We start from the raw sequence: 115,343 nt of genomic DNA on the forward strand, positions 1-115,343 counted from the left end.
CGCACCAATATTTGATTACTATTCTGAATCGCCGTATAGAAATCTAACATCGTTTCAATATTATGGTCATACCATCCGCCAATCATAAAGCAAGGCACGCGGATACTATCAGGATAAAAATTTGCACTCTCTGCAAAGGTCCAAGTCAAATCATGCACCGGATGCGTCATGATAATCGCCGAGGTACCAAACCCCAAAACATCCAATTGTTGAACATACTCCGTCTTCAAACATCCATTCGGAAAATATTCATCATACTGATACTGTGGTGCCGCTACCAGCGGACAAATACAAGTCAAATGCGGCGGATTTTTCTTCGCTGTTGCAAACTGCACTCGCCCCAGCGCTGAGAGCCCCCAAGTCCCCACCTTGCCATTGCTCCATGTTTGAGCTGCAATCCATTCCACCGCATCATAACCGTCCTTACCATTATCCGGCGCACCGGCATATTTCGCCGCCGCAGAACCATAAAAGCCCCGCCAATCCAGAATCACAAAAATATAAGAGCTGCTATCCAAGTTCATACCTACCAGCGGCAAACCGATGACGCGATAACGCTGTCGGTTATATGGCGTCTGCACCAAAATCACCGGTCCCTGCGCCATACCCTTCGGAATATAAATATCTGCCGCCAATTTTCTGCCATCGCCCATCGGTATCGAGTCCACCTGCGGCGTCAAAACCGCCAGCGATTCTTTTGCAAATCCAAGAAAAAAGAAAAGAAAAAAAGCGTAAAGAAGATTTTTCATCATCGTGGTTTAATGCTCACTAAGACCGAGCTAAACTAAAGAAGTTTAAGCATTCGGCCTTCGGTGGTTTTGATATATTTGCCGCCCGTTTGAGGTGAAACTCACCCCGACATGCCAGTCCCAGAAATCATTGCACAAAAAATCCTGTAAAGATTTTTTTTCTGGGTGTAGCGCAGCCCGGTAGCGCACTTGCATGGGGTGCAAGGGGTCGCAAGTTCGAATCTTGTCACCCAGACGTAGGCGAAGCCCCGGCTTCGCCTTTTTTTATTTGGGCGGCTAACGGGTTTCTTTCTTTATGCTTTGTTTTGGTAATTAATCCTTCTTCTTGAAGTCGCCTCGTTTCCAGGCTCTGATAAACTCAGCCCAGGCCAGCGGGTTGAAGATGTTCTGCGGAGCAGTTTGGCCGTAGTAGTATTTTTTGGCTGAGGCATTGCGCAGGTTGCGCACCCCTGCCTCGCGTCCGTCGGCTTCGAGGGTTTCGCCCAATTCAGCCAGTCGCTCGCGATCGAGGTTTCGGCGGGCGCGGTCCAGGTCGTCTTCGGGCGGATGAGTATCTAAAAACACCTGATGAAAATCTTCGCGCCTCCAAGGCATGATAATCGTTTCGCGCAAGTAGACTTCCGAACGAGTCATTAGTTGAATAATAGAAAATTTTTGATTGTCGAGTTTAGACGGAATAATATAAACCGAAGGCCTGAATCCGATAGAAGTAAAATAGAGCGTGTCGCCTTCCATAGCTGCGAAAGAGAAAAAGCCATCTGGCCCCGCAGTGGCGACGCGGCCACGATTGAGCAGCGTGATGTGTGCAAAGGGCACGCCCATCAGGCTGTCGGCAGTCAGTGTATAGCCCGAAAACTGAACCAACTTGCTATCTTTTTGCGAAATGGCGGTGATGGAAGAACCGAGGAGGAGTAGGAAGATGAATAGTCTGTTCACCAAACGAAAATATAAAGGTTCATGAGTTTGGAATAGAATTATTGACGGAGTAAGAGCTGATTGAGAAGATTTAACAGCAACAAAACCTATAAAACAAGTCGCGCCCTTCTTTATATTTGCGGCCTCAAATCTCTACCAAAACAACATAATCATGATAAATCTTCGCACCTCCGATCATTTTGTAAACCGCCACATCGGAATTGATGAAACCGCCTTTCAGCAAATGCTACAAGCTGTTGGAGTAAACAGCTTGGAAAATTTGATTTCAGAAACTATTCCCAACAACATTCGCCGCCGCGAAAAACTCAATCTGCCAGATGCGCAAAGCGAATACACCTATTTAAAAGAACTGAGAAAGAAGGCTTCGAAAAACAAAGTGTTTCGCAGCTTTATAGGCATGGGCTACTTCAATACGATTGTGCCTGCTGCCATCCGTAGAAATATTCTAGAGAATCCGGGTTGGTACACGCAATACACACCCTATCAGGCTGAAATTGCACAAGGAAGACTAGAGGCTTTGCTCAATTTCCAAACAATGGTCAGCGACCTGACCGGTATGCCGGTGGCTAATGCTTCGCTTCTTGATGAAGGCACCGCCGCTGCTGAAGCCATGCACATGTTCTGGGGATTAAAAAATAAAAAGATGCCCTGCACAATAAATTCTTCGTTTCGGAACGCTGCCTGCCGCAAACGATTGATGTAATCAAAACCCGTGCACATTTTCTGGGTATCGAGGTCATCATCGGCGACCATAACGTATTGAGCCTTGACAAAGATTTCTTTGGTGCCTTGTTGCAGTATCCCGCCAAGGATGGGAATGTGATTGACTACAAATCCTTCATTGATAAATGTCACTCAGTTGAATGTTACGTATGCGTTGCTTCTGATTTGCTGGCGCTCACGCTGCTCACTCCTCCGGGAGAATTTGGCGCGGACTGTGTCGTAGGAAATTCCCAACGCTTCGGAGTGCCGATGGGTTATGGCGGCCCTCATGCCGCTTTCTTTGCCACCAAAGATGATTACAAAAGAATCCTTCCAGGAAGAATCATCGGTGTATCAGTAGATGCTCAAGGTCAACCGGCTTTGCGCATGGCGCTTCAAACTCGCGAACAACATATCAGAAGAGAGAAGGCCACTTCCAACATTTGTACCGCTCAAGCTTTGCTTGCGATTATGTCGGGCATGTATGGTGTTTATCACGGCCCGGATGGCTTGAAGAATATTGCCCTCCGTGTTCATACCCTCACAGCTATCTTGAAAAAGGAATTACATCACCTTGGTTTTAAAATAGCCAACGAGCATTTCTTTGATACCCTGCGCATTGATACCAAAGGAAAAGAACAAGCGCGCGACTTCATTCATCAACTGGCTCTGAATCAGGAAATCAATTTCTTCTATGACGAATCGGGCATCACTATTTCATTAGACGAAACCACCCAGCCCGAAGATGTGGTGGACATCGTGGCGCTGTTTGCTCGCGCACAGGGCAAGGATGATTACACCTTCGACATCTATCGCTACAACAACCCAGAAATAAATATCCCCGAATCACTCAAGCGTTCTTCTTCGTTCATGACCCATCCGGTGTTCAACACCCACCGCAGCGAAACACAACTGATGCGCTACATCAAACGCTTAGAAAACAAAGACCTTTCTCTTACCAAGTCCATGATTGCACTCGGCAGTTGCACGATGAAGTTAAACGCCGTGGCCGAACTGGAACCGGTAAGCTGGTCCGAGTTTGGAAACATCCATCCTTTTGCTCCCAAAGACCAAGTCGCCGGATACCTCGAAGTCATCACTGCTTTAGAAAATTACCTCAGCGAGATTACCGGCTTCCATGCCACCTCACTTCAGCCAAACAGCGGCGCACAAGGCGAATATGCGGGGCTGCTCGTCATTCGTGCCTACCAAGCAGACATTGGCCAAGGCCATAGAAACGTAGCTTTGATTCCCGCTTCTGCACACGGAACCAATCCTGCCAGTGCGGTCATGGCTGGCTTGAAAGTAATAGTGGTTGCTACCGATTCTCACGGCAACATTGATGTCGCTGATTTGTTGAAGAAAGCCGAAGAACATAAAGACAACCTCTGCTGCTTGATGGCGACCTATCCTTCCACCCACGGAGTGTTTGAAAGCAATATCAAAGATGTCTGCCAACTGATTCACGCCAACGGCGGACAGGTCTATATGGATGGTGCCAACCTCAACGCTCAAGTAGGTTTGACCTCACCGGCGCTGATCGGTGCAGATGTCAACCACATCAATCTCCACAAAACATTCGCCATTCCTCACGGCGGTGGCGGACCGGGCATGGGCCCTATCTGCGTGGCGAAACACCTCGCTCCCTATCTTCCCGGCAACGCCGTCGTGAAGACCGGTGGCGACAAAGCCATTCATGGAGTCAGCGCCGCTCCCTTTGGCAGCGCCAGCATCCTCCTGATTTCTTATGGATACATCCGTATGCTCGGTGCGCAGGGCGTAACCGATGCCACCATGTATGCCATCCTCAATGCCAACTACATGAAATCGCGCCTCGAAGAATATTATCAGGTCCTGTATGTAGGCAAAGAACATGGCCGCGTAGCCCATGAACTGATTCTCGATTTCCGCTCCTTCAAACATACCGTCGGCATCGAAGTAGAAGACGTAGCCAAGCGCCTAATAGATTATGGATTCCATGCGCCTACCGTTTCCTTCCCCGTCGCCGGAACCTTGATGATTGAACCCACCGAGAGCGAAGACAAAGCCGAACTCGATCGTTTCTGCGATGCGCTGATTTCCATTCGCAAGGAAATAGAAGCCATCGAAAACAAACAAATGGATGCGATAGATAACCCACTAAAAAATGCACCACACACTATTTCCGTAGTGACTGCCTCCGAATGGAACCATCCCTACACCCGCGAAGAAGCCGCCTTCCCGCTGCCCTTCGTCAGCGAAAATAAATTTTGGCCTGCCGTCAGCCGTGTCAACAACAGCCAGGGCGACCGGCATCTCATTTGCACCTGCCCGCCGACGGAGAGTTACGCCGAGGCAGTTTCGTAAGAAGTTAGAAGGCAGACTTTAGAAATCAGATTGAATGATTTGCAAACTGCATCCCAATCTTCGCCGTTATTGGTGTTTAGTATTCCATAAAAAAAAGACCTGCATGCCTCACCAATTCCCGCCGTCTTATGTTTGCAACTCACTTCATTTCCTCCAAAAATAATCGCACTTCCACCACAGCCGAATGCATTGATGCGAGAGATGAGCGCATTTAATTCAGAAATTAGCGCATCTGGCCATGAGGCGTATGCACTAAACTAGGAGATTAGTGCAGTTGGCTATGCGGCGTGTGCGCAAACTGTCGGAATCAATAGACCTCTTTCCAAAATCAAATAGGCTTAGTTAGTAAGTTAGCAATAGCCGCGATTAGGTTGAGCCGCAATTTGAACCTTCTTCTTCTGTTTCGATATTTTTCAGCCAGTATTCTGAATATTTTGAGTTTTCGGATGATATTCTCGATAGCCACCCTGCTGGAGGATATCCGTTGGTTTCTTTGTTTATCTGTTTTGGTAAGCGGATTTTTCTTGCTTCTTTTCTTTGGTATTTCGGTATTGGGATGTGCCTTTTGTAATCCTTGGTATCCGGTATCTACTTCTGCGGTTATGGTGGGATGGATGGGTGTTTGGCTTTGTTTATACAGCTTGTAATCATGCTTGCGTCCATTTCCCACTTCGGTGCAAACAATCTGTCGGGTATTTTGGTCTGCTATTATCTGTGATTTTAAGGTGTGTCTTTTCTTTTACCTGAGTAATAACGCCGCTGTTTTTTTTAGGTCGCTCAATAGGGGTTTCCGTCACATCTATCCAGACTAGCTCAAACTTATTTTCCGGACGGGTAAGTACCTTTTTGCCGGGCAAATGAAAAAGGGATCGTTGATGAGCTTATGCTCCGTATCCATAATTATTTTGCAAACCGCCGATTCACTAATGTCATAGGTAACGCCAATATGGAACATCGTTCGATACTCCCTGTAATACATCAGGAGCATCAAAACCTTGTCCTCTAAACTTAATTTGGAAGCCACTCCACGGCTTGGGTGCTTTCTTGCTTTTGCATTTGCCTCTTCTAGAGCCTGCACCATCAGATGAAACACCTCTCGGGTGACTCCTGTACTACGTTTAAACTGTGCCTTTGGCTGTTTTTGAATAATTGTCCATCGCATGAAGCAAAGAAATTATCAAACTTCTGTTTTTCCACAATTCAATCAACAGAACACATAGTCTAGTGTACTTATTTTTAGAATAAACCCATTTTGGAAAGAAGTCTAATGCGCTTGGCCGAGCGGTGAGTGCAATTATCCTGGAAATTAACGCAGATGGCTGGGTGGTAATTGCACATAATCTGCAAATGAGTGCAAGAAGCTGGGAATTGAGCGGATTAAAACTGAAAATCAATGCTCTAAAATCGAATTTTAGAGTGCCTCTCCATCTGTTTTTTCCTTAGCCATAATTTTCTGTGTTAAAAAATTATGACCTTAAATCTAAGCAAGGATTTCTAAAAAAGAAGATTGAAAATTCTACAGAGATGAACGTTTCGTTCATCCCTTCTTGGCATAAGATTTATTTTATGATATTGTGTTCAAAATTCAACACCATTTAATGGGGAAGTTTCTATTTGCCATTCTGAAATTATTTAAAGGCTTTCATCTGCTTCAACTTCGCCTCCGAGGCAAAACCGAAGCCGATATTCACGCCGAAAGAATAGTGACCGGCAAGGCATGGGCAGACTTTTGTGATCATCTAAAAGCCGCCGGCTCTTCACTCGTTTTTCCCGGCACACCGCGCGATGCTTTCAACCAGGCCGAAGGCGTGCGCTATCTCTCGCGCTTGACACGCGCCGCGCTCGAAGCCTATGTAGAATATGGAGATGAAGCCTTTCCTGAATTGCGCAGAATGGTACACGAAACAGTAAAGTTGGGCGCCGACAATCCCGACAATTACTATATGAATGCGCAGATCAGCGGCCAATATCAATACCGGATTGTCGGCAAAAGAAATACGATTGACTATCTCGGCTTCTTCACTCAAAATGGTGTTTACGGCACACCCAGCGGCATGGCGCCTTGCGGCGTGCTCGAAGGAAAAGAACTGGTGATAGATGAAGATGGAAGTTTTGAAATTATTCTGAGTAAAGAAAGACAAGGAAAGAACTGGTTGAAAATTGAAGAAGCGACCAGTCTATTGATTGTCCGGCAAACCTTTTTTGATCGGATCAATGAAGTACCTGCCGTATTGAAAATTGAAAACCTGAATGGACAGAAAGTACCGACCCCGCTTACCGCAGAAAAAATAGATAAGGGATTGGACACCGCGGCGCTTTTTATTGCCGGTGCGCCGATGCTCTTTGCCAAATGGGCCAAGGGGTTTACCAAACACGCCAATCAACTGCCGGTGTTCAGTCCTGCGATTTCAAACGCCGCCGGTGGCGATGCAAATATTATTTATCACCACAGCTATTGGAAACTTCAAGACGAGGAAGCACTAATCATCCAATTCACCCCTCCGGTGTGCGAAAGCTGGAATTTTCAATTGAATAATTATTGGATGGAATCTCTGGACTACCGGTATTTTCCGATTTCAATAAATAAACATGCTGCTATTCCCTCGCGTGATGGAAGTATCAGAATCATTGTATCAAAATCAGATCCCGGCTTGCCCAATTGGATAGATACTTGTCAGCACAACGAAGGAACTATGTGCCTAAGATGGTATCGAATAAAGGAGGGCGCAAAGACATCCGAGCCGAATTGTCGTGTTGTTAAAACCATAGATATTTCTCATGATGAATCGTGAAGTGACCACAGATAATTTTAATAAGAAACCTTTATGGGTAAACTTTATTAATAGCACTTGGAAACGTTCGTATTTTCTCGGAACAAAAATCGAACTCGAAAAAGACCATCTGATAAAACTTGCCCGAAAGCAATCAGGGCTTCATTCATTTGGAGAAGATTTTTGGGAAGAACCTTTAGAGCGACTGATCAGTTCTATCAATGAGGAGGCCGATCTGCATCCCATAGGAAGATTCATTACCCAAAAGCGATTGACCAGCCTGCTGACCATTCGACTGCGAGCAGAACATTGGTTCAGAAAACATCCGGAAATTCTTGAACAAGAGCTATATCCGGTCTATCTGATTTGCGGACTTCAACGAACCGGTACAACAAAACTGCAACGTCTCCTGTCCGCCGACCCCGACAATAGGGTGTTGTTGAGTTGGGAAGTACTCAATCCCGTTCCTTTAAGCGAAAACCCGGATGAAATAAATCAACGGATCGCCGCCGCAAAACTGAGTGAGAAAGCATTGAAATTAATGGCTCCCGGGTTTTTCTCTATTCATCCCGTAGAGTTTGAAAAGCCCGAAGAAGATATTCTCTTGTTGGATACCACCTTTATGAGTACCACACCGGAAGCAACGATGAACGTTCCCTCTTATGCTTCTTGGTTGGAGCAAACAGATCAATCAAATGCTTATGCCTATGGTGCCAAACTGTTGAAGTTTTTGCAATGGCAGCGACCGGGCAAGCGATGGATTCTCAAGACACCTCATCACATGGAGTTTCTCGATTTGGTCAAAAAACATTATGGGAAGGTGCATTATATCTGGACGCATAGAGATATCAACGAGAGCCTGCCGTCATTCATGAGTATGGTGGCGCACAGCCAGACCATATTTAGCGATAATGTATCGCTGCACAGAGTAGCGCAACACTGGCTGAGAAAGACCATCTATATGCTTTCAACGGGAATTGAATTTCGGAAAAATAATCCCAATCAAAAGTTCACAGACGTTTATTATAAAGACTTTATCGCCGCGCCGATGGATGTTATAGAAGAGCTATATCGTAGCATCGGGAAGATTTCGCCAGAGCTGCATCAAAAATTTCTCGATGCGGAGAAAATAAATGCGCCAAACAGATTTGGGAAGCACCGCTACAGTCTTGAAAATTTCAATTTAAATAAAGAGGATGTAGGTAAACAGTTGAAATTCTACACTGACTATCTTAAAACAATTCAGAAATAGAAATGAGTAAGGAAAAGGAAAGATATTCAAACGCATTTTCTGCCACGCTCAGTGGTATCGCTGACTTGTTCAGAAAGCAGAAAAATGTAGTGACGCTTAAAGAGGAAGATTTGCTGACCGGTAAGAATGTATTGATTACCGGTGCAAGTTCGGGGCTGGGATTTGAAGCATCGGTTCAACTGGCCAAACGCGGAGCCAAAGTGTGGATGGCTTGTCGAAGTGGCATTCCTGAAAAAGGAAAAATGGTTCAAAATCTTTCAGGAAGCAATCAGGTAGAAATGTTACCGGTTGATCTTTCGGATATAGATTCTATTGTCAAACTGGTGAATACACTGAAGGAATCATCCGTGAAGTTGGATGTCGTGATTTGTAATGCGGCTGTTGTTCCATTAAAAAGCAGAAAAACCAAACAGGGCTTTGAAGAAATGTTTATGGTCAACTATCTGGCAACCTATCTGTTTGTTCGGCTTCTTATAGAAAATGATTTGATTCATTTAGATGGTACTACGATACCGCGAATCATTTTTGTTTCCTCCGAAAGTCACCGAAATCCAAAAGAGTTTGATTGGAATGCATTTGGTAAGTATCAGGAATATAGCGCAGGTCAAAGTGTGGAGCGTTATGGATACAATAAATTACTGCTGACCACTTTTGCAAATGAATTATCCAATCGCCTGAATCCATCCGATAAGATTCGTTGCTCGGTATTCGCGCTTTGTCCCGGCCCGGTGAACACGAATATTGCGAGAGAAGCACCGGCTATCTTCAAACCATTGTTGAAGTTGATTTTTAAAATCTTCTTTAGATCGCCAAAGGTTGCAGTACAACCACTGGTATATTTTGCATGTTCTCCCGAAGTAAATGGAACGACGAATCGCTATCTCTTTCTAATGAGTGAAAAGCAAGTGGATATAAAAGCAAGCAATAGAGAAAATGGAAAGCGGCTTTGGAATCTTTCGGAAGAATTATTGCAGCAACATGGATTCGCTTTCCAAAAGTAAATCTATAGGAAGCAGATTTCCCTTCTGAATCAAAATGGGCTATTGAGTCTTTATAAGATATTCTGAGGCCAGATAAGTTTCCATACTATCATAATCTATAAACGATTTTGTATCGAAATATACGGTAATCATCCGCGGAATAATAATCAGCGGGTTGCCAAAAAACTTGAATGGATTTAGCAGATTTGATTCCTCCCGAACTTGTTCTTCTACGATACCATCAAACCATTCAGAATTGGCGTAGAGTTTTTCGTTCACCACATTTCGTACATAATTCCACAGAGGATGTATCCGAAGTGAAAGAGGTGTGTGTCCATTATGCCATCTATTCAGGAAGGTTTGGTAATCAATGCTTTTCTTTTGTGAAAACAAGGTTAACAAACAGGCACCCGGTGTCGGCTCACCATCGCTCCAGTTTTTAATATAGGCAACCGGTAAGGCTTCCGTCACACGATATCCTCCACAGAAACCATCAACCTTTTGGATGAAATCCATTTTATCCGCGTTGGATTTGTAGATAGAAATTACCGAAACCTTCTTTTTGCTAAACGGAATAATAGATAGACCGGGAGGAGCTTTTTCCGTTATGGTAAATTTAATTGCATCCGGGTTATACTCTTTATTGAGCCTTGATACCAGTTCAACTATTCTGTTTTTAAACTGAACATACGTCTCTTGATTATTTCCACGGATGAGGTATATTTCTTTGTTCATTCTGTTAATACATTTTAAATTACTATCGCATCACGAGGATAGATGAATGTTATGACAAAATCAAATGATGCCAACAACGGACTCCGTGTATTAGTGACCGGAGGATCTGGTTTTCTGGGAACGACTATCGTAGAGGAATTCATTGATGCAAAATGGGAGATGGATGTTCGAGAAATAAGAATTCTGGACATAAAAGAATATAAAGGCAAAAAAGACGATCGTATCACTTTCTATAAAGGAAATGTGTGCCGGTATGAGGAAATTAATGAGGCGTTTAAACAAATTGATGTAGTCATACATTCTGCTGCCATCATAGACTGGGGTACTAAATCAGAAAAGGAGGTGTATGACATCAATTTTGGCGGTACCCAAAACGTGATAAAGGCTTGCAAAGAGAATCATGTGTCGGCTCTTGTTTATGTAAGTTCTCTTGATGCAGTAATCAGCGGCAGCGACCTAATTGATATTGATGAATCTCAACCTTATCCTGCTGAGCATCCGAATATGTATTGCAAAAGCAAATCTTTGGCAGAAAGGCTTGTAATTGGAGCCAATCAAGACTCCTTCAAAACCTGCGCTATGCGGCCCGCAGATATTTATGGGGAAGGTGACCCTTACCACATTCCTCCTTTACTCGATATGGTCAAGAATGGATTTTATCTTCATATTGGAGATGGGTCTGCCAAGTGTCAGCATATTTATGTGAGAAATATGGCGTGGGCGATTTTGCTGGCAGCGAAGGCCCTGGTTGAAAACAATCATCAGGTTCCGGGGAACGTATATTTTATAACCGACGGGCCTGGATCGAATTTCTTTACTTTTTTCGATAATCTCATTACCCAATCCGGATATAAAATTTGGCCGCGTAACTTTCGATTATCTCGTAGGGTGGCTTATTTATTAGGATCCATATCAGAATATGTTGCACTTCTGGTTCGACCGATAAAGTATTATAACCCGAAGTTGAGCCGGTTTGCAGTCATGTATATCAGCACGGAATTCACTTTTACATCGGCCAAAGCAAATCGAGATTTCGGTTTTCAACCTAAATACAGCGTTCAACAAGCTTTAGAAAACACCACCCTATTTTTTAGAAGAGAGATACCCTGATTCCATTCCCGACCGTTTCTTACCTTTGCCTAGAACCATTTATTTCTTCAAAAATTAATATTCCTTGAATTTCTCCGAACTAAACTTTGAACCATCCTTACTGGAAGGTCTCCATTCTATGGGCTTTGATAAAGCCACACCTATACAAGAACTGGCAATCCCTATCATCCTGAAACATCATGACCTGATAGCTTGTGCTCAAACGGGTACCGGTAAAACGGCGGCTTATTTGCTTCCTGTAATCAATAAAAACATTCAATCGCATAAACATGCAGTGAATACGCTAATCATTGTTCCAACGCGTGAGTTAGCGGTGCAGATTGATGAAGCCATGCAGGGCTTCGGATATTTCACACCCGTAAATGCTATTGCAATCTATGGGGGAAGCGATGGGATCTCATTTGCGCAGGAGAAGAAGGCTTTGACCGAAGGGGCAAATATTATTATCGCTACACCCGGCCGTTTAATAGCCCACCTGAACATGGGTTATGTGAAGTTTGATGAACTGGAACACCTCATCCTTGATGAAGCGGACAGGATGCTGGACATGGGGTTCAGCGATGATCTCAATAAGATTATCAGCTTTCTGCCGAAGAAAAGACAGACGTTGATGTTCAGTGCTACGATGCCACCCAAGATTCGTGAACTGGCAAAGAAAATCCTAAACAATCCTGAAGAAGTCAATATATCCATTTCAAAACCTGCTGCGGGAGTATTGCAGGCTGCTTATGTTGTTCATAGCGCTCAGAAAATGGGATTGCTGAAAGGTTTATTAAGAGATAAAAACATCGCCAGTATTCTTATTTTTTCTTCGACTAAAGATAAAGTGAAAGAACTAGAGCGTGAATTGAAAAGGCTCCAATTTAATGTGGCAGCGATCCATTCCGATTTGGAACAGGTTGAACGGACAGAGGTGCTACGCCAGTTCAAAAACAAAAGATTACAGATTTTGGTTGCTACCGATATTCTGTCCAGAGGTATTGATATAGACTCGATTGGTTTAGTGATAAACTATGATGTGCCTCGGGATGCAGAAGATTATGTTCACCGTGTGGGCAGAACCGCCCGCGCCGAAACTACGGGTGTTGCACTAACTTTTATCAGCCCGGAAGACCAGCGGAAGTTTCAACGCATCGAAGAACTCATTGGCAGTTCAGTAAATAAGATAGCCTTGCCAGCGCACTTGGGAGAGGCACCTCTGTATGATCCTAAAAATCATGCTGAGGCAAAACCTCGAGGCAAAAGTTTTCCTCATAAGAGAAAACGATGAGTGTTTTTTGCCGTGATAAAGATTAAGCAGCAGCTATACCGGTTATGTCTGGAAAATATTAACCAGCGCATTGCTCATATTGAAAGTGCTATGGAGTTAGCCGGTTCATCCATCAATGAAGAAACGAAAAGTAGCGCGGGAGATAAATATGAAACGGCTCGCGAAATGATGACGCAAGAAATTGAAAAAAATCGCTTGCAGTTATCCGAGGCCATCAAGCAAAAACAATTGTTGCTGCAATTACAGCCCGACAAATTAACGGAAGAAATTCAACCCGGCAGTGTGGTGCAGACCAACCTTGGAAATTTCTATATCGCTATCAGCGTTGGACGGTTGGAAGTGGAAGAAAAAACATACATGGCTATCTCTCCGGCTTCGCCTATAGGGTTATTATTCATTGATAAAACGAAAGGAACTTCAATCAGCTTTAATGGAAAGAATTATAGGATAGAAGAGGTGTCCTAACGAACACCACAATATTATTTCTTCGAGCGGGCGATAATCTCCGTAGTGCTAAAACCTTTGAGATAGGGAATCGTCTTGACGATGCCTCCGTAACTTTCTACAAAATCACTTCCTACTATTTTTGTTTTCTTCCAGTCGCCACCTTTCACCAAGAAATCAGGTCGAATAGAGTGGATCAATTTTTTCGGGGTTTCTTCTTTAAAAATCACAACCCCATCTACGTATTGCAGCGCAGCTAAAACAATAGCCCGCGACTTTTGGCTATTCACCGGACGATGCTTGCCTTTCAGTTTTTTTATGGAAGTGTCTGAGTTCAACCCTACGATCACCCGTTCCCCTAGTTTTTGGCAGGAAGCGAATAGACGAATATGGCCTTCGTGCAGAATATCGAAACAGCCATTGGTGAAAACAATCTTTTCGTTCAGCGTTCTCCAAAATTCAATTCGCTTGAGAAGTTCCTCAAGGAGAAAAATTTTGGTAACGGTATCTTCAGAAGAAATCACAGGCCTACTCTTTTAAGGTTACTTGTTCTAACGCTGACTCCCGGTTAGTTATTGCAAGAATGATGAGAGAAATTACACCGGCAAGCAAAACGGAAGCAGTTTGCATAGACCAGATAACTAAGCCCAGTGATAGCGCGACACTGCCCACTATCCCATATAAACCAAGAACTATCTGCACGAATATGGGATACAAACCCAGACCTCCCGGTGTGATGGAAAAAGCAATAGATGCAAAAAACAGTACCAGTCCAGCGGCTAAAAACCCAAGGTGCGACGTTTCGGGAAAGATGCGGAAACCTAAATAACCCATCAGGAAGTAACATACCCAAATCATCAGAGTATGAAACAAAAACAAATACGGGTTTGAAATATCCTTGATGGAAATAATACCGCGAATCAACCCGGTTATCTTTTCCTTAAAACTAGCCAGAAGAGAGGGCAAGCCCTTTTTCCGTACTTGAATGGCGAGAAACAAAACAAGGCCTGATATGACGATTCCGAATACACTATACTTTAGGTTGGCACTGATTTCGTATTTGGAAATAATTTCACTAAACGTTGTTTGCGAATCGGCCATAATTTGCTGATATAGTAGCAGAAATTTATCTTGCTCTATCCATAGAAGAAAAACCGCCAGCAGACCTAAGCAAACTACGTCCACTACCCGTTCCAAGACCATAGTACCAATCGCTTTATCTAAAGGAACTTTTTCATAACGAGCTAAAATGCCACAACGACTCACCTCGCCCAGACGTGGAAAAAAAAGGTTGAGAAAATACATAATCATCACACTGTAGAAAGTATTCCAGAAACCGGGATAATAGCCAAGCGGACGTAACAACAGCCGCCACCTTTCGGTTCGGAAGTAATTACTCATGAGACCAATAAGCGGAGGTATTATTACCCAAAAGTAATCGGCGCGACGGATGTCCTCGATTACATTTTGTTTGTCGCCTTCGCTCATGCGTCCTAGGAACCACAATACCAAAGCAATGCCGGCGCCAAGCGAAATAACCAGCTTCAAACCACTAAAAAGATATTTTTTCAAGCCTATTTGGTGAGTTGGTTGCTTGCGTTCACATGTACGGTAAGGGGTACGTGCTTTTTATATTCCTCCATAGTGACCATTCCATACGAAATGATAATAATCAAATCACCGACCGCCATTTTTCTGGAGGCAGGTCCATTCATACATATAGTACCAGAGCCTCTTTCACCCTTTATTACATAAGTTTCACGACGCTCACCGTTGTTGATGTTCACAATCTGTACGCGCTCGTGTTCAAACAGATTTGCCGCCTCCATCAAATTCTCATCAATAGTAATGCTTCCGATATAATTCAAATCCGCCTGAGTAATAGTTGCACGGTGAATCTTCGATTTATACACTGTAATTATCATAGGGGCGCGAAAGTAATGGAAATTTGAAAAGAGAAATGATGCGACATAAGAATTACAATTTCACCCAGCGCATTTTTTCAGATTTGCCCGCCGAGTTTACCTCAGCTATATACATACCTTTTGGAAGATGGCCAATGTTAATCGAGCCGATGCCCGATTGTTGCGCTTCTATTAGTCGTTGCCCATTGAGGTCGTAAATAATCAAATCCCGGATACGAGCATCCGGTGAAACAACGTATAACTTATCCATCGCTGGATTAGGAAATAAACGGAACGAAACCGTTGACGGTTCGACAATACGGTTTGACAACCCAAGGTTGGTGGTAATCGAGGTTTTGGGGTCACCAATCACTACATCCATCCAACCTATCATTCTTGAAGCTGAAAAATAACTTTGAGCCAAATTATATTTTGGCGAACCATCCGTTTTTAAGTCTGTATAGCGATCGAATAGAATACTGGAGATGGCAATCGCCACCGTGAAGGGTTCATAAACATATCCCTTTATTCCCGATACTCCTTCTTTAATCCAATCAGCAATTAAGGATTGGCCATAAGTTGTGTTCGGCTGTAAGGAACGACCACTGGTAGATACATGCGTTTCGGCAATAGAGCCTTTGACCCAGGTATTGTGTGGAATGGCGTTCGTCGTGTAATGCTGTGAAAATCCATCGTTACTTCCCCAACTGACATAACCCAACACGTTCTTCTGATCCGTAACATAGATGCTATCCGTATTCAACAGTACATTCCAGCCTCGGTTAGTCAGAATAGTAGCCGCTGTCCCCATAGCGCTATTCAATGGATTTCCTGACCAGTTAGGCGATTGATCTAAAACAAACAACGCTGAATCTCTATCTACAAAAACATTCGGTCCGCTGTTATCAATTAAATTCAGTACCTCCTGCACAGAATAGGCATCCAGCCGGGTAACCAGATATATCTGGAATCCTTGTTTAAAAAAACTGTCCGTTGCGTTGTAATATGGATTGGTCAGAAAATTATCAGTCGCAATGTCATTAAACGAAGTGCAGTCTCCCATGTAATAATCTTCATACGAAACCGTCATCAGCATCAATTCGCTTTCAGCAGAGGCATTACAATCCACATTCGTTCTGGCTACTTTCAGCGGACAGCCCTTCGTTGTAACTATATAGTTGATAGTGTCTTGCAAATCATGAGCATTCAAATACTCCTTTATCTGGCGCGCATAATCTTTGAATGTACTATCATTCACTTCCTCATCCGTCGTAACATTCACCCGTATAACATTCACTGCAGGAATTTTTCGCTTTGCAATAAAATAGTCGGCAATGATTTGAGAGGAATCACTGTTAAGATTAATAACCACTGCTACGTCGTTGTAATTTACGTTATGCTGCGCTACCGCAGGAAGATAGTCAGACAGTAGAAAAATAACCAAGAGAAGGAGAATTCTATTCATTGGGCATATTTACGGAAATAAAAGTAAGTATAATTAAAACCGCTCAATAGCTTCTTACATAATTCATATTGAAAAAAGGGTTTAACAAAAGTAGCCCTTCAGCGATGTGGCACATATCTTGTGCTAACCTGCACACATCTTGCCCCAATCGCAACACATCTCGTGCTAATCGGAACAGCTTTTCACAAGATCACAACACTTCTTGTCTAAAGCAGTACAGCTTCTCACAAAATCACAGCACTTCTTGTCTAAATCGGTGCAGATTTTCGCAAAAGGTGCACTGATTCGCTTGCAATGTGTGCTGATCCGCTGAAGATGAGTGCTACTTTGATAAAAAGCCTTGATTCTCAATAATTCATCAAAAAAGGCGGCCTAAACAATTAGACCGCCTTTTCAAATATCAAAACAAATCGCTTTACTCCTACTGTTTCATAAACCGCAGAACCAAGCCATTCACTTTAACGAAATATAGTCCATTAGACATCTGAGCTACATTAATTACCATGAGTTCATGAGAGAGATAGCCTCGTTCAATGACCTGTCCTATTACGTCATAGATTTCAAATTCCTGACCCAATCTCCTCTTGTCCGCCTTGATTTGAAGGTTTTCTGTGGCCGGATTTGGATAGATTTCTAAAGAACCCTCCATGTCAAAATCATTCAAACCGCTAATCACTACAGGGCTGGATGTAGCCTTACAACCATTGGCGTCTGTAATTTCTAGCGTGAAGTTTCCGAAACCTTTGGCGATATAAATACTGGAAGTGGCACCAGGAATTTTATTTCCATTCAAATACCACTGATAGGAAACAGCTCCAAAAGATGAAAGCGTATCGCCCTGACGAATGATAGCAACTGATGGAACCGGATAAATAGCTATGTTCTTTCGCTGAGAGATCACAGAACATCCGTTGGCAGACGTAACACTCACCCAATAACCGCCTGCAAAGGTTGCCTGCGTACAACTAGAGGTGCCACCATTGTTCCATGAATAAGAAATAAAAGTATCCGGTGCACAAATTTCAGCGTTTTCACCTGAGCAAATCAGGGTATCCAATGCGGTCAATGCCGGTGCTGCCGGAAGGGCTTTAACCACCAACTTAAGCGTTACAGATGTATCTGAACAATATCCATTGGAGCCGTAAACACGATAATAAGTAGTTTGGGATGGTGCTTCAGTATAAGTAGCACTCACTGCTCCGTTAATATCAACAAATCCTGTGCTATTCGTAGAGTTCTGCCACTGAACAGCCGATGAATTTCCGGTAACCGTCAGCAGCGCATTGGTACCACTACAAACGCTGTCAGGAACAGAAGATACAACTCCTGCCTTAAATAATGGAAGAATCGTTGTTACCACCGAGTTAGAAGTTGCGGGCGAGCCAGCAATACAACTTTCACTCGAAGTCATCACACAAGTCACAATATCCTGATTATTCAGTGAATTGCTGGAAAAGGTATTCGAAGTTGTTCCGGCAGCAATACCATTTACCTTCCACACATAAGTGGGAGCTGTTCCGCCGAAAAACGGAGTAGCAGTGAAATTCAACAAATAACCTACACAGGCAGTAATACTTGATGGAGTAACCGTCACCTTGGCTGTATCAATAGCTGAGACAATAGTTACCGTAGCAGATACAGTTGCAGAACATAGGTTAACATCCGTTACCGTAACCTTATAAGTAGTATTCACAACAGGGCTAACTTTAAGCGTATCTGTATTGCCACCAATACTCCATGAATAGGCATTACCACCACTTGCTTTAAGCGTGGTACTCTGTCCCGGGCAAACAGAAGGGTTAGCCGGGGTGATCACTGCATTAGGGAGCATATTGACATTTACGGTTATGCTGGCAGAAGCCGCACCACAAATATTAGAGGCAGTTACGCTATAGACAGATGTTGTCAGCGGACTTACTTTAATAGAAGCAGTACTTGCCCCCGTGCTCCACTGGAAACCAGAGGTGCCATTGCAAGTCAACAACACGCTATCGCCTAAACAAATTGAATGGCCGGTAATAGTCAGACTGGCAGTGCCGATGACCGTCACGGTATCAGTCTTAGTACAACTAGATGCATCCGTAATGGTTACCGCATGTTTTCCAACAGTTAAGCCGGTATCTGTGGCGTTAGTAGTCCCGCTTGCCCATAAGTAGGTATAAGGAGCCGCTCCTCCACTTGGATTCACGGTGGCATTACCCGTGCCGAAACAAGGGATATTAGAATAACTTCCGGTGAACGTATTTGTGATGGGGATGGGCTGGGTGATATTCGTACTAACGGTGCCACTACAACTGCCGAGGTCAGACACGGTAATAGAATAAGTAGCAGGCCCGAGATTGGTAGCCGAATCTACGGTACTCACATTGGGTGACCAGGTATAGGTGAAAGGGCCGTTGCCTCCAACCACCTTCACTTTTATTTTTCCATCATTATTCCCCGGACAGGACACAAAATATGGTATCGTAGTGACGCCAAGTTGAGGGATGGAATCCACTACCACCGTAGCCGTCGCCTGACAACCTCCATTTTCTGTTATGGTCACTTCGTAGGTTCCTCCGCTCAATCCGGAAACCGAAGAAGTTGTATCTCCAACAGACCACTTGTACTTATAAGGAGCGGTACCACCTGTCGCAACTATACTTGCCGAGCCATTGTTCAGACCACAAGTTGCTGGCGAAACAGTTTGATTTAAAACGATGTTTACTCCACTTACCGGAATAAAAGCCGAAATAGAATCTGAAACAAATTGTGCAAGACTACATCTGTTAGGAGGAGTGGTATCAGCAGACGTAATATAGACCTCGCAATTACCCGGGCATATCCTGTACAATGTAATCTTTACGGGCGTTGAAAACAAATCAAAACTGTAATCCCCAGCGATTCCAAAAGCCGGAATAGCTAGACTACCACCAGCAAATGAATAATTATTAGGTGGAGAATAAGTGATAACCGTTGGGTTACAAGCAAACTTATATGTATAACCAGCAGTTGCTCCGGGGGGTAAAACTGGTTTAAACACTATAGTTCCGTTACAAGTAGTGCAACTTGACGCATTTGTTATGGCCATGTTGGTTTGCGGAATAGCATATGCATTAGTATTAATCACATTGACGCTGATCACTGTGTCTGATGAACAACCGGCAGCGGTGACTTGGTGTAGCCTTACATTAAAATCACCTCCATTGGGGGGAATCCAAGTGGGAGTAGTACCGGAGGAATCCTGATAAAAACCGGTGCCATAGAAATCCCAATAAAACTTTCCTCCTGTATTCGGATTGGAGCAGGATGCATTAATCGGTACAGGGGTGCCGGAGCAAACAGTATCCCAAGTGAAACAGGGTGTAGGTGGCGGACCGGCCGAGGATGCAGTTATAGTGATCGAAAATGTATCTACACATTGTGGCCCTGCCGTAGAAGCCGTAACAAGTTTATAGGTTCCCGCACAGGCAATAGTCAATATTTGTTGCGTAGAAGACCCCGAAATACATCCATTGGGTGTAGTCCATTGGTAAGCCGCTGCTCCCGGAGGCCCGGTAATTTTGGCAGATTGCTGACCATTGCAAAATACAGTGGACGAGGCGTTCAATTTGATTTTTGCACAACTGGCCGAAACATAAGCATAGCCAAAGTGCCCTCCCTGAGCGCAGTCTGATGCTGTATATCGAACTGTCACACATTGACCTGCATAAGCTTGCAGCGGAACAAAAGCGGTTGTCCACGGTCTGCAATATACCGTATCTCCTCCTGCATACCTTAATACTGGCACAAAGCCGGGGATATTAGCACCAGAAACCACAAAGTACTGACCGCAACCTGGAATGGCAGTGCCGTTCTGGTCTAATACCTCAATATTAAACCAAGGCTGTTCATAGCCTATATGCCCTGGGTTTTCCAATACAACAGCATATTGAATGGTCAGAATTGGGTTGGACGCACTTATATTAAAAGTCTGCTCCAAAATCCCGACTCCATATCCATTCTGCGCACCATCGCCTATTCTTGCCGCATAGCCACCTAATGGCGGGTTCAGTGGAATCAATGAGCCGGCAATAGGGTCGGTGCCACCGGCATTCATCAGAGAAACCTGATAGCTCGCAGTATTGGCATCATAAGCATCCACAGTAACCGACCCGCTAGGTCCTCCTGTCTTATAGTTCAGGACAACCGCCGCAGTAGTACTCGCATCTACGGCCCAGTAAGAATCCCAAAAAGAAAGGGTTCCGTTTCCAAACCCGATATTGCTGCACGATGGGTTACAAGTGCCACGAGCACCCGGCCTGCCGGCTTGCTGCCTTCTTCCATCTAATTCATCTTCAATAAAGCCCGGGTTATTTATCTTGAGTGCATTGTATTCAGCAAACAAGGCGATGAACTTTTCGTCTAATTGATAAAAATAGGCATCTGCATTGTCTGAAGTAATATTTCCATGAGCAAACTCATGAAAGAATTTTGCTCTGGACTTCAACAAAGTCGCTTCATTGAAGAGCAAAAACTCCGCAAACTCACCGGTGGTTGCCCCCACTGTCTGAGCTAAATTATGCTCCCACGCGGCACCTTTTTGTTGCCATAACTGTTCCGACAAATCGCCTGACGACATCTGATGTGCCTGATGCGTTTGGGCGATGCCGGGTAAAGCCCCAAGCATAAAAACAAGGGCAAGATAATAACTACGAATACCAGAGAAAAACTGTTTCATGATGGTTTGATTTAATTGATAAAAGAATAGTAAGAAAAAATAGCCGGAGAAAAACAATAAGACACGCCAGATTTTACAAAGGACTTAGTAAAGGTTGGTGGCATTTCTTTATGATATATTATGATGATGACTGATCGCTGTAATAATAGGGCAACAAAAATAAAAAATGTTAGCATAGACTGAAACTATTTTTCAGAAGGAACAATCCATCCAAATCTGGTTAGCTAAATAGCAGAAAAAACCTCGCCGTTTCCTTCCTTCCTTATTCTTCTATTTTTGACGGCATACAATGCAAATCCATCTATGCCTAAGAACGGAAAATTTATTAATCGCGAAATAAGCTGGCTTTCTTTCAATGGCCGGGTATTACAGGAAGCCGCCGACCCATCGGTTCCGCTCATTGAACGCCTTCGTTTCTTAGGTATCTTTTCCAGTAATCAAGATGAGTTCTTCCGGGTGCGCATCGCCACCTTGAAGCGCCTGCTGGTGTTGGGAAAGAAAGCCAAGGAAACGCTGCACTTCAAATCCAAAAAAATCATGCAGGAGGTGAACAGCATTGTGCTCCGGCAATCCAAACAATTTGAAACGATTTATGCCGCCATTCAGCAGGAGCTAAAGAAGCATCACATATTTATCATCACCGAAAAGCAATTGACCAAGGCGCAGGGCCAGTTCGTCAAAGCCTATTTCAATGAGCATGTTCGTCCGGCACTGGTGCCTATTATGATTAACCAAGTGAAGGTTTTCCCTTACCTAAAAGACAAAAGTATTTACCTCGCCGTTCGCCTTTCGGTGCAGAACAAACCAAAAGAAAAGCAATACTCCATCATCGAGATTCCGACCGATGTGGTGGACCGGTTTCTGGTTCTTCCATCCACCAACAACAATCAATATGTTATTCTGCTGGACGACATCATCCGCTTTAGCCTGCCCGATGTATTCTCCTTTTTCCCTTTTGATAAAATAGAGGCGTACACCATCAAGCTGACGCGCGACGCCGAACTGGATCTCGACAACGACCTTTCGCAAAGCTATCTCGACAAAATATCGAAGAGCGTGAAGGCTCGCCGAAAAGGCAACCCGGTGCGCTTTGTGTATGACAGCGACATGCCGAAAGACTTGTTGGATTACATCAAAACCAAAATGAAGCTGGGCAAATTCGGCAGCCTGATTCCCGGAGGCCGCTATCATAACTTCAAAGACTTTATGCGCTTTCCAGCCATCGGCGGCAAACAGATGATCTATGAAAAATTAAAGCCGCTGCCACATAAACTATTGGCGGTCAATCAAAGTCTCTTTGAAGTGCTGCGCAAACAGGATGTGATGCTTCACTACCCCTATCAGAACTTCGCGCACTTTATTGATCTGCTTCGCGAAGCAGCGATAGACCCTCATGTGAAAACAATAAAAATCACTTTGTACCGCGTGGCCAAAAAATCTATGGTCATCAATGCACTGATCAACGCGGCGCAAAACGGCAAGCAGGTGGTGGCGGTGCTTGAGGTGCGTGCGCGCTTTGATGAAGAAGCGAATATCTCTTGGGCGAAACATCTGCAGGAACAGGGCATTCAGGTGATTTTCGGCGTGCCGGGGCTGAAGGTGCATTCCAAACTCTGCCTCATCACGCGGATGGAAAATGATAAACAAAAACTTTATGCCAATGTCAGCACCGGTAACTATAACGAGATCACTTCTCAGGTATATGCCGATGATTCTTTGCTGACCTCCGATGTGCGAATCACCAAAGAGGTGGAGAAGGTTTTTGAATTCTTCGAGAAGAACTATAAAGTTCAGAACTTCAAACACCTCATTCTTTCTCCCCAGTCCACCCGTCGCCGGTTTATTAAACTGATTGAAAACGAAATGGCCTATGCCCGCAAGGGCGTGAAGGCCGAAATCTTTCTCAAGTTCAACAGCGTGGTGGATGATGACCTCATCAAAGCACTTTATGTGGCGGGAAAAGCCGGAGTCAAAATCAGACTCATTGTTCGCGGAACGTTGGCGCTGGCACCGGGCATTGTCGGCCTGAGCGAAAACATCGAAGCCATCAGCATCGTGGATAGACTGCTGGAACATTCGCGCGTGATGATTTTTAGAAATGGGGGCAACGAACTTTTCTTCATCTCTTCTTCCGACTGGATGATGCGCAACTTGGATGCGCGGATTGAAGTGAGCTGTCCGATTTATGATAAAACGATTCAGAAGGAACTGCGCGACATGCTCGAACTTCAATGGGCAGATAACGTGAAGGCCCGCGTGCTCGACGAGGCGCAACAAAACCATTATCGCGCGGCTACCGGTCGAAAGAAAGTGCGCGCGCAGGAAGCGATTTATAGTTACTTGAAATAATGAGCGTTTATGGATTCCATCGCTGCGAGCGATGGAATCCATACGCACACTTTTCAGTTGAAAACTACCTGCTCACTTTCGCACCGTTACCATTAACTTGCGACAAAATTAGCGACCTTGGAAATCAGAAAATTTGCGGCAATAGATATAGGTTCCAACTCCGTTCGCCTGCTGGTATCCAACGTGTTGCTGAATGGCGAAGGCCCGCTCTTCAAGAAAAGTTCGCTTATCCGCGTACCGGTTCGCCTCGGTGGCAATTCCTTCACCAACCATCAAATTCCCGAAGTATCAATTCTTCGACTCGAAGACACCATGATGGCTTTCAAATATTTGATGAAAGCCAACGAGGTGGTTCATTATAAAGGTTGCGCCACTTCGGCCATGCGCGAATCGGCCAACGGACCCGACATCGTGCGCCGGATAAAAGAAAAGGCCGGCATCAGCATCGAAATTATTTCAGGCAACATAGAAGCCAACCTCATCTTCAGCAGCCAAAATGCGGCGCTGGGAAAAATGCAGAACAACTGTCTCTTTGTAGATGTAGGCGGAGGCAGTACGGAAATCACCATCTTCTCCAAAGGCAAAGCCGTGGCCGCTCAATCTTTTCCCATCGGCACGCTGCGCATGTTGCAGTTGCAAGTAGAAAAGGAGGATTGGCGAAAGATGAAAGAATGGGTGAAAGAAAAGGTGGGCATTCTGAAAGATTTCTCCATGATCGGCTCGGGCGGCAACATCAACAAGATATCAAAGCTGGCAGAACTGAAACCCGGCAAATCGCTTTCTTTCGATAAGTTGGATGAGCTGGTAGAAGACCTGCGCGTCCATACCTACGATGAGCGCATGAAGATTTATGACCTGAACCCCGACCGCGCCGATGTGATTATTCCCGCCGGCGAGATTTTCCTTACCATCATGAAGTGGGTAGCTGCCGATAAAATCTTTGTCCCCAAAATCGGTTTGGGCGACGGCATCGTTCGCGAGGTTTATAAAGAATATCTGGACGGAAAGAAGAGTGCGTTTTAAGCCATTGAGTAGATTTGACAACTTTTAAAAGTTGTCAAATCTGGTCTAATTCATTCCAAGAACCCCCTCATCCTTCCAGCCGCGCTATCCATAGAAATCATCACTACATACTTTTCCCCGCTTTACTATTTCCTAATTTAAGGAATCTATTAAACCGATCGGTTTTCATCATTCAAAATGTATGGAATATACTTAATGAGGCAGTTGAGCTATTTCCAAATGTACGGAATATACTCAACGAGGCAGTTGAGCCATTTCCAAATGTATGGAATATACTCAACGAGACAGTTGAGCTATTTCCAAATGTACGGAACATACTAAACGAATCAGTTGAGCCTATTTCCAAATGTATGGAATATAGTCAACGAGACAGTTGAGCCATTTCCAAATGTACGGAACATATTAAACGAAGCAGTTGACCTATTTCCAAATGTATGGAACAAGCCAAACGAGACAGTTTAATTGATTCCAATTTTGTGGAAATAAATAAACTTCATAATTTTATGCTACCAAAAATCCAGTAAGTTTATGAAAACGATAGAAAATCTGTTTCTCAACTTTTTTGATGATAAAAACATCACCAGCTATCGCCTCCAATATTTTGCGGATGAAACACTGGCCAAATTAATAAACGTCAACACTGGCGGGCAATATGACGCAGTGATTGCCGACCTGACGGCCAAAATCGCGGCTATGAGTAATTTTCAGGTTCAGATATTGATTGATATATCGCAACAAATGGGAAAGACCTATACTGTGAATGAAATTTTCGAAGCCTTCATGAATGAAGTGCGTCTGCAATTTGGGGTGATTCAGGAAAAGTACCGGAATGACGAGAAAACCTTCCTCCTCTTTTACCCCCAAGGGATGAAAGAATACAACCGGTCGCGCAACAAAACAAAGATACATTCCCTGATGGTGGCTTTTGCAGATGCAATACTGAACCATGCCGCCGACTTCCCTCCCGCCACGGTCACTTTGTTCACCAATTTCCCGACTGCATTCCAGACAGCGCAAAATGCACAATCATCGAAGATGGGGATGGTGAGCAGCAACCGGGCATCGTTGCACAAAACCCGAGAAGCCTTGAACGAATCACTCCTGGTCGCAGTGCTTACCGCCGGCGCGGTTGAAAAGGGAAATATCATCAAGTTGAAAGCCTTGTTTGATTTCAGTTTATTGCTGCCTCGCCACCACAGCGCCGCCAAAGAAAAATATCATGGATTGATTCATCCGAATAAAACCGAAGTGGCTGTGCACGATACCTTCCCGGAGGGGACACGTATCCGGTTCAGCAATTTCAGCAACATCGAATTGAAGATTGGAGGACATGCTTCGGCGGACGGTACCGGTATCGTCTGGCAAACCGTGAAAGCCAACAAGACCAAGACCTTTAGAATAGAACAACTGATGACATCGCCTTCCGATACTTATATTTTAATCTTCAATCCCGACCTGAACGATGCTTGCGCCTGGCAAATGTTGCGGTGGGTGGAATGAAAGAGTGGACGGTTCGAAATTTGTAGAAACAAATTACCTGAAAGTTTTAATTCCGGTTATACTATTTTTTACTTTTGAAAGAACAATAAATGTGCAATGGAGAATTTCAGCAAAAACTTTAAGGCATTGAAAGAGTATAAACAAACCTTTCAAAAGTTCCCGAAGCAGAAGGATAACCTCGTACTATACACTTGGATGAGCAGCATACGAACACAATACAAAAACCATCGTCTGTTACCTGAGGAAATTGCTGAATTAGAAGCTATCGGTTTTATATGGAACAGCCATGAACACATCTGGCAGAAGAACTTTGCGCAACTCCGGTCATTGAGTTCCGAAGAAATGGCAAACCTTCCCATAGATAACGAGAAACTGAATCAATGGCGGAGGATTCAAGAAATGTCATTCTATAAAGGGAAATTAACCTCCGAGCGGATGGAGCAAATAAAATCTTTTGTAGAAAGGCCGGAGTTGGGGGTGATTTACATGAAAGCCAAAATGTCTCCCGTGGTGGAAGCCAAGTGGTTCATTAACTATGACCGACTAGTAGAATTCAGAAAACGATCGCCTCATCGCTGGCCTGGAAAAACAGACAATGATCCGATAGAAATGAAGCTGCACTCCTGGTGCTATTTGATCCGACAGAGGCAGAAAGACGGGAAGCTGCCCTCCTTGTGGAGAGAGCGGCTGGAGGCCATAGGTTTTAATTTTAATGCACTGCGAGATAACTGGATAAGCAAGTATGAAGCGTTGAAAAAACATTTGGAAGAAAACAATGGCATATTGTCCGCCAGCATTCATAAAAAAAAATACTCTTGGTACAGATCGCAGCTAAGGAAGAAGTTGGACAAAGAGCAGCAGAAGATGTTTAAATCATTGCCCCCCGTGCAAACCTCTGGGATATCGGAAAGTAGTTGGATGGAGCAATATCACCAGTTGGCTGCCTATATTGAAGCTCATGGTAAATTTCCGACCCATACTATCAATTATAAAATGGCATGCTGGACCAATACGCAACGAGCGCACTATAAAAAGGGGATACTACGCAAAAAACGAATCCGGCTATGGAAAAAACTGGGGTTAAGTGATTTGAAATTCGATGGCTTTCATCATATCTGGCAACAAAAATTTGAAAAGTTAAGGTCTTGGCGAAGAAAGAATCCGGGGCTTTGGCCTGTTATTCAGGGAAGCCTTGAGGAGGAACGGAAGTTGGCCATTTGGTGTCGATATCAATTGATGAGAGGGAAACAACCTAGGAAACCGCTCAGCGCCGAACAGGCTGAAAAGCTGAAAGATATTGGCTTTCCGTTTAGCGATTCTCCTTTCTCTAAGAAACGAGTTAAACAATAAACAAAACCCGTCGCACCGAAGCAGGACGGGTTTTTTATTTAAACCTTCCAAGTGTTTGAGACTTGGAAGGTTTATCCTGAAAGATTTAATCAGCGAGCTTCACTAAAGAATAGGTTCCATTTATGATAGATGTAGGATTGCTCCATGCGCCAATTCTTGCCTGAATGGTTAATGAATTGGTGGTGGTCAGGTTGAGCACGTGGCTGATAGACAAAATTCCCTCGGCCCCATACGTAGATGCACCAGCTTTAGGGGTAGCGTCCTGATAAACAGTAACTATATAGTTTTCGGCGAAATCCGCTCCGGTGAGATAGGCCGTCAGCAGATATTTGCCGGTGCTTGGAATGGTAATGGTGGCAATGGTGGAGTAATAATCATCAATACTTACTGCAGGGATTCCGACTTCAGCATTGATAACTGAAGGATAAGAACCGGCGCCAGAAGGCGTTTCCCAAGTGGCCAAACCATCCGCATCGCTGGTCAACACTTTGCCTGCACCGGGAGTTCCTCCGGTGATTTTCACCTGACCGGCTACTTCGAGTTTCGCCCCGGGAAAATAAGTACCAATACCAACCGAACCAGCATTCATAATGATACTGTTGTTGTTGTCCCATATAGTCATTGTTGTCCCGTTTTTCACCCCATTGATATCGCCGATATTGACCTGACCGGAGGATGTTGATAGAACCGGATAGTAACCTCCGAGCCCGCTTTCATATTGATGGATAGTAACTCTGCCGTTGTCACCCGAGATGATGTCAAGATCTTCTGATTGCATCTTGATAGCCGAACCGTTACCAACGGCTGTGTTCTGATAGATAGATAGATCGCTGTTATCACGACCCAATATATCGCCCGAAACAGCCATATCGCCAACGACATCAAGTTTAGAAAGCGGTGAAGTAGTTCCGATACCTACATTACCAGTACTGGTAACTCTCATGTTCTCGACCAGACTGTCAGAGCCATTTTGCGTACTGAAACTTAGATCTGCAGCAGAGCATTTACACTGGTTGTCAGCACTCAAGTCGGTACGGTAGTCTTTTACCCGTACATGGAAAGCATTTTTATCGCCGGTATTATCTGTAGCAAAGATAGCGCTACTCAACTTGCCTCCGTTATTGTTGGTGCCGAAAATATGCAAGTCAGCTAAGGGGCTTGAAGTATTAACACCAATTTTTTGATGACCATAACTGATATAGCTGCTATTATAAACAGTACCCGCACCATCGTCGGTCCATGGTCCGCCGCTACCAGCGGCACCCGTAGCACCTTGTGGACCGGTAGCTCCCGTGGCACCATCTACTCCGTCAATACCGGCAGGACCTTCTGGACCCATTGGGCCCATTGGACCAGCGAAACCATCATTACCAGCAGGGCCTTGCGGTCCCATTGGTCCCATTACACCGTCAAATCCATCATTACCGGCAGGACCTTGTGGACCCATTGGGCCCATTGGACCAGCAAAACCATCATTACCAGCAGGGCCTTGCGGTCCCATTGGTCCCATTACACCGTCAAATCCATCATTACCGGCAGGACCTTGTGGACCCATTGGGCCCATTGGACCAGCGAAACCATCATTACCAGTAGCACCGGTAGGACCCTGTAGGCCATCGGCACCTGTTGGGCCTTGGATTCCATCTGCACCTGTAGCACCGTCATTTCCATTTGCGCCGTCGTTACCGGTAGCACCGGTCGGACCTTGTAGGCCGTCAGCACCTGTTGGGCCTTGGATACCATCTGCACCTGTAGCACCGTCGTTTCCGTTAGCTCCATCATTGCCAGTAGCACCCGTAGCACCGTCGTTTCCATTAGCACCGTCATTGCCAGTAGCACCGGTAGGGCCCTGTAGACCATCAGCACCAGTCGGGCCTTGTATTCCATCAGCACCAGTAGCACCATCGCTTCCATTGGCACCATCATTACCGGTAGCACCGGTCGGACCTTGTAGGCCGTCAGCACCTGTTGGACCTTGTATTCCATCAGCACCCGTAGCACCATCGCTTCCATTGGCACCGTCATTACCGGTAGCACCGATAGGGCCCTGTAGACCATCAGCACCAGTCGGGCCTTGGATACCATCTGCACCTGTAGCACCGTCGTTTCCGTTAGCTCCATCATTGCCAGTCGCACCGGTAGGACCTTGTGGGCCATCTGCACCTGTTGGGCCTTGGATTCCATCTGCACCCGTAGCACCGTCGTTTCCATTTGCACCGTCATTACCGGTAGCACCATCGTTTCCATTTGCACCGTTGTTACCGGTAGGACCTTGTGGGCCGTCTGCACCTGTTGGGCCTTGGATTCCATCTGCACCTGTAGCACCGTCGTTTCCATTTGTACCATCGTTACCAGTAGCACCGGTAGGGCCTTGTGGACCATCAGCGCCTGTTGGGCCTTGTATTCCATCTGCACCTGTAGCACCGTCATTTCCATTTGTACCGTCATTACCAGTAGCACCGGTAGGACCTTGTGGGCCATCAGCACCAGTCGGGCCTTGGATACCATCTGCACCCGTAGCACCATCGTTTCCATTTGCACCGTCATTACCAGTAGCACCAGTAGGGCCTTGTGGGCCGTCAGCACCAGTTAGGCCTTGAGCGCCTGTATTACCCATCAATCCTTGTGGACCCGGATTGCCCTGAGGGCCTTGTAAGCCCGTGCACCCGTTGCACCAGCCAGACCCTGAAGTCCCTAGTGCGCCGGTGGCACCATCAGCACCCGCAGCACCTGAGCACCCACAGCGCCTGTAGGCCCTGCCGCTCCCGCGAATCCTTGTTGTCCCTGTATTCCCTGTGGGCCTGGATACCTTGAGGGCCCTGAGGGCCGGCACCGGTCATACCTGTGGGACCCGTAGGGGCCTTTGGCACCGCCGCCTCCACCACCGTTTCCTGAAAATAAGGCATAAGGTACACTCAACAACTGCGAGGTTCCCATATCGGTATAGTTCGTTCCTCCTGCCGGATCAACTTCTACTTGTAGATATTTAGCACCGCTGCTCCAATCTACGAAGCTGAGGTCTCCCTTCTCTCCTATATATAGATTAATCAATCCAAACTGATTGGTAGTCGCCGTCACCGTCTCTGTATATTCAACCGGACCCGACATCGTGCCATTGTGTATCATAAAGCGAACCGTCACATTCGTACCGTTCGACAATGGCTGCCCGGAGTTATCTCGAACTACCGCCTGATAGTTCATCTTCTGAGGAACTTGTGCGAAAACTGTTGTAGCAAAAACTACGAAAGACAGAAAAAGGAAAATGTTTTTCATCAGCGTTGTATTTTAAATTTAAGAACGTGGCAAAGATAACCGGTGGTCATATCGAGCAAATACCCTTTACTAACAGAAGCGATTATAAATCGTATTAGATATAGTACAAATAGTCCTGACGGTCATCTTCCTTTCTTATTATCCAAGTTGAAACAAAAGAGGTAAGGAAAAATAATTACTGTTTGCCAGCGTTAGAAATCCTTAGACACCAGTAGGCATAAAAAAGCTGCCTCATCTTCCGAGGCAGCTTCAAATTATATCTATACAGGATTGTTATCCTTAAGATACTGCTATTTTACCAAATCCACCATTCAATGAACACCATACCAGAAGCACCGGCACCGCCAAACGTAAACCCAGCACCGCCGCCGCCACCGCCGCCGCCAAACTGACCGCCGTTTCCTCCATTACCACCATTTCCCGCTCCAGAACCACCGGCACCAAAGGTGCTTCCACCACCACCACAGCCGGAAGGCCAACAGCCACCCTGAATATCATTTCCGCCACCGCCACCATTAACAGATAATAATACATCAAAAGAACTGGAGCCTCCTGCTCCGGCTGTAATCCCATTCCAACTATCGCCCCCATTACCACCACCACCAACGGTGATTGTGTACGCAGTGGACGGTGTTACAGACAGTGTAGAATATCTGACAAAAGCTCCAGCACCGCCGCCGCCGCCGCCCCAGCTTCCGCCGCCACCGCCGCCACCAATCATACTTACTCTTACTGAGTTCACCCCAGCCGGTACTGTAAAGGTATTTGAACCAACCGTGCTAAACATTTGCTTCCATGAGCCGTTGGTGCATTGCCCCAACTTGCATTTCCATTGGCATCTGAAACTAAAGATTTGCCATCGCCTTGGTTGCCATCAACAATCTTTAGCGTGGTTCCAGAAGTACCGACTACCTCAAGTTTAACGGAAGGCGAAGGAGTTCCAATACCTACGTTTCCGTTTCCTTTAATCCTCATTAGCTCATTACTGGCAGATGCACCGGTTGCAGCAAAAAACACATGATCTGCACTTGTAGCGGCAGTCTGATATCGCAACATGTTGTTGTTGATACCAAACCCGTATATCTCATGGTCATTATCAGCATTTTCATAGAGGACTATTTTTCTGTTTGATATGGTGTTTGCCAATTGCAAACCCGCGTGAGGAGTGGTTGTCCCGATACCTACATTACCTCCATTATTGTAAATATTGCTGTTATTGGTTACCCAACTGGTACCATTCCAGTAGGGAGTGTTTCCGGCAGAAGTTCCGCTTGCAAGAAATCCAGTTGCTCCGGTTGCGCCAGTAACACCTATCATGCCAGTAGCACCTGTCGGGCCTTGAGCACCATCAATACCCGGAGCACCGTCGTTTCCGTTAGCTCCATCATTGCCAGTAGCACCGGTAGGGCCTTGTGGACCATCAGCACCAGTCGGGCCTTGGATACCATCTGCACCTGTAGCACCGTCATTTCCATTTGTACCGTCATTACCGGTAGCACCGGTAGGACCTTGTGGGCCATCTACACCTGTTGGGCCTTGGATACCATCTGCACCCCGTAGCACCGTCGTTTCCATTGACACCATCATTACCGGTAGCACCGGTCGGGCCTTGTGGACCATCTACACCAGTTGGGCCTTGGATTCCATCTGCACCTGTAGCACCGTCGTTACCAGTAGCACCGGTAGGACCTTGTGGACCGTCAGCGCCTGTTGGGCCTTGGATACCATCTGCACCAGTAGCACCGTCGTTTCCATTAGCACCGTCATTACCGGTAGCACCGGTAGGGCCTTGTGGGCCATCAGCACCAGTTGGGCCTTGGATACCATCTGCACCCGTAGCACCATCGTTTCCATTTGCACCGTCATTACCAGTAGCACCAGTAGGGCCTTGTGGGCCGTCAGCACCAGTTAGGCCTTGAGCGCCTGTATTACCCATCAATCCTTGTGGACCCGGATTGCCCTGAGGGCCTTGTAAGCCCTGTGCACCCGTTGCACCAGCCAGACCCTGAAGTCCCTGTGCGCCGGTGGCACCATCAGCACCCGCAGCACCTTGAGCACCCACAGCGCCTGTAGGCCCTGCCGCTCCCGCGAATCCTTGTTGTCCCTGTATTCCCTGTGGGCCCGTAATACCTTGAGGGCCCTGAGGGCCCGCGGCACCGGTCATACCCGTGGGACCCGTAGGGCCTTTGGCACCGCCGCCTCCACCACCGTTTCCTGAAAATAAGGCATAAGGTACACTCAACAACTGCGAGGTTCCCATATCGGTATAGTTCGTTCCTCCTGCCGGATCAACTTCTACTTGTAGATATTTAGCACCGCTGCTCCAATCTACGAAGCTGAGGTCTCCCTTCTCTCCTATATATAGATTAATCAATCCAAACTGATTGGTAGTCGCCGTCACCGTCTCTGTATATTCAACCGGACCTTGACATCGTGCCATTGTGTATCATAAAGCGAACCGTCACATTCGTACCGTTCGACAATGGCTGCCCGGAGTTATCTCGAACTACCGCCTGGTAGTTCATCTTCTGAGGAACTTGTGCAAAGGTAGTTGCAGCTAACAATAAAGGCAATAACAATAGAAGGATATATTTTTTCATAATTACTTTTAAGGGGTTAAATAATTAGGGGTCAAATAAAAACGCATCAGCAATCGGTTGTAGTTGTACATATCAACAGGAGCTAGGAGTATCTGTATAAAAACCAATACAAGCGGGCCGTCTTAATATATGCGTTGCTGGTTCCACATATTCTTCTATTTTCGTTTTGACCGATATCTTCATGAAGTTCCTTCTTCTTTCCTTTGCACTTGCTTTTTGCATGACCGGTTTATCCCAGAATAATTATTGGCAGCAAGAAGTAAACTATCAAATAGAGGTTCAACTGGATGATGTGCATCACGAACTGAATGGATTCATTACGATAGATTATAAGAACCATTCACCAGAGACGCTCTCCTTCATCTATCTTCATCTCTGGGCGAATGCATACAAGAACACCCATACGCCTTTTGCAAAGCAGCTGATTGAAAACGGAAGCTGGGAGTTCAGAAGAAGCAAGCCCTCAGAACGAGGGTATATAGATAGTTTGAACTTTAAAATAAACTCGGAGGCCTGTCGCTGGTTGTTTGATTCTACGAGCGAAGAAATTTGTAAGGTAATATTGAATAGCCCGCTAAGTACTGGTGAAAGTGTGCGGATCTCCACCCCCTTTCATATCAAATTGCCTTATACTTTTTCTCGCATGGGGCATGTAAGGCAGAGTTATCAAATCAGCCAATGGTACCCCAAACCAGCGGTGTATGATAAAGACGGATGGCATACTATGCCGTATTTAGATCAGGGAGAATTTTATGGGGAGTTCGGTTCTTATAATGTTAGCATCACACTTCCTGAAAACTATGTGGTAGGAGCTACGGGTGATTTGCAGGATACGGCTGAAATAAGATGGATGAATGAAAGAGCCGAGGCCACTTTAAAGACAATAGAAACAAAAACATTGGACTATAGCTTTCCGGCTTCTTCGCAAAAAACAAAAACGATTCGATTCAAACAAGATAATATACATGACTTTGCCTGGTTTGCCGATAAAAGGTATTATGTGCTAAAAGGAGACGTAGAACTTCCAGCATCGAAACATCGTGTGGAGACTTGGTCGCTGTTTACCCAAGCACAATCTAGCCTTTGGATAAAAGCGCCCGAGTATCTAGCAGATGCTATTCGTTATTACAGCAACCAGATGGGAGACTATCCTTACCGACAGGTAACAGCGGTTCAGGGAATTATAGGTGCGGGGGGCGGTATGGAATATCCGAACGTGACGATTGTAGGCCCAGTAAAAAATGGGGAAGAATTGGACATGGTGATTACTCACGAAGTGGGACATAACTGGTTTTATGGTATGTTAGGCAGCAACGAACGCGAACACCCTTGGATGGACGAGGGCATCAATTCTTACTATGAAAACCGGTATGCTCAAATAAAATATCCTGAGAAACAGTTGGCTGATATGTTTTCCAAACCTACTCAAAAATTCTTTGACCTCCTTCCATATAAAAGCAGGTACGCAAGAGATTTTGCTTATCAACTCATGGCACGAGAGAATCGCGATGAACCGGTTGAACAAAATGCAAAAGATTATACATCCTTCAATTATGGCGCCGTGGTATATGGCAAATCTGCTATGCTAATGGAGTATCTCGAAAAGTATCTGGGCACTGAAATCTTCGATATGATAATGAAGAAATATTTTGCGACTTGGAAATACAAGCACCCGGAACCAGAAGACCTTCGAAGAATGTTTGAAACAGAAACCGGAAAGGATTTGAGTTGGTTCTTTGAAGACTTAATCCAAACCAAAAATAAGATTGACTATAAGATTGCTTCTGCTAAAAAACAAAAGGGAACGGACAGCCTTACCATCCTACTGAAGAATATCAATAAGGTATCCTCACCTGTCTTACTCACTTCGCTAAAACGCGATTCCGTTATTTCTTCGCAATGGTTAGATGGATTCACGAGAACAAAAGTAATTTCGATTTCTAAAGGTGAAGCAGATAAGATTCAGATTGACCCGGGGCTTATCATCCCTGAAATAAACAGGAGAAACAATACCTATAAAATCAACCGCCTAGCTCATAAATTCGAACGATTGCGTTTACAGTTTCTCGGATCTATAGAAAACCAAAACCGGACACAGGTTTTCTTTGCTCCTTACATAGGTTGGAACAACTATGACAAAACACAGGTGGGGTTAGCTATATATAGCCCGATGGTGCCCACCAGAAAATTCAGTTATTACCTGATTCCTGCATTCGGTACTGGTTCAAAACAATTTATCGGCTTTGGAAAATTCAGTTTAAATCTCTTTCCTGATGAAGTACAAAAAGTTTCTTTTGGTTTGTTTGCTCAGCGATTCAGTTATCTGTTATTTCCAGAAAATTTGACCTTCAATAAAATAGAACCTTCTATATCTATTGAATTCAAAAAGAGAAGATCAAGAAGCCCGTACATACATTCACTGCAAGCGAGGAGCGTGATTATTATCAGCGAGTGTGCAGAGAAAGTTTTGGATGAGAAAACACAGCGATACTTTGTAGATGAAATCAAATATCGCTTAGAGCGCCGTTCTACTCTAAATCCGTTTAGCGTACAAGTCACATTCCGTCATGGAAGAAATTTTGGAAATCTTTCAGCAGAAGGAAGGTTTCTGCTCAGTTACAACCGACCCAATGAAGGATTTAAAATAAGACTCTTCGCCGGCGGGTTTTTATTCAACACGAAATTATCAAGCGATATCTCGGCTCCCAATCCCAGATTTTATTTAAGCAATGTTTCCAATAGCACTTATGCCTATTGGCTTCAAAAAGATTATATGTTCGATGAAACATTCTTAGATCGAAATGGAAGAGACAAAAATCTCGCACGGCAAGTATCGGTGGTAGATGGCGGGTTCCGTTCCAATACAAACGTCGGTGCAACCGGTAAATTTATCAGTGCTATAAACCTCTCTTCCTCCATCCATAGATTTGTTCCCATTCACCCTTTCCTTTCTGGAGCCTTATGGGTGAATGATGACAACAAGTTGCAAGTAGCAGCAGAAGCCGGTATATCTCTAATTGCCTTGCCGGAAATGGTAGAAATACACTTGCCTTTCCTTGTTACCAACAATATCCGCAACAACCAAAAAATAATTGGTATCCATAAATGGTATCAGAGGATTACTTTTACACTCAAATTAGAGTTACAGAACCCATTGAGTTTTCTTCGTAAATACATCAACCTTTAAAATCAAAATCATGAAAGACGTTTTAAAACAGTTAGGAATAAACAAAATCAATTCCGGTACTTCTACCGGAAACAAATGGCTGAAAGGTAAAGGTGGACTGATTGAATCTTTCTCGCCGGTGGACGGAAAATTAATTGCTTCCGTAGCTACCACTACTGAGAAAGAATATTTGGAAGTAATTAATACTGCTAGTGCAGCATTTAAACATTGGAGGAATATTCCCGCGCCAAAGCGAGGAGAAATCGTGCGACAAATCGGCGAAGAGTTGCGCAAATTCAAGGCACCGCTTGGTAAACTTGTTTCTTATGAAATGGGAAAGAGTTTGCAAGAGGGCTTAGGAGAAGTTCAGGAGATGATAGACATCTGCGATTTCTCGGTTGGGCTTTCGCGCCAACTTCACGGCCTAACGATGCACAGCGAAAGACCAAAACATCGTATGTATGAACAATGGCATCCACTAGGAATTGTCGGGATTATTTCTGCATTTAATTTCCCGGTAGCGGTCTGGAGTTGGAATAGTATGCTTGCCTGGATTTGTGGTGATGTATGTGTTTGGAAAGCCTCGGAAAAAACGCCCTTGTGTTCCTTGGCCTGCCAGAATATTGTCGCAAAAGTTTTTAAGAAAAATAATTTGCCTGAAGGTATCTCTTGTATCATCAACGGTGATGGCCAGATCGGCGAGCTAATGAGTCACGATAAAAGTATGGTGCTAGTCTCGGCTACCGGTTCTATCAGAATGGGGAAGGCGGTAGGAGCTGCCGTGAGTGCCCGACTTGGCAAAACGCTTCTGGAATTAGGAGGAAACAATGCAATCATCATCACTCCTCATGCCGATTTGAATATCGCCATGACGGCGGTGGTGTTTGGTGCGGTAGGAACTGCAGGTCAACGATGCACCACTACCCGTCGGCTTATTATTCATGAATCTCTATATGAAGAAGTAAAAAAACGATTGAAGAAGGCTTATACCCAACTAAAAATTGGAAATCCATTAGATCAAAAAAATCATGTTGGCCCCTTGATTGATAAACAAGCAGTGCAGATGTATGAGTCGGCGATAATAGAAGCAAAAAGAGAAGGCGGAAAACTATTAGTAGAAGGCGGTGTGCTAAAGGGAAAGGGATATGAAAGCGGTTGTTACGTCAAGCCGTGTATCATTGAAGCCTCGAATGATATTCCTATTGTGCAACACGAAACCTTCGCTCCTATTCTTTATATTATGAAATATAAAACCATCGCTGATGCCATTGCATTACAGAACGGAGTAGTGCAGGGACTTTCTTCCTCGATTATGACCACCAACATGCGAGAGATGGAAGAATTCTTAAGTACGAATGGAAGTGATTGTGGCATTGCCAACGTAAACATAGGTACTAGCGGCGCTGAAATAGGTGGCGCTTTCGGTGGTGAAAAAGAAACCGGTGGCGGACGCGAAAGCGGCAGCGATGCCTGGAAAAATTATATGCGCCGCCAAACAAATACCATCAACTACGGAAGTGAGCTGCCTTTAGCGCAGGGAATTAAATTTGAACTGTAGAAAATCTTAGTAAACTCGAGAACTGATTACCGCCCATTCCTGCGCGGTATCTCTTTCTATCAAGTATTGGTCCTGCTGATATTCCACTGGTAATTTGGATAGTAATGAATAATCTCGTACCGATTTTAATTTACTTTTTACAAATTCGATATCATGTGTTTCATTAAATGCTTGTTCGATTTGTCCTTTTATGCCAGAAGCTAATCCTTCATGCAATTCTATAATGACATCACAAGATTTTAGTGATTTTGCAACCTCTTTATCAAAAAGTTCTTTTTCATATCCTTCACAATCGCAAATAACTAAACCGCGACCTTCAAACTGAAAATTGAGAAGTGTAGCCCTATCACATTTTCTCTTCAACAGGGTGCGATTGATGGTTTCATTAACCGTAGCCATTTTTCTACATAAACTAATCGCAGATTCTTCTATATCATAAGCATGCACCTTTGCCTGAGGAAATAACAAAGCTGAGCCGACGGCATAATAACCCTCCGCACATCCTATATCAATAATATCAGAATACTGATTCTTGGAAAACTTCTGAAGTGCCGGATGAAGTTCGTCCTCATAACTACCTAGCAACTTGGTAAGAAGCCCACTGCCGAATGATTCAAAGACCGGATACTTCATCCCTTTAAAAATACCACCCAGCACGATTTTATCAGGGGATAGCAAATGGCTGATATAGACTTCGCGGTACTTAACCACTTTATGATACATCTTCCTGCCCAAAACCCGAAGCACCGGAATGCGAAACAAATTCAACATAGATAATGATGATTAATTTTCATGAGAAGATTCAAACAAAGTATTCATTTCCCTAACGATGCCAAGGAACAAAACGGTTCAATTCCGGTAATATCTGAAAATAATAAACGAGCCCAATATATAATCCTCCAAGCAACACACTCCTAATCAAAATATTGATAAAATCTGAAGAAAGTACCGGTAAAAAATAATTAATCACCGCACAAAGGGCAACAATAAAAATCACTTTCAAGCTGTTGCCGTCATAAGGCTGAAATCCAAACCGATGATAGTTGATATAGAATTTTGCTCCGGTGAAGAGTAAAGCTGAAATAGCAGTGGATAATGCCGCACCATTGATTCCTAATCTTGGTATCAAAAGGAAGTTGCACAGAAAGGTAACAATCACTAGCAATATCAACATCAATGCTCCCTGCCAGGGTTTGGAAGTATAGACTAACAAAGGATTGCTGGAACCCCCAAACATGGTAATCAATGAGCCTACTGAAATAATATAGACCACCGCCGAAGCATCAGAATAGTCCTTACCAATAAAATGAAGAAGAAATTCAATATTGGTATTCACCCCAATAAACAATAGGCCACCGATAACTGAAAGATATTTAACCGACTTGTAAAAAACATTCTTCAATTCATCTATTCGCGCCTCCGAGTATGCATGGGCCATTTTGGCAGCAGTGATTCTTTCAAGTGCAGTCAGCGGGGTTTCAATAATGGTTGGGATGAAGGCAACAATCGTGTAAATACCGACAAAATTGAGCGCTTTAAACTTTCCTAACAAAACAGAATCCAGTGTTTTCAATCCCAAAGAAGCCATGCCTGTTAAAGAAAGAAGCAAGCCAAATTGTATCATGGTACCTAAGCCCTGCTTTTGAAAAAAGTCCCAATCTATTTTTAATGAAGGACGATCTACACTCTTCATGTAGATGACTAAAAGAAAGAACTGCAAAATGTAAATAACAATATACCCACCGATAAACTGTTGCAGGGTGAGTATTTTAAAATAATAAAGAAATATCAGGGCGATGTAGCCCAAACGGACAAACACATCGTTGAAATAGGAAGTGGCGCTCGACTTGAAAAGTGCGATGAGATAGCTATTCAGCACAGCTACCAAGCCGAGAAAAAAGCTAAATGGAATGATATAGTAGTAGAAATCGGTAATCAGTGGCGACTCTCTTCTATATTGAGAAATGATAAATTCTCGGAAAATCAGAAGGCCGCCTGCGGCTATCAAAAAACCGACCACCAGATAGAGAAGCATGAATCCTAGAAAGCCGTGATGCCCGCTTTTTTCATCCTTGAACACCGGGAAATATTTCATCGCGATATTCGTAACGCCGATAGGGATAAACGTGCTAATCAGCGTTGAAAAGGCAAAAAGCACTCTGGCCAAGCCTATTTCCTCGGGCCTCAGGAAATGCGGCTGAATAATAATAAGAGAAATAAAACCCAACAATATTCCTACATAGGAACTGATGGTATTTTTGATGCCTTGCCTCTGAACTACTCCCATGTTTGCGATGGCGCGAAATTAAGAACATCTGGAACGTGCGGAGAGCAGATTAATTGGATACTTATCGCACAACATTAGGCTGCACGGATTTTTTTCTTTGTCTTTGCCCGATTCCGAGAAAAAGAAGTTTTAAAGAAATATCATGAACGTTTTTTTTGTCTGCAATTGGTTTCCCAACAGGAACAATCCTTCTGAAGGGTTATTTCTGAAACACTATGCAGAAGCTATTTCCGTGAATGATGATGTCACCATTTTTTTTGCGGAGCAAGATGCACGGTTAAAGCAATCGAGCGAAGAAGTCAATTACAAATATAATCAGGTGGAGGTCCGAACCATTTATTACCCTCCGGTTCAAACGGGTCTAAAGCCATTGGACCTAATCGGCAATTCCATCAAAAGAATTTTCTATCTCCGCCGGATTATTGGAGAAGAATTCAAAATGAAGCGACCTGATATTTTCCACTTCAATGTGGTTTCGCCATCCGTCGTGCTGATGTGGTATTACAAATTCTTCCGGAGCATTCCTTTTGTTTATTCCGAACACTGGGATATTCCGATAAGAGTTAAAAGAGGCTTGATAAAAAAATGGTTGCCACATAGAATCGGCATGAAGCTGACCGCCATGTTTTCATCCGGAGTAATTGTTTGTTCCAAAGCCATGAAAGAGGCTTTCCATCATTTCAATCTTTCCGACAATGTATTCATTATCTCCAGCGTTATTTTTCTCGACAATAAATCTATCCGCGATGAAGAGCGCCAAACAGGAAAGAAAATTTTGTTGCACGTTTCTTCCTTAGGAGACTTTCAAAAAAACATTACGGGTATTATAGATGCTGTTGCGGAAGTTGCCAAGAATCGTTCCGATTTCGAACTTCATTTTATCGGCAAGGGCAAAGAAATAGAACAACACAAAAGCCACGCTCAACGGCTTCAACTTCTAGACAGAATCATTCTCTTTCAGGGATTTGTTTCGGATGAAGAAAAGCGCGAGTGGTTCGAAAAATCTGCCTTTCATATTCTGTTCAGCAATTTTGAGGGCTATTCGTTGGTCACTGCCGAATCTATTTATTATGGCAGACCGGTAATTGCCACTCGCTGTGGCGGGCCAGAAGATTTTGTCAATGAACAAAACGGAGTGTTGGTGGAACCCAATAACGTAGATGAGCTAAGCAAAGCAATTTCTTTTCTGCTCGACCATTATCTTCAATTCCAGCCGGAGGAACTACGCAAATACGGCGAATCTATATTTTCGCCATCGGTGGTGGGAATGAAACATCACCAGCTTTATCAAGCGGTTCTTCAAAATAAAAACTAATTATACCAAAACTATTTTTCGATGCTAAAAACAATTGCTGACGGAATTTCATACACCACCAGAACCTTCTCCTTCATCCCGGGGATGTACTTTGTTACCAAACCGCTTCATGATTTCTTCACCAAATATTATTCTACTAACCCAGAAAAGGCCTGGCGCACCATTTCCTTAAACGGTTATCGGCTCAAAGTCAATGCCTCGTATCGCATGGGCGCTTTGGTTTATTGGCGTGGTGCGCATGAGTGGGCACCCATGTTTTTGTTGAATGAAATTTTGAAGCCCGGCATGACTTTGTATGACGTAGGTGCCAACATGGGCGAATTTACCATGTATGCCGCTCACCTTATAGGCAGCAAAGGTCGCGTCGTTTCTTTTGAGCCGATGAAAGAAACTTACCAACTGCTGGAAGAAAATATTTCGCTCAACCAGTATCAAGATCGGATTAGCCCTTTCAATATTGCTTTGTCTGATAAGAAAGGAGAAGCGGATCTCTTTGCCGCCAGCGAAGTAAATGCTGTAGGCTCGCATGAGGATGGGCTTCATACACTTTTCGGTACGCAGGAAAGAAGTTCTTTTCTACACAAAATCCAGTTGGAGAAGATGGATGAATTATTGGAGTCAAACCATCTTCCGACACCCGATGTGATTAAAATTGATGTAGAAGGTTCTGAACTGTTCGCCTTGAAAGGTGCTACAAAAATTCTGGAGCAATTTCATCCCAAAATCATTATGGAGTTCAGCAAAGAAAATTGTGAAGCTGCCGGCTATACCCAAAACGATTTGCTTGACTTTCTTTCAAAATTCGGATACCAATTCCTCACGATAGAAAACCGAGGAAAACTGAAACCGCTTGACCTGAATAATCTACCAGTGCTTACCAATCTTTATTGTAAATAAAAAACTCCCAAAGCCTTTCGCCTCCGGGAAAGCCTAATCTGTTTTTTGGATAGTTTAGATATGTGGTGCTATCACAATGGTTGGTACTTCGCTACAGGGGCTATCGTCGGGCTTGGGTTGGTGTCATTAGAATTTCCGTTCATTTTGGTAGCCATAGGCCTGGTCAGATCTATCTTTCCTTCCAGAGTTTTGTTCCCGAGGTCTAAAACGGGTGGTGTAAGTAATATTTTGTTTGATTTCTGATTAAAAAGCGGATTTATGACACAGCATCTAAAGTGCTTTTTTTGATGATTTTAACATAAAAATGATCGAAATATAGGGTGGGCGTCTCTTTTTGAAAAACAGAGACCTGTTTTGCCAAATTAGACATCCACCCTGATGAGTTAGACATCAATCCTGATGGGTTAGACATCAACCCTGACGAGTTAGACATCAACCCTAACGGGTTAGACATCAATCCTGATGGGTTAGACATCAACCCTGACGAGGTAGACATCAACCCTGACGGGTTAGACATCAACCCTGACGCGTTAGACATCAACCTTGATGAGTTAGACATCAACCCTGATGAGTTAGACATCAACCCTGATGAGTTAGACATCAATCCTGATGGGTTAGACATCAGCCCTGACGAGGTAGAGGTCTTGATGGATGAAGAATATTTGCGCTCCCAATGCTGAAAAAGCACACTGGTTATTGCGGCGTCACTATGTATTCAATCGTACATATAAAACCAAATGGGGAAGTCCAATAGATTTAATCGGCAGTATATTAGTACGCGATGCTTGCCCAATGTTTTTGGAAGATGTAACACCAAGCAATCATATTGTTGAGCTTGCTTCGGCGCAAAGTCGGTCTCTTTCTCCTTATTCCTGCAAGACCAATTTCACGCTTTTGTTTTTCAGTTTCTGTCCGCGAACCTTTTCAAGTACAGCTATGATTTTGTTTCTGCGGACGGCGACGTAGGCGATATAGTCTTGGACTTCTATCAATCCAAGTTCTTCTTTGAGGAGTCCCCCTTTTTGGATGAGGAAGCCGACTATGTCTATCTTGTTCACTTTGTCTTTTTTCCCGGCAGAGATGTAGATGGTGGCCCAATCGGCGGGGCCTGGGAGCGTATAATCTTCGGGCAGGTCAAGCACCGGCGCTGGAGCAGTGATGAAGGGCGGCATGGTTTCTTCTTTGCTGAGAATCATGTAGGCGGTGCCGTCGGCGTGCATGCGAGCAGTGCGACCGTTCCGGTGGGTGTATGCTTCGATGGTGTGCGGAAGCTGGTAGTGAACGACGTGGCGGATGGCGGGGATGTCGAGGCCGCGCGAGGCGAGGTCGGTGGTGATGAGAATGCGGTTGCTGCCGTTGCGAAATTTGACAAGGGCGAGTTGGCGCTCGTCCTGTTCGAGTTTGCCGTGATAGACATCGTGAATCACTCCTTTTTCGTGGAGCAGGGCGCTGATGCGATCTACCGCATCGCGGTGGTTGCAAAAGACGAGCGTGGTTTCGTGACCGATTTGCGCAAGGAGAGCCATCAGGGCCTGGAGTTTGTCTTTGTCATAGGCGCGGACAGTTTTCAAATCAAGTTGCGGAGTGACATGCGCTTTCAGAAAGTTGATGTGTTCAGTTTCTTTCAGGCCCGCAAAGGACGGAATCTCAACACCCTGAGTGGCGGAGGTGAGGATGCGCTTGCTGAGGTTGGGAAGATGTTGGATGATAAATTCCATTTCGCGCTGAAAGCCGAATTCAAGTGATTTGTCGAACTCATCTAGCACCAGGGTTTTGACGGTACCGGTGTCGAAACTTTCCCTTTCGATATGATAGACAATGCGACCGGGTGTGCCGACAAGTACCGCCGGTGGATGAATGAAATTGTTGCGTTCTACCTTGGTATCGTGTCCCCCGTAACAACAGTTGATTTTGAAACCGGTGCCCATAGATTTGAATACTTGTTCAATCTGCATAGCCAGTTCGCGGCTGGGTACTAATATCAAAGACTGTACGCCTTTCACTTCGGTTTTCAGATAGGAAAGTAAGGGTAGAAGGAAAGCAAGGGTTTTGCCAGAACCGGTGGGCGAAAGCAGGACGATGTCTTTATGGCTTTGAGCAGCTTTCAAAGTAGCCTCCTGCATTTCGTTGAGCGAATCTATTTTGAGGTTCGAGAGTATTTTATCTATCATGATTGGGTGGGAAGGTACGTTTAAAAAAAAGGAGGCATTCCTGACGGATTGCCTCCTCTGTGTTACCAATGAAATTGGAAAATGATTTATTCTGCTACAATACTCGCAAAGAGATATTCACGGTTCATTCTTGCGATATTAGCCAGCGTGATTTCTTTAGGGCATTCCGCTTCGCAAGCACCGATGTTGGTGCAGTTTCCAAAACCTTCTTCGTCCATCTGATCAACCATATTCACTGCACGGAGTTTTCTTTCGGCTTCGCCCTGCGGCAACAAAGCCAACTGGGAAATTTTAGCCGAAACAAACAACATCGCCGACGAGTTGGGACAGGCAGCCACACAAGCTCCGCAACCGATACAGGCTGCTGCATCCATCGCTTTCTCTGACATCGCCTTCTCTACCGGAATATTGTTTGCGTCCTGAGCTTGACCGGTATTGACCGACACAAAACCACCGGCAGCAATCACGCGGTCGAAGGCGGTGCGGTCCACCGAAAGATCTTTTATTACCGGAAACGCCTGTGCACGGAAAGGCTCTACATAAACCGTTTCGCCATCCTTGAAGGAACGCATATATAATTGGCAAGTCGTAGCGGCATGGTGAGGCCCATGGGCGCGCCCATTGATATACATAGAACACATGCCGCAGATTCCTTCACGACAGTCGTGGTCAAAAGCCACCGGGTCTTCATCTTTACGGATGAGTTCATCGTTCAGCACATCCACCATTTCAAGGAAACTCATATCACCGGTGATGTTGTCAATGGTGTAGTCAACGAGTTTACCAGTGGTATTCGCATTTTTTTGTCTCCAGACTTTTAAGTTGAATTTCATGTTCTCTCTATTTATAGCTTCTTACTTGTAACTCAATATTCTCAAACTTCAATTCTTCTTTGTGCAACACAGGGTCGGCATCTACGCCTTTAAATTCCCAAGCAGAGGCGAAAGCATAGTTTGCGTCGTCGCGCTTGGCTTCGCCGGCTTCCTGATACTCTGTTCTGAAATGTCCGCCACAGCTTTCATTCCTATTCAAAGCATCTATAACCATCAACTCTCCTAACTCCATAAAGTCCGCCACACGACTTGCTTTATCAAACTCGGGATTAAATTCATTCAGGATTCCAGGGATTTTTACATCCATCCAAAATTCTTTACGCAAATCCTGAATCAGCTTGCGAGCCTTGGTTAAGCCTTCGGCGGTTCGAGCCATGCCGCAATATTCCCACATGATTTTTCCCAGATGTTTATGGAAATCATCTACGGTTCGTTTGCCTTTAACATTCATCAGCCTTTCAGAACGTTCCTGAACTTCCTTTTCCGCTTCTACAAATGCCGGATGATCGGTAGGAATACGTTGAACAAAAATTTCGGAAGACAAGTAATTTCCTATGGTATAAGGAATAACGAAGTAACCATCGGCCAGTCCCTGCATCAAAGCAGAGGCACCTAAACGGTTCGCACCGTGGTCGCTGAAGTTGGCCTCCCCCAAACAATATAATCCGGGCACACTAGTCATCAATTCATAGTCCACCCACAAACCACCCATAGTATAGTGCACAGCGGGATAAATTTTCATGGGTGTTTTCAATGGATCTTCATTTGTGATATTCTGATACATCGGAAATAACTCACCATAGCGGGCTTTTACCACGTCTATTCCTAAGCGATTAATGGCATCTTTGAAATCAAGAAATACACCGAAACCAGAAGGAACAATACCGCGACCTTCGTCGCATACTTCTTTCGCAGCACGTGAAGCAATATCGCGTGGGCAAAGGTTACCGAAAGAAGGATATTTTCTTTCGAGATAATAATCACGGTCTTCTTCTTTGATGTCTTCCGCCTTCTTATTACTCTTTCTGATAGCTTCTGAATCTTCTTTCTTTTTAGGCACCCAAACTCTTCCATCATTTCTCAATGATTCACTCATCAAGGTGAGCTTGGACTGATAATCACCAGTTACAGGTATGCAGGTAGGGTGGATTTGAGTGTAACAGGGATTGGCGAAATAGGCTTCTTTCTTGTGCGCCTTCCATGCAGCGGTGACGTTGCTTCCCATCGCATTGGTAGAAAGAAAAAAAACGTTTCCGTATCCACCAGAACAAAGAAGTACTGCATGACCAAAGTGTCTTTCTAATTTTCCACTAATTAAATCACGGGCAATGATGCCACGCGCTTTCCTTTCGATAGTGACTACTTCAACCATCTCATGGCGGGAATACATGGTTACGTTGCCCAAACCAATTTGCCTTTCTAAAGCACCATAAGCACCAAGCAAAAGCTGCTGACCGGTTTGTCCACGGGCATAGAATGTCCTAGAAACCTGTGCTCCTCCAAAGGAGCGATTATCTAAAAGACCGCCGTACTCTCGTGCAAATGGAACTCCTTGAGCCACACACTGGTCAATAATATTTCTAGATACATCTGAAAGACGGTAAACATTCCCTTCGCGAGAGCGGAAGTCGCCCCCCTTGATGGTATCGTAGAACAATCGGAAGACCGAGTCACCGTCGTTCTTATAATTCTTAGAAGCATTGATGCCCCCTTGTGCTGCTATTGAGTGTGCTCGGCGGGGAGAATCCTGAAAACAGAAAGCTTTCACCTTATAACCAAGTTCTGCAAGGGTAGCTGCGGCAGAAGCTCCCGCAAGACCCGTTCCGATTACAATAACATCCAATTTGCGCTTATTGGCCGGATTGACCAACTTGGCATGCTCTTTATAGTTGCTCCACTTTTCAGTAAGTGGCCCGTCGGGAATTTTTGAATTGAGTTCAGACATGGTACGGTTAATAGTTTAGTCGTTAATAGTTTGTGATTATTTCACCCATCCAAAATACATGCTAATCGGCATCATGGCAAAAATAAAGGGCACAATTATTGAAAAAGCCATACCGGTTATAGCAATGGCTTTATTATACTTTAGATGATTCAGCCCCAAGGATTGAAAGGCGCTTTTGAATCCGTGAAGGAGATGCCAGAAAAGCGAAAAGCAACCAGCGCAGTATATAAGCACGACATACCATTCGCTGAATTCATTTTGCATCATTTGAAAAAGATTTAGCTCTTCGCCCGTCATAAACTGATTCGCTCGGTTAGGAATCCAGAAGTGAGATGTATGGATAATCAGGAAAATAAGAATTAAGGTTCCCAGCAAGCCCATGCTGCGCGAATACCATTTAGAATTCGCTGATGGATCATTATAGGCGTATTTAACCGGGCGGGCATCCCGATTCTGTTTCCATAGCATTAATCCATCAACTATGTGTACCAAAAAGCCCGCCACCAATACAATTTCCATTGTGCGCATAATCAGATTGGTTCCCATGAAATGTCCCCAATGGCTAAAGGTAACTCCACCATCATTAAACCAAATCATGGAATTGATACTTGCGTGGACAACAAGAAAAACAATTAGAAATAATCCAGTCAAACTCATCAAGAGTTTCTTTCCAATTGAACTTTTAAACAATACTGAGTTAGTCATACAAATACTTTGTGTTTAGGGAGCAACAAAATTAGGGACTGAAGCGTAAAATGAAAATTTTTCGACTACTATTTTCCAAAACGCAGCAAAACATTCAATTGGCAGATGCATAATCGGACAGATATTGATAAGGCAGGTTTAATTTCCCACCAATAGTGATAGTACCGTTATATAGAATTTTGCTCTCCGACTTTTTCAACTCAGGCAGAATCCGGCTGATAAGCATATTACCAAAATCCTCGGATGCATCACGCGGAAGTTCGTTTGGCAGATTATCTACCGCCATGACATCAATTGAATTGTTTCCGAAAGGTGATATGACACTTTCTTGATGCGGATCATAACCGTAATAGGGATCTGAAATAGTGGAAGGCTGGAGCGTGGAAGGGATGGAAGCGTCTGGAGCAATATCACAGGTGATGTCGGAAATGATTTTTATTCGAAAGTCTTTCTCCTTCATCTGCTCTTTATTAAAGAAGACCGGAATTCTCTTATCCCAATAAATTCCATTGATCAACACATCTGAAGCTTTGGTAAAGGGATAGAAATTAGAATGATACATCTCGGGATGGGCGCGATAATCGCTGTGGTCAAATTTCTCAAATCCTTCCCGGTGATACATATCTCCGCTCGCTAGCTGGGTGTAAACACTCTCTTCAAAATCATTATAGCAGAAATTATAAGGGCTTACTTTCTTGATTCCCATAAGGTTTAAAAGAAAGTCGGCACCGTCTGATACTCTTCCGGTGCCGGTTAAAACTATTTTGAACACAGGTAATTTTAAATTGGTCAACTCCCTTTGGGCTTCAGCAAAATTGCGGCACTCACTCATCTGTTTGATAGAAAACAAACCCGTCCTTAATCCTATCATCCTAATGGCATGATAAGCGCCGACAATTCCAGCCCAGCGTCCAAAAGCAATCAGGCGTTTACCTTTTTCATCGGTCAGTGCCTCCCAGTCTATCAACCGGATATTCTTGTCCAAGAAGGCTCGCAGCAACTTCTTATTATGTGGCTGCTTCTTGATGGTATGTGAAAAGAGAAAATAGGTTCTGTTCGGAATTAAATAATCAGGAGGAATCTCTTTAACCCCTAATAGCACCTCGCACTCTTTTAAATCTTCTTTAATCTCAATTCCCTGATATCGGTACTCGTCATCACTGTAACAGCGGTACGCACATGGCTGAACGAAAATTTCCATTTCCGGATTCTCCTCCTTCAGTCGGGCGCATTGAGAAGGGGTTAGTGGTACTCGGTTATCTTGAGGTACCTTTGTTTCCTTTAGTATTCCAATCTTCATAGAAAAAGCCAAAAGTATAAAATATAGCCTGCCAATCTTGTCCGATGAAACGATTGGCCGGTATTTTGCGTATCTTTGTACAGTTCTTTGACAATTGGTTTGCAGTTCGCGGTTTGCAGTTTGGGGTAATACATTTTGTATATATTTCTATCTGTCCGCTGTTAACTGTCAACCGAAATTGGGGCTGACCGGAATTGACGGGAAGCATTGGAGGTAAACCAGCGTGCCGTGGGTGTGTAATACCACGTTAATCCATTGCGCGAAATAGTTTTAACTGGCGAAGATTCTTACGCCATGGCTGCTTAATCTTAGAGATTAACCACCATTTGCTTCACGCTTGAGGCACCATACACAGCGTGCCAGCAACCAAAAATTGGTGACGCCCGATTCAAGATTCATCTACTTGTTTCGAAGCGTATGACAGATGTAAGAAAAGAGTTGGAGGGTTACTTATCCGGCTCGATTCCGACAATCAATAAGTAACTACACATGTAGATAGTTTATCGTCAACTTGTCCGGACGTGGGTTCGAATCCCACCAGCTCCACAAAATAAAAAGGGCGAAGAAATTTCTTCGCCCTTTTTATTTTAATCCATCGCTACTTTATTCCACTATAATCTTTCTGGATATTTTATTCTGACCAGATTCAAGTTGCATCAGGTAAACGCCGGAGGACAAGCCGTGAATATCAACCACTTCTGTTCTCTTTCCATGAAAAGTAACGAACTCCTCTTTTACACTTTCGCCTACCACATTGTACATTTTTAATTGACACCTCAGCGTCTGATTGCCGGTATATTGAACATTGATAAAACCAGATGCTGGATTTGGGAAAACATAAATATCCTTATTGAAATTAACCTCATTAATACCCACGGTAATATTTACACTGGCAGAGGTGCTTGCACAACCATTAGCGTCTGTAATGCGCACAGCATAGTCACCCGGATCTTTCGCGACATAAAAAGGGGTATTGGCCCCTGGAATATCCGCTCCGTTCTTAATCCATTGATAAGTCACAGCACCGAATGACGTTAGCGTATCGCCTTGCCGGATAATAGATACACTGGAAACAGAATGAATCGAAATATTGATTCGGTTGGATTGAGCGCCACAACCATTGGCATCCGTAACATTCACCCAGACTGCTCCTGCAAACTTTGCGTACGAACAAGAATTAGTACCACCGTTATTCCACAAATAAGTATCGAATGTTCCTCCCGTAACACAAACCTCCGTTGAATCACTCGAACAAATCAACGAGTCACCGGTGGTAATAACCGGAGCGGTGGGCAACGGATTAACCACCAATTGAAGAATATTGGAAGAGCCGATACAATTACCACTTCCTCCATACACTTGGTAGTAGGTAGTTATAATAGGACTTGCATTGTAAGTAGTATCTGTGGCGCCTGTAACATTCGAAAAGTTAGTGCCATCAATCGAAGATTGCCATTGAATAGGTCCTGAATTTCCGGTAACACTCAAGTTTGCCTGAGTTCCCATACAAATAGCGTTGCTTTGTGCCGAAACAGTACCCGCATTGAATGCAGAACCTACCGACATAGTAAGCGCAGTAGCGGTAGCCGGTGAACCGGTGGCACAAACAGCGTTTGAGGTCAAGACACATTCCACCATATCATTATCATTCAAAGTCGTACTGGCAAATGTAGCGCTACTGCCTCCTACAACATTCCCATTCACTTTCCATACATAAGTCGGACCAGCACCACCGTTAACCGGGGTAGCCGTAAACGTAACATTAGAACCAGAGCAAATACTGCCCGAAGGATTGGCACTAATTGAAACACTCACCGGCTTTTTATCATTGACGGTAATCGAAACACTATTGTTTGAACTAGTATCTGCCGGATTGCTGGAAATGATTCGAATCTTATAACCAGTACCATAAGCGGTGTTTGATGGAATGGTTCCACTCACGGCTCCTGTTGCGGTGCTACTCAAAGTTCCAAGGCTGACCGGAGTGGCAAAGCTACCAGCGGCATCAGAAAGCTGTGCAGTATAAATATTGCCGGAAGTGAAAGTGCCGGAAATAGTATAAGGAACGCTGATAGCATCGCCCGCGCAATAGCTGAGCGACGTAACGGTTCCCACCGTAATATCCGTAACCGGAACAGAGCCCGTCATGATTACCCGATAGTCTTCCGCTTCACCATAATTAATATTAGCACAGGGATCAATCGCGTTTCCATTATAGATGGCGCGCACTCGCAAACGCTTTGTCCCGGCAGATACGCCCGCCGGAATGTTAAGCGTTCCGCTCTTTACTACGTTGTTGCACAAAAGCGAACAATCCGTAGCAAAGGCCCGCTGTGCTACAATTTCGTTAGCAGCAAACGTTCCGTCACCATCGAGGTCAATCCATATCACAATCGCATAAGGACTGGATAAATCAGCGTGAAGCATAGTCACCGAGTATGGAATGTTACTGCTCGGCGAAGCCAGGGTGGTTACAATCGCAGGATACGTGGTGGGCGACGAAAAATCTTCATAATTCGTTGGTGAACAAGCGGAATTATTATTGATAGCACCGAGCGTGAAGTTGCTAATCGTTTCATTGCCAGAATTGGTCGTACAGGCATTCGTGGCTGATGGCGTACAATACGTTTGCGCCATCGCAAAACAAACCATACCAAACAATAGATAACCAAGAGCGAAAAAACGAGGAAGGAAAACTTTTTTCATAGGATGTTATTTAGGTTAAACTTTAAAAAAAGAACTTGCCAAGACTCAATACTAACAAGAAATTTTAGATTATCTAGAGACAATCCCCAACGCAGCATAAAATCGAGGCAAATATTCACTCCTGCCAATTTAACACCCTTCACAACCCTTAACTTTCAAAAAAAACATTCTTATCCTAAAACAATTTATCTTCGATTCCGTTTAGCTTCCAAATAATTATCGTGAAAAAACTTTTGCTTCTGTTCGTTGTTGCTCTGATCGGCACAAATGTTTCATTTGCACAAGACGATGAACTCCCCCCTCCTTCCAGCAAGCCGCAAATACAGGACACCTCCTACCGCAGCAGAAACACCGACGGTTTCCGCAGCTTCAAAAAGAAGAAGAAAATTGACTTGTCGAAATTCATCATCGAACCCAACTTCAATTTCAGCATCGGGCAAGGCCGGATAGATGCCGGACTCTCTCCCTATGTGGGCTACAACGTTTGGAAAGGCCTGTGCCTCGGTGGCGGAATCACCTATTTCTATACCGGTTTTTCAGGTATCATAGTGACCGATGCATTTGGCAACCAAGTGGGCAGCGCCAAAGCGCGCTATCACACCTACGGCGGCGGTGTCTTTGCTCAGTACAATATCTGGCGAGGCTTTTTTGCCCGCACTCGCTTCGAGGTGCTTCACCGCGACTTATCTGACCTGAACACCTCGCCCGTTCCTAAAACCCCAATAACTATAGCGAAGGGTTTTATTTCCCAAAAGTGCAGAAACCATTCCCGCCTTGCTCGTGGGCGGCGGATATAATCTATTACAGAGCAAAAACTTCTTCTTCCCCATCATGGTTTCCTACAACCTGCTCCACTCCATCACAGACAAATCCTACTCCATCTATCCCCGCGGGCTGGTGGTTCAACTGGGCTTTGTCAACGTGTTCTAAAATTGAATCACTCCGCCCTCGCGCGGCTCCCTAACCCCCGAAGGGGGGATAAAGACAGCGCAGAATACTTTTGCATTGTACCCCCATCGGGGGTTAGGTGGCCGGATTTCCGTTCTATCCTGAGGACAACATGTAAAGGATAGCATAAAATGGATACTATCCTCTACACTTTTTGTCCTTTTTCTAACAATCCGGCGGGCCGGTTAAGGCTTCCCTGCCGCAAACAGCCGGTGCAGCGCTCTTTATCACCGCGTTGACAAATTCTAAAGTTGTCAAAGCTATGTCCCTCATCCCTTCATCCACCACGAAATTTTCAAATACAGGTAGATAGCCGCCAAGAGAACCATTGAGCCAATAATCACATACCTTATCGCCTTTGATTCCTGCTTTATTTCTAACGGTGGCTCTTCTTTCCTGATATCTTTTCCATACCAGTAGTAGATGATACGTGCAGATAAAAGCAGCCACCACCAATTAGACGCATTTGGGAAAAAACTCAGCATCCAATAAAATACATAAATCATGAAGAGATTGACAACAATGCCTACTGTAATATGATAGGCGGGCCAATATTGAGGACGAAGTGGAAGTACAAAACCTTTCATAATCTCAGGAACGATAGATAGCAAGCCTACTCCTATACAAATCAATGCTATATAAACGCCACTCATGCTCCACTCCCCTCCACTCATGGAGATATCTAAGCTCAAACTTATTCCAAAGGCAATAAGCATTACCCAACCCCAAATGACCCACTTTCTCTTGGCATAATATTCCCTCATCCATGTTTTCATTAAATAAAAATAAAAAAGCACCACCATCGCTATGAACGATGGTGGTGCTGGCAGGGAGTTCTTTCCCCCTTTTTTCTATCCGTGGCTGCCTCACCCACCGAAGCTGATTTCGGTAGGCCGGACACCTATCGGTATAGAAATATAGCTCCTTCAGGGCTAAAGCCCTTTACTACATACCCGATGCTCACCACGCAGAAGCATGGTGTTATAAACTGCCATTTACGGCGGAGCGTTTAGTGCAAAACCGACTTGGCTTTAGCAAAAAAACAACCCTGTTTTGAACACAATTACAGCCCGCACCTGCGCACCCAAACCCGCTGACCTGCATGAGCCAAATCTGGAATGGCTCTCCATGAGTTGGGGAACCATTTGCCAAATCTAGAATGACTCTCCATAAGTTGTGGAGGCATTTGCCGAATCTGAAATGGCTTCGCATAAATTGAGGAAGCGAATTGGAAAACTGGATAGCTTTATCGAAGACTACAAAAGTCTTTAAGACTTTTGTAGTTTAATTTATCACCACACACGCCACGCACAATTCCAAAGGACTTCTTTGGAGGGCTTAGGGCAATGTCATTAAGTTAAGGGAAAAGTAAGCTAATAATGGCGGCTGTTTCTTTCCTTTCCGAAAGAGAGGCAGCAATACAAAATACACCATGGAAGATTCCTGCCCGCCTGAAACGGTCAGGCGGGGCTTCTTCCGATACTTGTTTATTATTATCGGGATCGGAACCTCAATGTCATCTGTTGATATATGAGGACGAAGCTGCGCGAAGGATGGAAGTGGAAATCCTTCCCGACGTTTCAGTCGGGAAGATTGGAACGGATAGCCTGACCCCTTGCGTTTCAGCATGGGGTCGCGCCCAAATTTTTATTTTATGTTTTAGGAAGGATCACGAAGGTTTCTCTTTTCGTACCCAGCGGTGTCGGTCGGCATCTATCCTTTCCAGACCGGTTTGCGCTTTTCTTTGAAAGCCAGCAAACCTTCTTTGGCATCGTCGGTTCTTTGGGCTTCGCCGAACATTTGTTTCATGTAGGCATGAGCTTCTTCGGCGGGAACGCTCTTGAGGTTTTCAAAGGCTTCGAGACCAAGGCGGATGCCGGAAGGAGAATATTGCATCAGTTCATCGGCCAGGGCCTGCACCGCTGCATCTAATTTTTCTTGGCTCACCACCTTGCTCACCAGTCCGGCCTTTTCGGCTTCGGCGGCGGTGAATGTTTTGGCGCGCATGCAGGCATCGAGCACTTGGCGCGGCGGCATGATCTGCAACATACTTTGCATGACCTGAAAGGGATAAAGCCCGAGTTTCACTTCGGGCAGGCTGAAGATGGCATCGTCAACGGATATGACGTGGGTGCAGCCGCAGATAATCAGGAAGCCGCCGGCATAGACCGGTGCATGTACTTTGGCAATGCAGGGTTTATGCAGGGCGTTGAATACATTGCCGATCACGATTTCGCCGTTCGCTTCGGGAACCGTAGAGGCGCTTTCTTGTTGCTCGCCCAACATGGCTTTGAGGTCGGCACCGGCGCAAAATATATTGCCCTTGGCGGCAATGACCACCACCCAGATTTGATGGTTGGTTCGAGCATAGCTGAGCGCAAAGGCCAGCTCGCGCGTCATGATGTCGTTCAAGGCGTTTTTCTTTTCGGGCCGGTTGAGGGTGATGGTAAGGACGTGGTTTTTTTCTTCCATCAGAAGGTGAGCGAAGTGGTAACTCTTAATGTTTTGGACTTGTTCGGTAAGATAGAGCATAAATGGTTTTAGATTTTAGATAGATAATTACGATTTATTTCTGTCAGCGGTCAACCGTCAACTATTTTTATCCCACACATAAACACTTCTTTGTGCTGTTGGATAAACAACGATGTTGGTGATATTGACATGCGGCGGCGAAGTGACCACAAAGTAAATGACTTCGGCCACATCCTCTGCTTGCAGCGGCTGATAGCCTTCATAGATTTTCTTTGCCTTTTCTTTATCACCGTGAAAACGCACTTCGCTAAATTCTGTTTCTGCCGCTCCCGGATCCACCGAGCAGCAACGGATATTGGTGCCTACTAAATCGAGATTGATGCCTTCGTTCAATGCCTTGACCGCATATTTTGTGGCATTGTAAACGTTGCCTTCAGGATAGACAAGATGCCCCGCCACAGAGCCTATGTTGATGACGTGCCCTTCGTTGCGCTCTACCATCATCGGCAGTATGGAGCGCGTGATGTAAAGCAGTCCTTTGATATTGGTGTCAATCATCTTTTCCCAATCGCTCACCAACCCTTCGTGAATTTTATTTTTTCCCGAAGCCAGTCCGGCGTTGTTGACGAGGATGTCGGGCACAATTTCGCGCGAGGCCAAATCATTGGCCATCTCGACACACTGGCTCATTTCGCGCACATCAAAACGATAAGGCAACACTTGAATCTCGTATTTTTCTTTCAAGATGTTGCTGAAGATTTCCAACCGGTCACCTCTTCTGCCGGTAAGGATCAGGTTACAGCCTTCTTTGGCAAACAGTTCGGCAGTGGCTTTTCCAAAACCGGAAGTGGCCCCCGTGATGAGCGCCCATTTCCCTCTTATAGAATTTAGATACATCGCCCAAATGTATCGGAAAGATGGAAACCGTGAAACAGAATTTGGTTAAGTCCAATTACCGATACCATCGCTCGGAGCGATGGTATCGGTAGCCAGCTAATTTTATTTTCGCCTGAATATGCTTCGCAAAGTTTGGTGCTTCATTTGGAAAGCCCTCTTGTACTTTTTAGTTTTTACAATAGCACTCGTTATTGTGTTTCGCTTTGTTCCGGTGCCGTTTACGTTCCTGATGTTGCAACGATGTGTAGAACAGAAGATGGATGGGAAAGAGATGAGGCTGGATAAAGACTGGACTTCCATTGCCAAGATTTCCAACCATCTTCAACTGGCGGTGGTGGCCTCGGAAGACCAAAACTTTCTATTTCATTATGGTTTTGATTTGGATGCAATTGGAAAAGCCGTGAAGCACAACGAAAAGCAACAGAAAAGAAAACACCCGCGTATTCACGGCGCTTCTACTATTTCGCAGCAGTGCGCCAAGAATGTTTTTCTGTGGCAAGGGCGCAATTTCATCCGCAAAGGACTGGAAGTATATTTCACCGGTTTGATAGAACTTCTTTGGAGCAAAGAGCGCATCATGGAGGTGTACCTCAACGTGATTGAAATGGGAGATGGAATCTATGGTGCCGAAGCAGCTTCAGAGTATTATTTTCATCGCCCCGCTGCCGAGTTGAATAGCGCGCAGGCAGCTTTGCTGGCGGTTTGTTTGCCCAATCCTCGAAAATTTAATCCCGCCCATCCTTCGGGTTATGTGTTGAAGCGTCAGATATTTATCCTAACGCAAATGAATCAGTTGGGCGGTCAGTTAGATTATAAGCAGAAAGAGGAGTGAAACTTCCCTCTTCTTGGAAGAGAACTTAGGGTGAGTTGAAGATTTCTATTTTTAGCCCAAGCAGAAAACATGAATCAACTATTTCGGAAAAAAGATGTTGCCAAGGTATTACGCGATGCCGAAGCAGGTTTGAGCGACGCCGAAAGAACCGGCGGCTTGAACAAAACTTTAGGTGTTCGAGATTTGACCTCCTTTGGAATTGCGGCGATTGTCGGTGCCGGAATTTTCTCTACCATTGGCAAGGCCAGTTTTGACGGAGGGCCGGGCATAATCTTTCTATTCATCTTCGTGGCTATTGCTTGCGGTTTTAGCGCTTTATGCTATGCCGAGTTCGCCAGCATGGTGCCGGTTAGCGGCAGTGCATATACCTACTCCTACGTCGCCTTCGGCGAAATCATCGCTTGGATTATCGGCTGGGATTTGTTGATGGAATACGCCATCGGAAATATTGCAGTGGCGATTTCATGGAGTGATTATTTCACCACCTTGATGCAAGGATTCGGCTGGCATATTCCTGATTACCTGACCATGAATTACTCTTACGCCAAGGCTATGGGAAGCGAAGCCGCCATCGCCGCCTGGCAAACGGCACCAATCTTGGGCGGGATAAAAATTATCTGCGACCTGCCCGCCTTCATGATTACCGGACTCATCACTTACATTACTTACATCGGCATCAAAGAGTCAAGGAACTCTGCCAACCTGATGGTGCTGCTCAAAATGGCTGTGGTGCTTTTTGTAATTATACTGGGTGCATTTTATGTGAAGGCGGAGAATTGGAACCCATTCATGCCGAACGGTGTTCGCGGAATTTTGCAGGGAACGGCAGCCGTTTTCTTTGCCTACATCGGTTTCGATGCCATTTCCACCACCGCCGAAGAATGTAAAAATCCACAGCGCGATTTGCCGCGCAGTATGATTTATTCACTCATTATCTGTACGATAGTCTATGTGCTGGTAGCTTTGGTACTGACCGGTATGGTCAGTTATAAAGAACTGAATGTAGGTGACCCGCTGGCTTTTGTTTTTCAGCGTTTGAATATGAATTGGATTGCCGGCGTGGTGGCCATCAGTGCGGTGGTGGCTACGGCCAGTGTGCTGTTGGTGTTTCAAATTGGCCAGCCCAGAATCTGGATGAGCATGAGCCGCGATGGTTTGTTGCCAAAGATATTTTCACGCATCCACCCAAAATTTAAAACCCCTTCTTTCTCAACCATCCTCACCGGACTGGTAGTGGGAATCCCCGCTCTTTTTCTCGACTTGGATTTTGTTATCCGTCTAACTTCCGTAGGAACGCTGTTTGCTTTTGTGCTGGTTTGCGGTGGCATCCTTCGCCTGCAACAAACCCCCGATGCGCCGCAAAGCAAATTCAAGGTCCCTTATATCAATGCTAAATTTATCATGCCAATTATTTTTGCGGCAACACTTATCCTGCTTTGGATTTACAATCCAGAAGCCTATACTACGTTCTTTACTATGCAAACAAGTATAGCAGGAATGGTAGCGATTGAAATTGTTCTTCATAAAATAATCTTTGCGGCTTTCTTTATTTTGTTTGGAACCTTGACTTTTTACTCCATCAAAAAGAACCTCTCGCTGATACCGGTACTCGGATTATTGTCCTGTAGCTATCTGCTTTGCGAATCAGGGGCTTCCAATTGGGGACGATTTATTATTTGGCTGGGAGTGGGCATCGTGGTTTATTTTTTATATGGATACCGGAAGAGTAAACTTGCTGTGAATTGATGAGAAAGATTCTTGCGTATAAAGTTTTGAGTTTATTAAGCATCGCTCTGTTGCTGTTTGGCTCCTTGTATGCACAGACAGATTCTCAAACCGAAACCTCCAACTCAAAACTTCAAACCTTTCCTCCTGATATAGATTCGCTCAAACTCGATTCTTTTTTCACCAAGAAAAACATCAATTACCGAAATAGTCCAAATCAGGAATTATATTTTGAAGTGTTTCGCTGGTATAACACCTGCTACCGCTACGGAGGCAATTCAGAAAAGGGGATTGACTGCTCGCATTTTGTGAATATGCTCTACGAAAAAATTTATGGCAAGAAACTTCAATCCAGTTCTTCCTCCATCTATACACAATGCGAACCCCTGAAGGCCGGAATCCGTCATGCGGAAGAGGGTGATCTGCTTTTCTTCAAAATCCGCAAGAAGAGTATCTCTCACATTGCGCTCTATCTTCAAAATGGAAAGTTTGCACATGCCTCCACCAAAGTGGGAGTGATTATCAGCGACATGGACGAGCCATACTACAAGAAGCACTTTTATAAAGCGGGGAAAATAGGAGACTAGGGCGATTCCATCCTCACATCACTCGGCAAGACTATGCCGAGCATGCACTTCATATAAGTAGAGATAAAGAAGAAATTGATTCCGCTTCGCGGGAAACTCCTCCAATCAGGCTTGCTTATCCTCAAACCAAGTTTGGTTTATGCTAAACCGGGCACAAACCGAGGCTGATGTGTCACATTTATATATGAATGTGGCACGTTTGACCTTGAATGCGCCACGTTTAATATGAAATGTGCCACGTTTTCCCCGAATGTGCCACGTTTGGTATGGAATGCGCCACGTTTACCCTCAAACGCGCTACGTTTTACTCCAAGTGTACCACGTTTGACATGAAATGCGCCACGTTCTACTCCAAACGTGCCACGTTTGGTATGAAATGCGCCACATTCTACCCTAAACGTGCCACGTTTGATATGAAATGCGCCACGTTTCACCCTAAACGTGCCGCGTTTGGTATGAAACGTGCTACATCTGCCTTATCTAAGAGTTGCTTGTGTCCATAAATCTTCAAAACCTAGTTCCTCAGAGGCAGTTATCTTGGCTAAAGCCATTTCTTAGTCGGCTTTTGCTCCCCCCACTAAAGCCTACCGTGTGGACACAACTTTAAATGGCAACATGTTCCAAAACCATTCTATTGTTTGCACTTTTAACGATCATAGGATAAAAAATACAGTTTAACGCAAAGAACGCAAAGTGAACAGCCGCGCAAAGAGCGCAAAAGGCATAGTCAACGACTGAATCCTTTGCGCTCTTTGCGTTAGCCTTTGTGTTCTTTGCGTTAAATTGTATTCGGTTTTTAGGATTTTTCGCCATAATAACGAGTCTATCAATAAAAATATCCATCCTAAATACTTGTGTCCAAACGGTAGCTCCAAAGGCGGGGAAAAGTGGAATATACCTATACTGAGTAGGGTCGGGGTGCCGCTCAAATGGTTTTTACCTATCCCCCGCCGTTTTCTACATTTGCGCCAAATATTTTTACCCATGAGTTTAGAAGAAACAATCACTACAGACTTAAAGACCGCCATGATGGCGAGAGACGAAGCAACGGTGCGCGGTTTGCGCGCCATCAAGAGCGCTATCATCGTGGCCAAAACCGAGAAAGGTGCCGGAGGCGTGGTGGCAGCTGAAAAAGAGGTGCAGATTTTGCAAAAGATGGTGAAGCAACGCCGCGACTCTATTGCCGAGTTTGAAAAAGCAGGCCGGCAAGATTTGATTGTGATAGAACAACAAGAAATGGCGGTGATTGAAAAATATCTTCCCGCCATGATGAGCGAAGACGAGGTGCGCGAAGTAGTAAAAAAGGCCATCACCGAAACGGGGGCGACCAGTCAAAAAGAAATGGGCAAGGTGATGGGTATGGTGACCAAACAGTTAGCCGGCAAGGCCGATAATCAAATGATTTCGCAGTTGGTGAAAACTCTATTGACCTAAAAGATTCTACAAAATTACCCCTTGATAATTGCTCATAGTAAACCGCTGTTTGTAAATTGATCTTCGATATTCTATTCCTGATTTTTGTGGCGCTGGGGTTCTGGCAGGGATATAAAAATGGAATTATCTATTCCGTCTTTTCTATTCTTGGTTGGTTTCTGGGTATTGTAGCCGCCTTGAAGTTTTCTTACAAGGTGGTGCTGTTGTTGCACGGCTATGCGCAGCTCAGTCCCAAGGTCTTGGCCATTTTATCTTTCGTATTGGTTTTGTTGGCGGTTTTGTTGTTGATGAAAGCGATTGCCTGGGGCTTAGAACAAATACTGAAATCGGCAGATGCCAATTTGCCGAACAAGGTGATTGGAGGAGTGCTTCACTCGCTGATTGGGCTTTATGTGTTGTGTGTTTTTATCTGGTTCTTGAACCGGTTAGATGTTTTCCCGACTTCGCAAAAACAAAATTCTCATGTCTATCCTTATATCTCTAACCTAGCACCAAAGGTGGTGGAATATTCCGGCCAGATAGTGCCTATGTTTCGCAATACTTTTCAGGAGTTTGATAATTTGTTTTAGAAGTTCAAACGAATTCAGCCTTCCTTAAATCAGAAAGGGGTGATTGCCGAAGCGACCACCCCTTTCTGATTTTATAAAGTAACTACTTGATTCCGAAAGCGGTTTTGGTTGCTTTCAGCGAGTTCAACTCTTCCCAAGGAAACAGTTTCACTTTCACTTTCTTTTCGTTCTTCTTTCCCTTGTTGAATATCTTTTCAACCACCTTTGTTTCGCGTCCCATGTGGCCATAAGAAGCGGTTTCTAAGTAGATAGGGGTACGCAGATTAAAACGCTTTTCGATGAAGTAAGGACGGAGATCAAATTCTTTCATTTTCAACAAGCGCTTTGCAATTTCACCATCACTCAACTTTACTTTTGAAGTTCCGTAAGTGTTGACGAACAATCCCACAGGCTGCGCTACGCCAATTGCATAAGCCACCTGAACCAAGGCCTCATCACAAACTCCGGCAGCCACCAAGTGCTTGGCAATGTGACGAGTTGCATAAGCCGCAGAACGATCCACCTTAGAAGGATCTTTTCCCGAGAAAGCCCCACCACCGTGAGCGCCTTTGCCTCCATAAGTATCAACGATGATTTTTCTTCCTGTTAAACCAGTATCGCCGTGTGGTCCACCGATAACGAATTTGCCGGTAGGGTTTACATGATACTTGATTTTGTCGTTGAACATGGCCTGTACTCTTTTAGGCAGTTTTGCTTTCACTCTGGGGATAAGAATCTTAATCATATCCTCCTTGATTTTTTTCAGCATCACGGCATCTTTGCCAAAATCATCATGCTGGGTAGAAATAACAATAGCATCAATCCTTACCGGCTGGTTATTGTCGTTGTATTCAATGGTCACCTGACTCTTGGCATCGGGACGAAGATATTTTATAGCCTTGTTTTCGCGACGGAGTGCTGCCAATTCGCGAAGCAATAAGTGGGCGATATCTAAGGCCAAAGGCATATAGTTATCTGTTTCGTTGGTAGCATAACCAAACATCATACCCTGATCGCCAGCACCCTGTTCCTCGGGTTTCTTTCTTTCCACTCCTTGGTTAATGTCCGGAGATTGTTCGTGGATAGCAGAGAGAACCCCGCAGCTATTGGCTTCAAACATATAGTCTGCTTTGTTGTATCCGATTTGACGGATCACAGAACGTGCAATATTCTGCACGTCAAGATATGCTTCTGACTTTACTTCGCCCGCCAGCACTACCTGTCCGGTGGTTACTAAGGTTTCACAGGCTACCTTTGACTGTGGGTCATAGGCTAGAAAGTGATCAATTAAAGCATCTGAAATTTGGTCGGCTACTTTGTCCGGATGTCCTTCCGAAACCGACTCTGATGTAAATAAATAAGCCATTTGTTTTTGATTTTAGAGGTGTGAAAATATCAAAGTTCTGAAGAAATAATACAGACTTATCCTGCCACCAATTCGCGAGCATTGGCAATCGAGGCTTCAGTAGGTTGGTCGCCGCTCAGCATCTTGGCTATTTCCATAATCCGTTCTTCGCCTTTCAACTCACGGATGCGCGTGTAGGTGCGGCTACCGGTGCTTTCCTTGTAGATGTTGAGATGCAAATCTCCTGTGCGAGCTATTTGTGGAAGGTGCGTAATAGAAATCAACTGATGGTTTCTCGAAAGCTGTTTCATAATTTCTCCCACCTTCAGCGCCACCTCTCCTGATATGCCCGAATCAATTTCATCAAAAATAAGCGTAGGAAGTAACCTGTTGCCTGCTACTAATGATTTGACACAAAGCATAAGGCGTGAAAGTTCTCCGCCCGATGCTACATCCTTTATTTCTCTTGGAGCAAAACCTTTATTAGCCGAGAAAAGGAAGCGGACCTCGGTTAATCCGTTTTCGTTTAACCGCGACTTATCTAATAGACTTATCTCTACCTTAAAAGATGCGCCCGGCATACCTACCTTGGCAAGTAGAATCGTCACGTTATTCTGAAATTCTCTTAGCACCTTCTCTCGCGATGTATGAATATGATGCGCCGTGGAAAGCAAGGCACTCTGATCTTTTTGAAGCTTTGATTTCAGTTTGTCAATTTCAGACGAGTTAGTGTCCACAAAGGCAATGCGTTCTTCCAACTGATTCTGAAGTTGCAACAGACCTTCAATATTTTGAAGATTGTGCTTTTTCTGCAAGCGGTAAATAGTATTCAACCGGTTATTCACCTCTTCCAATCGGGTGGGGTCCAAAGCAGAGCCTTCCTGAATGTTCTCCATTTCAGAAGCGATATCTTTCAATTCTTCATACACGCTCTGTAGCCTTTCAGAAAGAGCCAGAATCTCCTTGCTGAAATTTTTCACTCCTTTCAGTTGTGATTGTGCTTCTGTAAGCTGAGGAAGGATTGCCACCTCGCTGTAATTCAACAATTGCGTAGCGTTCTGTAAAGAGCGTTTTATATCTTCAACATTGGCTAAAGTATTTTGTTCAGTTTCCAATGTGTCTTGTTCCTCTACTTGTAATTTTGCTTCTGCCAATTCATTGAGTTGAAAGAGAAGATAATCCAGTTCAGAAGAAGAAGACTTATAGGTCATTTCTAATCCTTCTAATTTTTTCACCCCTTTCTTGTATGCGGCAAACTCAATACGAAAATCACTAAGCACAGATTGGTTCTTAGTGAGCATGTCAATGACGTTCAGTTGAAAACCACCTTTGATTAAGTCTAGTGTTTCATGCTGTGAATGTAGATTGACCAACTGTTCGCTCAGTTGTTTCAAAATATCAAGAGTGACCGGAGTATCATTAATGAATGCACGGGACTTACCACTTTGATTGATCTCGCGACGGATAATGGTGTGTGGTTCAAAATCTAACTCATAGTCGGCGAAGAAGGATTTTAAGTGATAGTCTCCGACATAAAAATCAGCTTCTACCACGCACTTTTCTTCTTCGTTATACAAAATTTTTGAGTCGGCTCGTTCACCCAGAATCAATCCCAGCGCACCGATCAAAATAGATTTCCCGGCCCCGGTTTCGCCGGTAATAATGTTCATGCGCTCGCTGAATGAAATTTCAAGCTTGTCTATAATAGCATAATTGCGGATGGTCAGCCGATGGAGCATGGAGCGAATGTAAACGGTTAATTTGAGAATTTGATAATCGTTAATGTGGGAATGAAATACAATCTTTGCCGGATGAATCTTTTATTTCGACCTGCCAACGAACAGGATATCCCACTCATCTCATTCCTAGCAGAGAAAATATGGCGGGAACATTATCCCTCCATTATTTCGATTGAGCAGATAGAATATATGTTGGCCAACCGATATTCGCTTGACGCGATTCTCAACGGAATGAAAAGCGGAGAAAAGTATTTTTTAGCCTACACCCTTAATGTAGTTCATGCCTATGCTTCCGTCGAATTGGATAGCAGCTCTATTTTTCTCTCCAAATTTTATGTAGACGTCCCTAAACATAGAAAGGGCATTGGCCAAAAATTCTTCCATTATATAGTTTCAAGGCTTGACTCAAGCCTGCCCATACGATTACAGGTGAATCGTCAGAATATCAAAGCGATAAATTTCTATTTCAAAATGGGGTTCATCATTGAAAAAGCCGCTGACTTTGAAATAGGCAGCGGCTTCTTTATGAATGACTTCGTGATGGTCAGAAAAGGCACTTAGTTTCGGATGATTTTCTCGTACTTAGCCGCATTGATAGGGTCTGCGTGGCGCAGATAGTTTAGCGCCTTGGTTTTTTCTCCTCCATCTGCCCCTGAGAAAACATTTACTAACTCATCACTTTTTGCCTGAAAGAAAACATTGACCAAGATTGCGTTGGGGTAATCTTTAGCAATTCTATCTATTTTATCCAGCGCATTCATAATGTTCTGGCGTGCTAAAGCAGGTTTGTCATAGAAATTATCCATCCCGGCATAATGGTAGTCATAAATGGCCTGGCGGAATAATTCATATTTACTTGCAAGGATATTGTTGATCAGAAAATAACGGTTGCGCTGTCCATCAAATGGCCTCCAACCCTTCGCATCTACAGCGTTGGTTGGAACCGCATTCATAATTTGTTCTGCCATGGCAAAATATTTGGCACCACCGCCTTTGCCAAAACTTTCATAATCTAATCCGATGATGATATTGGCATAAAAACTGAGGATAGAAGTAAGGTTGGAGGTATATTGTGTTGCATTAAACTCTAAAGGCTGATTCATGATATAAGTAATCTGACAGCTATTGTCCACGTAGTTAAACAGCGGTGTGCTGTAAGAACTATTAAATACCGGTCGAGAAGACTGAACGGTCAGCTTCGCATTATATACATCCTGAACACCGGTAGATTCCAGAAAAATAAACATACTGCACTCAATTTTCTCTTCGGGAGCGAATACATCACCCGTCCAGGCTTTCGTATTCATAAACTCTGAAATAGCCGTTTGCATGGTAGTAAATATGGCTGGATCTACATCCGTTACTTTCTGCCCGTTTACGGTCACTTGGCAATTCAACTCTTGCGCATTAACTAAACCTGCTGCCATCATCAGGCATCCTAAAATTAAATTTCCTGTTTTTTTCATCTTCATAGGTTTGATACCGATAATCTAAAGCAAGCACTACCTTTTGTCAAGTACCGGTGTTCGTTTTTTTCATTTGTTCCATTATATAACGTACCAAATCTCGTGCCAACTCACTTTTTTGCTTGAGAGGAAAGGCATTTACAAGTCCTGCTTTGTCAATTACTGTGATTTTATTGGTGTCGTGTTGAAACCCTGCTCCTTTATCTTTCAGCGAATTTAAAACAATAATATCAAAATTCTTTTTCGCCAGCTTTTCCTTTGCATGCTTCAATTCATCTTCCGTTTCTAGCGCAAAGCCCACGATAAACTGTCCCAACTTTTTATTCTTCCCCAGTTCTCCGGCAATATCTATCGTGCGGACTAATTCAAGCGACCATTCATCCTTTCCTTTTTTTATTTTTTCTACCGCTTGGTTCTTAGGAGTATAATCTGCCACCGCAGCGGCGAACACGATAACGTCGCTATCCGAAAAATATTGTTCACAGGCTTGGAACATTTCGGCGGCGGTTTGGACTTCAACTTCTTGAATGGAAGGGTGCATTGCCTTGAGATGCGATGGCCCTTTTACCATCACTACTTCAGCACCAATTCCCGCAAATGCTTCTGCAATGGCGATACCCATTTTCCCCGATGAGTGATTACCAATAAAACGAACGGGGTCAATTGGTTCGTGTGTAGGTCCGGCTGTGACTAAAACTTTCATAAAGTGACAAAGGTGCTAATTGTTGGGATATTGAAGAGGAAAAACCGACAAGTAATATGGAGGGTGCCTATTTGTCTAAGGTATTCGTTTATGCTGCCTTTTTCGATACTTTCACTGCCAATTACTTCCAATGCTTCACTGGATATTTAAAGGCTTTCATGAATTAACTCCTTCAGAACTATACCTAACCATGCAACTGAGGCAAGAAGTATTTGTATTAGAACAAAAATGCCTGTACCTAGATGCCGATGGCAAAGACCTGCTTTCACATCATTTAATGGGCTTTCAGGATAAAACTCTTGTCGCCTATTCTAGGCTTGTTTCGCCTGGCATATCTTATTTAGAGCCTTCCATTGGGCGAGTAATTACTGCACGCGGTTATCGTCATAATGGTTATGGAAAGGAACTGATGAGAAAATCAATAGAAGGAATAGAAAAACTTTATGGAAAAACACCTATTCGTATCGGGGCGCAAGTTTACCTGATGAAGTTTTACGAAACTTTTGGTTTCAAACAAGATGGAATCCCATATCTGGAAGATAGGATTGACCACGTAAAAATGCTGCGGCAACTCTAAATTTTTCTAACTCTTCTTAAACTGCCTGATGGTATAAGTTACCGTCAACATGAGGTAGCGCCTCAACACTTGATTCTTAGAATCTTCAATATAGGTTTCATTGATGCTCCTACTGATTCCTGAATTTTGGTTCAGCAAATCAAAACCAGAGACTTTCACCTCCAGCGATTTGTCTTTGAAGAATTTGTAACCGAAGGAAGCATCCCAAAGGAAAATATTTTGATTGAATCCTTGTGCGATTCCGGCATATAAGGTGTTTTGAACTCCGGTATTAAACACAAATCCTTTCCAAAACAACCAGTTGAATCTTGCCGAAGCAAAGTGTGTGAAATAATTATTGTCCGATTTTTTCTGCAAGGTATTTTTCACAATGTTGTAGCTGCCAGAATAGTTGATGCTAAAATCAATTTGCTCACTGATATTGCTGCTAAGTGTTAACCCTGCTTTCGGAATATAGGTATTCGAGCGGTTGATTTCATTATTGACCATACCCGGATTACGCGAGTAACTGAATCCGGCATTGAGGTTGAGGTTGCATTTAATTTTCTTGATTGGCAATCCATAAGTAAAGAAGCTGTTCAAATTTAAACTTCCTTCTTTTAGGTTGACCGGTTGTGTCAATTGAGAACCGGTATATAGAATCACCGCATCGTTAAGCAACGTATCCTTCTTTGCGATGTAGGTAGAATTGCCAATATAGTTATGTGTATAATTGGTTGAAAAAAAAGCAAAGAATGTCTGCGCTCTTTTGGTGTCAGACCAACCGAACCGAACCATTCCAAAGTGACTATAATTTTGTTTCAGGTCTGGATTGCCCGTAGAAAGTAGCAGTGGATTGCTGTTGTCTATCACATTTTGCAATTGCGATAGAGATGGTGGGCTGGTCGAGGCGCGATAGTATATCCGTATATTGGCTTTCTCAGAAAACTTATAGTTGAGCATCGCGTTAGGAAGCATATTAAAGAATCTACGGCTGGTGCTGAACGCAATCGGATATAGCTGTGTTCCATCCAGCCACGCATATTGGGCATCCAGCCCGGCCATCAAGCTGATTTTCTTATCGGCAAACCGGTAGCTGACGCCTCCGCGTTGAGTCATATAGGTATTGTCAAACTTGTTTGAAAGAGTCGTATCCTGGTTCATATAGTCCCGCATAAGGGTATCATAATTGAACGTCTCTTTGTCAGATTTATTCCAGGTATAGGAAGGACTATAATTAAGTTGGATAATCCCTTGTTTGCCTGCCGGTTCAGTATAGGATACAATTCCTGACACGACATAATTCTTAGAAGACGTATTAACAATTTGATCCAGCAAGGTGGAGTCGGTAAAATATTGATTGAAAGAATTAAGCGTAGTGTTGCCCGCCCTATTATTTGCAGTAGAAGAAAGAGTTAAAGATAAAGTTCTTTTAAGGGTTTTGAATTTGTGCTGATAGGTCAGGTCACCGGAAATATTATAGCCAAAGTTGTTCGAAAAATAAGTGCTTTGGGTAAATCCTAACAGTTCATTTCCGCCTATGCTGTTCTCGCCTATGATGCTATTGGTCTGCTTGTTTTTTTGAAAACTTGCTTTAGGGTTGAAGATGATTTTATTCATCGAATCAATAGTGTACTCCAATCTAAAATTGGCACGATGATTCATGTTTGCGCTTATGGTATTATTGCTTTCCTTATAAATAGTAGAGCTGTCTCCGGCGTTAAAATACTGACGAGTAAGTTCATTGTTGTTGGAGTTGGAAGCATAATTGAAAAAATAGCTGCCCGATACTTTGAGCTTCTTCCCCCACATATCGGTATAGTTAATACCGGCAGCATGGGTGGTAGAGATACCTCCTTGCTGACCCACCATAAAATTATTGACCGCACCACCGCCTCTATAACCGCCGCCGCCCGGTCTGCCACCACCTCCCATACCACCACCACTGCTTCCGGTTACATCCAGCAAATCCTGCATCGAAAAATTTTGCTGATTTACATTGTTACTCATTCCCACAAAAGACAAACGACGGTTGCCTTTAAACCAGTTGACCGTTGCCCCCGCAGAATACCGATGGTCTGTCAGATAACCGTAACCGGCATATACTTTTCCAAACACCCCATTGTTTTTTCCCTGTCGGGTAATCAGGTTCATAGATTTCTGAGACCTTCCATCGTCAAAGCCGGTGAGCTGCGCAAAATCACTCATCCGGTCATAAACCTGTACGCGATCTACCACTTCGGCGGGAAGGTTGCGCACAGCCAGCGTAGCATCCTCACCGAAAAAATCTTTTCCATCTACCGTTACCTTCTTCACCTCTTCGCCATGTGCTTTCAATGTTCCCTTTTCAGAGGTGATTCCGGGCATCTTGGTAATCAGGTCTTCGGTAGTCGCATCTGGATTTGTCTTATATGCTTTGGCGTTATATTCTGCCGTGTCTCCTTTCTGTTCCACTCGAATGGCATTCTCTACGATGTTCACATCCTTTAAATCTAAACTGCCTTTATTCATAGGTAAGGCTCCCAAATGCTTGTCTGCATCACGTACAAAAACCATTTCATCCCGAACTGAATAGCCCGTATAATTGATACGCAATTTATACGAGCCGTTGGCCACCGAAGTAAATTCAAACTTCCCATCTGCATCGGTCGCGGTACCTTTCCAGTTCGTGGTGTCTTTCATCGAAACCAATTTCAACGTGGCACCGGGCATCGAGGTCCCGTCACTTTGGTCGGTAATGATACCATCCACTTTAAATGTTTGTGCGAAAGTCAAAGCAACCGTAAGAAGAAGTAGCAAGAGAAATCCGGTTCGTTTCATCATCAGAATCATTGGAAAATATACAGAAAAAGGATTGGACAAATATGAACGCATTAGTTTAAGCAAAAGAAAAAATTGGGATTTTTTAGGAACAACCTTTCCCGCATAGCCTCCTTATAGTATTGCTCCTCTTTCTGCCTTCAAGGCGCGAATCATCTCTCCATACCGGTATCCTTTCCGCATGGCATCGAGCATTTGAGCAATTCTTCTGGCTTTCGTTTCTGGCGTTTTTGCACTGTCAATCCAATTGCTGAAATATTTTTGTTCCGAACCTGATAACTTTTCAAAGCCCTTCATCGCCTTCGGTTCATCACTCAAGCAATCCATCATCTCGACAGAAAATTGAAACGCAGCATCATCGCACACCAGTTGAACATTTATTTTCGCCCCCTTTCTTTTGCCAATGTTTTTTCGCATCGCGGCGTTCAGTGGCATGATAAAATCTCCTTCACCCATCGGTATCAAGGCCACTTGTTTAATAGTATAATCATCCAGCTTTCCTTTCACCCGAAATGATTTTTTCATTCCCGGATAAATCTTTTGTGCCTGTTCCGCCGAAACATGGATGTAGGTCCATCCGGTTTTCTCGCCCTGCTTTTCAAACTTCAGAATAGTCGTGCTGAATTGAATCATACACAAATTTATAAAGCTCTGCCAGAGTAGGATTGTCTATCCATCCTTGTTTTTTATTTTCACGCTTCAATCAAAACAATCAATATGGGTCGCGCGTTTGAATATCGGAAGGAACGAAAAATGAAAAGATGGGGAGCTATGGCCAAAGCCTTCACCCGCATCGGAAGAGATATTGCCATTGCCGTGAAAGATGGCGGCGGCGACCCCGATAGCAATGCGCGCCTCCGCGCCTGCATCCAAAATGCCAAGGCGGCCAACATGCCCAAGACCACCGTCGAGGCGGCGATTAAAAAAGCTACTTCAAAAGATACGACTTCCTATGATGAAATGACGTACGAGGGCTACGCCGCACATGGCGTCGCGATCGTTGTAGATACCGCTACCGATAACCCCACCCGCACCATTGCCAACCTCCGCACCATCTTCAACAAGAACGGTGGAACGGTCGGCACGCAAGGCGCAGTGGAATATATGTTTAAGAAGAAAGCACTTTTCAAATTCAACATTGGCAATTTGAATCTCGAAGAACTGGAACTGGAACTGATTGATGGAGGATTATCTGAAATCAGCGAAGAAGATGGTTTGGTTTCTGCTTATGCCGAATTTACCGACTTCGGAAATCTTGCAAAAACGCTCGAAGCCAAAGGCATCGAAGTCATCGAATCCGGCTACGACAAAATCCCCGACTTCTATAAAGAGTTAGACGATGCCGGCGCCGAAGAAGTCATCAAACTGATTGAAAAACTCGAAGAAGACGACGACGTGCAGCAGGTGTTTCATAATATGAAGTAGGCACTTCAATCTTTCCTCACGGAGGAATTAAAAAAATTTCACGCTAAGAACGCAAAGGCTAAACGCAAAGTGCACAAAGAAAGCGTTGGCAGAAACCGTCTTTGCGTTCTTTGCGGGGCTATTCTCTTCGCGCCCTCTGCGTGAAACTGCCTTTCTTTTCATTCTCATATCCTCTCCACCTCCGCCTCCACTTCCAAATGCTGCCCTCTTTTAATATGGAACAAAATGATTTTTGTTTGATAACCATCTCCGCATAATTTCAAATTATACGTCCCCGCTATAAACCGGCGAAAAACCATTCGTCCTTCCTTATCCGTCACCGCCTCCTTATTTTTCAATCCCTCAATATTTCCGTGTAAACCAGTCGCAACGGCACCGGTTGCCGTTTTTACAACAACCGTCAGCGTCGTATGCCGGATACCCGCCGCTATCACATGCTTCATCAATTTGAACCCATTCACCAGTCCCGGTTGCGTATCAATATATTCTCCATAAAGCAAATCATACATATTCTCAATGGCCTCGATCGCCGTCAAGTATTCCGTCGGCAACTGCTTCGTTGCCTCCGCCGATTTCTTTTGACGGGCTACCTGCGGCTGCACCCGCGCCTCTTCGTATGCCGCAATCGCCGCATCAATCGCGGCAATGTCCGCCGCGTTGATGTTCGTCAATATCGCCAGATGCTCCTGCATCACCTTCTGCATTACTCGCGCTCGCTCTACCGCCAACTGCTTGTCCCCTCTAAAAATATACGAGAACGCATGGCCCAGTTTTCCCGCCAATTCCATTTCACCTGCCTGCGAAGCCTTCACCCTTCCCTTCTTCGCAAACTTCACTACAGTCATCGCCATCTTTCGCTTCACGTCCAGACTCATTTTTCCCAACGAACTGTTATCGCGGCTCTGCAAAGTCCCCAATGCCTTTATCTTGCTCAGCGCCTGATTGAACCTTGTTTGCTCCGCCGCATACTCGGCAATAACTCCTGTTTCTGCCGAATGATTAAGATTAAACTCCTTCACCCGATCAAAGGAATCGAGATAATTTTTCTGTCTGTTAATCATTTTTATCTCAAATTAAACTTGAAAAATGGTCTTTCTGATTAAAATATGGCTCTTTAGATTCAAAAATACATATTTCGAATCATTGCAAACGTATTTAACAAAGCTACATGTCCATCTAACAATACTACATGTTTAATTGATTATACAACATATTTATTTAGCATAATTTCATGTTTATTTAGCTAATCTACATATCTATTTGATAGTTGAGCATGTTCATTTGACTAAATAACATGTCAATCTAGCAATACTGCATATCTATTTGACATAACTGCACGTTTATCTGGCTAATGATTCTATAAAGAATGATTTATCCTGAATGAAGCTGGTTAATTGATTTTCTACCTTCTCACATATTTGATACTCCTTACTCCAAATATTTTGTTTCCCAGACCGAAATCTCGTTGAAACAAACTGCAAAAGTTTATACAACTCTTGTAGTCTTTAATATGAAGCATGGTGTTTTATTTCCTGAAGAAGGATGCTGAATAAAAGGATTTTTCATGGAAAAAATCATCTTCGTTTCATGATTCACCTCGAAATGCTAAACCAAATCACCACCGTCTGGATGGTGCTGGCTGTCATTACCTTCTTCTTTTTATTGAGACAAACACAACCCTACGGCAGGCACACATCTTCCAAATGGGGCGCATTGATGAGCAACCGGTGGGGTTGGTTTATACAAGAAGCGCCTTCGATGATTTTCCTTTCTCTGTTTTTCTTTCTGGGAACCATTCAGAAAACACCCGTCAGCTATTTGCTCTGGGGCCTGTGGATGATTCATTACATCAACCGGACCTTTGTTTTCCCTTTTCGAATTAAAACCAAAGGGAAAAAGATACCGGTGATGATTGTTGCAGCCGCTATTTGCTTCAATTTCATGAATGGCTTTGTCAACGGCTATTGGCTTGGCAATTTTGGTGGAAATTATGAGCCCAGTGTTTATTTCACTTCAGCACAATTCTTCATTGGGGCGATTGTTTTCATCAGTGGCTTCCTTATCAATATTCATTCAGATAATATTCTGATTCATCTGCGCAAGCCTGGAGAAACCGGATATAAAATTCCTACCGGCGGAATGTTCCGGTTTGTTTCTTGTCCCAATCACATGGGCGAAATCATTGAGTGGATTGGTTTTGCCATTCTGGCGGGAGGCTTACCTGCTTGGAGTTTTGCATTGTGGGCTTTCTGCAACATCGTGCCGAGGTCATTAGACCATCACCGTTGGTATCAGAATAAATTTCCCGACTATCCGAAAGACCGCAAAGCAGTGATTCCTTTTATTCTTTAAAACTACCGAGGGCCCATTCCGCCTCTGGGTGCAGGGCGGTCACCTTTCTGCTGCTGGCGTTGGTCGCGTAGTTCCCGCAGCCTTTGTTGGAATTTATTTTCCACACCATATAGCAGGTTACATTTTTCTTTGCCAAGCGTTGACTCAAATTGTATTTGATACTTCTTCTTCAGGTCTAATTTCTTTTGTTCAAAATCCAATTGTTCGGTGGCGCTCAAAGGTTCCGAACCCGTATGAAAGTTTTTACGCAAAGAACCCATATCGCTCCGATATTGGTTATACACCGGCCAGAACTTCTGCGCTTCGGCGGGATTGAGATTCAGTTCCTGTGAGATAAAAGCAACACGTAATGATTCGATGCGGTCTGCTTTATCATTGCCTCCTTCTGGTTGTTGAGCAAATAATCCAGACATCACCATCATCATAGCGCTTGCCATCAACAGGGTTTTCATATTTAAGATTGACTTCTTCATTGTTCTCATTTTATGTTTAATCAAGAATAGCATCGTTTAATTCTTTGTCGCTCACATCTGAAAGCACGCTTCGCACCTTCGACTCCGGCATTTTCTCTTTCGGTGTGTAATCAAGCAGCGAAGTGTTGAATTCATCCGAATGCGTAGCGAAATAGCTGTTCAGTTCTGCGTTACTTATTTGCGCCATCTGGCAATCAACATCCTTACATTGATCCTCTACTTTTATCAGCATCATCACCGCCAGAATAATCATCGTTGCAAACCCCGCAAAAGCCACCGAGTATTTAGGCTTGAAAATGGAATCGGCTATGCGATCAAAGAAAACATTGATAGAAACCATCCAACCGTTAGGCGAAGTTTCTTTTATTTTTTCTTCACTCTTTATCCTTTGCAGGACGGACGATGGAACAGATTGAAAATAAGCAGCGGGTGGAGCCTCCAAGACACTGGTCTTTCCCAACCGCGCCAACTCAGGAGCCACTGAAGATAATTCGGCAGCCACTTCTTCTGCCCGAATTTTTTTCATCATATCCACTGCGAACGACTTGAAATAATCCACCGGAACCTCACCCACCGAACTCTTATCCAACTTGGCCAGTCCGGGAGCTACCTCCTTTAGTTCTTTCAATATCTCTTCACTGCTTTTCATGTGCTTTGTATGACCTTTTCAATTCAAAAAGGTTTAATCCTCTTCGAGAATAATTTTTTCAATTTTCTGTGCTGCATGATGGTAGCTGGCTTTCAACGCACCAACACTAGTGTCGAGTACTTCGCTCATCTGCTCATAGGGCATTTCATCATAATAGCGCAGATTAAAAACCATCTTTTGTTTTTCAGGAAGACTATCAATCGCCCTTTGCAACTTCCGCTGAATATGTTCACCGTCAATATCGCTCGATTCTCCTTTTAAATAACTGGCAGGTGAGTAGCCTCCTTCTTCATCTTCCGAGTCGGAGCCGTCGAAAGCTACGGTTGCTTTTCTTGTCCTGCTATTCAGAAAGGTGATGGTTTCGTTCGTAGCAATGCGATAAATCCAAGTAAAAAGTTGTGAGTCAGCCCGGAAATTCTCTAATGCATTCCATACCTTAACAAAGGTATTTTGCATTACATCGTTCGTGTCATCATGGCTCTTCACCATTCTGCGCACGTGCCAATAAATTTTTTGCTGATAGGCTTCAATAAGAATAGTAAAGGCTCGTTCTTTCCCCGAGCCGGAATGAAACAAATCAAGTATTTCTCGGTCGGTCATATTTTCGTTCGCTTTTCTATTTTTTCCTTAGTAGCACTTTCTTCACCGCATTGATAACATCCGGTGTATCCAAACCATACTTTTTCATTAACTGGTCTGGAGTGCCGCTTTCACCAAAGCTATCATCTACTGCTACATACTCCAGTGGAGTGGGCTGATGACGCGCCAACAAACTGGCCACAGTGCTTCCCAACCCTCCAATCCGGTTATGTTCTTCAGCTACGACAGCGCATTTGGTTTTAGCCACTGAACGTATGACCGCCTCTTCATCTAAAGGTTTAATTGTATGAATATTAATGAGTTCAACCGAAAGCCCTTCTGCTTCTAATTGTTTTGCCGCTTCTACTGCCTTCCAAACCAGATGGCCGGTGGCGAAAATGGTGACATCCTTTCCTTCATTCATCACAATCGGTTTGCCAATTTTGAAACTTCCTTCCGGCATAAAGATAGGCCACACCGGTCTGCCGAAGCGCAGATAAACCGGGCCTACATATTCAGCCGCAGCAATAGTCGCCTCTTTTGTCTGATTATAATCGCAGGGATTTATCACTACCATTCCAGGAAGCATTTGCATCAGGCCGATGTCTTCAAGAATCTGATGTGTGGCACCGTCTTCACCCAGTGTAACCCCCGCGTGTGAAGCGGCGATCTTTACATTCTTACCCGAATACGCAACCGACTGGCGAATCTGGTCATATACCCTACCGGTGGCAAAATTGGCGAACGTTGTCGCGAAAGGAATCTTTCCCCCGATAGTCATTCCGGCGGCAATGCCAATCATGTTTGCCTCCGCCACACCCGTTTGAAAAAAGCGGTGGGGAAATTCTTTGATGAAAGCGTCGAGTTTTAAAGAGCCTACCAAATCAGCGCATAGCGCCACCACGTTGGCATTAGTTCTTCCCAATTCGAGCATACCCGCTCCGAATCCCGAACGAGTGTCCTTATTTCCTGTAGAAACAAAATCTGCTAAGGTCATAGATGTGTTTGATGATGCTAAATTATTCATTGCATTGGTGATTTAGATGCCTTTTAAAGTTTCAAACTTAAACTACCTCCGGAGGTAACCTCAAATTCTTTATCAACGGTGGTGTGAATTGTACGCGCATTCTTTGAACGATAGACCAGACGATATTTGCCCGGCTGAAGTGTTAATGTTTCCTGCCGGTCTTTCAACCGAAGGTCATAAATCTTTTTCATGCGATTGTCTTCCATGATGAAGATACCTCCATAAGCTTCAAAGACTTTGTTGATCGTTAAGATACCCGGAGCCGGAATCAACACCTCCGTAGTTTTACTCTGATCAATCTTAACGTTCTTCACGGTCATCCTCGGCAGAGTCATTACCTCCAGTTCGTAGGTCCCAGTGATATACTTCTCTTTAGAATTGATTCGCTGCACATTCAAGGTTTTCTGTTCGCCGGGATAGTGGACGAGACATTTTATCCGGTCCAAAGCAGCAGTCTTTGAAATATTACCTTGCAAAATACAGTTCAGATAGCCCTGGGGCGCAGAAATATTGATAACCAAATGCTGATTCTTTTTTAGTTCAATATTATCTACCACAATGGGGGGGATAGTATGAATCTGTAATTTGTATTTAAACATGGGCGATAAAACCATCGTATCGGGTAAGCCGCGCGCATTCATGGAATGATAGAAGTTGAATTTCGCAATACCGGATTCAATATCATAGAATGTCATATTCGCTCCGGTCTCCATGGGCTTGCCGTTCTTATCGTTCAGGTTTACCTGTACGGTGGTCTTGGCAATGGCTTCAGAAACAACAGTGGATAGGGTAGTTGTAAATTCTTCAGCACTATTGGTGTTGAACAACTTACCCATACACCTCATACTACTTACCATGTTTGATTGCAATGACATGCCGATGATAAAAGGGCGAAGGATAACGTTGTGCTTCTCAAGAATCATGGTTACCGAGCAGGCATCGCGGTCACAGGCATCTTCACCATCCGTGATGATAATGAGAATATTTTTGGCTGAATAATTGCCGAAATCAAGCGCACTTTTCTCAATGGAATAAACCAGAGGAGTAATTCCTTTGGGCCTGATTTCTTCCACTTTCTTTCTTATCTTTTTTGCTGTATTCGAATCAATCGCAACTTCGAGGCGCGAATCGCGACAGTTCTTCTCGGGTTCGGGACTGAGGTGGCCGAACACCCGCAGACCCATTTCTACATTTGGAATCTTAGAAACGCTGTCCACAATTTCTGTAAGTGCTTTGGTGGCAATCTGCCATTTGGTTCCCCCCTTCCATTCATTTTTCATACTGACCGAAGCGTCAAGCAGAAAAAGAATCCGGGTCCGGTCCTGTGCCTGGAGCGAATCGGACATCATAACCCACGCGGTCAGGAGAACCACGCAGACAATCTGGTATGATTTTATCCCACTCATAGATTCAGTACAACTGTTCTTCCATCTTCAATTACAAAACGCTGATTTTTAGTGGACTCGCTGTCGCGGTTATTCACGGCCTTATATACAATCAGATATTCTCCCGGCTGATACTTCCGTGTGGCAGTTTTATTACTGGCATCAAACTGGTCAATCATTTCCGACATGCCGTTCACCTCTTGATAAACACTGGCTATAATACTTTCTAGAGAGGTGAGATATAATGTACCGTAATTCGATACACTGGATTTGTTTTCAGTAAAGGCAGTCAGGATAATATTCTGAAATGTTTCGGGGTTGGTGAGTATCTCCAATTCATAATTTCCCCGTAGGTATTTACTCTGCCCATTCAAATCCTGTACGTTTAGAATTTCTTTCGGGTTACTCTTTGATCGGACTATTACTTGTGCGTCGTTATTGGCAATAGAAGCGCCGATGCAGTCCACGGTCAAATCTCCGGCGGGTGCATCGAGTGCAATAATATTATGCTTGCCAGGAGTCAGTTCTATACCTTCTTTGCGCACCGGAGGGAACGTATGCAGTTCAATATCATAAACGCCAACCGGATCGAGAAATAAGGTATCAGGATTTCCTTTTTCGTTCAGCGTATGTACAAAATTGTATTCCACTTTGCCGGAGTAATGGTCATATAGCGTGAACGGTATATTCGTTACCGTGGGTTCACCGCTCAGATCTAAAAGATTGACTTGCACGGTGGTGGTATTCAGTGTTTGACGGATAATAACACCCACGGTATTATAAAAAGAGGCCTCATCCTTCGTATCAAAAAAAGTACCTACACAATTAAATTTTTGATAGACCGATGGTTCAACTCCTAATCCTACAATGAATGGTTTGAGTGTGATTTTTTTTTCTACTAAATCTTTGGAAGCAATACAAGGGTCGCCCTCACAATTCTCTTCGCCGTCGGTAATCAGAATCAAGGAGTTCAAACTCTTTTCATCATCGGGAAAATCTTTAGCACCCATCTGGATAGAGTAGGCAATGGGTGACATGCCTTGTGGAGTGATATTTTTCAAAGCCTCCTGAATTTTTGCAGCATTGTTCTTCCCAAATCGGACTAGCAGTTTGCTATCCTTACAGTTTTTTTGCTCCCGAGAACTCTGATAACCAAAAACCCGCACCGCAAATTCAACATTCGGGTTCTGCCTTTCTACCGAATCAATAATTTTCACCAGCAAATCCTTGGCTGATTGAAACTTGGTTTTCTCTCCCCAAGCTTGTTTCATACTACCCGAACCATCCAGAACAAAGAGCACCCGGTTGATGTTTGGTTTGAAAACCTGAGTTTGTTGGGCTTGTTGACAGTTGACGGTTGACAGTTGACAGAAGATTAGCACAAAAACCCAAATGAGTTTTGAGTTGAAAGTTTGAACCTCAAAGTTTATCGTAGAACTCATCTCTCAGTTTCAATGCAATTTGTCCACTAATATTTTTATTGGCTGACAACAATTAGCAAATCTTAATAATCTCCTAGTGTTTCCTCTAATTGTCCCAACGCCTTTGCAAGTTGCTCATTATTGGGCGCCACACCGTGCCATTTGTGATCGCCGATCATAAAGTCAACGCCATAGCCCATTTCTGTGTGCATCAAAATAAATACGGGTTTGCCTTTACCGGTTCGGAGCTGTGCTTCTTTCAAAGTGGCAACCACTGCTTCGATGTTATTTCCTTCTTTCAATTCAACGACATCCCATCCGAAGGTTTCGATTTTGGCTTTGAGATCCCGGTGGCTCAATACATCATCCACATCGCCGTCTATCTGCTTGTTGTTATAATCAATAGTGGCAATCAGGTTATCTACTTTGTTGTGCGGTGCAAACATCAGCGCTTCCCAAATTTGGCCTTCCTGAAATTCTCCATCTCCGTGTAGTGTATAAACCAGCGAATGGTCACCATTCATCTTTTTGCTTAGTGCCGCGCCAATAGCTACGCTCAATCCCTGCCCTAAAGAACCGGATGCGATGCGAACGCCCGGCAGGTGTTCATGGGTGGTAGGATGTCCCTGTAAACGGGTATTGAGTTTGCGGAATGTTGCCAATTCACTTTTATCAAAGTAGCCGGAATGGGCCAAGACACTGTACCATACCGGGCAGATATGACCGTTGGATAGAAAGAAAAGGTCTTCGCCAATGCCATCCATCGCAAATTCCTTGTTTTGTTTCATCCGGCCAAAATAAAGCGCTACCATAAATTCGGTGCAGCCAAGCGAACCGCCCGGATGGCCGGAGGCCGCGCCATTGGTCATGCGAACAATATCCCTGCGAACCTGCGAACAGATTTTCTTCAATTCCTCTGTAGATGCCATGCTGTAATTTTGGGGCTAAAATAGGTATCCGTCATTCTTGGTGTTAAAAAAGTTTCCAACGCAGTGAATCTCTTTGTCAATCAGTATTTGGAAGCAAAGTAAAAAGCACACAAAGAATTTAATTGATGACGAAATTCATTGGTTCTCTGCGAAGGTCTTGGTGGCCAATAGCTTCGTTCGGGTCGTTGAGTTGCTTCGTTCCTATAGTCACGATACGGTTGCTGTAAGTAAAAGAGAAGGAAGTGTGTCGGCTGTTCCGGTCATTCACAGTTTTCTGACAATCAAAGGCATTTCAACTAAAATTGACCATACGCTAGAGTTGCTGAATATAAGACGGTGTTGGATTTTCTATTCAGCATTCAGAATTGAACCACGGGCTGCTTGTTTATTGCCTAAAATTTGATTTTTCATCAAAAAATCCGTAATTATTCAATAAAATCAGTTTTCTATTGATAAAATCAATTTTCTAATGGAAATCTGAGATTTCTAATGGATTTCTCAGATTTCCATTAGAATGGCTAATTTATGACTCAATTGACCATTTTTTTGTTAAAAGTCTATTTATTTATCCATATAGAGCATTATTAGTATTTTGTTATAAAACGTTGAAAATGAAAAGGGCATTTCATTTTCGGGTCCAATGATTTTTATTTAACGGTCCTAAATCAAAAATTATGACAATCATCAGAGCTTATATTAAAAAAGACTTTCGTAGTATTGAGCGTATAGAGAAAGACGAAAAGTAGAAATTGATATAAAAAAAACACTGAAAGAATTTAAAATGGGACTCCATGAAATATATGATACGCTGACAGAGGTATTTAAAATGCCCCTATCATACATTTCCAACTCCACGAAACGAATATATTTCCTGTACTTAGTATCTTCTGGTATAATAGCCTATTACGTCTATTATAAATCGAAGCAGAAAGGTTCGTTTATCAAGTATTTGTTCCCTCTACACATTTGGTTCAGTAAATCGGCATCCGTTGACCTTTTGATGATGTATCTAAACAGTATCATCAAGATATTAGTTATTGGTCCTTATCTTATTTTGGGATCATACATCGCCTTCTTTACAAACGATTATTTACTCGGCTACTTTGGACACGCCTCTTTTAGCCTTGGTAAAGTGCAGACCTTGATCTTTTACACTATCACCCTTACCGTACTAGAAGATTTCACAACCTATATCATTCATCTTCTGATGCATAAAGTTCCCTTTCTATGGGAATTTCATAAAGTACACCATTCTGCCACCAAGTTAATTCCGTTGACTCAATATAGAATTCATCCAATTGAATTAATCATTAACAATGCTAATAGTATCCTGATATTCGGAGTCTCAATGGGAGTATTTGATTACCTATCCAATCATCAAGTGAGCAAAATAATGTTCTTGGGCGTTAATGTTTTTGGGTTCTTATTTATGTTCTTCGGAGCAAATCTTAGACATTCATCGGTCAAATTGAAGTATCCAAACTTCCTGGAAAAATTATTGATAAGTCCTTTTCAACACCAAATTCATCATAGCAATAATCCAAGTCATTATAGCAAAAACCTGGGTTCAAAATTTGCCGTTTGGGACCGGATATTCGGCACCCTTATCTTATCAAAATCAGTCAAGAACATTAAGTTTGGGTTGGGCGAAGACGATTTTAATTACAATACATTCTGGAAAAATATATTTAACCCGTTTGGCAGAATATTTGGGTTAGTTAAATCCTATCTGATCAAGTAATTTAAGCCTTATACCAAACAGACATTGCTGTTTTGGCAAATCGAAAACTCCATAACGGTGCCAACTTAGTCTCTACAATTCATATATGCTCGAGATGTCTTCTCCCTAAAAAAAATCCCGTCGCGCTTTAGCGGACGGGATTCAATATTTTGTTGGATGAGAATGTTTATCCTTCGATGATTACATAAGAACCAATAGCTCCGGGAACAGAACCAGAAATCAAAACGATATTATCTTCCGCCAGCACTTTTACCACTTTCAGATTGAGGGTTTCTATACGGTTACCGCCCATTCTTCCCGCCATACGCATTCCTTTGAATACGTGTGATGGATCGGACGAAGCACCGAGAGAACCCGGAGCGCGCAAACGATCATGTTGACCGTGTGTAGCCATCCCTACCCCAGAAAATCCGTGACGTTTAACAACGCCCTGAAAACCCTTTCCTTTAGAAGTACCAATGACATTTACCAAGTCACCTTCTTCAAATACCGTCACGTTGATTACCTCACCAATGGGTTTTCCAAAATCATAATCACGGAATTCATGAACCTTTCTTTTGGGCGTAGTACCTGCCTTTTTAAAATGGCCTTGAAGTGCCTTTGGAGTATTTTTTTCTTTTCTTTCGTCAAAAGCCACCTGCGTGGCATAATAACCGTCAATATCCTCAGTTTTGATTTGTGTAATCACACAAGGACCAGCTTCAATAACCGAAACTGCCGTTAATTTACCACCGTCATATACGCTGGTCATTCCTACTTTCTTTCCAATAATTCCTTTCATGATATTTGGTTTTAGCGGAACCGTTTGATGCTATCTATAGGCTCATAAATGAATAAATTTCTATTACGTCTTCTTCGGGGATCCAAGAGTGTTATGCCTTGATTTCAACTTCAACACCACTCGGAAGTTCGAGCTTCATCAATGCATCTACCGTCTTGGATGTAGATGAATAAATGTCCAGCAACCTTTTATAAGTACACAACTGGAACTGCTCTTTCGAGTTCGCATTTACGTGTGGCGAACGCAAAACAGTAAATACCTTCCGGTGTGTAGGAAGAGGCACGGGGCCACTAACAATAGCTCCGGTGTTTTTCACCGTCTTTACAATCTTCTCGGCACTTTTGTCAACGAGATTGTGATCGTAACTCTTCAATTTGATTCTGATTCTCTGGCTCATAAAAGAACGTTTTGCCCCCAAACCCCCAAGGGGGCTTAAGGATGTTTAGAATTGGTTTATACTACTTCTATTGTTTAAAAAAATCATTTTTCTTTTTTTACTTTATCTACCTTTAGTCCCCTTCGGGGATTTAGGGGCTTTATTCGCCTACTGCGCTGCTTCTGGTTTTTCCTGAATTCTTGGCAATCACCGTTGATGCTACGTTTTCAGGAGCCGGTTGGAAACTATGGAACTCCATAGTAGAAGTTGCGCGGCCCGAAGTCAACGTTCTTAACTGTGTAACGTATCCGAACATTTCGCTCAAAGGAACTTTTGCTCTTACTACCTGTGCATTTACCTTTGCTTCCATCCCTTCTAGTAAACCTCTTCTTCTATTCAAATCACCTACTACATCACCGGTGTTTTCATCGGGAGTAATAACTTCTACTTTCATAATTGGCTCGAGCAATACCGGTTTGCAGTTTCTTGCCGCTGTTCTGAAAGCTAATTTCGCGCATAACTCAAATGATAATGCATCGGAGTCAACGGCATGGAATGAACCATCAAACAAACGAACCTTCAAACTATCTAACTCATACCCTGCCAATACACCTGTCTTCATTGCTTCCTTAAAACCTTTTTCTACAGGAGCAATAAACTCACGGGGAATGGAGCCTCCAAATACATCATTCACAAACTGCAATCCAACAGTTCCTTCATCGGCAGGTCCTATTTCAATCTTAATATCGGCAAACTTACCACGACCACCCGTTTGCTTTTTGTATTGTTCGCGGTGCTCAATCGTCTTAGTCAAACGCTCTTTATAGGTAACCTGAGGCGCTCCTTGGTTACATTCTACGTTAAACTCTCTGCGCAAGCGGTCAACAAGAATTTCTAAGTGCAACTCATCCATTCCTGCAATAATGGTTTGCCCGGTTTGATCATCAAAAGTCACTTTGAATGTAGGGTTTTCCTCAGCCAATTTGCCGAGAGACATACCCAACTTATCCAAATCTTTCTGTGCCTTGGGCTCAATAGCCAATGAGATAACCGGTTCAGGAAATTTCATGCTTTCAAGAACCACAGGATTCTTTTCTGCACATAGGGTATCACCGGTACGGATATCTTTAAAACCAACGGCCGCAGCAATATCCCCTGCTTCTACTCTCTCTACTGCATTTTGTTTATTAGCATGCATTTGGAACAAACGGGAGATACGTTCTTTCTTTCCGGTGCGGGTATTCAAAATGTATGAACCTGCGTCTAAAGAACCCTGATAAACTCTGAAGTATGCCAAACGGCCTACATAAGGATCCGTCGCAATTTTAAACGCTAATGCACAAAAAGGAGCATCTGTGTCTGGGTGAATCTCCAGTTCTTCTTCGGTGTCTGGATTTGTTCCCTTAATAGTTGGCTTATCCTGTGGTGAAGGAAGAATGGCACAAACTGCATCCAATACCGCCTGCACTCCTTTGTTTTTAAATGCGGAACCGCAATACATCGGAACTACTTTCTGGGCAATCACCGCCTTCCGTACGGCAGCAGTAATCTCTTCAACAGAAATAGAATTGGGATCGGTAAAATATTTTTCCATCAAGTGGTCGTCAAACTCTGCCACCTGCTCCAACATCTTCTCGCGATATAGCTTTACTTCTTCTACTAAATCAGCAGGAACTTCCACTTCTTTCGAAGTCATCCCTTTATCATCTTCACTAAAGATGATTGCTTTATTGGTTATCAAGTCAACCACCCCCTTAAACTTCTCTTCGTTACCAATAGGAATTTGCATTACCATTGGAGTAGAACCCAACATAGTTTGCACTTGCTTAACTACGTTAAAGAAATCTGCACCTGAACGGTCCATTTTGTTTACAAAACCTAAACGGGCTACATTGTAGTTATCAGCCAAACGCCAGTTAGTTTCAGATTGAGGCTCAACACCGTCAACGGCTGAAAACAAAAACACCAGACCATCCAATACGCGCAATGAACGGTTTACCTCTACGGTAAAGTCAACGTGTCCGGGAGTATCAATAATATTAATGTCGTATTTCTTGTCTTTCCAAGTCCAATGGCAACGAGTAGCCGCAGAGGTAATGGTAATACCACGCTCCTGCTCTTGCTCCATCCAGTCCATGGTAGCTCCACCTTCATGCACCTCACCGAGCTTGTAGTTCACACCGGTGTAATACAAAATACGCTCGGTAGTAGTTGTTTTACCGGCGTCAATGTGAGCTGCGATTCCAATATTCCTTGTGTAGCTAAGGTCTTTACCCATTTTTTATCACCCCTCGTTTTTGTTGCTCTAATTCTTTAGAGGAGGGGAATTTATTTTATCGTTACTTAATGAATGACTGTTCGGATTAGAATTTGAAATGCGCGAAAGCCTTGTTGGCTTCAGCCATTTTGTGCGTGTCTTCTTTCTTTTTGAAAGCACCGCCTTCACCTTTTGAGGCAGCTACAATTTCGCTGGCCAATTTATCGGCCATAGACCTGCCGTTCCGGTCACGGCTATACTGAATAATCCATTTCATGGCTACTCCCGCCTTTCTGTCACCACGAACTTCCGTAGGAATCTGAAAGTTAGCTCCACCAATACGGCGAGTCTTCACCTCTACAGAGGGTCCAACATTTTGGAGTGCTTTTTTCCAAACATCCAAAGAATTTTCTTTGGTTCTTTCTTCAATCAGGTCCAAGGCATCATAGAAAATGCCATAAGCCACTGCCTTTTTGCCTTCATACATAATGCGGTTAACAAACTGGGTAACCATCACATCACCAAACTTAGGGTCTGGTTGAACATATCTTTTCGGTGCTCTTTTTTTTCTCATTTCTTCTTACTGAAAAATTATTTGTAATGAACTATTTCTTTTTGGCAGGAACTGCGGCAGCACCGGCTTTGGGTCTCTTGGTTCCGTATTTAGAACGGCTTTGCTTTCTATTTTCTACACCAGCCGTGTCCAATGAACCACGGACGATGTGGTAACGAACACCCGGAAGGTCTTTTACCCGTCCTCCGCGAATCAGCACGATGGAGTGCTCTTGAAGGTTATGCCCTTCACCAGGAATATAAGCAATCACCTCTATCGCATTCGTCAAGCGAACCTTAGCCACCTTGCGAAGTGCAGAGTTAGACTTCTTTGGAGTAGTCGTGTAAACACGGGTACATACCCCTCTTTTCTGTGGACATGAATCCAATGCACGACTCTTCGATTTAGCCCGTATAATCGAGCGCGATTTTCTTACTAATTGCTGTATTGTAGGCATCCGCTTAAAAAATTTTGGACGGCAAAAGTAGATTTATTCTCTGAATTACAAAACAATGACTCAGAATAAATAGCTTGTATTTCTATCAAATGAAAGAATAATAATCTACCTGTACAATTTTGACCCATCTCCGATCTTGTCAGAAGGCCATTTTTCCATTCTCAGGGTCGGGAGATGATTCCATTGTATTGCTTCGATGCAAACATCCCGCGTTTTGCACAAAACACGAACTGTTTTGGTGCAAACGCGGGATGTTTTGGTTTGAACTCGAAGCGTTTTGATGCGAATAGATGGAGTTTTGTTCCGAACATCATCTATTCGCACCAAAATAGATGCCGCTTTGGTGCGAACAGAAACCATCTTCATACAAATACAAATTGAACACATCAAAACGCCAACCGTTTGTGTCAAAACGATATAAAAGTGATTCTTTAATGTGCTATTTAGCCGCGACAGGTTGGAAAATCGTGTATTGATTAGTACATTTAGTCTTTCAAAAGACTCTTTATATACAGGCTATATTCATTGCTCGCATCGTCCATTCTTTCCGGCCACACTGTACCAACGCAGGGATGTTCGCTGTCTGTGAAAGCCACAGACTTAAACCGCACGTGAGGAAGCAATCTATCAAAGTCACAGACCAAGTACGTACGTGCAGATGACTCCAGCAACAATAAAATAAGAGAGGCGTTAAATTTTTTTGGTGAAAAATTTTGTGGGAGAATGAACAAAGCATGGAATACCAATAGTATCACCCGGTAGCCGTAATCTGGGAAGCCATTCAGCCACCTGATTTTAACATTCATTGCTCGAATAATTTGTATGTTTTGATAGCTTTGTGGTTATGAAAAATATCTACTTACTCTTAATGGGATTGTTTGCGGCCCTGACAAATGCAAATGCAAATCAGGGATTTTATTGTAACCATTTTTCAGGCTCTGCCGCCAATCGCGATGCTCAGATTGTAGCCTCACCCGACCATGTGGCGCGCATGGCCAAGTATGATGTAGGCTTCTATTTTCTTGATCTGAATATGCAGCGTACAGCTCCCTACACTATTTCTGGTAACGTGTTGATGCGCACCAAATCACTCGTGAGTAGTTTGGATACTTTCGGTGTGGAACTTTCTGCTTTGTTCACTATTGATTCGGTTCAAGCAGCCCTAAACGGCGGCTCTTTTCAATCGGCCAATTTTGCCCGTATCGCTAGCACAACGGCCATCAATGTCGTACTTCCCTTTACAGCTGCCTTAAATCAAATGGTGGAAGTAAGGGTTTATTACCACGGCAATCCTCAAACATCTACTCTCGGTCCTTCGGGTGGAGCGGTATTTACTCCAACCACTCAATACCCCAATATATTTAATGCATCTCCACCTTATAATGCCTCCACTTGGTTTCCCTGCAAACAAAGCCTGACGGACAAAGCAGACTCCTCTTGGTTTTTTATCACCACTGATACTGCCAATGTGGCGGTCGCTAACGGATTGTTGCAAAACACGGTTCCGGTAGGCTCGAACAAGAATCGTTGGGAATACAAATCCAAATACCCGATTGATTTTTTTCTTATTGCTTTTGTAGTGGGTACTAAATCCGGAATGGCTAAAACCACAGAGTATTTTCACCCAACCGGAAGAACCGATTCTATGGCTGTGAACGGATTCGGAGCAGCAATCAACACCAATACGGCTGTGGATATATTGAGCAAGTTCAGCAGTCTATTAGGCCTGTATCCTTTTTATGATGAAACATTAGGCCTGGCCAGTGTTTACCTAGGCGGCGGAATGGAAAACCAAACCATTATCGCCATGGGAAATATCGGCACAGTGATGGAACATGAGATTATGCACCAGTGGTTTGGTGCTCACGTTACCTGTGCTTCCTACAGAGACCTATGGCTGAACGAGGGCTTTGCCCGTTGGGGCGAGTCGCTTTATAGCGAACTGAGTTCAGCAAATCCGGACTCTGGCAGAATCAAACTTTGTACAGAATATGAAGTAGGCAATCCGCTTTATGGTGCCAACATTGGTACGGTCAATGTCACCAACGCCAATACTTCTATCTTTCACTACGTCAGTGATACGAATAGTGTTAACAGTCTGTATGGTGGCACAGGACGGACCGCTTATTATGAAAAACCGGCGATGATGATTAACTCACTGCGCTTTGAAATAAATAATGATTCAATATTTTTTCTGGGCTTGCGCAATTACTTGTCGCAATATGCGGGAGGCAACGCGCGGGGCAGTGATTTTATAGACGTGATGGAAACTACTACCGGAATGGATTTAACCGACTTCTTTGCGGGTTGGTATTATGGATATGGTTTCCCAACCTTTAATATCAAATGGAATCAGAAGAACGGACAGTTGATGATGGAAGTTACCGAGACGACTTCTTCTACCAACACGCCATTAATCAAAACATCGCTTGAGGTTAAAGTGCTGCGTGCAAATGCCGATACCACTTTAAGGTTCTACATTGGTCAGAATGTTTCTTCCTTTAATATTTCAAGCAGTGATTCTGTTACGGGTTTTGTAGTGGACCCCAACCAGTGGATTGCCAACAAGGCAGGGACTACTACTATGGATACTAGTCTGATAATTTCAGGAATAGAAATATTAAAAGACGGCAGTGCTTCTTTCCACATTTATCCAAATCCAACGAATGGGACGCTTTACATTTCTTCCTCCTTGCCTTCGGGCGAGCCGATGGATGCGGAATTATATAATGCCTTCGGACAGTTGGTACACCGCGAACGGATTTCGAGCAACCGGCAGATGAACTTACCTACATTGCCGCAAGGAATATATCTCCTTCAGATTAATCGGTCGCAACCCATAAAGGTGATGATAATCGAGTGATAGAATGCTATCATATAGATTAACAAAAAAGACCGATATCGAGAGATAGTCGGTCTTTTTTGTTTCGTGATTTTCGAGTTTAAATCTCTATATAATCAGGGATAATTTGATTAGGAGAAGTATTCTTCTAAGCGCTGGATAATATGTTCAGGTTCGGCCATTCGCCCATCACCAACAAGGCCACTAGCCAATTCACCGTGCTCCACTGGAATGAGGATATTTCCGTAACTGTGAAGTAAATCAATATTCCTTTTCACTGCTTTATGCTTCCACATATCAAGATCCATAGCCGGAGCAAAGAACACAGGACATTTCGCCGAAAGATAGGTGGCCAGCAACATATTATCACAAATGCCGGCAGCCATTTTGGCAATAGAGTTTGCCGAAGCAGGAGCCACCAATATGGCATCGGCCCACATCCCCAATTCCACATGATTATTCCAGCTTTGGCTGTCGTCGCTCACACCGGTATAAACTTTCTTTTTGCTCAACACAGAAAACGTAAGTGGAGCTATAAAGTCAGAAGCCGAAGCAGTCATAATGACTTGCACTTCGGCTTCTGATTTGACAAGCAGGCGAGTAAGCGCTGCAGATTTATAAGCTGCTATAGAGCCACATACCCCCAGGAACAATTTTTTTGCCTTTGAGGTAGCTCATCATGTCGTCGTTTAGTTAGATTCGGCAACTACCTCGGCTTCGTCAACTTCGTCTATCGAACGAACCACTAATTCATGGGCTAAATATTCTTTAGTAGCCAGAATGGTAGCATGAGGAAGCTTTTCATAAAACTTGGAAATCTCAATTTGCTCGCGGTTCTCGTGAATCTCTTCTAAGTTGTCCGTATGCGAAGCAAAATCTTCGAGTTTGGCATGTAACTCTTGCTTGATTTCAGAAGCAATTTGATTGGCTCTGTTAGAAATCACATAGATGGATTCATACACGTTGCCCGTTTCTTTTGCCATAGCTTCCAGATTCTGAGTTTCAATCAGGGGACTGGTTTGGCTCATCTTGATTTTCTTCGATTTATCCATTGTTTTTCAGTTTTTTCAGTTGTTCGCTTGACTCATTATATATCCTTTCTGCCTCCTTGATGAAACGGCTTTTGGGAAATTGGTCGACAAAGGTATAATAAGTTTTCAAAGTTTGTTCTAATGCAGGCACTTTCAGAGTACTTTTTCGGGCTTCGCTTAACTCAAAATTGGATTTGAGAACCAAAAAGTAGCCTTTTTCCACCCATTCAGCTATTTTTTCAGCGGTTTTGCTGTCAGCCGCTATATAAGATTTGTGGCGCTCTGCCTCTCGAAAAAAGGACGCGAAATGTTTTTCGCGGTCGGCAAGAGGGGAAATTTCGGCCCATTGAAAGGCACTCTGCACAGCCAGATAATGAGCCTGTTCCTCATATTTTTTTGCCTCCTGCAAAAATTTACTGCTACCAAATTTATATTGAAAGTCGTAATAGTTCTTTATCAGTATATTAAACCGTTCTGCTTTTTTCTCCGGAGTTGAGTTTTGCGCATAACGAAAACCAGATTTGACAATCATAAATGAAACTTTCTCGCTTTCTTGTATATCGGGAAAGTCTTTTAGAATGTTGGTATAACAAGTAGCTGCGGCTTTATAATTGCTGGTCTTAAAATATAGTTCCGCTCCCTGAAGTGCCTTCTTCTCCAGTTTGCGTCGAAGTTCTGCCATTGCAGTATTTGATTCCTCAATAAAATGGCTACCCGGATATGAATTAAGAAACAATTGATAGGCCTCTATTGCCTTAAATGTGTAAGTCTGATCCAAATCAGGTTTCGAGGTCAAGTTCTGCAAGCTTTTAGCTTGCATAAAAAGTGCTTCCTCTGCCTTGTCGCTACTGGAGTATAAGTCGTAATAGTTTTTGAAGTGATAAGCAGAAATCATGTAATCACCCTGCTTGAAATTGGCATTGGCATACATATAGTATAGGTCTTCTGTAGATTGTCTCCCTTTAAGCAAGCCTATCAATTCCTCCATAACCGGGATACACTTTACATACTCCTTCTTATTATACCAGAATATTGCCTTGGCTTTTTTATACTCCAAATCATTGGACTTGAGTACCTTTTCCGGTGTTTCGCAAGCCAAAAGGAAAGCGAAGCAGAAAGCGATAAGTGCAAAAAAGGTAGTACGAAAATTAAATGTGTCGGAGGTGTATTTATTCATAAGAGGCGGGCAAAGATATTCTTTTTGATAGGGCATAAAAGGAGCGCCTTTGGACTGGTTTCTTCTACTATTCTGACTCTCCGCCTATATGTGCAGGGCTTAGCGCAATGCTAGTCTCATTACAATTATCTACTGCGTTTTTTAGTGGGAACTTTCGGAAGACCAATGGTCCGCAACATTTCGTTTGCTTTTTCAACTTTGTCAGGGAACAAAACAACATTGCTGTATTTGTTTAATGCCTTGTCAATCCGCACCACCGGAACTTTCTTTTTGTTTAATTCTTTTATCGTTGTCATAATGCAAAGTTATTGATTTCTCTAAAGGTCCAACTTGTGCCAATCCTTTTTTATCTGGATGGTCCTCCAAGATGTTTGCACACTCTAAAATGAAAAAATGCAAGTAGCCGGAGGCTGCATGCTTGCGGGGTGCAGGCATAGCCTACACCCAGAAGGAGTAGATACAGCCGAGCACTATATTTACTCAAGCGCAAAAGATCATAGTAGTGAAAAAGGCTTGCTACCCGTGATAATATTGGAAGATGTATATGAGCCAAAAAGGTATTGAAAAGTCGGAGACTTTAGCTTATTACAACTTCCAAGTGCGCTACGCTAACACTTGGAAGAACGATGGAGGAAATCCAGATAATGCGCCCCATTTGTTTAACTCATCATAGGTTTTGAACACTTATGGGGCGAGCCTACACCGGGGGTGATATGGATTTTTTTAAATTTATCCTGATTTAAACTTAGATCCCATGGATATAAAAATGCTAAGAGTTGTTGCGGGTACGTTCATGGACAGTTTTGGTATCCGGCAATATTTAAAACCATTAATTTTAATTCTCACCATCATCCTAATCTTTTGGCTGTTGTATTATCGCTTTGACCGGGAACCCTCCATTTGGATTGCCATCGGCGGAACTTTGGTAATCATAGCTGTTCCTCTTGTGTTTGTAATATGGTTGCTTTTATCAAAAAGTCAGAAGATGAGCAATTCGATACCACAACTGATGCATAGCCCCCCGCTTGAAGGGATTTTACATGCACCGGGATTTAAACATAATGCGGAGGGGATATTTGGATTCATTAATGGATATGGATTGAAATTAATTCCTTCTATAGATATTGAAGGAGAAGTCTTTTTGTTTGTCACTACCATCTCACCACCCAAAAGTGATTTTACAAGCGTGTTTATGGTGGATGAAGAGGTTTTTGATGTAAAAGACCATGGAGAGTATTTAGCTATCAGTTCTTTCATGCACAACTACAATAAAAAATATAATTCCGAACAATTGCTGGTGCTACTTCAATCCGTAACGGTAAAATTTAGAGAACTGGGATTGGAGCCGTGGAAATTAGATGGATAGAAATAACTGGAAACGGTAATACCGCATCTGGGCGTAGGCTTAGCCTAAGCCCCGTAAGTATACAGCAATTAGCTGAAAAAAGTAGCCAAAGGCTACCAACTTAAGCGACGTAGGCATAGCCTACGCCGAGAGGGGCTAAATCCCGCGCCAATGCAGCCCGAACACTTATATTAGCCATATACATGGAACACAAATTGATAAAGGTTGAAAACAACGACTCGGATATAACCTATATAATAACCCTTAGCTCCACCGAAGCGCGCGAACAACAGATGATCGACAATTACCTGTTGCTTGAGGCCAATACCCGCGAAACCAAGTTCATAGAAGATTATTGTATGCGCGAATTCAATAAAAAGCAATTTTACCTGATAGATATAGCCCCCGAAATGGATTGTAGTACTATACGGCTGGAATTTAAAAAGAGTGCCTAAAGCGTTTTATTCGTTTCCTGCTGTCGCGCGCGTCTCGCGAGTGTCGGCTTGAATTGCCTCCGGCATTTTAAAGCGCAAGATGCGCCTTGATTCTCACACTCGCACTGGCGCGAGCGTCCGCTCGTGCCAAATCAAAACGGCTATATTTAGTTTATGAGCAGCAAATACAAGTTTGTAAATGATGGGCACCTTTATTTCGTGAGTTTTGCGGTAGTCTATTGGATAGATTTGTTCTCGAGAACCGATTATTGCAAAACCATAATGGAAAGTCTCACTTTTTGCGAAAATAATAAAGGGCTTGAGCTGTATGCTTACTGTATCATGCCAAGCCATATTCATTTGATCATCGGCTCAAGCAAGGAACCTCTGGAAGGTATCATGCGTGATTTTAAAAGCTATACATCGCGAACGCTGAAGGAAGCGATTCACAACCATCCGGGCGAGAGTCGAAAAGAATGGATGCTTTGGATGATGAAACGCGCGGGTGAAAAAAGCGCCCATCACAAGGGCTTTCAATTGTGGCAGGAAGGGAATCATCCTGTTGAACTCAGTACACCTGAAATTACAGAACAGAAACTGCACTATATTCATAATAACCCGGTGGAAGCGGGTTATGTATTTAGTCCGCCCTTAAAAACCACTGAGATATAGACATATCAAGGTTTGGAGTTGAAAAAGAGAGCGTTGGATTGCAAGAAGTGAACGAACTTTGTTGAAAATCTTGCAGATTCCATATGAAGCCGAAAGCCACGAACGAATCCCAACTCAGTTTCTACAGCAGCTTCGAAGAACAACTCAATCATCAGCATCCGTTGTATGTTCTTTCGAACCGTATCAACTGGAAACAGTTTGAAGACGCATTTCTCAAACATTACAGCGACAAGATGGGTCGTCCCGGCAAACCGATTCGCCTGATGGTGGGCTTGCTCATTCTAAAACACGTTCGCAATCTCAGTGATGAAAGCGTAGTGGAGCAATGGAGCGAGAATGTTTATTATCAATATTTCTGCGGAGAAAAGAGTTTTGCCAACGGTTCGCCCTGTGAAGCATCGGAGTTGGTTCACTTCCGCCACCGCATCGGAGCAGAAGGAGTAGAGTTGATTTTAAAAGAAAGTATCCGGGTGAATGGAAAAGACGGAGCGGAAGAGGAAGTGACGATTGACACGACGGTGCAGGAAAAAAACATCACATTTCCCACCGACAGCAAACTGCATCAGAAGATAATTGCCAAATGTCAAAGCATAGCAAACAAAGAAGAAGTGGACTTGCGCCAATCGTATAGTCGCACGGTGAAGAAGCTTCGTTACCTGCTTCGCTTTCATCGCAGCAAACAACAACAAAAGAAAGCACGTAAAGCCACGAAGAAAATAAAAACTATTGCGGGACGATTAGTGCGGGACTTAGAGCGCAAACTCACCACAGAACAATTAGCGGAGTACGCATCCCTGTTTGAACTCTTCAAAAAATATTGGCACAAAAGCGAGGCGACCAACACAAGATCTACAGTTTACATGAGCCGCATGTGCAATGTATGAGCAAAGGGAAAGAACATAAGAAATATGAGTTCGGAAGCAAAGTATCCATAGCCCCGGACACGAAACAGCGGAGTGATTGTAGCAGCACTCAACATTGAAAAGAATGTGTATGACGCACACACGCTGAAACCCACTTTAGCACAATATCAAAAACTACACAACAAAGTTCCGCGAAAGGCCATAGTAGATTTAGGATACAGGGAGTGAGACAAGTCGGCGCAACCCAAATCGTTCAGCCAAGAACACCGCTGATAAAACAAAACGCTTATCAGAAACAAAAGCGAAAAGAAGATTTACAACGAAGAGCAGCCATCGAACCCACTATTGGTCATTTGAAACAAAACTATCGGTTAGGAAGAAACTTTTACAAGGGAATAGTCGGAGACCAAATAAATGTGATGTTAGCAGCGGCAGCTTATAACTTCAAACGAGTCATCAATCAGGTTTTGAAAGGTGATCTTACTTTTTTGTTCGATTTTTTGAATCGCTTATTTACCTTCCCAGTGCACCCAATATCTTTGAATTGATGGAAATGACTTTTTAAGGACTGACTATTTAAACCAGAAGATTGGCGTTTTAGTAGCGCTACAAATTATATGCAACTACCCTCGGAAAAAGAAGTGATTTTGTTAGGGCCCTTCTATCATTAATAGTTGCTCGCTATGTGTGGTGTTGGCATAGCCTACACCCAGAGGGGAATTTATTTATATACCTCAACGCTATTTACCATTCGATTGATAATTCGTTTATAGGATTCAAATTTTGCTATAACTCCTTCTTTGCTCAATCTCCTTGAATCTAGAGAGAAATGCACAGAACCAACACCCCCATTATAAAAGAATGAGTAATTTCTGCTCATTGAATTGATTCTGTCAGCACCATCTGTTTTAAGGTTCTCAAAATAATACTCACTGTAACAGGCAGGTTGATTTGCTACAAATATCCCATCAACTACATCTAAAATTTCAAAGTTATTTAGCAATGGTCTTAATTGTTCAATGTTTTTTCTTTGATTTTTTATACTTAGGGCCTCTTTTTTCTCTTTTAAAGACCCGCTCCGAATTTTCATGGGTTGGAAATTTATTACACAACGAAATTCAGAACGGTCTTCATCAAGAATTGCAAATTTGCGAATAGTTCTTTTTTTGTCACCAGGGGCGCTAATCATGCTCTCGGGATATTTGATGCTTAGGTTTGTTCCAAAAAATTCTTCCTCATCCTCAAAGCTGAATAATTTTGTATAACCGTTCAGCAATTCATAATCCAATTTTAATGCTGCAGTGCTTGTGTCAATCGCACTTTTTTGTTCAGCCTGTTTGGTTCTCTGAATTATTGGCAAACCATTGATGACACTTTTTTTAGATTCCGAATTTGAGTAATTAAAATATACATAACCAAACAACGTCAGATTTACGAAAACTAAAAACCATATTAAGAGTTTACGCTGTTTTAGTTGTGAAATCATACTTATGAGTTTTTCTAAAGCAAATTGAATTACTGCTCCTTGTTTAATTCTGACATATTTGCTGTCTGCTGAAAAAGAGTTTCATATTCCGAAAAATCTTTTTTAAGTTGTGTTTTATTATTGCTCCTCAAACAAAAATTGAGTTGACCATTGCCCCCTTTAAAGTAAAAAATATAGGTGCGGATTGCGGAATATTTAATTTCACTATCTTCGAGATGCTCTAAGAAAATGTCAAAATACTTTGCTCTGAAGTTGCCGATAAACATTTTTCTTCCCTCATCTATAATTTCGTAGCTCTTACTCGTTTTTTTATAAATGTTTTCAATTTGAAAATTAAGTGTTCCGTCAAGAACTTCATCTAATTGAGAACTTGAATAGTTATCTAGTGAATGTCCTTCATTTAGTTCAATTGAATATACAAGCAGATTGCCATTTCTGTCATGTAGTTCTAGACCGGCTTGACATTTAGCATCTTTTTTTACAAAGTATTTTAGCGATTCAGGAAAAGTCGATTTAAACTTGAAACCTAATGATGAAGGGCCTTTAAAATCATAAATCTTAACCTGACCATTTTCCAATTCATTTAAGAGTTTTGAAACTGTTTCATTATCGAACGTAAGAGGTCTATTTACTGCCGTTGTAGTTGCTTCGCTATTTTCAGGCACTTCACTCGTTTGCGCTTGTTCATTTATACCTTTTAAAATTGATGTGCTATTGTTTTCCGTTGGCTTATCATTGCTAGTAGCAATAGCTACTATTATCATAATAAGCACTAAAGCGCAAAGTCCATAAATCAGTATTGTGGTAATGTCTTTTTTCGTTTTAATAGGCTGAATTGGTTTCTCGTGATCAGGTTTAATGATTGGTGGAGATACTATTTGCAGCTTTTTAATATTATGAGAGTTGGTTAATGATTTAATCGGATTGAGGAGACCTGATATTCGGGGGAAATAAAAGACAAAGTTTACATTAGGGTCCGAATTCCATAATTTATTTTGAAACCATGCTTGAATTAAAATGAAAATTATCCATATGCCCCATGTTTCGCTGATTGTCATTTCAGAATCAATATCTTCCGCAATTGCATACGCTAAAACTAGGGTAATTAGGAAGGTAGATATGCTATAAATAATTTTTTGTGTTTGATTCAAAGAAACTGCAAGAGTTTTTTTATTAAACCATTTACCATTTGGAACTGTTGTAGCATCAGTTTTAGAAGTTTTTCCGTCTACTGCTAAAAGTTGTTGTGCCTCATTTGTTAATTTCTCTTCCACAGAATTTAACTCCTGCTTTTCTTCTTTGTTATGAGGGCTGGTTTGCTCAACAGATTCCAAGGTTGAAGAACTTTCCTCGAAATCACCTTCTTTTCTAGAAACAAACCTGAATACATTACCGTTTGGTGTGATTACTTCGGTATCAGGTTCAGCGATCGGTTCATTTTTCAGAATCAAGTTTTTCTTTTCTTCTTCTTTCATATCATCTGATTTTCCAGATATTTCTAACGCTATCCAAGTTAGAATCGGAGTAAAAATCATAGCGCATATCATCCAAATGAGAAAATTCCTACCTAATCTGTCAGCACGGTAACCAATTAGTAAACCGAAAATAAATAGGACAACGATTGTAGAAGGATTCATATCATAAAGTTTTTGTTACTGCTTGTAAATATGGTAGGTTCTTTCTGTTGTTACATTTTTTGCGCGTAAGTGCAAAATACCAAATTGCATTTATTTCGCTTTAGTTGTTCAACATTAAATTGATTTCAGTATAAATAATTTAATCCAGGAATATTATTCTCATCTTTTTCTTCTTACCCTTTTTGTGTGCTATCTTTGATTCATCATCTACCACACCGTGCTCCATTTTTCCAAATCCATCTTTCGGATATAGCCACTTATTTTTCTCGCCTATTTCCGGTCTTTCTTCTATTGATGTTGTTAAATCCAGTTCATCTTTTTCTACTTTCGGACTTGTCGTTGAACTTTCTGAATCTGTTTCATTCTATTCTCTACTGCCAATATTGACTGCTTTATTCTCGTCACCGGTACTGGGGTAGTTAATTTGTTCTTTGCCTTCGCTATCGCTTTTAAATAAAGAATAAAATAAGTTTAAGAGAGCGGTTATTTTGGTTGGTCTGTTGTTCATGGTTAAGCAGTTGGCTGATTGCGCGTCAGCGCAAAATAAAAGGGATGATTCGATTATTTAAAAAAAATAGACGAGCATCATCTCTTTTATTTTGCTGAAGCATAGCCAATGGGCTTCGCCCTTGTTTTTGTCTTTTGTCTTTAAGCGACTACCCTACGCAACCTTGTCAACACAAAAATAGGCATTGCAGCTAACGTTCTAAGGATTTATGAAGGTGGCAAAAAAGGATACTTCATATTTTCTTAAAAACGTAAAACTTAAATTTAAATCACAAATTAAAACAAGAAACACATAGCCGTCACTTTCATAAATCCTTTGTTGTGTGCAGTATTATTAATGTCAGAAGAAGTAGAAATAAAGATTAAGGCAATAGAAATTTTTATAAGATTAATTTCAACTATTTCAAGTCCTATTATGACTGTAGAGGAAATAATAACAGAAGCAAAAAAGATAGAGGAGTATATTACTGCTCATTCTTAAAACCAAGTGCTTCTCTAAGTCCTGGCGTGTTAGCATTAAGGTCAACTAATTTTTCATGTTCACCTTTAATAATATGGAGTCTGTAAAAGACTTGGTTACTTTGATTATAGCTTGAAATGTAGGCAACACTGTCTAAATTAATAGCTTGGTCTTCACCTACTTTTTTACTGATTCTGAAAAAATTTGCCATAGTCTGTAAGTTTTAGTCTGACAAAAGTAATAACAATGCACAATGTGCCTGTAAAAAACAAAATGGAAGAAGGTATTGTAGTTTATGAATATCCAGCAGAAGCAGGAGAAGTCTATATTAGTTCAAATTCAGAAGATTATCAGCAAAAATATAGTCATGAGGAAGTAGTTGCGTCTTATTATGGTCGTCCAAATACCCAACATGAAAATGAGTAAGCTGTCCACCTGTCACCCATATTAACTGTGGAAATTGCTCCGTTGTATGAGTTTCTGGAACACCCATTCTTTCACCTGTATTAAAAGCTAAATGGAAAATAAATACGTTAGAGGCATTGTCTTTAGTAACGTCAATTTTAAACCCATGTGTTATTAATGCTGTATAAAGGTCTTCTGCGCCTTCTTTGGTCTTACAAACCAAAACAAGGATTTTGGCATTTGCATGTTGGACAAAAGCAATTTTAACCCATTGAAAAGCTGTTAATTCGGCTGTCGTCATAAGTAATAGTTTAAGTAATCAAACATAGGTAAAACTAAAATAAAAAAGAGAAAGCTGTGCCTCTAATATTGCACACAACTCATAAATATGCGAAACTTTTAGTTTCGCTTTTCTAAATCAAATTATCTAACGGTGATTTATTTTGCTCAAATATCTTTTGCTTGCGAGCTTAGCTGCCGCGCAGGCGCTACCAAAAATAAAATATTTATAACAGACATTAAGTTGCCTTACCCACACCTAAAATTCGCCACCTCGCTATAATCACCGGCGCCGAGTGAGTTGGAGGCGCGCACGCGGAAGAAATATTCTACACCCGGTTCGAGTTCGTGAACAACGTAGCTATCGTCTTTCGTTCCGTTTTTAGTTTGTTTCCAAACGCCCTTTACCGGGTCGGTGGTATATTCGATATGGTAGTACATCTGTTTTTTGCGCAAGCCTTTCCATAGCAGTTTGATCTTGGCAATACCTGCATATTCTGCCTTCAGGCCTTTCACCTGTCCGGGCAGGGCGGATGGACCCTTGAATTTCTTTTCTTCCAGACCGGCGCTGCGGATGATTTCACGATTGCCTTTGGCTACATCATTTACATAGAACACCATCAGGCGGAACATATCTTTGGCGTCTTCTAATACGTCGTTGCGATAAGCAATTTTTTTATGGTCGCCGCTTTCCGCCGCCTGTATGGCTTTCTCCAGGAGCTTGCACATATTGGTCTGTGCCAGCAGCGATGGAGATGGAAAAAGGAAATTCGGGTTACCGGTCATCGCTTTGATGCATTCGCGCCAGTGCTCCACAAATTGCATCGGCTTGATATTGCGCAACCCGATTTTGGCGGTGTAAAGGGTCAAGATGAAAATGGGTGATGGCCTATTCATAGGTGTTTGTTTTGATTATATAACGCGTTACTAAGATACCTATTTTATCAAACGGTGGCGTAATTTTACTGATTTGTCTTGTTCGATAATGAGCAGGGGCCGGGTCGTGGTTAAGTCAGGTTTTTGGCCGCGCTGTTTTTTGCGGCTAAAACGCAGAAAATCGCTTGTTTTCATCAATTTGACACCAAAACAGGGCAAAACCACTGTTTTCTCAACTGCTAAAACATTTTTAGCGGTTAAGAAAAAGGGTTTAGCGGTCAAGAATTTGGCTTTAGCGGTCAAGAAAAACCCTGTAGCGGTTAAGATTTTGGCTCTAGCGGTTAAGAAAAATGGTGTAGCGGTCAAGAATTTTGCTTTAGCGGTTGGTATGTCGGCTTTAGCGGTCAGGAATGATCGTTTAGCGGTCAAGAAAAATACTGTAGCGGTTGAGAATTTCGCTGTAGCGGTTAAGAACGCCGCCTTAGCGGTTAGGATGTTGGCTTTAGCGGTTAAGATGGAGGATATAGCGGTTGAACAAAGTATATTTTTGGTGACAACGGGTGCAGAAATTTTAAGGCAGCGGCAGAAATTATGATGTCTGATGCCGGAACCCGCCAGACGGGCTGGCAGGTAGGGAAGCCTGGGATAGGTTATTGTAAGAAGCCTACTGATACACTCTTCGGAAAAACTTATTGTAGGCATCTACATCCTTCTCTGAAATCAATACGGAGAAGTTGATGGTGGAGATGGCCGTAATAGCATACTGGTCAGGCTTTAAATCACTGAAAAGCTGGCTTTGAGACTTCACTATGTTGAAGTAACTCATCGTTTCTTCCTTTGTCTTGAATTGCCGTACAGCAAGCAATTTATTCTTGCTGTCAATAATCACTTGCTTGGTCTGAAGCTTTTTAGATTCAAATTGCGTTGAATTGTAAGCATTGACCTTCGCCATCGTACTCATAATAATACTCTGCTGCACCGTCGGGTCTTTAAAATAAATAACAAAGTAGTGCGCCGCATCATCAGAGCGTTTGTAGGGCGATGTAGTATCTTCGGATATCACCAACGGTTCTATATTAGCAGTATCTTTTTTCGTCTCTACTGGTTTTACCTCTTTATTAGAAACTGAATCTGCTTTAGCCTGCGGTTTCGAACCCTCCGCTTTTTGTCGGGCATCATTCAATTGTTTTAATAACGAGGAATCTACCGTGCCCGGCTGGCTGGTTTGCATTGGGGCAAAAACTGTATTAAGAGAATCTCGGCGTGCGGTGTCACGGCTCAAGTCGGCTTGTGGCAGTGCAGATTTATTCAGAAGAGCAAGCAATTCGGTAGCCGCGGATTTGATAGCCGGATCGTTTGCTCGGTTAATGATTTTATTAAGTGCCTGAACATAATCATGCAGTCGGTTTTGTTTTGCTAGAATCAAAGCCTGCAACAGTTGGAATTTATCGCTGAGCGGATTTGGCTTCAAAACCACATCACTCATTTCACACTGATACCAAGCGGAATCAAGTCGGCCACCGGCATAGTTTTCGTAAGCTAATTGGTAATAGTTTTCCGCTGCTTTTCCTTTTTGAGTAGCTTCATTCAAATAATTAGGGTCGCGCAAAACCTTGGCAATAATGCTTTCAGGAAACTCCGTTAAAATCTTACTCTTGTACAACTCCGTTTTACCTTGATCATTCTGTCTTAGCGCAATCAGATATAAGCTGTAATAACTCTCCAACAGCAATTTATTTTTTGGATACTTACTATTGAGGGTTTCAAACATGTCGCTTGCCTTGGGATAATTTTCAAGGCCATCCTTATATATAGTACCAGCGGTATAATACGCTTCAGTAATTTTATCTATCGAGGCGCTAAGTTTTTCGGGGGTAGTTGGAATACTGGCCATCATCTTTTCTTCATCGGTGTTAGCGGTTTCTTTGCCAACCGAGTCTACTGCAACTGTCGCAGAAGTGTCTTTCGTCGCCTGTTCTTCATCAGAGGAAGATGATTTATTCTTTCTTCTCCAATTCTCTTCCAGCTTTCTTTTGCCCCATCTTTTTATAAATTCATTGTACCCAGATGCTCGGGCAGCGGTGTTGTAAAAATACCAACTCAACCCCGGTCCACTACTGGAACTCTGTTTACTATTATCTGGCTGGGTTATCGGCTGTGGAGTGCTTCCTGATTTTGACGCTTCCTCTTTCTCCTTCTTATCCTGTTTTTCCTTTTCTTCTTTATCCAGTGCCCCCTTTACTACCTTCAGCCTTTCTGACTCTGACAAAGATGCTAGATGCTGCAAACTATCTTCCTCGGCTATAATGGCCAATTGCTGAAGCAGGTTGCCGAGCATTTTATTCTTTAAATCAAGTTCATCATATCGGGGATGCGTTTTAGATAAAAAAGCTAAGGTGGAATCATAGTAGAATTTAGCAGAATCATACACCATCTCATCATACTGTATTTCAGCAAGTTGGAGATATGATAACGCTTTCTGGTTGTCGTTACTAATAGAATTGTCTACGGATTGATGAAAGAACTTCGTCGCCTCTTTGCGGTTGTTTTCCGATAGTGAAATCATCGCTAACTCATAATAGATTTGATCCCAATAGTCTTTGTATTTCCCATCTCGTGCCATTTTGGCTAACAAAGAACGGATTTGCGCATTTCCCGCACCACTGCCCCTGCCAAGTTTTGCCATTTTTATTTTGGCATAAAACTCCATGTCATAATTTGGATGGCTTTTCAAAACCAATTTATAGTTGTCAATTGCTTTAGAAGAATTCCCAATGGCTTCATAACATTGTGCCAATGAAAACAAGGGGCGAACCTTGCGCTTTTTTCTTTTCCTGATTTTTTTTGCCTCCAGATAGCTTTCCAATGGTTTAATAGCACCGGCATAATCTTTGGAACTAACTCTCAAATCTGCATCAGCCAAATCTAAGTCCGCGTCATAGTTCTTGTAGAACAAATTGTCTCCGCGAGTATAAGTAACTACACTAGAGGCTTGTTCAAATTTCCGTTCTCGTGTATAAGTCTTTATCAGCCAAATCAAAGCCTCGCTGCGTGCCGGGGTGTGCATGAATAGACTTCGACTGGGACGAACATCTTGTTTTTCTAAAGACTTGGTGCCATCTGGTTTAGTAACTATCTTCACCTGAGCTTTCGGTTTTCTTTTCTTGGCTCTGGCATACTTGCGCACCCTCTTTCCTAAACCTTTCATCACCCGAACGTAGTCTACCCCATCCTTAAACTCCGTAGTAATGTATTTGAAACTACTGCTGGCTTTGTCATAATCACCCTTCAAATAGTTCGCCTGACCAATCATTAGAAAATGATCATCGCTCCAATTTGATGCGCCGTATAATTGAATCGCCAAAGTGCTCCGCTTCACCACATCATCCAAATCTCCTGAGTAGGCTGAAAATTCAGTCGGGTCATTATAGGCATAAACAGAAATTACCGAATCGAAATTGTCTTTATGAGCCTGCTCGGCCAGTTTGAAAACATTGACCAGTTTTTCATTGACATTATACTGGGCATTAAACTTGGAGTTAATATCCAGAAAAGCCTGCTTAGGTTGCAAAGCCTGATTAGTATGAGTGCAAGCATACAATCCAAACAGTAAAACCGAAAAAGAAAATATTGATAGTTTTGGCAGCCTCAATTCAGTAAATAGTTTAGGCGGGATATATAACTCAGAAGCAACAAAATTATTTTGTTTTAGGAGATTAAAAAGTGTATATCCAGCAAATAACGGAACAAAAATACCTCTAATAATCAGTATGGCGTTGAAAATAAGGACCAAAGCCAATAAAAAACTCAGAAACCGATTCCGGTTTGTCATTCTAAATGATGAAACCTTTGAGGAAAAGTTCTCTTTGACTCTTACGAAAAGAAACGTTTGGATATTTCTGAGTGTTTCAACCTTCACGCTAGTCTTTTTGACTTCAGCAGCAATCATATATACTCCACTCAAATACTTTATTCCTGGTTTTGGCGACTATAATTATCGAAGCCAAATTATCCAACTACAATTTAAAACCGACTCGCTGCAAACCGCAATGGAAAGCCGAACAGCCTGGATAGATAATTTGGTCAATATTGCCTCCGGGAATATAGATACAACTCAACCCACTGCTAAAACAGAGCAGAAGGTAGATAAGTCCTCTTTCCATTTATCCGAACCGACTCCAGACGAAACCGATTTGCGTAAACAAGTGGAAAAAGAGGAGAATTACTCTTTAATCTACAACGGTACGCAAAGCAATGTGGTTGTAGAGGAAGTCCGTCAAATGCATGCCATAACACCGGTGGATGGCTTTGTGACCAGCGAATTTGATGCGCAGAAAGAACATTTTGGAATAGACATAGCTACCAAAAATGAAGCACCGGTCAAAGCTATCTTGGATGGAAAGGTGATCTCTGCTGCCTATACAATAGAAACCGGTTATGTTATCGAAGTGCAACACGCTCATAACCTTATATCAATTTATAAGCACAATTCGCGTCTGCTGAAAAAGCCGGGCAATAAAGTAAAGGCCGGAGATGTCATCGCTTTGAGTGGAAGTACCGGAGAATTATCCTCCGGTCCTCATCTTCATTTCGAACTTTGGTACGAGGGCAAAAGCCTAAACCCTAAAGATTATATCTTATTTTAGTGCGCAGTTTCATCGAATTATTCACCTTAAAAAGGTAATTAAATGTTCCATAGCAAGAAAACAGAAGAAGCCAACGGCCTGCTCCGAGTCATGAACCAATTTGGACAAGGAACCGTCATCAGTGGCGATGTTTTGACCGAAGGAGACATCCGTATTGATGGCAAAGTGACTGGAAACGTTACCTCTCGAGGAAAGACCGTAGTCGGTGCTTCGGGGGTTATTGAAGGCAATATAATTTGCCAAAATGCACACATTGACGGCAGAGTAAATGGTACCATAGAAGCAATCGAGATTCTTTTTTTAAGCAAAACCGCCGTGGTGAACGGCGACATTCGCATCAAAAAATTGGTGGTAGAAGAAGGCGCTCGTTTCAATGGTAAGTGCACTATGGGTATGAGCATCGCGCATCAAGACACCGACCAAACCCATGTAGCTCGGCCTAAAATGACAAGTAGCGCCGTTTAACTCTTAATTATTCCTATTACAGCCAGTTGATATTAGTGTCCTCAATACTTTTCATGTAGTTTTACACCACCCAATGGAAGAAGACAAGGAAAAGAAACCGCCGTTAAATAACTACCTCAAATATTCGGGAGTCGGGTTTCAGATTGCCGGAGCCTTAGCATTAGGGGTTTTTATCGGCTATAAACTTGACGAGAAACTAAGAACCGCAGGGCCCTATTTTACCGTAGGGTTTGCGTTGGTTTTCCTGATAGCAGGAATGTATTTAGGCCTGAAAGACTTGGTGAACAAACAGTAATTACTGTGCTACAATCTCTTTAATCGCGCTGACGTAGTCAAATCGCTCTAACAGACCGGTATCGTATTTCCCTGAACGGAACTCCGCATTTTTCATTAAAGCAATATGAAAAGGTATCGTGGTCTTCACTCCTTCAATGATGAATTCATGCATCGCTCTTTCCATTTTCACAATACATTCTTCGCGGCTCTTGGCGCGGCAAATAACCTTCGCTAGTAACGAATCATAGTATGGTGGAACAGAATATCCTGCATAAACGTGGGTATCTACCCGAACCCCATATCCTTTCGGCGTATGTAAGGCTGTTATTTTACCTGGGCTTGGTGCAAAGTTATTCATCGGGTCTTCGGCATTGACACGACACTCAATGGCGTGCATCTTTTCAGGGAAATAAAGCACACCAGAAATCGGCGTTCCTGCGGCAATCAGAATCTGTTCTTTCACCAAATCAAAATCCATCACCTCTTCCGTCACCGGATGCTCTACCTGAATCCGGGTGTTCATTTCCATGAAATAAAAGTTCTTGAACTTATCTACCAGAAACTCCACCGTTCCCACGCTTTCATATTGAATGGCCTTCACGGCCTTCACGGCTGCGGCACCCATTTTCTTCCGCAAAGGTTCATCTACAAATGGCGAAGGAGCTTCCTCTACTAGTTTCTGATGCCTTCTTTGTACCGAGCAATCTCTTTCGCTCAGATGGCAGGCTTCGCCATATTGATCGCCGGCTACCTGGATTTCGATATGGTGTGGCTCTATAATGAACTTCTCCAGATATACCTGATCGTTTCCAAATGAAGCTCCTGCTTCGGTGCGCGCCATGTTATAGGCCTTCTCTAAACCCTTTTCATCCAACACAATTCTCATCCCCTTGCCGCCCCCGCCTGCCGTAGCTTTCAGGATGACCGGATAACCTATTTTCTTGGCAATTTTCTTGGCTTCTGCACAAGTGTCAATCAATCCCTCGCTGCCCGGAATGCAAGGCACTCCGGCCTTTATCATGGTCTCCTTGGCAGTAATTTTATCGCCCATAGCCCGCATCTGCGAAGGCTGAGGACCAATGAATTTGATTTTATACTTGGCGCATAGCTCTGCAAACTCCGCATTCTCGGCCAAAAATCCATAACCCGGATGAATAGCATCTGCATTGGTCAATTCAGCCACCGCCATGATGGCTGCCATATTGAGGTAGGAATCTTTACTGCGCGGGCCGCCAATACAAATAGCTTCATCGGCAAAGCGAACATGGAGGCTGTCGCGATCGGCGGTGGAATAGACCGCCACCGTTTTGATGCTCATCTCTTTACAAGTTCTGATAATCCGCAGGGCAATTTCTCCGCGGTTGGCAATAAGTATCTTTTTGAACATCAACTGAGCATTTAGTTTTAGTAGTTAGTAATTAGATAAATGCTTTGAGCAGTCTAAATACTAAATACCGAAATTCTACCTACGGATTTTAACTTTTCTCTATCAGGAACAATGGCTGGTCATATTCTACGGGGGAGGAATCCTCTATCAGGATTTTGATAATCTTCCCTTCCACGCCATCAAATTCTATCTCATTAAACAGCTTCATTGCTTCGATGATGCAGAGCACGTCGCCGGTTTTCACGTTGTCCCCCACTTTGACAAACACCTCTTTATCTATTCCCGGTTTGCGGTAAAAAGTTCCTACCATCGGAGAACGGAAGGTGAAGTTGTTTTCATTGTTGGCTGCCGGAGCTGCCGCGCTTTCCGTTGCCGGAGTTTGCTGAGCGCCCGGAGTTTGAACGCCCGGAACATTCGTCATCATGGGTTGTTGTTGCATCATGGGCATCTGCGGCTGGGTGTTATACACCACCGTAGATTCGGTGCCCTTGTTTTTGATCGTGACGGTAAAGTCACCTTCACTGATTTTCAGCCCGCTGATATCGGCCTTCTTCACCATCTTAATCAGTTCTTGAATGTCTTTCAGTTCCATAGTTTTGGTTTAAGGGGTTTGATTGTTAAATCGAAAGTAAAAAAAGTTTGCAGTTTATGGTTCACAGTTAAGGGTAAAAGCAACGTTGTATTACTGCTATCTGCGAACCGCCATCCAATAACCTATTTCCCTCTCACGCGCTCTACATATTGGCGGGTGCGCGTATCTACTTTTATCTTTTCGCCCTGCTCAACAAACAGAGGCACGTTCACAATCGCTCCGGTTTCGAGCGTGGCAGGTTTGTAGGCATTCGTGGCAGTATCTCCGCGAACACCCGGTTCGCTATACGTGATTTCAAGCACTACATGTTGCGGCGCTTCGCAACCCAAAATCAGGTTATTTTCTTCGTGAATAATTACTTCGCAGATGTCGCCTTCCTTCATCAGGTCATTATTGTCAATCATCTTGCCATCAATGGTAATTTGGTCGAACGTTTCCTGATCCATAAAGTTGAAACCGTTGGCATCAGCGTATAGAAACTGGTGCGGCTTGCGGATGACGCGAGCGGTAGTGATGTCGTGCCCGGCGGGGAAAGTATGCTCTAGGACTCGTCCGGTGCGAAGGCTTTTCATCCGGCAACGGACGAAAGCGTTTCCTTTTCCGGGTTTCACGTGCTGAAACTCAATGAATTGATAAATGTCGTGGTTGAACTCGATACAAAGTCCGTTTTTGATTTCTGCGGTAGTCGCCATTGGTTAAATTTTGAGGTGGCGAATATAAGCGGGTTAAATCAATTGACAATTATCAATGAACAATTATCAAGGTTCATCGTTTATCGAAACACCTGCGACAACCGGTCCTGTGCCTTAGCGGTCAACTGATACTTCCCCATTCCCTTTCGCACAATCAAGCCCTCCTTCTTTAGTTGATGAACCAACTTAAATACCCCACTCTCGGTCATACCGACCAGATGGCGGATGCTTGCATTCGACCCGTTTTGACCCGAGTGGAAATGGAGCAACAGATGCGCCTTGTTTTTCTTGCCGCTCTTTCTTCCCCTGCTTGAAAAGGTTTCCGCCAGTTTGGTTATATTCTCCTGATTTACCTCTATGGATGGAATGTTTAGCACCGAATCTTGCCCTATTTCTCCATAATTATTAGATATATGGGAAGGAGAGTTAAAATTCTCCCCATATACTTCTGATATTTGGGAAGAAGAGTCACTCTCTTTCCTATCTATCCCCGATATATAGGAAGCAGAGCCAACATCTTTCCCATATACCCCCGTTCTATCGGAAGACGAGATACTCTCCTTCCCATCCAATGAAGTTGTTGGGGAAGAAGTGTTCATTTCCAGCTCATCTTTTTCCAAAAGCAGGATAATAACCTTGCGCAGGCGAGCATTTTCTTTTTTCAACTCTTCTATTTCTGATAAAGACATAGGGCGATTGTTTTATCAAAGATAAAAAAGAGGAAATTATGGAGCCAAAAGCTTTGGCAAATTCTAAATTTGTCAAAGCTACCCATGCTTTATTTATTTTGCCCGCACAAATCGAACACTCGTGGCGAAGAAAAAACCAGTTAAACAATCCATAGCTATCAATCAGCCTTCTGCCGAAGGCGTTTCCAATTCGGCAAATACAAAGTCTTTCGTTCAGTTGCCCGGTTGGTCGCTCTACCTGATTATTTTTCTTTTTTCCATCCTGCTTTATTCCAATACACTTTGGAACCGCTACGCGATTGATGACACCATTGTTTTGACCGATAATAAATTTACCAAAAAAGGTTTTGGTGGAATCAAAGATCATTTCACTCATGATATGTTTGAAGGATTTTTTGGAGAACGCGGAGCGAAGTTGGTGAGCGGTGGACGCTACCGGCCGCTGAGCATGGTGAGCCTGACGATTGAATATGAAATATCGAGGCGGCTAAAAGGAGATAAGCGCGTAACGATTACCGATCAGAACATCATCATGGGCGATGCAGATCCGTATCTGTTTCCGATGTTGGATCACGCGGTGAACATTCTGTTGTTTGGATTGACCTGCCTCCTCTTATATTATCTGCTGCAACAAATCATCCCGAAAAAATATTTCATCTCCTCTCCCATCGGCGCGCTGAGTCTGTCTTTCATCGCCACGCTTTTATATGCCGCTCATCCTATTCATACCGAAGCGGTGGCGAATGTGAAGGGCCGCGACGAGGTGATGTGTATGATGTTCTCGCTCCTATCACTGTTGGCTACGATAAAATATATCAAGACTAAAAATGTGCTGCACTTGGTCTGGGGTATGGGTATTTATTTTGTCGCCTTGATGGCGAAGGAAAATGCCATTACCTTTTTCGCCGTCATTCCGCTCACCTACTACTTCTTTACGCAAGCCAAAGCAAAAGATTATGCACTGACGATGGGGCTATACATCGTACCGGTAGCGGTGTTTCTTTTCTTGCGAAGCCAATTCACACAATCCGGATTGACACAAGACTCGCCGGAGATATTGAACAATCCTTTTCTGCTCGCCACCGGCACACAACGATTCGCCACGGCGGTCTATACTTTTCTGTTGTATTTCAAACTGCTGTTGTTCCCTCATCCGCTGACGCACGATTATTATTTCAACCAGATTCCTTATGTGGATTTGGGAGATATCAAATTCATTTCTTCCTTTCTTATCAATGCGGGCTTGGCGGTTTATGCCTTGAAGAACCTGAAGAAGAAGACCATCGCGGCATTTGCCATCTTGTTCTATTTCATCACCTTCTCCATCGCATCGAATTTGTTGTTCACGGTTGGTGTATTGATGAACGAACGTTTCATCTATATGAGTTCGCTGGGCTTTTCTATCCTGATTGCCTATATGTTGATCCAATCAAAAGAACGATTCAAACTTTCTGCACCGATGGTTTCGGGAATATTGGTGGTGATACTTTCGCTTTATTCTTACAAGACATTTTCGCGCAACTTTGATTGGGAGGATAGCTTCTTCTTGTTCCGTCGCGATGTGGCGCACAGCCCTAACTCGGCGAAGATTCAAACATCGGTAGGCGGCGATTTGACCAAAGCAGCCGATGGGAACATTCAGGATTTGCGCAACCGCGGAATGATCAAAACTATTTTCGCAGACCTCAGTCAAAACACCCTGAACGCGGCAGAACTAAATGCGATTGAAGCCCTTCCCGATTCGTCGGTCCGCAAACTGCTATTGGATTCTTCCATTACGCACCTCAAGGAAGCCATCCGAATTTATCCCACTCACTCCAACGCCTGGCTGCTTTTGGGCAATGCTTTATACAAGCGAAACCACCAACCGGAGGAAGTAATACCGGTTTATGAAAAGGCAGCAGCTTATCGGGTGGGGGGGTATTATGATGCTTCATTTAATCTCGGCATCGTGTTGAACGAAAACAATATGCCTTTGCAGGCCAAGAACCAATTGTTGAAGGCTTATGAAGCAAAACCGGAACAAGCAGAGAGCCGGTATATGCTGGCGCAAGTTTATGCCAAGTTGAATCAGCCGGATTCTGTAGAATATTGGTTGAAAAAAGGAGCCGAAGCGAAACCGATTCAGGCGGTAGATTATTATTTAATCGGCACCGGCTTTGGCAAGGTGGCACATAACATGGCTCTATCCATTCAATATCTGGAGAAGGCCACGCAGATGGATTCGAAGACCGAAGTGTATTGGGAAGATTTAGCGGTGGCCTATGGAATAGGGCAGCGATTTGATGAGGCCATTGCCACCTCGTTGAAATTGATTGAGATCAATCCAAAATATCCGGCAGCCTATTTGAATCTTTCGGTGTCGTACCGAAACAAAGGCGAAACAAAGTTAGCCGATGAATATTTGAAGAAATATGAGGAGATAAAGGCGGAAGGGATGAAGTAATGTGGAATTACTCAATCCGCACTACTGTTTAAATATCCTTCGCACTGCAACTACTTGACCTTTCATGTCAAGCACCTGCAACAAATAAGAACCTGCGGACAGCGCCCGAATATCTATGTCTGTATTTATCTTGAGCGACGATGGGCGACTTACCACACGGCCCTGCAAATCGGTCAACTGCATCTTTAGAGGCTGAGTGAGCAGCATGGTCGAAGAGATGGTGACTACATCCGTCGCGGGATTAGGAAATACTTGGAGCGAAGCAAAAGCATCTGTTTCGGTGATTGCATTGAGACATTCAGCTATGGCGCTGGCGCTATACAACAAGGTATCGGGCAAAATGAAAGAGCCATCTTCTACCTTGGCCGATATCTTCATCCATCCATTGCCGCCGGTGCAATGAGCATCAAAAACACCTTTGAGGAAAATAGAATCGCCCGCCGGAATGAAATCGGTGGTTTTCCCCGTTTCCAACGAATTGTTCACGTTATAGTAGCAAGCTACATTGTCGCACAGACCTATGGACCATTCTGCCGGAATGGAGTCTTCCAACAAACGCCAGACAATCTTTACCGGACTTGCTGAATTGTTATGAAAGTAGATATAGGCATCCAATTCGTCGCCATCATAAGTTACGGTTTTGCTGATGGAGAATGATTTCGCGGGCGAGTAAACATATTGCGCTTGAGCGCGGTTGCTGCCTACAAAAAAGAGGACGATCAAAAGGCTTAAACTGGTTAGTTTCATAAAATGAATTTTTAAAAATCAGTCGCAAATATAGGCGATTCATTTAGCCCATACCTACTTGTATCTGGGGCTTTAATATTTAACATCTACGCTCCTAACCTCTTACAGAAATTTCTACATTCGCCATACTGAATAATCTCTAACTATAAAATAAACATGATTAAAAAACTTCTCTTCGTCTCGGCAATTCTGTTCTTGGGCATGCAGACCGAAGCCCAAACGATCTTAGCCTCTCAGAATTTTTCTTCCGCACTCAGCCCTTGGTCGGCTACCGGCACAGATAAATGGGTTAGAGCTATAGGGGCAATCAGTGCGCCAAGCTATGGTAAGTTCTATTTCCGATCTCCATCGGCAAGCAATGGCTTTGCCGTCGCCTTAGCCGACGGAGTCTCAGGCGGACTGAACACCGAACTTATCTCCCCGGCTATTAATTGCAGCGCGCAAGCGTATGTTGGCTTATCCTTTTATCAATGGGGGCTATTGCAATACCAGAATACGGTTGGTACTGTATCGGTAAGCACGGACAATAGTAACTGGTCAGAAGTGTTCAACATTCAAGATGCCTATACCGGCGCCAACCCGGAACTGATTGAGTTGGATATCTCTTCTTATGCTGCCTATCAGACAACGGTGTTTATCAAATTTACTTACAAAAATACGCTGAGTGAAGTTTTCTGGGCTATTGACGACATCCAGGTTTTGGGTTTGCAGGAATATGATGTGGCTGTTCAAAGCGTGAATACACCAAAACATACCGGACGGCTGAACCAGCCAATCAAGGCTACGGTGCAAAACCGAGGAGGCAAGACTATTTTTGGTCTTACTTTGGGCTATGAAGTGAACGGAACGCTGATTACGGAGACATTTAATAATCTGGGAATGCTTCCTTTTGCCAAGCAGGAATTCACCTTTGCTGCCAAGTACCCGATTACCACAGTAGGCACTTTCAACTTTCAGGTGATTTCGTTCGGGGTTTCTATCGGGGCGGATGCTCACTTGGCAAATGATACGGCTAAAGCAACTATTATTTCATTGAGCCATCTGCCCGACAAAAATGTTTTGCTGGAAGAGTCTACTACGGCCGTCTGCGGATGGTGTCCCGGTGGAACCACTCGAATAAATGACCTGATGCAAACAGAAGGAGATTATGTCATTCCGGTTGCGATGCATGCTGGGTTCGGTACAGATGCCATGACCATTGATGAACACACCACCTTGTCGGATGCTTTTGGAAGTGGCGCACCATACGCAGCTATTGACCGGATTCTTTTCTCTGAAGAGGATGGCATTAATGTGGGCCTTCCCTCTCTCGCCAGTAATTATAATATCTGGAAAGCCAAAGTGCAGTTGCAAAAAAATTATCTACAACCGGTGAGCATTATTGCATCTAATACTTTCACTCCGGGTACCCGACGGTTAAACATAAACGTGAACGCTGTTTTTTATGGTGCGGTGAGTGGTGATTTCAGGATCAACTGCTATGTGGTAGAAGATAGTGTTGTTGGAACCGGTAGCGGGTACAATCAAGTTAGCTATTATAACAGTTCTCCGGCAGATACTACTTTGAATCCCTGGTTCAATAAAGGGAATCCGATGGTAGGGTTTATTCACCGCAATGTAGTGCGCAGTTTTCTAGGTGGTGCTTGGGGCAACGACAGTATCATTCCCGATAGGACAGAAGATGGCGGTTTTTATACTAAAGATTATTCCGTGGTTGTTCCTGCCGGTTGGAATGTGGCGCATTTGAAATTGGTGGCTCTGGTGAGCAATTATAGCAGCGATTATTCATCGGGGTTGAATGAAGTACTTAATTCTGTTGAGATGTCCTTGAATGGTCAGGTAAGTAATAACGCTCCGCAAGCCGTGTACGCAACTGGAATAGATGAACTAAAGGCTTTGGACAAGATGAACATTGCTCCAAACCCGGCCCGCAATATGGTTACCGTTTCTTATCAGTTAGAAAGCGAAAAGAAGATAAGTTATGAGGTCTATAATATGATGGGGCAGATGGTCATTTCTATTCCGGAGGCACGGATGCCTCAAGGGACTATTAACACCACCCTGAATACGGAAAATATGGAAAGCGGTATCTATCTAGTAAGCATAAAAGAAAATGGGGCTTCGCTTCATACAGCCAAATTTATCATCGAGAAATAATCCAACTTGAGTTATTGAAAAAGCCGCTTCAAAATAGGGAGCGGCTTTTTTATTGTTCGAATATGAGCTTCGTGAAAGGTGATTAGACTTCTTCGGAAAATCAGGGTTGATTAATTTCCTCCCTCTACGCTCCCTCCAGAGGGAGACAAATGGACGATTTTCCGAAGAAGTCTATTAAATCATTCCTTCGTCGGCAAAGCTGTAATAACTCTTCTCTCCTACAATCAGATGGTCCAACAAGGAAACATCGAGCAATTTGCCGGCTTCTTTCAGTTTTTTAGTTAGTTCAATATCCGCCTGACTTGGTTTAAGATTTCCGGATGGATGGTTGTGTACAGCAATTATGGAAGAAGCCAATAGCTCCACCGCATGTTTTAAAATTATTTTCAGATCGGCCACCGTACCCGATACTCC

95 protein-coding genes, 1 tRNA gene, 1 other RNA gene and 4 pseudogenes (2 of these 101 running past the window's edge) are annotated in these 115,343 nt (G+C 43.4%); 39 read left to right on the top strand and 62 right to left on the bottom strand.

Annotation, left to right across the window (positions count from 1 at the left end; translation table 11 throughout):
• Positions 1–752: the start of a CocE/NonD family hydrolase gene (locus IPP77_11430; protein MBL0310254.1), read on the bottom strand. Its footprint begins 1,165 nt before the window's first position; 752 of the gene's 1,917 nt are visible here — the first part of the coding sequence; it begins with the start codon at positions 750–752; the stop codon falls past the left edge of the window.
• A 158-nt stretch (positions 753–910) separates the two neighbouring features.
• Here IPP77_11430 and IPP77_11435 point away from each other — a divergent pair.
• A tRNA-Pro gene (locus tag IPP77_11435) sits at positions 911–984 on the top strand.
• 77 nt (positions 985–1,061) lie between these two features.
• Here IPP77_11435 and IPP77_11440 read toward each other — a convergent pair.
• Positions 1,062–1,685: a carboxypeptidase-like regulatory domain-containing protein gene (locus IPP77_11440; GenBank protein MBL0310255.1), complete on the bottom strand. Its 624-nt coding sequence runs from the start codon at positions 1,683–1,685 to the stop codon at positions 1,062–1,064.
• A 151-nt stretch (positions 1,686–1,836) separates the two neighbouring features.
• Here IPP77_11440 and gcvP point away from each other — a divergent pair.
• Positions 1,837–4,733 (top strand): annotated as a pseudogene (gcvP, locus tag IPP77_11445) (aminomethyl-transferring glycine dehydrogenase).
• 328 nt (positions 4,734–5,061) lie between these two features.
• Here the strand turns inward: gcvP and IPP77_11450 are convergent.
• Positions 5,062–5,895: pseudogene (locus tag IPP77_11450) on the bottom strand (IS5 family transposase).
• 436 nt (positions 5,896–6,331) lie between these two features.
• On the opposite strand from IPP77_11450, the gene IPP77_11455 reads away from it, so the two are divergent.
• Genes IPP77_11455 through IPP77_11465 form a run of 3 tightly spaced genes read left to right on the top strand, consistent with a single transcriptional unit; the run spans position 6,332 to position 9,757 of the window.
• Positions 6,332–7,525: a DUF1214 domain-containing protein gene (locus IPP77_11455; protein ID MBL0310256.1), complete on the top strand. Its 1,194-nt coding sequence runs from the start codon at positions 6,332–6,334 to the stop codon at positions 7,523–7,525.
• Positions 7,512–8,756 (top strand): sulfotransferase, encoded by a 1,245-nt coding sequence (locus IPP77_11460; protein ID MBL0310257.1) that lies wholly within the window; start codon positions 7,512–7,514, stop codon positions 8,754–8,756. Before IPP77_11455 ends, IPP77_11460 begins: the two co-directional genes overlap by 14 nt.
• A 2-nt stretch (positions 8,757–8,758) precedes the next feature.
• A complete protein-coding gene (locus tag IPP77_11465; protein MBL0310258.1) occupies positions 8,759–9,757 on the top strand; it encodes an SDR family NAD(P)-dependent oxidoreductase in 999 nt (332 codons plus the stop codon).
• Between the two features lie 39 nt (positions 9,758–9,796).
• Here the strand turns inward: IPP77_11465 and IPP77_11470 are convergent, their stop codons facing one another.
• Positions 9,797–10,471 carry a hypothetical protein gene (locus tag IPP77_11470; protein ID MBL0310259.1) on the bottom strand — a complete coding sequence of 225 codons (675 nt, stop codon included), beginning with the start codon at positions 10,469–10,471 and terminating at the stop codon, positions 9,797–9,799.
• Between the two features lie 51 nt (positions 10,472–10,522).
• Between IPP77_11470 and IPP77_11475 the strand changes: the two genes are divergently transcribed.
• The 3 genes from IPP77_11475 (at position 10,523) to IPP77_11485 (ending at position 13,316) form a co-directional block, all read left to right on the top strand.
• Positions 10,523–11,581, top strand: a complete 1,059-nt coding sequence (locus IPP77_11475; GenBank protein MBL0310260.1) for an NAD-dependent epimerase/dehydratase family protein — start codon at positions 10,523–10,525, stop codon at positions 11,579–11,581.
• Between the two features lie 64 nt (positions 11,582–11,645).
• The gene (locus IPP77_11480) at positions 11,646–12,851 is read left to right on the top strand and encodes a DEAD/DEAH box helicase (protein MBL0310261.1); all 1,206 of its coding nucleotides are present in this window, start codon (positions 11,646–11,648) and stop codon (positions 12,849–12,851) included.
• A 21-nt stretch (positions 12,852–12,872) separates the two neighbouring features.
• Positions 12,873–13,316: a 3-oxoacyl-ACP synthase gene (locus IPP77_11485; protein ID MBL0310262.1), complete on the top strand. Its 444-nt coding sequence runs from the start codon at positions 12,873–12,875 to the stop codon at positions 13,314–13,316.
• A gap of 14 nt (positions 13,317–13,330) precedes the next feature.
• Here IPP77_11485 and rfaE2 read toward each other — a convergent pair whose 3' ends face one another.
• From rfaE2 to IPP77_11510, 5 genes are all read right to left on the bottom strand, one after another.
• Positions 13,331–13,789 carry a D-glycero-beta-D-manno-heptose 1-phosphate adenylyltransferase gene (gene rfaE2 / locus IPP77_11490; protein MBL0310263.1) on the bottom strand — a complete coding sequence of 153 codons (459 nt, stop codon included), beginning with the start codon at positions 13,787–13,789 and terminating at the stop codon, positions 13,331–13,333.
• Between the two features lie 34 nt (positions 13,790–13,823).
• Positions 13,824–14,867 carry a flippase-like domain-containing protein gene (locus tag IPP77_11495; protein ID MBL0310264.1) on the bottom strand — a complete coding sequence of 348 codons (1,044 nt, stop codon included), beginning with the start codon at positions 14,865–14,867 and terminating at the stop codon, positions 13,824–13,826.
• Positions 14,868–14,869: 2 nt separating this feature from the next.
• On the bottom strand, positions 14,870–15,220 hold the full coding sequence (locus IPP77_11500) for an aspartate 1-decarboxylase (GenBank protein ID MBL0310265.1): 351 nt from the start codon (positions 15,218–15,220) through the stop codon (positions 14,870–14,872).
• Positions 15,221–15,272: 52 nt separating this feature from the next.
• Positions 15,273–16,664 carry a TIGR03790 family protein gene (locus tag IPP77_11505; GenBank protein MBL0310266.1) on the bottom strand — a complete coding sequence of 464 codons (1,392 nt, stop codon included), beginning with the start codon at positions 16,662–16,664 and terminating at the stop codon, positions 15,273–15,275.
• A 421-nt stretch (positions 16,665–17,085) separates the two neighbouring features.
• Positions 17,086–21,363, bottom strand: a complete 4,278-nt coding sequence (locus IPP77_11510) for a T9SS type A sorting domain-containing protein (GenBank protein MBL0310267.1) — start codon at positions 21,361–21,363, stop codon at positions 17,086–17,088.
• Between the two features lie 303 nt (positions 21,364–21,666).
• Between IPP77_11510 and ppk1 the strand changes: the two genes are divergently transcribed.
• The 4 genes from ppk1 (at position 21,667) to IPP77_11530 (ending at position 27,585) form a co-directional block, all read left to right on the top strand.
• On the top strand, positions 21,667–23,712 hold the full coding sequence (gene ppk1, locus IPP77_11515) for a polyphosphate kinase 1 (GenBank protein MBL0310268.1): 2,046 nt from the start codon (positions 21,667–21,669) through the stop codon (positions 23,710–23,712).
• 117 nt (positions 23,713–23,829) lie between these two features.
• Positions 23,830–24,735: an exopolyphosphatase gene (locus IPP77_11520; GenBank protein MBL0310269.1), complete on the top strand. Its 906-nt coding sequence runs from the start codon at positions 23,830–23,832 to the stop codon at positions 24,733–24,735.
• Positions 24,736–25,263: 528 nt separating this feature from the next.
• Positions 25,264–26,235 (top strand): hypothetical protein, encoded by a 972-nt coding sequence (locus tag IPP77_11525; protein MBL0310270.1) that lies wholly within the window; start codon positions 25,264–25,266, stop codon positions 26,233–26,235.
• A 96-nt stretch (positions 26,236–26,331) separates the two neighbouring features.
• Positions 26,332–27,585: a helicase associated domain-containing protein gene (locus tag IPP77_11530; protein MBL0310271.1), complete on the top strand. Its 1,254-nt coding sequence runs from the start codon at positions 26,332–26,334 to the stop codon at positions 27,583–27,585.
• A gap of 85 nt (positions 27,586–27,670) precedes the next feature.
• Here IPP77_11530 and IPP77_11535 read toward each other — a convergent pair.
• From IPP77_11535 to IPP77_11550, 4 genes and pseudogenes are all read right to left on the bottom strand, one after another.
• A pseudogene (locus IPP77_11535) lies at positions 27,671–30,858 on the bottom strand (hypothetical protein).
• Positions 30,859–31,153: 295 nt separating this feature from the next.
• The gene (locus IPP77_11540; protein ID MBL0310272.1) at positions 31,154–31,600 is read right to left on the bottom strand and encodes a hypothetical protein; all 447 of its coding nucleotides are present in this window, start codon (positions 31,598–31,600) and stop codon (positions 31,154–31,156) included.
• Positions 31,597–33,298: pseudogene (locus IPP77_11545) on the bottom strand (collagen-like protein). The gene IPP77_11540 and the pseudogene IPP77_11545 overlap by 4 nt, the downstream one beginning before the upstream one ends.
• Positions 33,273–33,458, bottom strand: a complete 186-nt coding sequence (locus IPP77_11550; GenBank protein MBL0310273.1) for a hypothetical protein — start codon at positions 33,456–33,458, stop codon at positions 33,273–33,275. The pseudogene IPP77_11545 and the gene IPP77_11550 overlap by 26 nt, the downstream one beginning before the upstream one ends.
• Before the next feature lie 181 nt (positions 33,459–33,639).
• On the opposite strand from IPP77_11550, the gene IPP77_11555 reads away from it, so the two are divergent.
• Both IPP77_11555 and IPP77_11560 read left to right on the top strand, forming a co-directional pair.
• Positions 33,640–36,645: a M1 family metallopeptidase gene (locus IPP77_11555; protein MBL0310274.1), complete on the top strand. Its 3,006-nt coding sequence runs from the start codon at positions 33,640–33,642 to the stop codon at positions 36,643–36,645.
• Between the two features lie 10 nt (positions 36,646–36,655).
• On the top strand, positions 36,656–38,182 hold the full coding sequence (locus IPP77_11560; GenBank protein ID MBL0310275.1) for an aldehyde dehydrogenase family protein: 1,527 nt from the start codon (positions 36,656–36,658) through the stop codon (positions 38,180–38,182).
• Positions 38,183–38,188: 6 nt separating this feature from the next.
• Here IPP77_11560 and IPP77_11565 read toward each other — a convergent pair whose 3' ends face one another.
• Both IPP77_11565 and IPP77_11570 read right to left on the bottom strand, forming a co-directional pair.
• A complete protein-coding gene (locus IPP77_11565) occupies positions 38,189–38,953 on the bottom strand; it encodes a methyltransferase domain-containing protein (GenBank protein ID MBL0310276.1) in 765 nt (254 codons plus the stop codon).
• Positions 38,954–39,005: 52 nt separating this feature from the next.
• Entirely contained in the window at positions 39,006–40,469 is a 1,464-nt protein-coding gene (locus IPP77_11570; GenBank protein MBL0310277.1) for a polysaccharide biosynthesis C-terminal domain-containing protein, read from the bottom strand.
• A gap of 142 nt (positions 40,470–40,611) precedes the next feature.
• Between IPP77_11570 and IPP77_11575 the strand changes: the two genes are divergently transcribed.
• A complete protein-coding gene (locus IPP77_11575; GenBank protein MBL0310278.1) occupies positions 40,612–41,784 on the top strand; it encodes a glycosyltransferase family 4 protein in 1,173 nt (390 codons plus the stop codon).
• A gap of 21 nt (positions 41,785–41,805) precedes the next feature.
• Entirely contained in the window at positions 41,806–42,681 is an 876-nt protein-coding gene (locus tag IPP77_11580) for an FkbM family methyltransferase (GenBank protein MBL0310279.1), read from the top strand.
• An 866-nt stretch (positions 42,682–43,547) separates the two neighbouring features.
• Here the strand turns inward: IPP77_11580 and IPP77_11585 are convergent.
• The 5 genes from IPP77_11585 to IPP77_11605 all read right to left on the bottom strand — a co-directional run bounded on the left by IPP77_11585 (position 43,548) and on the right by IPP77_11605 (position 49,635).
• A complete protein-coding gene (locus tag IPP77_11585) occupies positions 43,548–44,852 on the bottom strand; it encodes a DEAD/DEAH box helicase (GenBank protein MBL0310280.1) in 1,305 nt (434 codons plus the stop codon).
• 86 nt (positions 44,853–44,938) lie between these two features.
• The gene (locus tag IPP77_11590) at positions 44,939–45,685 is read right to left on the bottom strand and encodes a succinate dehydrogenase/fumarate reductase iron-sulfur subunit (protein ID MBL0310281.1); all 747 of its coding nucleotides are present in this window, start codon (positions 45,683–45,685) and stop codon (positions 44,939–44,941) included.
• 7 nt (positions 45,686–45,692) lie between these two features.
• On the bottom strand, positions 45,693–47,630 hold the full coding sequence (locus tag IPP77_11595; protein MBL0310282.1) for a fumarate reductase/succinate dehydrogenase flavoprotein subunit: 1,938 nt from the start codon (positions 47,628–47,630) through the stop codon (positions 45,693–45,695).
• 36 nt (positions 47,631–47,666) lie between these two features.
• On the bottom strand, positions 47,667–48,335 hold the full coding sequence (locus tag IPP77_11600; protein MBL0310283.1) for a succinate dehydrogenase cytochrome b subunit: 669 nt from the start codon (positions 48,333–48,335) through the stop codon (positions 47,667–47,669).
• Between the two features lie 94 nt (positions 48,336–48,429).
• Entirely contained in the window at positions 48,430–49,635 is a 1,206-nt protein-coding gene (locus tag IPP77_11605) for an alanine dehydrogenase (GenBank protein ID MBL0310284.1), read from the bottom strand.
• 180 nt (positions 49,636–49,815) lie between these two features.
• On the opposite strand from IPP77_11605, the gene ssrA reads away from it, so the two are divergent.
• Positions 49,816–50,184, top strand: a transfer-messenger RNA (tmRNA) gene (ssrA, locus tag IPP77_11610).
• A 54-nt stretch (positions 50,185–50,238) separates the two neighbouring features.
• On the opposite strand, the gene IPP77_11615 is transcribed toward ssrA, so the two are convergent.
• Positions 50,239–52,341: a T9SS type A sorting domain-containing protein gene (locus tag IPP77_11615; protein MBL0310285.1), complete on the bottom strand. Its 2,103-nt coding sequence runs from the start codon at positions 52,339–52,341 to the stop codon at positions 50,239–50,241.
• Between the two features lie 221 nt (positions 52,342–52,562).
• On the opposite strand from IPP77_11615, the gene IPP77_11620 reads away from it, so the two are divergent.
• Positions 52,563–53,138, top strand: coding sequence for a hypothetical protein (locus tag IPP77_11620; GenBank protein MBL0310286.1), 576 nt, complete (start codon positions 52,563–52,565; stop codon positions 53,136–53,138).
• 420 nt (positions 53,139–53,558) lie between these two features.
• On the opposite strand, the gene IPP77_11625 is transcribed toward IPP77_11620, so the two are convergent.
• From IPP77_11625 to IPP77_11635, 3 genes are all read right to left on the bottom strand, one after another.
• Positions 53,559–54,065 (bottom strand): hypothetical protein, encoded by a 507-nt coding sequence (locus IPP77_11625; protein ID MBL0310287.1) that lies wholly within the window; start codon positions 54,063–54,065, stop codon positions 53,559–53,561.
• Between the two features lie 937 nt (positions 54,066–55,002).
• Entirely contained in the window at positions 55,003–55,821 is an 819-nt protein-coding gene (locus IPP77_11630) for an enoyl-CoA hydratase/isomerase family protein (protein MBL0310288.1), read from the bottom strand.
• 57 nt (positions 55,822–55,878) lie between these two features.
• Entirely contained in the window at positions 55,879–56,658 is a 780-nt protein-coding gene (locus IPP77_11635) for an SDR family NAD(P)-dependent oxidoreductase (protein ID MBL0310289.1), read from the bottom strand.
• A 118-nt stretch (positions 56,659–56,776) separates the two neighbouring features.
• On the opposite strand from IPP77_11635, the gene mtgA reads away from it, so the two are divergent.
• The 5 genes from mtgA (at position 56,777) to IPP77_11660 (ending at position 61,805) form a co-directional block, all read left to right on the top strand.
• Positions 56,777–57,490: a monofunctional biosynthetic peptidoglycan transglycosylase gene (gene mtgA / locus IPP77_11640; GenBank protein MBL0310290.1), complete on the top strand. Its 714-nt coding sequence runs from the start codon at positions 56,777–56,779 to the stop codon at positions 57,488–57,490.
• A 69-nt stretch (positions 57,491–57,559) separates the two neighbouring features.
• A complete protein-coding gene (locus IPP77_11645; GenBank protein ID MBL0310291.1) occupies positions 57,560–59,236 on the top strand; it encodes an amino acid permease in 1,677 nt (558 codons plus the stop codon).
• A complete protein-coding gene (locus IPP77_11650) occupies positions 59,236–59,802 on the top strand; it encodes a C40 family peptidase (protein MBL0310292.1) in 567 nt (188 codons plus the stop codon). The genes IPP77_11645 and IPP77_11650 overlap by 1 nt, the downstream gene beginning before the upstream one ends.
• A 984-nt stretch (positions 59,803–60,786) precedes the next feature.
• Positions 60,787–61,236: a GatB/YqeY domain-containing protein gene (locus tag IPP77_11655; protein MBL0310293.1), complete on the top strand. Its 450-nt coding sequence runs from the start codon at positions 60,787–60,789 to the stop codon at positions 61,234–61,236.
• A gap of 56 nt (positions 61,237–61,292) precedes the next feature.
• The gene (locus tag IPP77_11660; protein ID MBL0310294.1) at positions 61,293–61,805 is read left to right on the top strand and encodes a CvpA family protein; all 513 of its coding nucleotides are present in this window, start codon (positions 61,293–61,295) and stop codon (positions 61,803–61,805) included.
• An 82-nt stretch (positions 61,806–61,887) separates the two neighbouring features.
• Here the strand turns inward: IPP77_11660 and IPP77_11665 are convergent, their stop codons facing one another.
• Both IPP77_11665 and recN read right to left on the bottom strand, forming a co-directional pair.
• Positions 61,888–63,150 carry a methionine adenosyltransferase gene (locus IPP77_11665; protein ID MBL0310295.1) on the bottom strand — a complete coding sequence of 421 codons (1,263 nt, stop codon included), beginning with the start codon at positions 63,148–63,150 and terminating at the stop codon, positions 61,888–61,890.
• 56 nt (positions 63,151–63,206) lie between these two features.
• Complete coding sequence (gene recN, locus IPP77_11670) at positions 63,207–64,868, bottom strand: DNA repair protein RecN (GenBank protein MBL0310296.1); 1,662 nt, start codon at positions 64,866–64,868, stop codon at positions 63,207–63,209.
• Between the two features lie 72 nt (positions 64,869–64,940).
• On the opposite strand from recN, the gene IPP77_11675 reads away from it, so the two are divergent.
• Entirely contained in the window at positions 64,941–65,429 is a 489-nt protein-coding gene (locus IPP77_11675; GenBank protein MBL0310297.1) for a GNAT family N-acetyltransferase, read from the top strand.
• Here the strand turns inward: IPP77_11675 and IPP77_11680 are convergent.
• Positions 65,426–66,334 carry a DUF4835 family protein gene (locus tag IPP77_11680; protein ID MBL0310298.1) on the bottom strand — a complete coding sequence of 303 codons (909 nt, stop codon included), beginning with the start codon at positions 66,332–66,334 and terminating at the stop codon, positions 65,426–65,428. The two genes, IPP77_11675 and IPP77_11680, sit on opposite strands and share 4 nt — an antisense overlap.
• Before the next feature lie 46 nt (positions 66,335–66,380).
• Positions 66,381–67,037, bottom strand: coding sequence for a phosphopantothenoylcysteine decarboxylase (locus IPP77_11685; GenBank protein ID MBL0310299.1), 657 nt, complete (start codon positions 67,035–67,037; stop codon positions 66,381–66,383).
• Between the two features lie 130 nt (positions 67,038–67,167).
• Here IPP77_11685 and IPP77_11690 point away from each other — a divergent pair, with 130 nt between their 5' ends.
• On the top strand, positions 67,168–67,614 hold the full coding sequence (locus IPP77_11690; protein MBL0310300.1) for a GNAT family N-acetyltransferase: 447 nt from the start codon (positions 67,168–67,170) through the stop codon (positions 67,612–67,614).
• A gap of 6 nt (positions 67,615–67,620) precedes the next feature.
• On the opposite strand, the gene IPP77_11695 is transcribed toward IPP77_11690, so the two are convergent.
• Entirely contained in the window at positions 67,621–70,416 is a 2,796-nt protein-coding gene (locus IPP77_11695; GenBank protein MBL0310301.1) for an outer membrane beta-barrel protein, read from the bottom strand.
• 111 nt (positions 70,417–70,527) lie between these two features.
• Positions 70,528–71,046 carry a DUF1905 domain-containing protein gene (locus IPP77_11700; protein MBL0310302.1) on the bottom strand — a complete coding sequence of 173 codons (519 nt, stop codon included), beginning with the start codon at positions 71,044–71,046 and terminating at the stop codon, positions 70,528–70,530.
• An 84-nt stretch (positions 71,047–71,130) separates the two neighbouring features.
• On the opposite strand from IPP77_11700, the gene IPP77_11705 reads away from it, so the two are divergent.
• Entirely contained in the window at positions 71,131–71,838 is a 708-nt protein-coding gene (locus IPP77_11705; protein MBL0310303.1) for a YebC/PmpR family DNA-binding transcriptional regulator, read from the top strand.
• A 164-nt stretch (positions 71,839–72,002) separates the two neighbouring features.
• Here IPP77_11705 and IPP77_11710 read toward each other — a convergent pair whose 3' ends face one another.
• Positions 72,003–72,899 carry a hypothetical protein gene (locus tag IPP77_11710; protein MBL0310304.1) on the bottom strand — a complete coding sequence of 299 codons (897 nt, stop codon included), beginning with the start codon at positions 72,897–72,899 and terminating at the stop codon, positions 72,003–72,005.
• A gap of 526 nt (positions 72,900–73,425) precedes the next feature.
• On the opposite strand from IPP77_11710, the gene IPP77_11715 reads away from it, so the two are divergent.
• Entirely contained in the window at positions 73,426–74,190 is a 765-nt protein-coding gene (locus IPP77_11715; protein MBL0310305.1) for a DUF1295 domain-containing protein, read from the top strand.
• A 2-nt stretch (positions 74,191–74,192) separates the two neighbouring features.
• Here the strand turns inward: IPP77_11715 and IPP77_11720 are convergent, their stop codons facing one another.
• The 8 genes from IPP77_11720 to IPP77_11755 form a co-directional block, all read right to left on the bottom strand.
• On the bottom strand, positions 74,193–74,663 hold the full coding sequence (locus tag IPP77_11720; protein ID MBL0310306.1) for a hypothetical protein: 471 nt from the start codon (positions 74,661–74,663) through the stop codon (positions 74,193–74,195).
• A gap of 16 nt (positions 74,664–74,679) precedes the next feature.
• Entirely contained in the window at positions 74,680–75,312 is a 633-nt protein-coding gene (locus IPP77_11725; protein MBL0310307.1) for a hypothetical protein, read from the bottom strand.
• A 33-nt stretch (positions 75,313–75,345) separates the two neighbouring features.
• Complete coding sequence (locus tag IPP77_11730) at positions 75,346–75,912, bottom strand: sigma-70 family RNA polymerase sigma factor (protein ID MBL0310308.1); 567 nt, start codon at positions 75,910–75,912, stop codon at positions 75,346–75,348.
• A gap of 16 nt (positions 75,913–75,928) precedes the next feature.
• Positions 75,929–76,888, bottom strand: a complete 960-nt coding sequence (locus tag IPP77_11735) for a transketolase family protein (protein MBL0310309.1) — start codon at positions 76,886–76,888, stop codon at positions 75,929–75,931.
• Between the two features lie 53 nt (positions 76,889–76,941).
• A complete protein-coding gene (locus IPP77_11740; GenBank protein ID MBL0310310.1) occupies positions 76,942–78,324 on the bottom strand; it encodes a VWA domain-containing protein in 1,383 nt (460 codons plus the stop codon).
• The gene (locus tag IPP77_11745; GenBank protein MBL0310311.1) at positions 78,321–79,745 is read right to left on the bottom strand and encodes a VWA domain-containing protein; all 1,425 of its coding nucleotides are present in this window, start codon (positions 79,743–79,745) and stop codon (positions 78,321–78,323) included. Before IPP77_11745 ends, IPP77_11740 begins: the two co-directional genes overlap by 4 nt.
• 62 nt (positions 79,746–79,807) lie before the next feature.
• Positions 79,808–80,653 (bottom strand): transketolase, encoded by an 846-nt coding sequence (locus tag IPP77_11750; protein MBL0310312.1) that lies wholly within the window; start codon positions 80,651–80,653, stop codon positions 79,808–79,810.
• A 118-nt stretch (positions 80,654–80,771) separates the two neighbouring features.
• Positions 80,772–80,921 (bottom strand): hypothetical protein, encoded by a 150-nt coding sequence (locus tag IPP77_11755; GenBank protein MBL0310313.1) that lies wholly within the window; start codon positions 80,919–80,921, stop codon positions 80,772–80,774.
• A gap of 513 nt (positions 80,922–81,434) precedes the next feature.
• Between IPP77_11755 and IPP77_11760 the strand changes: the two genes are divergently transcribed.
• Entirely contained in the window at positions 81,435–82,394 is a 960-nt protein-coding gene (locus IPP77_11760) for a sterol desaturase family protein (protein MBL0310314.1), read from the top strand.
• 166 nt (positions 82,395–82,560) lie between these two features.
• On the opposite strand, the gene rplC is transcribed toward IPP77_11760, so the two are convergent.
• The 6 genes from rplC to IPP77_11790 form a co-directional block, all read right to left on the bottom strand.
• Positions 82,561–83,175, bottom strand: coding sequence for a 50S ribosomal protein L3 (gene rplC, locus IPP77_11765; protein MBL0310315.1), 615 nt, complete (start codon positions 83,173–83,175; stop codon positions 82,561–82,563).
• A gap of 91 nt (positions 83,176–83,266) precedes the next feature.
• Positions 83,267–83,572 (bottom strand): 30S ribosomal protein S10, encoded by a 306-nt coding sequence (rpsJ, locus tag IPP77_11770; protein MBL0310316.1) that lies wholly within the window; start codon positions 83,570–83,572, stop codon positions 83,267–83,269.
• A 139-nt stretch (positions 83,573–83,711) separates the two neighbouring features.
• The gene (gene fusA / locus IPP77_11775; GenBank protein MBL0310317.1) at positions 83,712–85,829 is read right to left on the bottom strand and encodes an elongation factor G; all 2,118 of its coding nucleotides are present in this window, start codon (positions 85,827–85,829) and stop codon (positions 83,712–83,714) included.
• 85 nt (positions 85,830–85,914) lie between these two features.
• Complete coding sequence (gene rpsG, locus IPP77_11780; GenBank protein MBL0310318.1) at positions 85,915–86,382, bottom strand: 30S ribosomal protein S7; 468 nt, start codon at positions 86,380–86,382, stop codon at positions 85,915–85,917.
• Between the two features lie 31 nt (positions 86,383–86,413).
• Entirely contained in the window at positions 86,414–86,818 is a 405-nt protein-coding gene (locus IPP77_11785; GenBank protein ID MBL0310319.1) for a 30S ribosomal protein S12, read from the bottom strand.
• A 485-nt stretch (positions 86,819–87,303) separates the two neighbouring features.
• The gene (locus tag IPP77_11790; protein ID MBL0310320.1) at positions 87,304–87,624 is read right to left on the bottom strand and encodes a hypothetical protein; all 321 of its coding nucleotides are present in this window, start codon (positions 87,622–87,624) and stop codon (positions 87,304–87,306) included.
• A gap of 38 nt (positions 87,625–87,662) precedes the next feature.
• On the opposite strand from IPP77_11790, the gene IPP77_11795 reads away from it, so the two are divergent.
• A complete protein-coding gene (locus tag IPP77_11795; protein MBL0310321.1) occupies positions 87,663–89,681 on the top strand; it encodes a T9SS type A sorting domain-containing protein in 2,019 nt (672 codons plus the stop codon).
• Between the two features lie 110 nt (positions 89,682–89,791).
• Here the strand turns inward: IPP77_11795 and IPP77_11800 are convergent, their stop codons facing one another.
• The 4 genes from IPP77_11800 to IPP77_11815 all read right to left on the bottom strand — a co-directional run bounded on the left by IPP77_11800 (position 89,792) and on the right by IPP77_11815 (position 92,164).
• Complete coding sequence (locus IPP77_11800; protein ID MBL0310322.1) at positions 89,792–90,313, bottom strand: phosphopantothenoylcysteine decarboxylase; 522 nt, start codon at positions 90,311–90,313, stop codon at positions 89,792–89,794.
• A gap of 36 nt (positions 90,314–90,349) precedes the next feature.
• Complete coding sequence (locus IPP77_11805) at positions 90,350–90,712, bottom strand: DNA-directed RNA polymerase subunit omega (GenBank protein ID MBL0310323.1); 363 nt, start codon at positions 90,710–90,712, stop codon at positions 90,350–90,352.
• A complete protein-coding gene (gene bamD, locus IPP77_11810) occupies positions 90,705–91,868 on the bottom strand; it encodes an outer membrane protein assembly factor BamD (protein ID MBL0310324.1) in 1,164 nt (387 codons plus the stop codon). The genes IPP77_11805 and bamD overlap by 8 nt, the downstream gene beginning before the upstream one ends.
• 125 nt (positions 91,869–91,993) lie before the next feature.
• On the bottom strand, positions 91,994–92,164 hold the full coding sequence (locus IPP77_11815) for a hypothetical protein (GenBank protein MBL0310325.1): 171 nt from the start codon (positions 92,162–92,164) through the stop codon (positions 91,994–91,996).
• A gap of 458 nt (positions 92,165–92,622) precedes the next feature.
• Between IPP77_11815 and IPP77_11820 the strand changes: the two genes are divergently transcribed.
• The 5 genes from IPP77_11820 (at position 92,623) to IPP77_11840 (ending at position 95,730) form a co-directional block, all read left to right on the top strand.
• Positions 92,623–93,234, top strand: coding sequence for a hypothetical protein (locus tag IPP77_11820; GenBank protein ID MBL0310326.1), 612 nt, complete (start codon positions 92,623–92,625; stop codon positions 93,232–93,234).
• Positions 93,235–93,416: 182 nt separating this feature from the next.
• Complete coding sequence (locus IPP77_11825; GenBank protein ID MBL0310327.1) at positions 93,417–93,668, top strand: hypothetical protein; 252 nt, start codon at positions 93,417–93,419, stop codon at positions 93,666–93,668.
• 153 nt (positions 93,669–93,821) lie between these two features.
• Positions 93,822–94,319 carry a transposase gene (locus tag IPP77_11830; protein ID MBL0310328.1) on the top strand — a complete coding sequence of 166 codons (498 nt, stop codon included), beginning with the start codon at positions 93,822–93,824 and terminating at the stop codon, positions 94,317–94,319.
• A gap of 83 nt (positions 94,320–94,402) precedes the next feature.
• On the top strand, positions 94,403–95,203 hold the full coding sequence (locus IPP77_11835) for a transposase (GenBank protein ID MBL0310329.1): 801 nt from the start codon (positions 94,403–94,405) through the stop codon (positions 95,201–95,203).
• A 203-nt stretch (positions 95,204–95,406) separates the two neighbouring features.
• Positions 95,407–95,730, top strand: coding sequence for a transposase (locus IPP77_11840; GenBank protein MBL0310330.1), 324 nt, complete (start codon positions 95,407–95,409; stop codon positions 95,728–95,730).
• A 173-nt stretch (positions 95,731–95,903) separates the two neighbouring features.
• Here IPP77_11840 and IPP77_11845 read toward each other — a convergent pair whose 3' ends face one another.
• The 7 genes from IPP77_11845 to IPP77_11875 form a co-directional block, all read right to left on the bottom strand.
• Positions 95,904–96,668: a hypothetical protein gene (locus IPP77_11845; protein ID MBL0310331.1), complete on the bottom strand. Its 765-nt coding sequence runs from the start codon at positions 96,666–96,668 to the stop codon at positions 95,904–95,906.
• A gap of 29 nt (positions 96,669–96,697) precedes the next feature.
• Entirely contained in the window at positions 96,698–98,305 is a 1,608-nt protein-coding gene (locus IPP77_11850; GenBank protein ID MBL0310332.1) for a hypothetical protein, read from the bottom strand.
• A gap of 971 nt (positions 98,306–99,276) precedes the next feature.
• On the bottom strand, positions 99,277–99,483 hold the full coding sequence (locus tag IPP77_11855) for a hypothetical protein (GenBank protein MBL0310333.1): 207 nt from the start codon (positions 99,481–99,483) through the stop codon (positions 99,277–99,279).
• A 117-nt stretch (positions 99,484–99,600) separates the two neighbouring features.
• On the bottom strand, positions 99,601–99,978 hold the full coding sequence (locus tag IPP77_11860) for a hypothetical protein (protein ID MBL0310334.1): 378 nt from the start codon (positions 99,976–99,978) through the stop codon (positions 99,601–99,603).
• A gap of 227 nt (positions 99,979–100,205) precedes the next feature.
• On the bottom strand, positions 100,206–100,853 hold the full coding sequence (locus IPP77_11865) for a fibronectin type III domain-containing protein (GenBank protein ID MBL0310335.1): 648 nt from the start codon (positions 100,851–100,853) through the stop codon (positions 100,206–100,208).
• A gap of 39 nt (positions 100,854–100,892) precedes the next feature.
• Complete coding sequence (locus IPP77_11870; protein MBL0310336.1) at positions 100,893–101,534, bottom strand: hypothetical protein; 642 nt, start codon at positions 101,532–101,534, stop codon at positions 100,893–100,895.
• Positions 101,497–104,403, bottom strand: a complete 2,907-nt coding sequence (locus IPP77_11875; GenBank protein ID MBL0310337.1) for a tetratricopeptide repeat protein — start codon at positions 104,401–104,403, stop codon at positions 101,497–101,499. Before IPP77_11875 ends, IPP77_11870 begins: the two co-directional genes overlap by 38 nt.
• Before the next feature lie 199 nt (positions 104,404–104,602).
• On the opposite strand from IPP77_11875, the gene IPP77_11880 reads away from it, so the two are divergent.
• From IPP77_11880 to IPP77_11890, 3 genes are all read left to right on the top strand, one after another.
• Positions 104,603–105,478 (top strand): M23 family metallopeptidase, encoded by an 876-nt coding sequence (locus IPP77_11880; protein ID MBL0310338.1) that lies wholly within the window; start codon positions 104,603–104,605, stop codon positions 105,476–105,478.
• Between the two features lie 42 nt (positions 105,479–105,520).
• On the top strand, positions 105,521–105,943 hold the full coding sequence (locus tag IPP77_11885) for a polymer-forming cytoskeletal protein (protein MBL0310339.1): 423 nt from the start codon (positions 105,521–105,523) through the stop codon (positions 105,941–105,943).
• Between the two features lie 73 nt (positions 105,944–106,016).
• Positions 106,017–106,238 (top strand): AtpZ/AtpI family protein, encoded by a 222-nt coding sequence (locus IPP77_11890; GenBank protein MBL0310340.1) that lies wholly within the window; start codon positions 106,017–106,019, stop codon positions 106,236–106,238.
• On the opposite strand, the gene accC is transcribed toward IPP77_11890, so the two are convergent.
• The 4 genes from accC to IPP77_11910 form a co-directional block, all read right to left on the bottom strand.
• Positions 106,239–107,606 carry an acetyl-CoA carboxylase biotin carboxylase subunit gene (accC, locus tag IPP77_11895; protein MBL0310341.1) on the bottom strand — a complete coding sequence of 456 codons (1,368 nt, stop codon included), beginning with the start codon at positions 107,604–107,606 and terminating at the stop codon, positions 106,239–106,241.
• An 88-nt stretch (positions 107,607–107,694) separates the two neighbouring features.
• Complete coding sequence (gene accB / locus IPP77_11900; GenBank protein MBL0310342.1) at positions 107,695–108,198, bottom strand: acetyl-CoA carboxylase biotin carboxyl carrier protein; 504 nt, start codon at positions 108,196–108,198, stop codon at positions 107,695–107,697.
• A gap of 122 nt (positions 108,199–108,320) precedes the next feature.
• Entirely contained in the window at positions 108,321–108,890 is a 570-nt protein-coding gene (efp, locus tag IPP77_11905) for an elongation factor P (protein ID MBL0310343.1), read from the bottom strand.
• Positions 108,891–108,970: 80 nt separating this feature from the next.
• The gene (locus tag IPP77_11910; GenBank protein MBL0310344.1) at positions 108,971–109,579 is read right to left on the bottom strand and encodes a hypothetical protein; all 609 of its coding nucleotides are present in this window, start codon (positions 109,577–109,579) and stop codon (positions 108,971–108,973) included.
• Between the two features lie 121 nt (positions 109,580–109,700).
• On the opposite strand from IPP77_11910, the gene IPP77_11915 reads away from it, so the two are divergent.
• Entirely contained in the window at positions 109,701–112,025 is a 2,325-nt protein-coding gene (locus tag IPP77_11915) for a DUF1736 domain-containing protein (protein MBL0310345.1), read from the top strand.
• A gap of 21 nt (positions 112,026–112,046) precedes the next feature.
• Here the strand turns inward: IPP77_11915 and IPP77_11920 are convergent, their stop codons facing one another.
• Positions 112,047–112,772, bottom strand: a complete 726-nt coding sequence (locus IPP77_11920) for a T9SS type A sorting domain-containing protein (GenBank protein MBL0310346.1) — start codon at positions 112,770–112,772, stop codon at positions 112,047–112,049.
• Positions 112,773–112,928: 156 nt separating this feature from the next.
• Here IPP77_11920 and IPP77_11925 point away from each other — a divergent pair, with 156 nt between their 5' ends.
• Complete coding sequence (locus IPP77_11925) at positions 112,929–114,929, top strand: Omp28-related outer membrane protein (protein MBL0310347.1); 2,001 nt, start codon at positions 112,929–112,931, stop codon at positions 114,927–114,929.
• Between the two features lie 174 nt (positions 114,930–115,103).
• Here the strand turns inward: IPP77_11925 and radC are convergent, their stop codons facing one another.
• Positions 115,104–115,343, bottom strand: the final stretch of a protein-coding gene (radC, locus tag IPP77_11930) for a DNA repair protein RadC (protein ID MBL0310348.1). The gene runs 462 nt beyond the window's last position; only the last 240 of its 702 coding nucleotides appear in the window; its start codon lies beyond the right edge, outside the window; it ends in the stop codon at positions 115,104–115,106.

This window comes from Bacteroidota bacterium (assembly GCA_016722375.1).
Lineage (GTDB): Bacteria > Bacteroidota > Bacteroidia > Chitinophagales > LD1 > Bog-950.

Bases quoted from the DNA above. Each gene is read 5' to 3' on its own strand.
- IPP77_11455 (MBL0310256.1), top strand. From the start codon at position 6,332: ATGGGGAAGTTTCTATTTGCCATTCTGAAATTATTTAAAGGCTTTCAT.
- IPP77_11460 (MBL0310257.1), top strand. From the start codon at position 7,512: ATGATGAATCGTGAAGTGACCACAGATAATTTTAATAAGAAACCTTTA.
- IPP77_11465 (MBL0310258.1), top strand. From the start codon at position 8,759: ATGAGTAAGGAAAAGGAAAGATATTCAAACGCATTTTCTGCCACGCTC.
- IPP77_11470 (MBL0310259.1), bottom strand. From the start codon at position 10,471: ATGAACAAAGAAATATACCTCATCCGTGGAAATAATCAAGAGACGTAT.
- IPP77_11475 (MBL0310260.1), top strand. From the start codon at position 10,523: ATGACAAAATCAAATGATGCCAACAACGGACTCCGTGTATTAGTGACC.
- IPP77_11500 (MBL0310265.1), bottom strand. From the start codon at position 15,220: ATGATAATTACAGTGTATAAATCGAAGATTCACCGTGCAACTATTACT.
- IPP77_11505 (MBL0310266.1), bottom strand. From the start codon at position 16,664: ATGAATAGAATTCTCCTTCTCTTGGTTATTTTTCTACTGTCTGACTAT.
- IPP77_11510 (MBL0310267.1), bottom strand. From the start codon at position 21,363: ATGAAACAGTTTTTCTCTGGTATTCGTAGTTATTATCTTGCCCTTGTT.
- ppk1 (MBL0310268.1), top strand. From the start codon at position 21,667: ATGCCTAAGAACGGAAAATTTATTAATCGCGAAATAAGCTGGCTTTCT.
- IPP77_11525 (MBL0310270.1), top strand. From the start codon at position 25,264: ATGAAAACGATAGAAAATCTGTTTCTCAACTTTTTTGATGATAAAAAC.
- IPP77_11530 (MBL0310271.1), top strand. From the start codon at position 26,332: ATGGAGAATTTCAGCAAAAACTTTAAGGCATTGAAAGAGTATAAACAA.
- IPP77_11550 (MBL0310273.1), bottom strand. From the start codon at position 33,458: ATGAAAAAATATATCCTTCTATTGTTATTGCCTTTATTGTTAGCTGCA.
- IPP77_11555 (MBL0310274.1), top strand. From the start codon at position 33,640: ATGAAGTTCCTTCTTCTTTCCTTTGCACTTGCTTTTTGCATGACCGGT.
- IPP77_11560 (MBL0310275.1), top strand. From the start codon at position 36,656: ATGAAAGACGTTTTAAAACAGTTAGGAATAAACAAAATCAATTCCGGT.
- IPP77_11565 (MBL0310276.1), bottom strand. From the start codon at position 38,953: ATGTTGAATTTGTTTCGCATTCCGGTGCTTCGGGTTTTGGGCAGGAAG.
- IPP77_11570 (MBL0310277.1), bottom strand. From the start codon at position 40,469: ATGGGAGTAGTTCAGAGGCAAGGCATCAAAAATACCATCAGTTCCTAT.
- IPP77_11575 (MBL0310278.1), top strand. From the start codon at position 40,612: ATGAACGTTTTTTTTGTCTGCAATTGGTTTCCCAACAGGAACAATCCT.
- IPP77_11580 (MBL0310279.1), top strand. From the start codon at position 41,806: ATGCTAAAAACAATTGCTGACGGAATTTCATACACCACCAGAACCTTC.
- IPP77_11585 (MBL0310280.1), bottom strand. From the start codon at position 44,852: ATGATAGATAAAATACTCTCGAACCTCAAAATAGATTCGCTCAACGAA.
- IPP77_11590 (MBL0310281.1), bottom strand. From the start codon at position 45,685: ATGAAATTCAACTTAAAAGTCTGGAGACAAAAAAATGCGAATACCACT.
- IPP77_11595 (MBL0310282.1), bottom strand. From the start codon at position 47,630: ATGTCTGAACTCAATTCAAAAATTCCCGACGGGCCACTTACTGAAAAG.
- IPP77_11600 (MBL0310283.1), bottom strand. From the start codon at position 48,335: ATGACTAACTCAGTATTGTTTAAAAGTTCAATTGGAAAGAAACTCTTG.
- IPP77_11605 (MBL0310284.1), bottom strand. From the start codon at position 49,635: ATGAAGATTGGAATACTAAAGGAAACAAAGGTACCTCAAGATAACCGA.
- IPP77_11615 (MBL0310285.1), bottom strand. From the start codon at position 52,341: ATGAAAAAAGTTTTCCTTCCTCGTTTTTTCGCTCTTGGTTATCTATTG.
- IPP77_11625 (MBL0310287.1), bottom strand. From the start codon at position 54,065: ATGAAAACATGGATGAGGGAATATTATGCCAAGAGAAAGTGGGTCATT.
- IPP77_11630 (MBL0310288.1), bottom strand. From the start codon at position 55,821: ATGCTCTATCTTACCGAACAAGTCCAAAACATTAAGAGTTACCACTTC.
- IPP77_11635 (MBL0310289.1), bottom strand. From the start codon at position 56,658: ATGTATCTAAATTCTATAAGAGGGAAATGGGCGCTCATCACGGGGGCC.
- mtgA (MBL0310290.1), top strand. From the start codon at position 56,777: ATGCTTCGCAAAGTTTGGTGCTTCATTTGGAAAGCCCTCTTGTACTTT.
- IPP77_11645 (MBL0310291.1), top strand. From the start codon at position 57,560: ATGAATCAACTATTTCGGAAAAAAGATGTTGCCAAGGTATTACGCGAT.
- IPP77_11650 (MBL0310292.1), top strand. From the start codon at position 59,236: ATGAGAAAGATTCTTGCGTATAAAGTTTTGAGTTTATTAAGCATCGCT.
- IPP77_11655 (MBL0310293.1), top strand. From the start codon at position 60,787: ATGAGTTTAGAAGAAACAATCACTACAGACTTAAAGACCGCCATGATG.
- IPP77_11665 (MBL0310295.1), bottom strand. From the start codon at position 63,150: ATGGCTTATTTATTTACATCAGAGTCGGTTTCGGAAGGACATCCGGAC.
- recN (MBL0310296.1), bottom strand. From the start codon at position 64,868: ATGCTCCATCGGCTGACCATCCGCAATTATGCTATTATAGACAAGCTT.
- IPP77_11675 (MBL0310297.1), top strand. From the start codon at position 64,941: ATGAATCTTTTATTTCGACCTGCCAACGAACAGGATATCCCACTCATC.
- IPP77_11680 (MBL0310298.1), bottom strand. From the start codon at position 66,334: ATGAAAAAAACAGGAAATTTAATTTTAGGATGCCTGATGATGGCAGCA.
- IPP77_11685 (MBL0310299.1), bottom strand. From the start codon at position 67,037: ATGAAAGTTTTAGTCACAGCCGGACCTACACACGAACCAATTGACCCC.
- IPP77_11690 (MBL0310300.1), top strand. From the start codon at position 67,168: ATGCTTCACTGGATATTTAAAGGCTTTCATGAATTAACTCCTTCAGAA.
- IPP77_11695 (MBL0310301.1), bottom strand. From the start codon at position 70,416: ATGATGAAACGAACCGGATTTCTCTTGCTACTTCTTCTTACGGTTGCT.
- IPP77_11700 (MBL0310302.1), bottom strand. From the start codon at position 71,046: ATGATTCAATTCAGCACGACTATTCTGAAGTTTGAAAAGCAGGGCGAG.
- IPP77_11705 (MBL0310303.1), top strand. From the start codon at position 71,131: ATGGGTCGCGCGTTTGAATATCGGAAGGAACGAAAAATGAAAAGATGG.
- IPP77_11710 (MBL0310304.1), bottom strand. From the start codon at position 72,899: ATGATTAACAGACAGAAAAATTATCTCGATTCCTTTGATCGGGTGAAG.
- IPP77_11715 (MBL0310305.1), top strand. From the start codon at position 73,426: ATGATTCACCTCGAAATGCTAAACCAAATCACCACCGTCTGGATGGTG.
- IPP77_11720 (MBL0310306.1), bottom strand. From the start codon at position 74,663: ATGAAGAAGTCAATCTTAAATATGAAAACCCTGTTGATGGCAAGCGCT.
- IPP77_11725 (MBL0310307.1), bottom strand. From the start codon at position 75,312: ATGAAAAGCAGTGAAGAGATATTGAAAGAACTAAAGGAGGTAGCTCCC.
- IPP77_11730 (MBL0310308.1), bottom strand. From the start codon at position 75,912: ATGACCGACCGAGAAATACTTGATTTGTTTCATTCCGGCTCGGGGAAA.
- IPP77_11735 (MBL0310309.1), bottom strand. From the start codon at position 76,888: ATGACCTTAGCAGATTTTGTTTCTACAGGAAATAAGGACACTCGTTCG.
- IPP77_11740 (MBL0310310.1), bottom strand. From the start codon at position 78,324: ATGAGTGGGATAAAATCATACCAGATTGTCTGCGTGGTTCTCCTGACC.
- IPP77_11745 (MBL0310311.1), bottom strand. From the start codon at position 79,745: ATGAGTTCTACGATAAACTTTGAGGTTCAAACTTTCAACTCAAAACTC.
- IPP77_11750 (MBL0310312.1), bottom strand. From the start codon at position 80,653: ATGGCATCTACAGAGGAATTGAAGAAAATCTGTTCGCAGGTTCGCAGG.
- IPP77_11760 (MBL0310314.1), top strand. From the start codon at position 81,435: ATGGGACTCCATGAAATATATGATACGCTGACAGAGGTATTTAAAATG.
- rplC (MBL0310315.1), bottom strand. From the start codon at position 83,175: ATGAAAGGAATTATTGGAAAGAAAGTAGGAATGACCAGCGTATATGAC.
- rpsJ (MBL0310316.1), bottom strand. From the start codon at position 83,572: ATGAGCCAGAGAATCAGAATCAAATTGAAGAGTTACGATCACAATCTC.
- fusA (MBL0310317.1), bottom strand. From the start codon at position 85,829: ATGGGTAAAGACCTTAGCTACACAAGGAATATTGGAATCGCAGCTCAC.
- rpsG (MBL0310318.1), bottom strand. From the start codon at position 86,382: ATGAGAAAAAAAAGAGCACCGAAAAGATATGTTCAACCAGACCCTAAG.
- IPP77_11785 (MBL0310319.1), bottom strand. From the start codon at position 86,818: ATGCCTACAATACAGCAATTAGTAAGAAAATCGCGCTCGATTATACGG.
- IPP77_11790 (MBL0310320.1), bottom strand. From the start codon at position 87,624: ATGAATGTTAAAATCAGGTGGCTGAATGGCTTCCCAGATTACGGCTAC.
- IPP77_11795 (MBL0310321.1), top strand. From the start codon at position 87,663: ATGAAAAATATCTACTTACTCTTAATGGGATTGTTTGCGGCCCTGACA.
- IPP77_11805 (MBL0310323.1), bottom strand. From the start codon at position 90,712: ATGGATAAATCGAAGAAAATCAAGATGAGCCAAACCAGTCCCCTGATT.
- bamD (MBL0310324.1), bottom strand. From the start codon at position 91,868: ATGAATAAATACACCTCCGACACATTTAATTTTCGTACTACCTTTTTT.
- IPP77_11815 (MBL0310325.1), bottom strand. From the start codon at position 92,164: ATGACAACGATAAAAGAATTAAACAAAAAGAAAGTTCCGGTGGTGCGG.
- IPP77_11820 (MBL0310326.1), top strand. From the start codon at position 92,623: ATGGATATAAAAATGCTAAGAGTTGTTGCGGGTACGTTCATGGACAGT.
- IPP77_11825 (MBL0310327.1), top strand. From the start codon at position 93,417: ATGGAACACAAATTGATAAAGGTTGAAAACAACGACTCGGATATAACC.
- IPP77_11830 (MBL0310328.1), top strand. From the start codon at position 93,822: ATGAGCAGCAAATACAAGTTTGTAAATGATGGGCACCTTTATTTCGTG.
- IPP77_11835 (MBL0310329.1), top strand. From the start codon at position 94,403: ATGAAGCCGAAAGCCACGAACGAATCCCAACTCAGTTTCTACAGCAGC.
- IPP77_11845 (MBL0310331.1), bottom strand. From the start codon at position 96,668: ATGATTTCACAACTAAAACAGCGTAAACTCTTAATATGGTTTTTAGTT.
- IPP77_11850 (MBL0310332.1), bottom strand. From the start codon at position 98,305: ATGAATCCTTCTACAATCGTTGTCCTATTTATTTTCGGTTTACTAATT.
- IPP77_11855 (MBL0310333.1), bottom strand. From the start codon at position 99,483: ATGGCAAATTTTTTCAGAATCAGTAAAAAAGTAGGTGAAGACCAAGCT.
- IPP77_11860 (MBL0310334.1), bottom strand. From the start codon at position 99,978: ATGACGACAGCCGAATTAACAGCTTTTCAATGGGTTAAAATTGCTTTT.
- IPP77_11865 (MBL0310335.1), bottom strand. From the start codon at position 100,853: ATGAATAGGCCATCACCCATTTTCATCTTGACCCTTTACACCGCCAAA.
- IPP77_11870 (MBL0310336.1), bottom strand. From the start codon at position 101,534: ATGCCTACAATAAGTTTTTCCGAAGAGTGTATCAGTAGGCTTCTTACA.
- IPP77_11880 (MBL0310338.1), top strand. From the start codon at position 104,603: ATGGCGTTGAAAATAAGGACCAAAGCCAATAAAAAACTCAGAAACCGA.
- IPP77_11885 (MBL0310339.1), top strand. From the start codon at position 105,521: ATGTTCCATAGCAAGAAAACAGAAGAAGCCAACGGCCTGCTCCGAGTC.
- IPP77_11890 (MBL0310340.1), top strand. From the start codon at position 106,017: ATGGAAGAAGACAAGGAAAAGAAACCGCCGTTAAATAACTACCTCAAA.
- accC (MBL0310341.1), bottom strand. From the start codon at position 107,606: ATGTTCAAAAAGATACTTATTGCCAACCGCGGAGAAATTGCCCTGCGG.
- accB (MBL0310342.1), bottom strand. From the start codon at position 108,198: ATGGAACTGAAAGACATTCAAGAACTGATTAAGATGGTGAAGAAGGCC.
- efp (MBL0310343.1), bottom strand. From the start codon at position 108,890: ATGGCGACTACCGCAGAAATCAAAAACGGACTTTGTATCGAGTTCAAC.
- IPP77_11910 (MBL0310344.1), bottom strand. From the start codon at position 109,579: ATGTCTTTATCAGAAATAGAAGAGTTGAAAAAAGAAAATGCTCGCCTG.
- IPP77_11920 (MBL0310346.1), bottom strand. From the start codon at position 112,772: ATGAAACTAACCAGTTTAAGCCTTTTGATCGTCCTCTTTTTTGTAGGC.
- IPP77_11925 (MBL0310347.1), top strand. From the start codon at position 112,929: ATGATTAAAAAACTTCTCTTCGTCTCGGCAATTCTGTTCTTGGGCATG.